Genomic DNA, 115343 nt, shown 5'->3' with positions numbered 1-115343 from the left:
ATGCAAGAGAATATGTTCGGAAGAAGGGCCTTAACCCTCGTGATATTCATTTGAAAAATATTTTGCTACAGAATGGAAGGGCAAAAATAATTGATGTCTCTGAGTACACACTACAGGGTAATGATCATCGATGGGAGCATTTAAAAAAAGGATATGAGCAATACTATCATTTAATTGATGGAAATTCTGTGCCGTTTTGGTTAGTAGAAACAATACGAAAGTGGTATAACCAACGTGGAAAGAATACTTCATACGAAGAGTTTACAAAAAATATTTTAAAGTTTCTATTAAAAAATAATTGAACTTACGGGAGCTCTTTTACGAGATGCTTTAATAGAAATAAAGAAAACAGACAACAAGATTTCATTGACTGTTTTAAAAACTACTTATTCGCCTATAATAGTGGGTTTATCGAATGAGACAATATCAATAATATGGTCTAAACAAACAATCTGATAATGGAATAGCTCCTTGTAGGAATAGATATCGAGAGCTATAGTTCCTTTACTTATAAAATCTAAATAAGTTGATTTTGTAAAAAGACGTACTGAGTTACCCAAGAAATCATCTTCTTGATTGACAAAATGAAATGATTCGTCAAAAACAGTATAGGCTACATATGAATCGAATTCTATATGTATGACCGGTAATGTCTTATCAATTTCAATAGGATAGACATCATTTATAGTATATTCCTCAAAACTTATATCCTCGCTTTCGGCGCTGACGGAAGCTCTAGAAATAGAAACTCTCAAAGAGTTTGTCCCTGGCTCTACTATATTATCTAAAAACAAATAACCTTTCCATTGCATTAAATCTTCATAGTTCATACAAATCACCCTTCTATATTATCACTTGAGATTATGGTCATTTTATAGTTAGAATTTCAAAATGTCAATTTTGAGATTGGTTGAATTAGAATAAAAATTTATTGATTATCAATAAAAAATAATTGACTTAGAATATATTTTGGATTTATGATTGTTACAGCGAGTTGTAGAAAGCTGCAGTGTAGGAATTAAACATAAAAATATTTAGGAGAGAAGAAAAAGTTATGAAAAAATATATTTTTGCATTAATGCCAATCATATTAGGCGTACTTAGTTTTTTAATCTTTATGGTGAAAGGGAGTAATGTAGCACCTGATGGTACATTAGAAGAACCATTCTTTCTTATTCCAATAGGATTTTTATTGTTAGTTATTGGATTTATATGTGTAGTAGGGGTGGCGTTAAAATCGGTTATTAAAAAGACACAATACGTTAAATAATAGATAAAACAACCAGGTCATACATAAGAGACTTGGTTGTTTTTAATATTTACTTAATAAAAGCACTACATTTGTGTGGGAGTTTTGTTTACACGATCTATGGAGTAGACTGATGATTTGATTGAACAACATAAATAGCTATTTTAGTTGACTGCAAAATTGTACTTGAAGGTTTTGCATGATAAGTTTGTAACTACCTTTTTTCAAAGCAGTCATCTTCGTTTAATGGTTGTACATTAATTTCATAAGAAAAACTTATGTTGATTGAGCTGAAAGATTAATAGTATTTTATGATAATCATTTTGCTTAACGCTACAGTTTTCATGAAGTTTATGGAATTGTGGTATGATTATTTTTAGAGAGTAGGGGGTCAATAAACATGGTATTTTCTCTTTTTAAAAAAAAGAAGGAACCACAGCAGCTAAAAAATAGAGTGGAGTTTTGTATCACTAATTTAGCACTTGGTGCGGCAGATGCGTATGATGTATTAGTAGAACGAGAAGATATTGAGATAGAGGAATCTGGTTGTACATCCCATTGTGAAATCTGTGAGCAAGGTATTTTTGCGATAGTAAATGGGGAAGTTGTGAAAGCAGATGACGCGGAGACATTGGTACAAGCTATTGATGAAGAATTAAAACAAAATCCACTTTTCTAATGAAAAAACAGCTTGCTGGAGCACAAGCTGTTTTTTGATGGAAATGTAATTACCAACCACGGACGTATTGTACGGGAGGCTGCACGTCTTCTCCTAGCTCTTTAGCTGCATGTAGTGCCCAGTAAGGGTCTCGTAATAAAACACGCGCTAAGAATATTAAATCTGCACGATTATTTTGGAGTATCTCTTCGGCTTGAATGGCTGTGGTAATAAGACCAACTGCACCAGTAGGAATATCAGCCCCATGCTTAATCGCTTCTGCATGTGGTACCTGATAGCCTGGAAAGACATTGATGGCTGCTGGTACAACGCCCCCTGTTGACACATCAACTAAATCAACACCTTGAGATTTCATCCAGCGGCTAAAAACAATAAAGTCATCCATTGTTGTACCATCTTCCGCATAATCTTCCGCAGAGACACGTACCAATAAAGGACCATCCCATACACTGCGAACAGCATCGATGACTTGACGTAGAATGCGATATCGATTTTCCTGTGAGCCCCCATATTGATCTTGACGTTTATTCGTAGCAGGTGATAAAAACTCGCTAATTAAATAGCCATGTGCGCCATGAATTTCTAGTACATCAAAGCCAGCCTTTGCGGCACGAATAGCTGCTTGTTTAAATGCCTCGATGACATAGTGAATGTCCTCTTCTGTCATTTCTGTTGGTGTTTTATAGTCTGAACTAAAGGCAATAGCTGATGGAGCAAAAATTTCGCCATCTACTGTTGCTTTGCGACCAGCATGTGCAAGCTGGATGCCTGTTTTAGCGCCGTACGCTTTCATCCCCTCAACTAATTGACTTAATCCTTCAATATGTGCATCATCCCAAATCCCTAAATCCTTATTTGAGATACGACCTTCTGGCACAACACCAGTAGCTTCTAAAATGATTAAGCCTACTTGACCAGCTGCACGTGTTGCATAATGGACGAAATGAAAGGGTGTTACCATGCCATCGTCTTGTGCTGAGTACATGCACATAGGTGCCATCACAACACGGTTTTTTAAGGTGATAGATTGCAATGTATAGGGTTCGAATAATTTACTCAAAATAAAGCCTCCTAATTCCTAGTGATACACTCTATTTTGCACATAATGCTACCCATTTGCAAGTGAACGAGATCGTGCCTCCGCTTCTTTAATGCAGGCTTCGATGGCTTCATTAAATTGATATTGCTCTAATGCCTGTATCCCTGCCTCCGTCGTGCCACCAGGACTCGTCACCTTTTTGCGTAAGACATCTGGTTCATCTAATGACTGCTTGAGCATCTCAGCTGTCCCCGCAAGTGTTTGAGTCATTAGCAAGCGCACCGTATCTTTCGATAAGCCTACCTTCGTCCCTACTCGTTCAAAAGCTTCCATTAAATAATAGATATAGGCAGGGCCGCTACCTGAAAGGGCTGTGACTGCATGTAACTGATCTTCATCGACTTCAATAACGGAGCCAACAGCCTCTAATAACTGGAGGAATAGGATACGCTGGTCTGCAGATACCTCGTTATTGAATGCAATGCCACTTGCTGACATGCCGATTGTAGCGGAAGTATTCGGCATCACCCTTGCTACTGGGCGACTCCCTAAAAATTCTGTAATTGTATCAATCGCAATGCCTGCTAAAATAGATAGTACAGCAGTGTGTGCCGTAAGTTTAGGCTTTAAATCACACATAGCAGCAATAGCATCTTTCGGCTTCATCGCTAAGATAATCAGATCTGCCTGTTGAAAAATCGCAGGATCAAACACACAATGGACACCATATGTTTCATGTAGGAAATGTAAGCGTTCCTTGTCTGAGCGATTGGTGACGTAAATTTCCTGTGGTGTGAACACCTTTTGTTTAATCCAGCCTTGCATCAATGCTTCCGCCATTGAGCCTGCACCGATAAATAAAATTTTTTTCATGAACAAAACCTCCAGTTCAAAATAAAAAAGCGCTCTCGTCCTTATCTAGAAGGACGAAAACGCTCTCGTTTCCGCGGTACCACCTTTGTTTGCCAATTGTTGGCACAACTCTTAGCCCTCTTATCGCAAGGGAAACGGTTATGTTTGCATAACTGCTCAGAAGTAGGTTCGGTAATGGGAGCGGGTGATGTTACTCTCAGCAAATGTAACACTCTCTAACACCTTCACCAGATACGTACTCGTCTTCTTCAACGCACATAAATAATTAGATTATTCAAAATTATAGTGAGGAATAGGCAACCTGTCAACAGGAGGATGACGAAAACAGAAAAAACTTGTAAAATAGAATGAATCAGTATTCACAAGTGCGTGAAAAGGGGGAGACAACTTTGTCTATATACAAAATAGAAATACCAACACCCTATGCAGTAGGAGATGTCAATGCATTTATTGTAAAAGGCGATGCACTTAGCATTTTTGATGTTGGCCCAAAAACAATGGAAGCCTATGATGCTTTAAAATGGGGGATTCGAGCAGCAGGCTTTGACATGCAAGATATTGAACAGGTTGTGTTAACCCATCATCATCCAGATCATGCGGGATGGGTCGATGCTTTTCCATATGCAGAAATTTTAGGGCATGCCTATAATGACAAATGGCTTCGTCATGATGAAGACTTTTTACGCTATCATGAACAATTTTACAGTGAACGTTTATTGGAGCATGGGGTACCACAAGAATATATTGCAAAAAGTGTCCATGTTCGTCGTGAATTGGAACTTGTAGGGGAACGACCATTAACGCAAATTTTGGAAGATGGAGATGAAGTTCCTGGGCATCCAGGATTAAAGGCAATCGAAACATTAGGTCACGCACAAAGTCACTTCATTTTTTGGGATGAAAAAACTCATCATGTGATTGGTGGAGATTTATTGCTTGAAAAAATAACGCCCAATCCATTAATAGAGCCACCATTGGATCGTACTGTAGGACGTACAAAATCTTTACTACAATATAATGCATCCCTTGAAATTCTACGTCAATTACCTGTCAAAATGATGCATACAGGGCATGGAGCAGAGCTAGAGGATATTCCGTTGTTAATTGTTAAACGATTAGAGCGACAGCACCAACAATCAATGAAAGTTTTTGAATTATTAGGCGATGATCAATTAACAGTTGTCCAAGTAACAAAACGCTTGTATCCGGCTATCTTCCAGCATCAGCTTGGTTTAACTTTATCTAAAACACTTGGTCATTTAGATTACCTAGAGGCCAATGAGTATATTACGTCAACAAAGACAGAAGCAGGTATCTATTTATTTCAAAGGAAGTAGGTTTATACATGAAACATCCTAACAAAACAATCTTTGTGACAGGAGCTACAAGTGGGGTTGGCTTAAAAATAACTGAATTACTAGTAGCTCAAGGGCATATTGTTTATGCCACAGGTCGCAATGCCGTTGCACTAAAGGTGCTAGAGCGTTTAGGTGCTCAAGTGATCCAAGCGGATTTAACCAATCTACATACACTTGATGATGTTTGTGCGCAGCTACCACCGATTGATGTAGTGATTCTTTCAGCAGGTGTAGGGAAGTTTGCTGTAGCCCCTGCTTTACAGGATGAGGATATTGCGCAAATGATCGAATTAAATGTTAGCGTACCCATTTATCTTGCCAAACGATTAGCCTCTAAGATGATAGAGCGCAAACAGGGCCATTTAATATTCATTGGTTCTCAGGCTGGGAAGGTGGCCACACCAAAAGCGAGTGTCTATGCTGCGACGAAACATGCTATTGTCGGTTTTACCAATGGATTGCGTATGGAATTAGCTCCGTACAATGTAAAAGTGACAGCCATCCATCCTGGTCCCATTGATACACCATTTTTAGATAAAGCCAATGATACAAGTGGCTACCGAGAATCCTTAGGGCGCTTTTTATTGTCAGCGGAGGAAGTAGCTCAAGAGACAGTGAAAACGATTGATCGTCCTGTTCGTGAGATTAATCTACCTAGAATTATGGGATTGTCGAGTAAATTGTATGCATTAGCCCCTGCAACCATTGAATGGCTAGGCAAATCATTTTTCCATAAGAAATAACAACATTTGAAACTGTAAACATGCTTCACGTGCATGTCTACGGTTTTTTCATATTTACATATAATTGTAGCTATAGTAGTAAAAAGGAAGAGTTGAAAAGGAGACATAGATGTATACAATTGGTCAAGTTGCAAAATTTTTAGGAGTTTCTAGAGATACCTTAAAATTTTATGAAGAAAAGGGATTAGTAAAGCCCCAGCAAAATAGTGAAAATGGGTATAGAACATACAATCATTTTGATATATACGATATCACAACAATCAATTTTTATAGAGAAATTGATTTTGAAATCAAAAAGATTCAGGAATTGAGAAAGGGCAAGAGTATAGAGGGCATCCAATCATTGTTAGTAGAAAAAGAACAAGTAATGTTAGAGGAAATAGCTTATAAAAAGCTACAATTAAAAAAGCTCCAGCTTGTAAAAGAGGATTGTCAAAAAATTAGCCAATATCTAGGCACCTATACTATAAAGGAAATGAAACCATTAGAAATAATGGGCGTAATAGATCATTATACAGCCTATGATGAATATGATTCGCTAAAAGAAAATGCAGACAGTATAAAGAAAGCGGTAATTCTTACTTCTCTAAGAAGAGTTATTAGATTCGATGATAGCGGAATGCTCGAAAATAAATTTATGGTTGTCAGGAAAGTAGAAAATAGCGATCATCCAATTAAAGGTGAAGTTTTAGCGCATCCCAAATGTCTTTATACAGTTATTGAAGATGGGCGCTGGTCAACAGGTGGCAAAAATACAGACAATAAAGTAGAGGCTGGTATAAGAAAAGTAGCTAAGGAAAATGGCTATGAGCTTTTAGGGCTTGTTTATATCAACTTATTGCTTACCACTTATGAAGAAGGGCTTGAACGTATTTTTTTAGAAATGTATGTACCGATAAAATAATGGCAAAATGGGTTTGACCTGTGAGCAACCCCTAGGTTTATGCTGAAGATATTCAGATGAAATGGGGGATCTACTTGCGTAGAAAAAAGAAATTAAAAAAACCAGTAGCAAGCTTTATTATTTTAACCAATATTATTTTTTGGCCACTTTTCTGTGTTGTAGGAGCCGTCAAGCTATTAGGCTATCCTACTTGGCTATTTGATACCGTACGCTGTCTATCGGCTTGGTCATCCACCTTTGCCTTTGCGTTACTATTTCCAAGAATCTATCCTGGGCAACGTTTTATCCACTTTGTCAAACAAAAATTCAAAAACAAATTGTCACTTTCAGTAATTGTTTTAATCGTGATGATACAAACAGCTATCTTTATCATGATCTTGTTTCAAATCATGAATAATTATGAAGAAAACTCTATTTTTACGCTGTCTTCATGGGGCATGCTCAGTTTTTATTTTGTTAAAACGCTTTTGTCAGGACCACTGGGTGAGGAGTTAGGATGGAGGGGCTTTGCACTGCTGGAGCTGCAAAAGAAGTATTCGCCATTAATAGCTTCAATTATCATAGGCTTTTGGTGGGGAATGTGGCATTTACCGATATGGCTTACAACAGGGTTTATGGGAATGGATTTGATCAAATATAGCTTCTTCTTTATGTTAACGATTATAGCTACAACCATCATCATGACAGTATTTTATACGATCAATCAGAATTTAATCATTCCTATTATTATTCATCAGCTCTTTAATTTTTTTATCGGCTCCATTAATGGAAACCTAATTGATTTAATTATGTATAATGCCATTTTATATTCGGCGGTGGCCGTTCTACTTATTTTGATTAATCCTAAAAAAGTATTGTATAAGATACAATCAGCCAAGTAACTAGAAAGAATCCAGTTTGTATCATGGATTCTTTTTTTCGTCCGTTGCTAAATTTATATAGTATACATTTATATATATAGTAAAAAAACGTTTTTTCGAGTGAATTGCCATGGATTTCTTGTCAACCTTATACAAGGAACGACTTACTTTTGACAATAAAAATAAAAGTCTATGAATTTATAAAAATACACTTGTATTTATTTTTATAACATGATACTATTCGTGTATAAACTTTTAAATGAATGTATAAACATACATATCGATAGAGCAATGGAGGCGCATTTTTAATGGCAAATAAAAAAGTGGTATTAGCTTATTCAGGTGGACTTGATACTTCGGTAGCAATTCCATGGTTAAAAGAACAAGGTTGGGACGTAATTGCAGTATGTCTTGACGTTGGCGAAGGGAAAGATCTTGAATTCGTAAAAAATAAAGCTCTTCAAGTAGGAGCGATTGAATCTTATATGGTAGATGCGAAAGACGAATTTGCTGAAGGGTATGCATTAATTTCTTTACAAGCACATACTTGGTATGAGCAAAAGTATCCATTAGTATCAGCACTTTCCCGTCCACTTATCTCGAAAAAACTAGTAGAGATTGCTAATCAAGTAGGCGCAGATGCTGTTGCGCATGGTTGCACAGGTAAAGGGAATGACCAAGTTCGTTTTGAAGTATCGATTAAAGCATTAAATCCAGATTTAGAGGTATTAGCACCAGTACGTGAGTGGGGCTGGAGCCGTGATGAGGAAATCGAATATGCAATGAAGCATAATGTACCGATTCCTGCAACATTGGATTCACCATTCTCAATCGACCAAAACCTATGGGGCCGTGCGAATGAAGCTGGCATTATGGAAGACCCATGGGTGTCACCACCAGAAGAAGCTTATGGCTTAACTGTTTCTGTTGAAAATGCACCGAATGAAGCAGAGTATGTGGAAATCGAGTTTGTAGCTGGTAAACCAGTAGCATTAAATGGAAAAGAAATGAAGCTTGCTGATTTAATTCAAGAATTAAATGCAGTAGCAGGTGCTCATGGTGTAGGACGTATCGATCACGTTGAAAATCGTTTAGTTGGTATTAAATCTCGTGAGGTTTATGAAATTCCAGGTGCAAAAGTGCTGTTAACAGCGCATAAAGAGCTTGAGGACTTAACGCTTGTAAAAGAATTAGCACACTTCAAGCCAGTAATCGAGAAAAAACTATCCGAATTAATTTACGACGGTCTATGGTTCTCACCATTACGTGATGCTCTGGAAGCATTCCTTGCGCAAACACAACAATATGTGAATGGTACAGTACGTGTGAAACTATTTAAAGGACATGCGATTGTAGAAGGACGTAAATCACCAAATTCATTATACAGTGAAAAGCTAGCAACATACTCGAAGGAAGATCAATTCAATCATGCTTCCGCTGTAGGCTTTATCGAGTTATGGGGGCTACCAACTGTAGTGAACTCATCTGTGAATAAAAAGTAATGTTGAACAAGCAAGGTGTGGTGAGGCATTTGAGCTTATACTACACCTTTTGATAAGTAATCGAGGAAAAGGTGAGCTGACATGACAAAACTTTGGGGTGGACGTTTCCAAAAATCAGCAGAAGCATGGGTAGACGAATTTGGCGCATCCATTGGCTTTGACCAGCAACTTGTGCTAGAGGACCTTGAAGGTAGTGTTGCACATGTCACAATGCTTGGTGCCACAGGAATTTTACCGGCAGCTGATGTAGAGGCCATACTAGGTGGTCTTGCCCAATTAAAAGATAAGGCAATTGCAGGTGAGCTAGAATTTAGCGTTGCCAATGAAGATATACACTTAAATTTAGAAAAAATGTTAATTGATTTAATAGGTCCTGTCGGTGGCAAACTACATACAGGACGTAGCCGAAATGACCAAGTAGCAACGGATATGCATCTTTTCTTGAAAAAGCGTGTGCAGGAAGCAATTGATTTAATTGTGACGTTCCAACAAACACTATTAGACAAAGCACAAGAGCATATTGAAACGATTGCACCAGGTTATACGCATCTACAACGTGCACAGCCAATTTCCTTTGCACACCATTTAATGGCTTATTTTTGGATGCTAGAGCGTGATAAACAACGTTTTACAGAATCCATAAAACGTATTGATATTTTACCTTTAGGTGCTGGGGCAATGGCAGGGACAACTTTCCCGATTGACCGTTTAAAATCAGCAGAGTTATTAGGGTTTAGCGAGGTTTACGCAAACTCCATGGATGCTGTAAGTGATCGTGATTTTATCGTGGAATTTTTAAGTCATTCCTCCTTACTTATGGCGCATTTATCACGCTTTGCTGAGGAAATTATTATCTGGTCTACAGATGAATTTAAATTTATCGAACTGGATGATGCCTTCTCAACAGGTTCTTCGATTATGCCACAAAAGAAAAACCCAGATATGGCAGAGCTTATTCGTGGTAAAACAGGGCGTGTTTATGGGAATCTAATGGGCTTATTAACGGTGTTAAAAGGCACACCATTAACATATAACAAAGATATGCAGGAGGACAAAGAGGGGATGTTTGACACTGTTCATACGATTCTTGGTTCCCTTAAAATCTTTGAAGGTATGGTTCGTACAATGACTGTCAACACGGAACGCTTACATCAGGCTGTTCACGCTGATTTTTCAAATGCAACGGAGCTAGCAGATTACCTTGCTACAAAGGGAATGCCATTCCGTGAGGCACATGAGGTGACTGGTAAGCTTGTCTTTACATGTATTCAAAAGGGCATTTATTTATTAGACTTGCCATTGGAAGAAATGCAGCAAGAAAGTACGTTAATTGAAGCGGATATTTATGATGTACTAGCGCCAGAAGCTGCTGTTCGTCGCCGCCATTCCTTAGGTGGTACTGGCTTTGAACAAGTAAAAATCCAAATTGAAAAAGCGAAAGCCTGTCTTGTAGCCATTTAATTTTTGCGTGCATGTCCTTGTGACTTTTTGCATAGATATTCATTAAAGCTGTCCTGTGAGGCACTATGAAAACCTTTATCCTTTTTCAACTGAGCCAGAGGGTGACGTGAAGAAGAGAACCTTACATATGTGAAGGACAATCCCCAATTCTGGAGACGCGGAATTGGGGTTTTTGTATAAGTAAATGTAGGAGGGATGAAGAAATGAATGAACGTTTTACAAAGGGGCTCGAAACAATTAAACAATATGTGACAGAAGAAGAAGCAGCACGGATGATTGAATCCGATGCATTAGCCGATATAGCACCCGATTTACGCAAAATGATTATTGAATTTGCTTACGGTGATGTCTATGCACGGCCTGGGCTGGATGCAAAGAGTCGAGCACTCGTCGTGATAACCGCGGTAGTTACACAAGGTGCTGCACCACAAACCAAAACGCATATTCAGCGTGGATTACATGCAGGCTTGACACAGACAGAAGTGGTCGAGGCACTTTTACAATTAGCACCCTACATCGGTTTTCCAAGAGTGCAAAATGCTTTAACGATAGCCCAACAAGTCTTTGCAGAGAAAAGCTAAAGCATGTATAAAAAATAGAAGAAGGCTCATAATAAGAGAGGAACCACTTATTAATCTAATCTGATGGGGAGGATGCAGAATGAGTAGTAATAGTCAAACACCCAAAGACCAAGAATCTCAGGAAAGTCCGCCACAACTGTTGAAGGTTGAAGCTTCATAAATCTTAAGCCTAAAGGTGAAACAGTACATTCTGTTTTGCTATAGATTAAGAAGAAGTGTAAACCATATCAGTTAAAAATCAAATAGAAGCAATAAGTGTCCATGGATCCAGAATTATTCTGGGTCCTTTTTGTTTCTTATTTGGGGTCTAAAGTACTCAAGATCCGCTCTAAATGAAATTTAAAGCGCTCCTAAGGAAGGAGAGCCCGCTCTAAATGAAGTTCAAAGCACTACTAAGGGAAGGCTCCCGCTCTTATTGTGAAAAAACCTCTACTCAACACCATGAAAAATTCCTTCATTTGACATTAAAGAAAATCTGTATTACTCTATACATAACAGATTTCTGTTTGGTTACAAGCAATACAGATTGGAGGGTTATTATGCAAATACAATTAGATCCAAACAGTGAATTGCAACTATATAAACAATTGGCCAATCAAATAATAGAATGCATTGCGCAAGGTGAGCTGAAAAATGGTGATACTTTACCATCTGTACGTTCGATGGCTACAGATCTAGGCATCAATGTTAGCACGGTCAGTAAAAGTTATCATGAGCTTGAAGAGAAGGGCTTAATTGAATTGAAGCCGAAAGCAAAAGCGGTCATTATTGGTGGTCAAAAGAGAGAGCTGGAAGAAACGGAGGTTGAAAAAGTCGAAAATGCCTTGAAGCCTATCATGGCGGAGGCTTTTGCGCGTGGCCTCGAGAAAGAGCAAATGACAAGTTTGTTCCAGCGAATTTTAAAACAATGGAAGTAGGGGTAGTATGCTTATAATTGTAGGCATCTTTATCATTGTCGGAATTATGGAAATGATGACACCACATTTAACAAGAAAAACACTTGTTTTTGGTGTTTCCATACCCGAACCTTATGTCAAACATCCACAATTAAAGCTGTGGAAGAAGCATTATAGCCAAATCATCGCAGGGATTGCTGGCTTATTCTTAGTAGGTCAAATCGCTCTCTATCTTTCACCTATACAAGAGGAGAAGGTATCTTTAATTTCCTTTATCCTTTTGTATGTCATGCTCCTTTTATCATCAGGTCTTTACATGAGTTATCATGCTAAAACGAAAAAATTAAAGGTGCAGGAGCAGTGGGAGGCACAAATAAAAACAGTATATGTGACAGATTTGTCTATCCGTCAGAAAGAGGAAACATTATCACCTATATTTTTTAGTGTACCCATTATCATCACACTTGCATTAATCGCTTTTACGTACATGAACTATGAGTCAATCCCTGAGGTTTTCGCAACACATTGGAATGGGGCAGGAGAGGTCGATGGTTGGACTCAAAAATCGCGGCTTTCAGTCATCAGTATGCCACTTATATTATTGGCAATACAAATTAGTTTTTTCATGATGAGTCAAGGCATGAAAAGTGCCAAAATTCAATTAAGTGCACAGGCCAAAGAAGCATCCATTCATCGGGAGTTAACTCAGCGTAAATACGGAAGCTGGTACCTGGCAGCCATTAATTTTAGTATGACAATTCTATTTGTTGTTTTACACTATACAACTGTTATTTTACAAGACCAAACGGCTCCCTACTTCTTCCCACTTTTTCTTGTCTTTAATGTCGTTACGTTGGGTGGTTTACTAGTGTTCATTTGGAAGCTCAGTAAAAGTAATGAACGTTTTGATGAGGTACATACAAATGAAACAGCTGCCACAGATGATCAATACTGGAAATGGGGTATTTTTTATTGCAATAAAAATGATCCATCCTTATTAGTGCCTAAAAAGTTCGGGATTGGTTGGACTGTAAATTTCGCGAACAAATGGTGTTACATCTTAATAGCGATTACGTTACTGCCAATTTTATTGGTGATTTTCATATAGAAAGGAAGATTAGATGAAAAAATGGTTATTGATTTGCTGTACAATTTTACTTTTAGCTGCCTGTGGGCAAAAAGAGGTCACTGCACAACATCAAGGATCAAAGGGGACAAATGCAATGAATGAACAGTTTATTGGAAAATGGGAAGGAACTATTGAAACGCCAAATGGACCATTACCGCTTATTATCGATTTAAAGAAGGAAAGTGGTACATTATCCGTGCCAGCACAGGGCTTATCTAATTTTCCATTTCAAAGTGTGACGTATACAGGTGATAAAGTAAAAGTGTCCATAAATTTAAACGGCTCTGCTATTGCCATTAATGGCACAATCAAAAATGAACAAATAGAGGCTACATTTCAACAAAATGGTGGGAAATTTCCTTTAATACTAAAGGCTTATAAAGAGCAACCTGTTACCTATGACACATTAAAAATTCCCGTTCAAAACGGTAACTTAACGGTAGCTGTACAAAAGGCTTCTCCATCTCCATCACCAGTGGCACTGATAATAGCAGGATCGGGGCCAACTGATAAAGATGGTAATTCGGCTTTGGCTGGAAAAAATAATAGCTTGAAAATGTTGGCCGAAGGTTTAGCACAACAGGGCATTGCGACGGTGCGTTATGATAAGCGAGGACTTGGTGACAATCAAGCGCTCTTAACAAAGGAAGAGGATGGAACGTTTGACCAATACGTTGATGATGCTGTACAAATTATCCAAACATTGATGGCTGATAAAGCCTACACAAGTGTCCATGTGATTGGTCATAGCGAAGGCTCACTCATTGGTTTGCTCGCGGCTCAAAAGACAGGCGTAGCATCCTTTGTCTCCATTGCCGGTGCAGGTAGATCGTTAGATGAAGTGCTTTTAGAGCAATTAAAAGGTCAATTAGCACCAAAGCTTTTTAATGAATCCACGAATATTTTGACAGCTTTAAAGCAAGGGGAGCAAGTGAAAAATATTTCGCCAGAGCTACAGGCCCTTTTCCGTCCATCTGTACAGCCTTTCCTGATTTCCTTGCTAAAATATCAACCTGCTAATGAGCTTGCAAAAGTAAAAAGCCGTGTATTGCTAGTACAAGGAACAACGGATTTACAAGTGAAGGAAGCCGATGCTGAGGCATTGAAGAAAGGCAAACAAGACTCAAAATTACTTTATCTAGCGGGTATGAATCACGTATTGAAAAAGGCACCGGCAGATCGCGCCAAAAACTTAGCAACCTATGCAGACCCTTCGCTGCCACTGCATGAAGAATTACTACCAGCAATTGAGCAATTTATTAAAAATGAAAAGTAGGATGATTAACCTTGGGAGTACTTGTCTATTTAATAATCATGCTGCCGTTTCTCATCTTCGCCATTGTTCTATCGCAAGGTAAAGGAGCTTTTCTACTTGAAGGCTTTCATACGATGGCACAGGAAGATAAAGAACAATATGATGAAAAGGCACTGGCAAGATTTATGGGAAAAATGATGTATGGCTACTGTTTTTGTGTACTTTTATGGATACTAAACGAATTTTTCCATACACAATGGTTATTTCATGTAGGTCTTGTACTTTTTGTCGCCCTTACGATATTTTTATTGATCTATGCGAACACAGGTAATCGTTTCAAAAAATAGCATGTAAGAAAAAGTAGAACCATTTTATAATGGTTCTATTTTTTTGTAAGCGATTTATGAAAATTCTTTAAAATCTAAATATTTGGAAAACCGTAATTTTAGTGTCACGAATATGCTCGTTCATGCGCTGTTTTTCTTCTTTTCTGTAAAAATAGAATTTTAAGAATAATTAGTATTATTATAGATGACATTAAAAAATTACTAAGTTAGGAGAATTCTTTGATATGTCGCAAATGTTAGCACTGACGATAGTACTTGCTATTCTTTACATCGGAGATATCGTAGCAACAAGAACGAAGGCGTGGATTCCATCTGTGTTCGTCTGTGCGGTATTATTTTTAATTGGCTATTGGACATTCTTCCCGAAAGATATTGTTAGTATTGCCGGGATTGGTCCAGTCGTTGCCACGATGTTAATGTATTTATTAATTACGAATATGGGTACACTTCTGTCCCTTAAGGAATTGAAAAACCAGTGGAAAGCCATCGTTATTTCTTTAGCTGGTATTGTAGGCATCATCGCCATATTATTTACAATTGGAGCCTTGCTATTTGATTTAAAAACGATGATTGTTGCAGTTCCACCATTAGTCGGTGGTGTTGTGGCAGCGCTAGTGATGTCAGAAGGCGCTTCTGCAGCTGGCTTAGAGGATTTAGCCGTCTTTGCCATTGTAATTTATGTTATTCAAGGTTTTGCAGGATATCCCATCACGTCCATTGTATTGAAGCGTGAAGCAAAACGTTTATTAAAAGAACATCAGCAAGGGAATATACAATCGGTAACACAGGTAGAGGAAGATGTTGAACAGGCATCTGAGCAACCAAAATTATTTAGTAAAATTCCTACCAAGTACAATACAGAATACTTTAAATTTTTCCGTTTAGCGCTTGTTGGATTATTAGCGTATGGTACATCTACAGCATTAGCACCTGTTGTGACAGTCAATGCGTTAGTGCTATGCCTAGTGTTTGGTGTCCTTGCATCGACATTTGGTTTTTTAGAAAGACAACCATTGCAAAAAGCAAATGGCTTCGGTTTTGCCATTATGGGGTTAATGCTCTTTATATTTGATGGCTTAAAACAGGCTTCCCCTGAAATGCTGATGCGTATTATTGTGCCATTAGTAGTGTCTATTGTCTTAGCAGTCATTGGTATGTATATTTTCTCTTTCATCGCAGGAAAAGTTTTAAAGGTCAGCCCGAATTTAGCGTTTGCTGTATCCTTAACAGCGCTCTATGGGTTCCCAGCAGATTATATTTTAACGAATGAAGTAGTGAAATCGTCCACAGCCGATCAAAAAGAACGAGAAATGCTGTTAAGTCATATGTTACCACCGATGCTTGTGGGAGGTTTCATTAGTGTAACGATAACATCTGTGATTTTAGCGGGTATTTTTGTCAATTGGCTATAAAGAAGGAGAGAGTCAGCATGAATAAAATGAAAGAAATTATTGCGGAATTAAATAGTGAGCTTGTGGCAATTCGTCAAAAATTGCACAGTGAGCCAGAGCTTTCTTGGGAAGAATATGAAACAACGAATTATGTAGCAGCATATTTAGAGAACCTTGGTATTCCGTATAGACGAACAGAGCCAACAGGCATTATTGCGGAGTTAAAAGGGGGCAAGGAAGGAAAAACCGTTGCCTTACGTGCAGATATGGATGCATTATCAGTTTATGAAATACGAGAAGATATTCCGTATCGCTCTAAAACGGATGGTAAGATGCATGCCTGTGGTCATGATGCGCATACAGCCATGTTGCTGATTGCAGCTAAGACATTACATACGGTACAAGAAGAAATTGAGGGAACAGTTCGTTTTATTTTCCAACCAGCGGAAGAAGTAGCTACAGGCGCAAAAGCGATGGTAGAGCAAGGAGCAATGAAAGGTGTAGATAACGTCTTTGGTATTCATATTTGGTCACAAATTGACACAGGGAAAATTCAGTGTAATAAAGGTCCTGCCTTTGCCTCTGCTGATATTTTCAAAGTGCGCTTTAAAGGGCAGGGCGGTCATGCCGCAGTCCCACATGATGCCATTGATGCCGTGATGATTGCTTCAACGTTTGCTTTGAATGTCCAAACAGTTGTGGCACGTACAGTCAATCCACTTCAACCTGCCGTTCTTACAATTGGAAAAATGGAGGTTGGCACACGCTTTAATGTAATTGCAGAAGATGCCATTTTAGAAGGGACTGTGCGTTGTTTTGATAAAGAGGTTCGTTCACATATCGAAACGCAAATTCGTCATTATGCTGACCAGATTGCCTCACTTTATGGTGGCACAGCAGAGGTCGTTTATGAATATGGTACACAAGCCGTCAACAATGATGTGGCGAGTGCCAGCTTAGTCGAGCGCCTTGCAGCTGAACATTTTGGCGCGGATGCTTATCATATTGATGATCCTACAATGGGTGGAGAAGACTTTAGCTTTTACTTAGATGAAGTACCTGGCTGTTTTGCTCTAGTAGGCTCAGGCAATACAGAAAAGGATACACGCTGGGCACATCATAACGGCCATTTTAATATCGATGAAGATGGTTTGCGCGTTGGAGCCGAATTATATGTACAATATGCGTTAACTTGGTTAAGCGAAAACTAATAAAGTGAAGTAACTAAGCTTCTTATGAAATTAGTATAAATTCACCTTAGCTGGTCATAATAAAGAAGATTTCACTTATGAAATCTATAATGATGAGGAGGATGAAAAATGAGTAGGTTCGAACAACTAGACCCCAAATCTCAAAAAATCCACCGCAACTGGTCAAGGATTAAGCGATCAAAATCGCAAGTAAATGGTGAAACGGAGATTACTCTCCATAACCGTCTCTTGCGAAGTGAAGCAAAGGCCCGTCAGTTTTAATCATGCTAGAAAAGTAAGTGTCATCAAGCCCAGAAAAAATTCTGGGTTTTTCTTTATGACTAAGAAAGATGTATTATATTGTAAGGAAGTAATTTCTAACAGAAAAGGAGAGCAAAGCTATGATTAATCCTATTCCCATTTATCTACAGCAATTTGCAGGAAACGTCCAAATTATAGATGACGTTGAATCCCAGTTTCAGCTTCATTCTAGTGCAGGCAATGAACAATTTGAAATTTGGTATTACGGTGATTTGCTAATGATTGAAGGGGAGGAAATGCCTTATATTACAGGCTCAACCGCTAGAATCGTTGCTAAAGATCCTTTATCTGCCGAGGAAATTTTGCTCTTTGATGCAACTCTACATGGTTATAATGCGCTATTTTGTGAGGCGTATACAGAGAATCACCGTGACAACCGTCCTCTAGAAAAATATAATTTACCCGAAACAAAAGTCGTATTATCATTTTTCTATAACATCGACTATGACGGAGAAATAGACGACTATGAGGTAGATGAACAAGAAAATGTTCAACTTATAAATGGAGAAACCACTAACTGGGAAACGATTAAAAGAAATGGCTATGATGCATTTGCTTTTTATTTTAAAAAAGAAGATGGAACACTTTTAGCATTTGCTGAAGAAGAACTAGCCTAATAGGAAGGGATTTTCGCGAAATGCAACTCATACAATTTACACAAGATTTAGCAAATCCAATTCATCAATACCAATCCATCGATACATTTTATAGAAAAATTACGAAAACGGAAGTACCTACGACGATCGGCTTCATCTATATTGAGTCTGGCGGTGTGGTTGGTTTGCATGAAGCCCCCATTCCACAGCTATTTATCGTTATTAATGGAGAGGGATGGATTAGAGGTGAAGATGGTGAAAAAATCACGATAAAAACAGGACAGGGAGTACTATGGCTTCAAGGACAGGCACATGAATCTGGTAGTATAACGGGCTTAACAGCACTTGTTATCCAAGCGGAGCAGATAAATCTTACATAAATAAAAGTGTAACGGTAGTTGCAAGAACCGTTACACTTTTTCATATTGTTTAACCAATTTAACTGTTTTAAGTAGATGGCCATCAAATTGTTCATCAAATTCTTCTATTGCTACAAATCCCTTTGCTTGATAAAAATGCATACCAAGTTTATTTTCTTTCTCTACACAAACAAATAAAGACGATAGATTTGGGAGCATGCGTAGTCCTTCCTGTAAAAGTGCAGTACCCACGCCCTTACCATGCATATCAGGATGTAAATAAATCGCATGTAGCTCCGCCTCACCTTGTGTTACATTTGAAAAATTAGCAAAGCCTACTAGCCATTCATCAAAAATTGCAACGAGAAACGGACTATTGATAAGACGTTCGATTAATCGTTCTCGACTATAAGCTAGTTGTAAAAAACGATCTTGAATGTCACGTGGAATGATTCCTTCGTATGTATGATGCCAGCTTATTCTAGCAATTTCTTGTACAAAAGTAATGTCATTTTCTTGCATCTGTCGTATAATAAGTGTCAACACTTTTCACCTGCTATTCCAATTTTTCTCTTTATTGTAACATTCAATCATTCAAAGGGGGTCACTTTCATGCAAGTAATTGAAAAAGCTTTTGGCTATATCACGAGAACGCATGAGGATCAATTACAGGTACTCGTATTTGAACAGAATTCAGTTGGGGCAGGTATCCAGGTGCCCAAAGGTACGGTTGAGGAAGGGGAAACACCTTTAGATGCTGTGAAACGTGAAATGCTAGAAGAAACAGGTCTAACCACACTTGTCGTTCAAGCGCTAATAGCACAGGATTATTTTAATCATCCATCAGGTGTTTTACAGAAACGGTATTTTTATCATTTAACATCCGATGAAACACGGGATGCATGGCAACATCATCCAACAGGCTTAAACGAAGGGGATTTAATCTTTTCATTCTATTGGATTTCAGCTGAGCAAGATGCCCTGCTAGCAAAGGGGCATGGCGATTATTTATACCGATTGTTAGCAAAGGTGAGAAATTGAACCTATTATAATAAAACCGCGTCAATTGGACGCGGTTTTTATGTTGATTCAATTAAGCCTTGGCAGCAATCTCTAGGGCTTGTGCAAAATCAGCAATTAAATCATCAACATGCTCAAGTCCTACAGAAAAACGTAGAAGACCATCTGTGATGCCTCGTTTAGCACGCTCTTCAGGCTCCATAGCAGCATGACTCATTTTTGCAGGGTAAGAAAGGATAGATTCTACTCCTCCAAGAGAGACCGCAAATACTGGAATTGTCATCGCCTCAACCAATGCCTTTGCAGCTGCATAGCTTGGTAGTCGGAAGGATAAAACGGCCCCAGGACTTGTGCTTTGACGTTGATGAATAGCGTAGCCTGGGTGTGAAGCAAGCCCTGGATAGTAGACCTGTTCAACTAGTGGATTGCTAGCCAAATACACAGCAATTTTTTGTGCAGATTCAGCAGAACGACTAAAACGTACATCTGTTGTTTTGATGTTTTGTAGTAGTGTGAATGAATCCTGTACACCTAAAATATTACCGAATGAATTTTGGATAAAGTAGAGATCCTGACCTAGCTTTTCATCGGCAGTAACCGTTAAGCCAGCAATAATATCAGAATGTCCAGATAAAAACTTCGTTGCACTATGAATGACGACATCTACACCAAGTTCTAGTGGGCGTTGGTGTAACGGTGTCATAAAAGTATTATCCAAGAATGTAAGGCAGTGGTGTTGCTTGGCAAGCGCCACTACACCACGAATATCTGTAATGCCTAACGTTGGATTTGATGGTGTTTCCATATAAAGTAGTTTTGTAGCTGGCGTGATTGCTGCTTCTACAGCTGCTAGATCCGTAAAATCTACAAATGTATGGGAAATCCCAAAGCGCGGCAACACCTTTGTTACAAAACGATAGGTTCCACCATAAACATCTTCAGTCATGACGATATGATCTCCCTGCGATAACAGCATTAATGCTGCTGATACGGCAGCGATACCAGATGAAAATGCATGGGCACGAACGCCTCCCTCAAGCTCTGCTACAGCTTTTTCTAACGCATCTCTTGTAGGGTTGCCTGAACGAGCATAATCATATTCTCCAAATTCATCTATACTTTCTTGATGGAAAGTAGACGACAGATACATCGGGACATTAACAGCCCCTTTTTTATTACTATAGCCATCACGAACACCTGCGTGAATGAGGCTTGTTTCAATACGTTGCTTCATCAATTACGCCTCTTTTCTAAGGATATCAAACACTTGTCGTAAGTCTGCAATTAAATCTTCTGCTTCCTCAATGCCAACAGAGAAGCGTAATAAACGATCACAAACGCCACGCTCCACACGCTCTTCATAAGGCATATCTGCATGTGTTTGTGTAGCAGGATACGTAATAAAGCTTTCGACACCGCCAAGACTTTCAGCAAAAGTAATTAACTTTAAGTTACGAAGGAATGGGTCAATCCACTCAGGCTTTTGCAAGCGGAATGACAGCATGCCACCTTTTCCAGTATAAAGGACATCGGTCACTAACTCTTCTTCCTCTAAGTAAGCAGCAATCGCCTTCGCATTGGCATCATGTTGCTTTAAGCGTAGATGCATTGTTTTTAGACCACGAATAAGTAACCATGAATCCATAGCTCCTAACACCATGCCACTACCATTATGAATAAAGCCAATGCGTTCGGCTAATTCTGTGCCTTTAGCAACCACTAGCCCAGCTAAAACATCATTATGACCACCAATATACTTCGTTGCAGAATGAAGCACAATATCTGCACCTAATTCAATAGGGCGTTGGAAGTAAGGCGTATAAAAAGTATTATCCACAATTAGCCATGCCCCATGCTTATGTGCTAACTCCGCATACACTTGTAAATCAAACTCCTGCATAAGTGGATTTGTTGGTGTTTCAATAAATATTGCACGTGTATTTTCATTCATTAATGCTTCCACCTGTTCAACCGATTCAAATTTTGAATAAACAGGCTTAATATTATAAGTATCTTGGAAGAAATTAAAAAGTCTATATGTACCACCATATAAATCATCTGGCACGACTAATTCATCGCCTGGTTTAAATAGGGATAACACCAATTGAATGGCAGCCATCCCGGAACTACAGGCAAAGCCCATATCGCCACCCTCTAAATCAGCAATTCCTGCTTCTAAAAGAGCACGTGTTGGATTTTTTGTACGTGTATAGTCAAAACCAGTAGATTCACCAATCCCAGTATGTTTATAAGCAGTCGATAAATGAATGGGTGGGCTCACAGCTCCTGTTGCTGGGTCACTTAAATTACCAAGTTGTACAAGCTTTGTTTCAATACTTCTGTTTAATGTCATGACGTCACTCTTTTCTTCAATATTATTAAAAGCAACAACTTTTGCTTTCAATTTAATAGTATTCTCAATAATTGTTACCAATTTAACATGGATACTAAAGAAGAACAAGGTGATTTCTGAAAATTAGCTAGATTATTTATAGTTAATCACCTAGGAATAGTAGGAGATTCCAGGATAAAGATAGAGCTAAAGAGAGGATAGTTTCAAGTTACGGATACAAGATAGAAAGTAGCGGATACAACGTAAAAAATGAGGGATAGAGCGGACAAAGTGGGGGATAGGTTTTGAAGTAGCGGTTAGAACGTGAAAAGTAGCGGATAAAACGTAAAAAATGAGGGATAGAGTGGACAAAGTGAGGGATAGGTTTTGAAGTAGCGGATAGAACGTAAAAAGTAGCGGATAGAACGTAAAAAGTAGCGGATACAACGCGAAAAGTGGTGGATAGAGCAGACAAAGTAAGGGATAGGTTTGAAGTAGCGGTTAGAATACAAGTAAAGGAAACAAAATAAAAACATCTGCCTCCTTTAAATGAGAGACAGATGCTTTAACAACATGTTAGGCTTGTTCTTTTTTTAGCAAGTCGCGAATTTCTTTGAGAAGCTCTTCTTTGGCATCGAGTTCAGGTGCTGGTTCTTCCACGACTGCTTCTTCTTTTTTACGTGTGAGCTTTGTCATAATTCGTAAGGCCATAAAAATGGCAAATGCTATGATTAAAAAATCAATGATGGATTGTAGAAATACACCAAAATTGATTTGGGCTTCACCTGAGCCAAAAACAAAACTCTTTGTTAAATCAATACCACCTGTTAAAACACCGACTAATGGCATGATGATATTTTCAACTAAGGAGGTAACAATTTTACCGAAAGCACCACCAATGACTACTGCTACTGCTAGATCGACAATATTGCCTTTCATCGCAAATTCTTTAAAGTCTTTCCACAAAATAAATTCCTCCCTATTATTATCCAATAAACGAATCAATCTGTATTTTACTATATTTTTAGCAAACCTTTCAACTGCTTTCATGGTGGAAATGATGTACTTTCATAGATGTGGAAGACTTCATTCTTTCAAAATGAAAAGATATACTGCACATTACGGAAAATTTGGTAATATAGAAAAAGAATACTAGATTAGGTGTGACGTATGGCAAAGAAAAAGAATAACAAACCTCTGTTATCACCCGCGACAAAATTGGGTATGATAGCATTATTGATTCCAATTGCAATTACCGTGTATGTTCTCACATTTTTTGCTTGGAAGGAGCTTCAAACATTACCGATATTCGAAAAGCTTGTCCAGCAAAAGGCAATTGAGGAGATTCAACAGCATTTCGATATGAAAATTCCTGAGCAATACATTCCCGTTTATGTAGCTGCAGAAGAAAAATATGGTGTACCCTGGACATTACTTGCTGCGCATCATCGTATTGAAACACGGTTTTCTACGGTAAAATCAATGGTATCATCTGCTGGGGCAGAGGGGCATATGCAATTCATGCCCTGTACATTCGTAGGCTGGCAGCATCCCACATGCTCAGGTTTGGGAAAAGGAAGCATCACAAAAACTGAATTGATGAGTCCTGAGACGATTGCTAAATATGGAGGATATGGCGTTGACGCAAATGGGGATGGAATAGCTGATCCCTATGATATTGAGGATGCAGTATTTAGTGCTGCGAATTACTTATCCAAATACGGTGCTGCGACAGGGAATATTAAGAAAGCTGTTTATCAATACAACCATAGCGAGAAATATGTTGAGGATGTGTTATATTACTACCAGTTGTATGATGATTTTCACGATGAACTCCAAGCAGCTGTTCTCTTACATGAAAAAAAATAAAGAGCCATCACATTGGATGGCTCTTCATTACATATTTAAGTTGCTTTACGCATACCTTTTAAAATAAGGCTGACGATAAAGATCAACACGATGGCACCGATTAGTGCTGGGAACACGTAGAAATCACTTACTCTCCAGCCCCAGTTCCCTAAAACCATACTACCAATCCAAGAACCGACAATCCCTGCAATAATATTCCCGATGATGCCGCCTGGTACATCTTTACCTAAAATGACGCCAGCTAGCCATCCAAGAATTCCTCCAATAATTAAATACCAAATGAAACTAATCATTACTTTCATCTCCTTAAATTTAAGATATAATGGCGATTACTTAGTTATACCCTGAATGGAGTAGATTAAACACTGTGATTTTGTTTAGTAATTATTACATGTTGTAAATAAGGCTGTAGACAAGTGAATGCAGCTCCTTTGCTGTGCTCACTTTATAGCTAATCCAACTGCATAAACTACCGTGAAAATGTCCACATTAACTACAATTACTTCTATATTGTACATACACCGATTATCGCTTACTTCTATAGTATGTTCATGTATTCAATTCGTACCAGAAATGCATGCAACGCCCAATCGCCAGTAACAATAAAAAACAGCCATTTAACTAAATTATTTACTACAATAACCTTTTCATTCGTGAAAAAATACATTATTTTTTATTGAAACAGAATGTCAATTCTATGTGCGATTCCTTATTTCTTTGGGAGAGTTTTTTGTGTAGAAAAAGAAAAATGGGTAAATTTCCACTTTTTAATAGTTTGAAAATTCTGTATAAAGGGATTATAATGTAGAAAAGGAGCGTGGTCATATGAATATGGCTGTTATGAAACGTCTAAATCGTCAAGGCTTTTTAATTGCTGGTTTGCATTTATTAGTAATGCTAAATCTTGCAGCTGATTTCTTATACGCATCGTAACCAATTTAATAGAAAGGTGAATGAAATGTTTATCTCATATTAAAACAACCGTGTAGTCTTATTGTAAAACAGGCTCACGGTTGTTTTATTTTGCTTAATTAACTGAAAAAAGGAATTATTCTGCTAAATGTCAAATACATAGTTTATACAAGGGAGTGATGAAATGACGTCAAGATTGGATCAAGCATTTTGTGATTTGGAAAGACCATTTGCATGGTTAGATTTAGATGCACTAGATAAAAATATACAAATGGTTCAAGATGCTTGTGGGGGAAAACAAATTCGTATTGCAACAAAATCGATTCGTTCTATTGAGGTCCTTCGTTATATACAAAAAAAACTTGTGAATGTTGTGGGGTTTATGACATTTACTGCAGCAGAGACCCTTTTTTTAATAGAGCAGCAGTTTGATGACTTATTGCTTGGCTATCCAGTAATGGAGGAAGCAACGATTCGTCGATTGTTGCATTTTGTAAAGGAAGGAAAAATCGTCACCTTTATGGTAGACAGACCAGAACATATCCAACTATTGGCGAAATTAGGACAAGAGATTGGCGTACGTGTACAGGTTTGCATTGATCTTAATGTTTCTAATGATTTTAAAGTATTGTATTTTGGAACAAAACGTTCGTCATTGTCTTCTCTTGAAACGTTGACACCTTTTTTACAAACCATTCAAAACACCCCTGTAATTGAAGTGGTAGGAGCGATGGGCTATGAGGCTCAAATAGCAGGGGTTGGCAATCGTCCTGCAAATGCTTTAAAAGGTAGAGTCATAGAAGCCATGCAAGTACAAGCCAAAAAGCAAGTAACGCAGTTTCGTCGATTAGCGATCGCCCATATCAAGGCTTATTTTCCAAATCTACGCTTTGTTAATGGTGGAGGATCAGGAAGTATGACGTACACCAATCAACAGAAGGAAGTAACGGAAATTACAGTTGGCTCGGCTTTTTATGCACCAGCATTGTTCGATCAATTTACACATTTACAGCTAGAAAAGGCTGCTGGATTTGCCTTACGTGTAACAAGAATGCCTGAAAAAAATATCGTTGTTTGTCATGGGGGAGGCTATACGGCTTCTGGAGCCATTGGGATGGATCGTTTGCCTGTATTCTATGACCCTACCACTTTTGCATATCTTAGCCTAGAAGGCGCAGGGGAAGTGCAAACACCTATTAAGGTCAAAGGGAAGAGTATCAATATTGGCGATACCATTTATTTTCGACATGCGAAGGCTGGAGAGCTTTGTGAGCGTTTTCAGGTCCTGCATGCTATTCGCGGGGACAAGTATGCAGGACATTACACAACATATAGGGGGGATGGACAATGTTTTCTATAGAAAAATGGCGAAATGGTGAAAAGTGGACAAACTGGGCTGGTAATGTTATTTCCTATCCGAGTGAAATGTATTTACCACACTCTATTGATGAAGTTTCAGCAATTGTGAAGCATGCGTGTCAATCAGGAAAGACAATCCGTGTCACAGGTGCTGCTCATTCTTTTAGCGCTGTGGCTATGCCTGAGCATATAGCAATTTCCTTACATAATCTGCGTGGATTAATCGCTGTGAATGTGGAAAGGCAGGAGGCAACATTATGGGCGGGGACCTACCTATATGAAATTGGACCAATGCTAGCGAAACACGGTTTTGCGTTAATCAATATGGGCGATATACAGGAGCAAACCATTGCAGGGGCAGTGTCAACTGGCACACATGGCACAGGGGTTACACTTGGTTCTCTATCGTCAGCTGTCCAGGCATGGGGATTTGTAGACGGTACTGGTACTTATCAGGAACATAGGAGAGGTATGGATGATTTATCTGAAGCGCTGCATGTATCTCTTGGGATGCTAGGTGTTCTGGTCAAAGTAACGATTAAGGTCGTACCACTATATGGTTTGCATTATGTGGGGGCAAGAGAAACATTGACAAATGGTCTCTCGTTATTTGCGGAGGATATTCGTCAACATCGTCATGTGGAGTGGTTTTATTTCCCTGGTAGTGAAACAATTCAAGTAAAACGGATGAATGCGGTCGCGCCTGTTTTTCAAAGTGAATGGAATAAAAAAATAGAAACGTTAAAGCTACAAATAGTAGAAAACGGGGCTTTCTTTGCGATGTCAGAGCTTTGTAAGTGGAAACCAGGTTTAAGTGGTGCCATGAGCAAGATAGCGGCTGCCAATGTGGTAGAAAGTGAAAAAGTAGGGATAAGCTATGAAATTTATCCCTCACCTCGTAGCGTGAAGTTTCAAGAGAGTGAATATGCCATCCCTTTATCACAGTTTGAAGCTTGTTTGGAGGAAATCCATGCAACCTTTAAAAAAGGGACTTTTAATGTTCATTTTCCTTTAGAGTGTCGAACAACTGCAGGCGAAGCAGGTTTTTTAAGTCCAACACAAGGGCGTGAGTCTGCTTTTATAGCCTTTCATATGTATAAGGGAATGGCAGAAGAGCCTTATTTTAAATGGGTGCATACATTGATGCAAAAATATGAAGGTCGTCCTCACTGGGGAAAACAACATCATTTAACAGCGCAAACGGTCTATGCGTTGTATCCAGAGATTGAAAAGTTTTTAAGCATTCGACACCAATACGATCCTGAACAAATATTTTTTACAGGATACTTAAAAAAGTTGTTTCTATTGTAAGCGTTATCTCTAGGATTGGATAACTTAGCTTATTCAAATATATGGAAATTTTTTATTTATCCATTTTTGTTTATTATTAAAAAATTAAAATTTGAACGAAATGTCAAAATTTTTATCAAAGCGAGATAAAACTGATGCTTAATCAGCATGTAAACGATTTCAATTTTGACAGATTTTTTGAATTGTTTAAACAATTCAAAAAATAGTGTTGACGAGACCTTTTTTTCGTACTATGATAACAACAATTTAACACGTTCGTTACAGCAGTAGTCGTCTAAGAGGCTATTACTCTATAAACAAAAATTAAAAAGACAGAACATTTTGTCTATAGCAACGAACATAGTATGGATAGCAATGAGGGGCGTTTAAAATGAGAAGTGACATGATTAAAGTAGGCGTAGATCGAGCGCCACATCGAAGTCTTTTATATGCAACAGGCAAAGTAAAAGCAAAAGATCTAGGCAAACCATTTATTGGGGTTTGTAACTCTTATATCGACATAATACCAGGTCACGTTCATTTACGTACGTTCGCTGATGTAGTGAAAGAAGCTATTATTGAAGCGGGTGGTATTCCATTCGAATTTAATACAATTGGTGTCGATGATGGTATTGCAATGGGGCATATTGGTATGCGTTATTCCTTACCAAGTCGTGAAATTATAGCAGACTCTGCTGAAACAGTTATTAATGCACATTGGTTTGATGGCGTATTTTATATTCCAAACTGTGACAAAATTACACCAGGAATGCTTATGGCAGCAGTTCGTACGAATGTACCATCTATCTTTGTTTCAGGTGGTCCAATGGAGGCAGGAACTTCTGCAGCAGGGAAACAGCTTTCCTTAACATCTGTGTTTGAAGGTGTAGGAGCACACAAATCAGGAAAAATGTCTGCGGAAGAGCTGTTGGATATTGAGAATAATGCTTGTCCGACGTGTGGTTCATGCTCAGGCATGTTTACAGCAAATTCCATGAACTGCTTAATGGAAATGCTTGGTGTTGCTTTACCTGGAAATGGTACAATCGTTGCCACTTCTGAAGAGCGTCACAAGCTGATTAAAGAAGCAGCTAAGCAATTAATTCGCATGGTCAAGGAAGACGTTAAACCTCGCGATATTATTACAAAAGAGGCAATTGATGATGCTTTTGCTCTTGATATGGCAATGGGGGGCTCCACAAATACAGTTCTTCATACATTAGCAATTGCCAATGAAGCCGAAATAGATTACAACATTGAAGATATTAATAAAGTAGCGGAAAGAGTGCCTTATTTAGCAAAAATCATGCCTGCTTCAGATATTTCAATGGATGATATTAATAAAGCGGGTGGAGTAAGTGCCATTATTAATGAATTAACATCTATTCCAGGTGCTATTCATCCAGACCGTCCAACCGTAGCAGGCGTTACAATGGGTGAGCTTGTCAAAGATTATCACATCACGAATGATCAAGTCATTCGAACAAAAGACAATCCGTATAGTGCTGTAGGTGGATTATCCGTTTTATTCGGTAACATCGCACCAGATGGCTCTGTTATTAAAGTAGGGGCCGTTGATCCTTCTATCAAAGTATTCAAGGGCGAGGCAATTGTCTTTGATTCACAAGAAGCAGCACAAGAAAACATTGATAATGGAACGGTGAAAGAGGGCCATGTAGTCGTCATTCGCTATGAAGGACCTAAGGGTGGCCCAGGGATGCCAGAAATGCTTGCACCAACATCTGCCATTCAAGGTCGAGGCCTTGGTACAAAGGTTGCATTAATTACAGATGGTCGTTTCTCAGGTGCATCTCGTGGTATTTCAATTGGCCATATTTCACCAGAAGCTGCTGAAGGCGGTCCAATCGCTTTAGTAGAAAACGGAGATATTATCGAAATTGATCTACCAAATCGTACGATTAATTTACAAGTTTCAGATGAAGTTTTAGCTGAACGTCGTGCAAAATTACCAGTCTTTGAGCCAAAAATCAAACGTGGTTGGTTAGCAAGATATTCAAAATTAGTGACGAGCGCTTCCACTGGAGGCGTAATGAAAATTTAACAACTAGATAAATAAAAACGTTGATGAGGTTAAAGGTTCTAGAGCCTTGTATCTACCAGAGAGCCGGTCGTGCTGGAAGCCGGCGATACAACTAGATCCGACATCCCCTCGGAGTGGGCTATTAAACGTGTTTACACCATTAGATAGCTCCGGGCATAGTCGAAAGTGCTCGTTATTAATGAATAAATGTTTTATGGCACTATATTGGATGCGATGTCTTTCGCATTGGTGCATAAATGCTGTCATTTATTCGCGAGGTAGCAATTATTTGCTATAAAAAAGGGTGGTACCATGGAAAGTCTTTTTCATCCCTACGTAAGGTAGTTCTTTGCGTGTGGAGAAAAAGGCTTTTTATTATTTTCACGATGCAATTGAACAGCCTCTCAACGAAAAGGATGAGAGGAATAGTCAATCCAGCTATTGACACTTCACTAATCTACAACACTGATGTGTGAGTTTGAAAGAAATGAAGGAGGCATAATTTGATGAGTGCGAATGTTTCAATCAATGAACAAGAACAATTAGCTACAACAGCAACAGCTGAACAAACCTATCAAGCGAAGGACGGTGCAGATGTATTAGTGCAGGCATTGCACGATCAAGGGGTTGAAATTGTCTTTGGCTATCCAGGAGGAGCCGTATTACAAATTTATGATGCGATGTATAAAAACCCAATTCGCCATATTTTAACAAGACATGAACAGGGTGCTATTCATGCGGCGGAAGGCTATGCTCGTGTTTCAGGTAAAACGGGCGTTGTTATTGCCACAAGTGGACCTGGTGCAACAAACCTTGTAACAGGTATTGCGGATGCCATGATCGACTCTATTCCATTGGTTGTTTTTACAGGACAGGTTGCGACATCTGTGATCGGAACAGATGCTTTCCAAGAAGCCGATATTATGGGGATTACAACACCGATTACAAAGCACAACTATCAGGTGCAGGATGTCAATGATATTCCCCGCATTGTGAAGGAAGCTTTCCATATCGCTAGCACAGGTCGTAAGGGACCAGTTGTCGTGGATTTCCCAAAAAACGTTTCCCAAATGTTGTTTGATGTAGAGAATCCACCGCAAGCACCTGATGAAATTTATTTACCAGGCTATCAGCCAACATATAAACCAAATTATCTACAAGTCCAAAAGGCGATTCAAGCCATTTCATTGGCAAAAAACCCAATCATCTTAGCGGGTGCAGGTGTTCTTTTTGCGGATGCACGTGAGGAATTAACGACTTTCGCAGAAAAATATCGTATTCCAGTAACGAACACATTGCTAGGATTGGGCTCCATCCATGGTGAACATGACTTATTCCTTGGGATGGCTGGGATGCATGGTACAGCTACAGCAAATACAGCGATTACAAAATCGGATTTATTACTCAATATTGGGGCACGATTTGATGATCGTCTAACAGGTAATCTAGCTACATTTGCACCAAATGCAACGATTATCCATATCGATATTGATCCTGCTGAAATTGGCAAAAATGTACCGACAGATATTCCAATTGTTGCTGATGCCAAGGAGGCTTTAAAAGCACTATTGAAAAAGGATTTCCAAGGTCCTGATACAGCCGATTGGTTAGCTTATTTAAGGAATCATGCGATGGAATATCCATTATGGTATTGCAAGGATACAAATACGCAAGAAATCCTACCACAAGAGGCATTGCAATTAGTGCACAAGGTAACTGAAGGTAATGCCATTGTGACGACAGATGTTGGGCAGCATCAAATGTGGGCAGCACAATATTATCATTTAAATAATGATCATTCATGGGTAACGTCTGGTGGACTTGGTACGATGGGCTTCGGCTTCCCGGCCGCAATTGGCGCCCAATTTGCGAAGCCAGACAAAAAAGTTATTTCGATTGTAGGAGATGCAGGATTCCAAATGACGGCACAGGAGCTATCCATCTTACAGGAATTTAACTTACCAGTAAAAATAGTGATTTTGAATAATAGCTGTCTTGGCATGGTACGTCAATGGCAACAAACATTCTATGAAGAGCGCTATTCATCATCACTTATGCCGATCCAACCAGATTTTGTTAAGTTAGCTGATGCTTATAACATTAAAGGTTATCGTATTAACACAATCGATGAAGCAGAGTCTATTTTCCGTGAGGCACTGTTGTCTGATGAGCCAGTATTAATTGACTGTCGAGTGAAACAGCTTGAATGTGTTTACCCAATGGTAGCACCTGGCACAGGCTTACATGAAATGATTGGGGTGAAAAAAAATTGAAGCGAGTAATTACCGTAACTGTGATTAACCAAAGTGGTGTATTAAACCGTTTGACAGGTTTATTGATGAAGCGTCAGTTCAATATTGAATCGATTACAGTAGGTCATACGGAGCAACCGAATTTTTCAAAGATGACCTTCGTTGTCAACATAGAGGACGAACGCAAAATTGAGCAGCTAGTGAAACAGCTATCCAAGCAAATTGATGTGTTAAAGGTCAATGACATTACCGATAAATCGATTGTTCTGCGAGAGCTAGCACTAGTAAAGGTGATTTCCCCACCAAATTTACGTTTGGAAATGAATTCAATTGTTGAACCGTTCCGCGCCCAAATTATTGATACAGCCAAAAATGTTGTGACGTATCAAGTAGTAGGGCATCCAGAGAAGATTGATGCCTTTATCGAACTCATTCGACCATATGGCATTAAAGAACTTACACGTACAGGGGCAACTGCCTCCGTTCGTGAAACACAAAAAGTCTCAAACCCGCAGCTCTCTATTTTAAAATAGTTTGCATATAAAAATGAATAGCTTTATAGACAGAGCAAGTATCTAAAGCTATAAAAAACAAAACATATTCTAGGAGGAAATTAACAATGGCTACAATGTACTATGAGCAAAATATCAACGAGGACGTATTAAAAGGAAAGAAAATCGCAATTATCGGTTACGGTTCACAAGGTCATGCACATGCTTTAAACCTTAAAGAATCAGGTTTTGACGTGGTAGTAGGGGTTCGTCCAGGTGGATCCTTCGATGCGGCAAAAGCAGATGGTATTGACGTGAAAACAGTGGCTGAAGCAGCACAAGAAGCAGATGTTATCCAAATTCTACTACCAGATGAGCGCCAAAAAGCAGTTTATGAAGCGGAAATTGCGCCACATTTACAAGCTGGTAAAGCATTGATGTTTGCACACGGCTTCAATATCCATTTCGGTCAAATTACACCACCAGCAGACGTTGACGTATTTTTAGTAGCACCAAAAGGACCAGGACATCTAGTTCGTCGTCAATTCCAAGAAGGTGCTGGGGTACCAGGACTATTCGCTATTCACCAAGATGCTACAGGCCAAGCAAAAGATTTAGCGCTTGCGTATGGTAAAGGAATCGGTGCTGCACGTGGTGGGCTTCTTGAAACAACATTCAAAGAAGAAACAGAGACAGATTTATTCGGTGAACAAGCGGTACTTTGTGGTGGTGCAACACAGCTAGTAAGAGCAGGATTCGAAACATTAGTAGAAGCTGGTTATCAACCAGAATTAGCCTACTTTGAAACACTACATGAGCTTAAATTAATTGTTGACCTAATGTTTGAGGGCGGTATGGCAACAATGCGCTACTCAGTTTCAGATACAGCAGAGTGGGGAGATTATGTTGCAGGACCACGCATTATCGATGAGTCTGTAAAAGCTCGTATGAAAGACGTATTAACAGATATCCAAGATGGTACATTTGCTCGTCGTTGGATTCAAGAAAATGAAAATGGTCGTCCAGAATATACAAAATTCAAAGAAGCTGGTGCGAACCATCAAATCGAAGAAGTAGGCGCAAAACTACGTGCTATGATGCCATTCATCAACGAAGGTAAAGAAAAAGTTGTGAGAGAAGTGGCGACAAGTGCGAAAAATTGATATTTTCGATACTACGCTTCGCGATGGTGAACAATCTGCTGGGATCAACTTAAACACAGCCGAGAAGATTGAAATTGCCAAACAATTAGAGCGCCTTGGTGTGACAATTATAGAAGCAGGATTTCCTGCTTCGTCACCCGGTGACTTTGATGCAGTCCATCGCATTGCAGGTACAGTAAAAAATTCCATTGTGACGGGGCTAGCTCGCTGTATCCAAAAGGATATTGATGCTACATGGGAAGCGATAAAAGTAGCACAACAGCCACATATTCACATTTTTCTAGCCACATCACCTATTCATATGGAATACAAATTAAAAAAATCCCCTGAGCAAGTGGTGGAGCAAGCGGTAGAGGCTGTTAAATACGCTAAAAAGTACTTCCCACTTGTACAATGGTCTGCCGAGGATGCATTCCGCTCTGATCGTGAATTTTTAGTGCGAATTATGAACGAAGTGGTTGCTGCTGGTGCAACAACGATTAATGTTCCAGACACTGTAGGATATGCATCCCCGCAAGAATATGGTGCATTATTTAAGTTCCTACTGGAAAATGTCAAAGGTGCTGACAAAGTGAAATTCTCTGCCCATTGTCATGATGATTTAGGGATGGCAACAGCTAACACGATTGCCGCAATAGAAAATGGTGCTGCACAAGTCGAAGGAACGATCAATGGTATCGGCGAACGCGCAGGAAATGTGGCACTCGAGGAAATTGCTGTAGCACTTCATATTCGCAAGGATATTTATCAGGTGCAAACGGGCATTCAGTTGCAAGAAATTAAACGTACGTCTCAATTAGTCAGTAAATTGACAAATGTTGTGATTCAGCCAAATAAAGCGATTGTAGGAAGAAATGCATTTGCACACGAATCGGGCATCCATCAAGACGGTGTCTTAAAAAATCCAGAAACCTATGAAATTATTTCACCTGCTTTAATCGGCGAAGGTGAGATTCCATTAGTTCTCGGGAAACATTCTGGTCGTGCAGCCTTCCGTGATCGTGCGGAAACAATGGGCTTCCATCTTTCTGATGAAAAGTTGAACAAAGCATTTGTGGAATTTAAAAAATTGGCTGATCGTAAAAAAGAAATTACAGAGGAAGATTTACTTACTCTTCTTACTGAGCAACAAGTTCAAGTAGAAGATGTACCACTCTTTGAGTTGAAAATGGTGCAGGTGCAATATGGTACTGAAAATATTCCTACAGCTACAGCCATTGTGCTTACACCTGAGGGACTAGAAAAAACCGTTGTAGCTACTGGCTCTGGTTCAGTAGAAGCAATTTTTAATACACTGGAGCAACTTGTACCTGGAGCTGTACATGTCATTGATTACCGTGTGACTTCGGTTGGCAAAGGACGAGATGCACTGGGTGAAGCGGTTATTAATATTCGCTATGATGAGGTTTCGACTACAGGCCGTAATTCCTCTCAAGATGTTTTAGAAGCATCGGCAAAAGCTTATTTAAATGCTATTAACCGTCATTTAATTCAAGCAAGCCTTCGCGCACATCCTGTATAGGTTTCTGAGGTAGTGAATTGTATGAAGTACCATTCACAAGTCGGATGCAATGATGTCATGGCGTATTGTATCAATTAACCAAAAATTACGCTTAGACGTAATGACTACGCTCACCTCGATAAAAGGTAGGTGAGCGTCTTTACTAAATTAGCGAATACGCTATACAAAGAAAGGTGTTTTGACGATGGAGAGAAAAATTACAGTACTTCCCGGTGATGGAATTGGGCCAGAGGTTGTTGCTTCTGCTGTACGTGTATTACAGGTGATTGGTAAACGATTTAATCATACATTTCATTTAGGATATGCAACAATTGGTGGTGCTGCGATTGACCAGCACAATAATCCATTACCTGATGAAACAATCGAGATGTGTGAAAATAGTGATGCGATTTTATTAGGAGCTGTAGGTGGTCCAAAGTGGGATCAAAACCCTCCTGAATTGCGCCCAGAAAAAGGGTTACTGCGAATTCGGAAACACTTCGATTTATTTGCCAATCTACGTCCAGTAAAGGCGTTCCCGAGTTTACTAGATGCTTCACCATTAAAGCGTGAAGTGGCTGAGAACGTTGATTTAATGATTGTACGTGAACTAACAGGCGGCGTATACTTCGGGGAACCACGTATGCGTACTGAAAATGGCGCAATTGATACAACGGTTTACTCTAAAGCAGAGGTAGAGCGTATCGTTGAGAATGCCTTTGAACTAGCACGTTTACGTGGTGGCAAATTATGCTCTGTTGACAAGGCGAATGTGCTTGAAACAAGTCGCTTATGGCGTGAAGTTGTAGAAGCAAAGAAAAAAGAGTATCCAGATGTAATCGTAGAACATAACCTAGTAGACTCTGTCGCAATGAAACTTATTACAAATCCTGGACACTATGATGTAGTCGTTACTGAAAATATGTTTGGTGATATTTTAAGTGATGAAGCATCTGTTATTACTGGTTCTCTAGGTGTTTTACCATCCGCATCCATTCGTGGTGATAATTTTGGCTTATATGAACCAGTACATGGCTCCGCACCAGAAATTGCAGGGCAAGGTGTAGCAAATCCTGCTGCAACCATATTATCCGTAGCGATGATGCTGCAATATTCATTTGGCTTAAAAGAAGAAGCAGCAGAAATTGAACGCGCGGTAAGTGCAGTATTTGATGATGGCTACTTTACAGCAGATCTTGCTCGTGACGGCAGTCGTATTTTATCAACTAATGAATGGACAGATAAGGTAATTAACGAAATTGATACTAGCTTTGTATCACAAAGTATTATGACAACATATATTTAAAGAAATAGGTGAAGACAATGGGTAAAAATATAATTGAAAAGATTTGGGATAAACATGTTGTTTATCAGGAAGAGGGCAAACCGGACCTGTTATATATTGATCTTCATTTAATTCATGAAGTAACATCTCCGCAAGCTTTTGAAGGGTTACGCATGAACGGACGTAAAGTGCGTCGTCCTGATTTAAGCTTTGCGACAATGGATCATAACGTACCAACAAAAAATTTACCAACTATCCATGATCCCATTGCGCGCAATCAAATCGAAACATTAGCTAAAAATGCTGAGGAATTTGGCGTTGAGTTAGCAGGCATGGGTCACCCTGACCAAGGGATTGTCCATGTGATTGGGCCAGAGCTTGGATTAACACAGCCTGGTAAAACCATTGTTTGTGGCGATTCTCATACATCGACTCACGGTGCCTTCGGGGCCATTGCATTTGGTATTGGGACATCAGAGGTGGAGCATGTATTATCGACGCAAACATTATGGCAAAATAAGCCGAAAACGATGGAGATTCGTGTTGAAGGGGAGCTACCAGTTGGGGTAGCGGCAAAGGATATTATTCTAGCCATCATTGCCAAGTTCGGAATAGGTGTTGGTACAGGACATATTGTGGAATTCACTGGAGAGGCTATCCACAAACTATCTATGGAAGAACGCATGACGATTTGTAATATGTCAATTGAGGCAGGCGCAAAAGCAGGGCTTATCTCACCTGACCAAACAACAGTCGATTATATTCGTGGACGCAAATATGCACCGCAGGGAGAAAAATTGGAAGAAGCAGCCGCTTACTGGTTAAGTCTTGCTTCAGACGAAGATGCAACGTACGATACGGTTCGTATTATAAAAGCTGAAGAAATTGAACCAATCATTACGTGGGGAACAAACCCATCGATGGGTACTGGTGTTTCTGGGCATGTTCCAACACAAGCAGATTATGAGGATGAATCAGACAAGGCGGCACTTCAAAAAGCACTTGCCTATATGGGCTTAGAGGAAGGCCAGCCATTAACATCCATTGACATCCAGCATGTCTTCATTGGCTCCTGTACAAACTCACGCATTAGTGATTTGCGTGCAGCTGCTGATGTCATCAAAGGGCGTAAGGTGCATGACAAGGTCACAGCCATCGTTGTCCCAGGCTCACATACAACGAAAAAACAAGCAGAGGCAGAAGGTTTAGATAAAATATTTATGGATGCAGGCTTTGAATGGCGAGAATCTGGTTGCTCGATGTGTCTTGCGATGAATGATGACGTCGTACCAGCTGGAGAACGCTGTGCCTCTACCTCAAACCGCAACTTTGAAGGACGTCAGGGCGCTGGAGCTCGTACACATTTAGTGTCACCACCAATGGCAGCAGCCGCTGCGATTGCAGGTCACTTCGTCGATGTACGTGAATTTGTGAAGGAAACAGTGTAAGTCTTGCTTTACTCGGGAAGGGATGATTGAAAAATGGAACCAATTAATATCGTAAATAGTGTCATCACACCACTTGATCGAAAAAATGTTGATACCGATCAAATTATTTCAAAAGAATTTCTAAAACGTATTGAGCGCACAGGTTTTGGACAGTTTTTATTTTACCATTGGCGTTTCGATGCACAAGGGAATGAAATAGCTGACTTTGTATTAAATAAACCTGAATTTAAAGAATCTAAAATTCTAGTGGCGCAAGATAATTTCGGCTGTGGCTCCTCTCGTGAACATGCACCATGGGCAATTTTAGATTACGGTTTTAACGTTGTGATTGCACCTTCTTTTGCAGATATTTTCCATAATAACTGCTTCAAAAACGGTATCTTACCGATTAAGCTAACAGAATCGGAATGTGATGCTATTTTAGCAAAAGGCTTAGCAAAGCCCTATAGTATGGAAGTAAATCTTGCAGAGCAAACCGTAACAGGGGAAGATGGTACAGTCTATCATTTTACAATTGACCCATACTATAAAGAAACGTTACTGAATGGCTGGGATGAAATCGCCTTAACCTTTAAATATGAGGACCACATTGCCGCATATGAGGCGAAGCGAGTAGCCTATTAATTGATATGACTGAAGACAAGTTTTATGTTGTCTTCAGTTTTTTTGTGTTTGTAGTGCATTTCCTATATGAAATTATTTATAATAAAGGAAACATCAAATGCGAAGGTGGCACTATGTTATCATTATAAAAATATTTGTATATTAAAGGACAAATCCAGCCAGTTTTTGAAAGCGTCATCTCAAGCATTGCTTCGCATAACAGGAAGATAGCCTGAGTGACTAGATCGTTTTCATTTAACGAGTAAAAGAAGCTCGTATCGATTTACAGTAAGTGAAAGAATTTAGGGCATCCCTAAAACAGTCGATAGGTTTTTAGTTTATACGAATTTTTATATTGTTAAGCTACTGAAATGATACTACTCATTTCAGTTGTTTTTTATTTGATCAAAAGATGAAAGGTGGAATTCCATGATTACAGTTATAGGAAGTTTAAATATGGATTTAGTTGTACAAATGAATGCTTTTCCAAAGCAGGGGGAAACCATTCTAGGTAACTCGTTTCAAACAGTTCCAGGAGGAAAAGGGGCTAATCAAGCAGTTGCCGCAGCTCGTCTTGGCAGCGAGGTGGCGATGGTTGGCTGTTTAGGGAATGATCATTTTGGTGAGACATTACATGCTGCTTTACAGCAAGAGCAGATTCAGACAAACGCCATTGTAAAAAGCACCACTGCTCCTACAGGCATTGCTAATATACTTATTTACAATAACGATAATCGAATTGTTGTCGTACCTGGAGCTAATTATGACCTAAGCATATCCCATCTTGAAGCTTCAAAAGAGTTGATACAAAAAAGTCACTTGGTAATTATACAGCTTGAAATCCCTAAAGAGACGACAGCCCATGCCATTCATTTATGTAAAGAAGCGGGTGTTCCGGTACTGTTAAACCCTGCTCCAGCAGCCAATTTTGATGTGCAGTGGATGGACGATATTACCTATTTAACACCTAACGAGACAGAATGTGCTGAAATTTTTAACGAGCCTGTGGAACAAGTTTTAGAAAAATATCCTAATAAATTAATCGTGACGCTAGGAAGTGATGGTGCACGTTATTTCGATGGCTCCTATCCAATTCATGTTCCAGGTTATATGACAACAGTCGTGGATACAACGGGCGCAGGTGATACCTTTAATGGTGCTTTAGCCTATGCTTTAGTAGAAGGGCAATCGTTGGATGAGGCTGTATATTTTGCTAATATCGCTGCTTCCTTATCTGTAGAGAAACTAGGTGCCCAAGGTGGAATGCCATTACTTGGAGCTGTTTATGCACGTATGGCTGGTTTGGAGGAATAGGACAAAGGTCAGCTATTCAGCAACCTTGGAGAGAAATCTCCAAGCCTAATACTTCTAAACTCATAGCTGGGACTATTCCCTTTAGTCTGTGTAGCAATCATATATGAAGCAGACAGGAAATAGGTGTAAGGATGAATTCCTATTTGTCGTATAAACGTATAAGTATATTGTCCTCTTTTCATCAATCCATGTATTAGAAAAGCCATAGTTTCATTTATAATGGTCTTATAGATACATACGAAAAGAGGTTTTGAGGATGACGAACATTGACAATACGCCAATCGAAAATACAACCTCAGCGAATAATATTTTGCCCCAATTTGTTGACCAACTACGACACTTGTATGGCATCATCGTCCAAAATACATATGTGAAAGATACAGCAAAACATTTAAATCGAATCATTCAAGATGCCAATAACCAGACGATGATTTTAATAGTTGGAAAAGAGCGGGTGGGCAAAACAACACTTGTGAATGGACTTCTAGGACGCGAAATATTATCGGTAGATGATCAGCATCCAACAAGTGTAAATACGTTTATACGCTACGGCGAGCAAGAAGAGATTAAAGCTTATTTTTTAGATGGTGTTGTCGCTGTATTTGATCTCAGTAAATTAGAGCTACTAACAACTGGCGATACGTTTGCTTCCCAGATTTTACGTGAACACTTAGATTATCTAGAAGTCTATTTGAAAAATGATTTATTAAAATCCGTGACAATAATTGATTCTGTGTCATTAGAAGCAGGCGGAGGAGAAATGGCTTATTTTTCAGAGGCGCTTATGAACCGTGTTGATGAAATTTTCTGGGTGTTACGCGCTGGTTCAATGGCAATGGATGCTGAACTTCTCTTGATTGAAACGTTAAAGAATAAAGGTGTTGAACCTTTATGTGTCATCAACGGCATCGATGATGAGGAACATGCTACAGCATTTATGGACTCTGAACAACAACGTATTGGTCATTTGATGAGTGATTTTATAGGGATTTCAGCAATTAATGCACTAGTAGCCAAACAAACAGACAGTCATGAGCTTTGGCAAAAAAGTCAGTATGATCAATTAATTGCTCACATTCATCGTGTGGCTGAAAATAGTGATAAAAAAACATATGCCATCCTAATTCGCTTCTTACAATGGCTTGAACGATTCCGCTTCGAATTAACTGTAATTCCACAACGAGATCCATTTCAATCTGCTGTAGAGAATATAGAAAAATATGCAGGCGATACCCAATATGAATATTCTCGCTATCAACGTGACTTAGCAATTGTCAAAGAATATGAGCAAGAATATGAACAGGTAGCGAACACGTTTAAACAGGTTCAAACACTGTATCAGCTATTACAAACGATAGCGCAACATGATTATTTACACGATTCCAAGGTGGAAGAATTTACTGAAATTGCTGTGCACTATCAACAAATGTTGCGTGAATACCGCAACATGCACAGTGAGTATTTACGCGAATATGAGCGTTTAGATGCACAACATAAAAAAATTCATGGTAAAGGTCTTATGAAAGCTTTCTTTGGCCAACATACGCAAAATGAATTTTTCAAAGAGCGTGTTCAAAAACTCAATGAGCAGCAAGAGGTTTGTGTCGCCCAATATGCCAAGGTACAACAAGCAGAGGTTTCAATGCTACAGGCGATTCGAGATACACAGCCTTTTTTGATTGATTTAGTGAAAGTACGCATGAGCCGTATTGAACAAAAGGTACAGAAACTAAATCAACAGCGTGCAAAAGATAAGCGTCAGTTAAAGCGCTATGCTGAAAAATTAAATGAATTTTCTTGCTTAATCGAAGCACAGGGTTATATAAAAGAGCATCTTCAACCATTTTTAATGAATGAGCAAATGCCGTTGAAATCGAAGGATATTGCCATGCTTGAGGAAACTGTGCAGGCTATTTTAGCCATTGATTTATCAAACAATGGCTTACTCGCAAGAAGTCAAATGAATAATAAAATGGAAAGTATTGCAATACCTTTTGAGGTGCAAGAAAAATATCCCCTGCAAATGCTTGACTTAAGGGAAGAAGATGTAAAATCAAATGATATACCCGAAATACCTAAAAAATTAGTTGTACAATATGAAGATTAGGTTTTCACCAAACGTTCTAAAAGTAGCATGCTTTTAGAACGTTTTCTTTATGATATGAAACAAATCATTCCAGTTTTACGTATAAGTAGTAAGGAGGGATACACTTGATTGAAATAAATGGACGCTTCACGAATGCAAAAATCTTTGCGCAAACAGCATTACAAACAGCTGTTGATCAGATTCAAGAATTAACAGACCAGGCTTTTATGGCAGGCACTAAAGTACGTATTATGCCAGATTATCATGCGGGTAAAGGATGTGTCATTGGCACGACCATCCAATTGCAAGACCGTGTTGTACCCAATCTTGTCGGCATTGATGTGGGGTGTGGTGTATTTGTAGCACAACTTGACGTAACAACAGTTGATTTTGCTCAACTCGATGCCATCATTCGCACATATGTACCAAGTGGGCAGGATATTCATAAAGAAGTATCGCCAAGCCGACATTTTGTAGAGTTTGAAGGTAAACAATTTCGAGCAAGCGGCTTGAAAGACGACTATACGAACTTGTCATTAGGTACACTTGGGGGAGGCAACCATTTTATTGAGCTTGCCAAAGATGAAGATGATCAGCACTATTTGCTCATCCATACGGGGTCACGCTATGTAGGGGCAAAGGTTGCTAATTGGCATCAAAAAAGAGCTTATGAAAATTTACGTCGAGAAGATTTGACAGAAAAAATAGAAGCAATGAAACAGCAAGGACGACAACAAGAGATTCAATCCATGATACAAGCCTATAAAGAACAAACACCGTTCGTTCCGAAAGACTTGTCATATTTAGAGGGGGAAGCTTTCCATGATTATATCCATGATATGAAGATTGCACAGCAATTTGCACGGATGAATCGTTGGACCATTGCAGAAACCATTGCTAAACAGATGGATTGGCATTTTACAGATACGTTTGATACGATTCATAACTATATCGATACAGAAACGATGACGCTTCGCAAAGGGGCTGTTCGTGCAAATAAAGATGAAAAGCTAGTTATTCCAATGAATATGCGGGATGGATCTCTGATTTGTATAGGGAAAGGCAATGCGGAATGGAATTATTCAGCCCCCCATGGAGCAGGACGCATGTTTTCACGACGCGCAGCGAAAAAAGCTTTGAATATGGCCGATTTTAAAGATACGATGCAGGGAATTTGGACAACATCAGTCAATGAAGAAACATTGGATGAGGCACCAATGGCCTATAAGCCAATGACAGAAATTACTTCTGCGATTAGGGAAACTGTAGATATTGTCAAAGTTATTAAACCTGTTTATAACTTTAAAGCGAGTGAAGCTGCAAAGCCATATGAGCGAAAGCGTTAAGGTAGAGAAGGAATCATCACTATAATCAGTATTCTATAGATGATATAATATAGCTTCACAATGATGAAATGGGTGGTTTTTTTGGTATCTTCAAAAGATGTGGCGAAGCATGCTGGTGTCTCACAAACAACTGTATCTAGAGTATTGAATACACCAGAGCTTGTAAAGCCAAAAACAATTGAAAAAGTAATGCAGGCGATAGAGGAACTAAACTATGTGCCAAATGATATAGCAAGATCGCTTGTTCAGAAAAAAACAGGTATTATTACATTGATTTCGGGGCCCTTACACAACCCTTTTTTTGTTGATACAACTACAGCCATCGTGAATTATGTTAATGCACGTGGCTATAAAGTTAATGTCTATTTTGGCACAGAGGATAATCTTAATTCAATCTACAATGCCGTTTTAGAAACGAAAGCAGACGCAATTATATTGTCTTCTATGTTGTATCAAGATGATTTATTTTATAAACTAGAAAAACTAGCTATTCCATTTATTATGTTTAACCGTAAGCATAAAGAGAATAGACATTTTGTAGAAATTGATAATGTTCAAGCAGGTTACCTTGCGACCAAGCATGTCCTATCATTAGGGCATGACTCTTTATGTTGGATAGGGGGTCCACATCAAATGAGTACCTTCTATGGACGCTATCTGGGATTTGAACAAGCTTTACAGGATTATGGGCTAGATGCAAAATTAGTGCCTACTTTTTTAACGAACACCAATAAAATGGATATTGAACGTGCGTTTGCAGAGCTTTTACAACTCGAAAAAAGACCAACAGCTATTTGTGCTGCTACGGATGCCATTGCCATTGAAATATTGAATCTTTGTTTAGAGAGAGGTTTTCAGGTTCCGAGAGATTTTAATATCATTGGTATTGATAATGTAGAGCTTAGTAAACATCACTCTATTGCCTTAACAACTGTAGGTTTAACATCAGAAGAGAACTTAGGTTTTATTGCTATCGAAAAATTATTTGAGGTAATGGAGAAAAAAAGTACTTGCATTAGACAAACAGAGTCTGTTAAGATTTTCCCAAGAAATACAACGTGTAAAATAAACTGATAGACCATCAGTTTATTTTTTACACCAAAATGGTTACGTATTCATTTCTTTATTTTCTGAAATGAATACGTAACCATAAAAAGAAAGGAGTGAATTATGATTGAAAAAGGGCTTATGGATTAATGGAGAATGGAAGATGACTGCTGAATGGATGGAGATCCAATCTCCCTATTCACAAGAGGTATTGGCACACTTTGCGATGGCCACTGAAAAAGATGTACAGGAGGCCATTGAAAGTGCGCATGCTGCAGCTCCTCAAATGGCTGCATTAACTGCTTTTCAACGAGCAGAGATTTTAGAGCAGTTATCCACCCTTTTTGCAGAAAATAGAGATGAAGCAGCAAGTATCATTGCAATGGAATCAGCCAAACCGTTAAAGTATGCTTACGCTGAAATTGATCGCACAGTTGAAACCTATAAATTTGCGGCAGAAGAAGCAAAGCGACTTACTGGTGAAATGGTTCCAATGGATGCATCAAAAAATGGAGAGGGGCGCTTTGCTTATACATTAAGAGAGCCAATCGGTGTTGTGGCAGCGATTACACCATTTAACTTTCCGCAAAATCTAGTAGCACACAAAGTTGGGCCAGCATTAGCTGCAGGCAATACGATTGTATTGAAACCTGCCACACAAACAGCGCTATCCGCCCATTTTTTGGCAAAATTATTGGCGCAAACAAATTTACCAGCAGGTGCCTTTAATCTTGTAACTGGACAAGGTAAATTAGTAGGCGATGCATTTTTAGCACATCCAAATGTTAAGATGATAACGTTTACAGGAAGTCCAGCGGTAGGGATTTCTCTACGCAATCGTGCAGGCTTGAAGAAAGTAACCTTAGAATTAGGTTCCAATGCAGGCGTAATTATCGATGAAGGGGTACAGCTAGAGCGTATTATGGATCGCATTGTGATGGGGGCCTTTTCCAACCAAGGTCAAGTCTGTATTTCTTTACAACGTATCTATGTCATGGAAAGTATGGTGGAGGAATTTTTAATTCGGCTGAAGGAAAAAATAGAGCAGCTTACAATTGGTGATCCAATGGATAATCAAACAGATCTTGCTATGATGATTTCACAAGCTGAACAACAGCGTGCTTATCAATGGATTAAAGAGGCAGTAGCTGAAGGGGCACAAGTAATTACAGGTGGTCACATTGACAATCATATTTTATTGCCCACTGTTTTATATAATGTTCAGCCACAGAGTCGTGTATCCTGTGAAGAAATTTTTGCACCTGTTGTTATCGTTAATACGGTATCCACCATTGATGAAGGGATAGCGGCTATCAATAATTCTCACTATGGCCTACAGGCAGGCATCTTCACTCCTTCTATTCAGACAGCTTTTCAGGCTACAAAAGCATTGCACGTTGGTGGAGTCATCATTAATGATGTACCTACTTATCGAGTAGATCACATGCCATATGGTGGTGTAAAGGAAAGCGGCACAGGCCGTGAAGGCATTAAATATGCGTTAGAAGAAATGACGGAAATGAAGCTAGTAATTTGGAATAACCAATAACTAATAATCACGAATGGAGATGGGAAAATGAAAATGATTAAACAACATCCAAAATTGTATGTGATGGACAATGGTACGATGCGAATGGATAAAAATTATATGATTGCGATGCACAATCCCGCAACCATCGATCATCCAAACCAGCCAAATGAATTTGTTGAATTCCCTGTTTATACAGTATTGATTGATCATCCAGAAGGCAAAATTCTATTTGATACTGCATGCAATCCAAACTCGATGGGTCCAGAAGGGCGATGGGGTGAATTTACGCAAAAAGCATTTCCTATTAATATGCCAGAAGAATGCTATTTACATCATCGTCTAGAAGAATTAAATGTTCGTCCAGAGGATATCAAATATGTTGTTGCTTCCCATTTGCATCTCGACCATGCAGGGTGCTTAGAACTCTTTACAAATGCCACAATTATTGTACAGGAAGATGAGTTTAATGGCACATTACAAACATATGCTAGAAACGTGAAAGACGGTGCCTATGTTTGGGGTGACATTGATATGTGGATTAAAAACAATCTACAATGGCGCTTAATCAAACGTGGCGAGGATCATGTAAAACTAGCTGAAGGGATACAAGTATTAAATTTTGGTAGTGGTCATGCTTGGGGAATGCTAGGTTTGCATATTCAAATGCCTGACACAGGTGGCATTATTTTAGCCTCAGATGCCATTTATACGGCAGAAAGCTTTGGGCCTCCTGTCAAGCCACCAGGCATTATCTACGATTCTGTAGGTTATAATACAACAGTGGAACGGATTCGAAGACTAGCAAATGAAACAAATTCACAGGTATGGTTTGGCCATGATCCTATTCAATTTAAATCATTTAGAAAATCAACGGAAGGCTATTATGAATAGATAGGAGTAGAGAAGCCATGCATAAATTAACCTTTACGCCTGCTAGCTATACTGGCTGGGGCTGTTTGAGTCAGCTTCTGCTAGAGGTAAAGAAGTTTAACGCTCACAATATTTTGATCGTGACAGATCCATTATTAAAAAAAATAGGTCTAACGGACAATGTTGAAAAGCCTTTGATTGAGAAAGGCTATACAACGACCATTTATACGGATATTGCACCAGAGCCTCCGCTTGCAATTGGCGAAAACCTGGTTGATTTTACGAGAAAGCATCCATTTGATTTGGTGATTGGTGTAGGTGGGGGCAGTGCACTGGATTTAGCAAAGCTTGCCGCCGTATTAGCAAAACATGATGGAAAAGTTGCAGATTATTTAAACCTAACAGGAACGAAAACATTAGATAATAAGGGGTTACCTAAAATCTTAATTCCTACCACTTCTGGGACAGGCTCGGAGGTAACAAATATTTCTGTGCTATCACTGGATACAACCAAGGATGTTGTGACACATGATTATTTATTAGCGGATGTAGCGATTGTAGATCCTGCCTTAACGATTTCCTTACCATCGAAGGTGACAGCGGCGACTGGGGTAGACGCGTTAACTCATGCGATAGAAGCCTACGTATCAGTAAATGCGAATGCAGTAACGGATGCACTTGCACTACAAGCTATCCGATTAATTAGCCAGTCAATCCGAACAGCTGTCCATAATGGACAAGACAAGCAAGCGCGCACAGATATGAGTTATGGCAGCTATTTAGCAGGATTAGCCTTTTTCAATGCCGGTGTAGCAGGCGTCCATGCTTTAGCCTATCCCCTGGGAGGTCAGTTCCATATAGCTCATGGTGATTCCAATGCAGTACTATTACCATATGTCATGGGGTATATTCGTCAAAGCTGTGAAAAACGAATGAAAGATATTTTAGATGCCATGGGAATATCATCATCCTATTTATCGCAAGAAGAGGCTTCCTATAAATGTGTTGATGCCTTACAACAACTCGTTCAAGATGTGAAAATTCCCTCAACATTACAAGGATTCAATATCCCTGCATCAGCACTTGAACAGCTAACAGAGGATGCTACAAAACAAACGCGTATTTTAGCGCGAAGTCCAATGCCATTAAAGCGTGAAGATATCTATCAAATCTATCAAGCTGCCTTTGATGGAGTGGTAAGGGAACCATAAAGAACCTGAGAAACGTTGATTTTTCAACGTTTCTCTTTTATTGCATCTTTTGAAAATCCCACAAGCAAGATAGATACCTAAAAAAATCTGCCTTAATGGCAGATTTTTTATAAGAAATATTATGCTTCTGTATCTGGTGTAAATGTACGTGTAGCCAATTCTGCATCTAGCATAAAGATTGCGTTTGAGTCAGTTTCGATACGCTCGATTTTACGAATTAATGTATCAAATGTAGATTCTTCTTCTACTTGCTCGTCGATAAACCATTTTAAGAAGGCCATTGTCGCATGCTCACGTTCATCTAAAGCAATGTCTGATAAATTGTAAATACGGCGTGTTACTTCTTTTTCGTGTGATAGAGCCGTTTTAAAGGCATCTAAAATGGATTCGAAATGATTGCCTGGGCTTTCAAAACCTTGAATTGTTGCGCGGTAGCCCATATCACTTAAGAAATTATAAAATTTCATGGCATGGAAGCGTTCTTCTTCTGCTTGTACTAAAAAGAAGTTAGCGAAGCCATCATAATCTTGATCTGTGCAATAGGCTGCCATTGCCATATAGGCATGCGCAGAGTAGAATTCAAAATTCATTTGTTCATTAAGAGCTGTGTGTAGTTTTTCAGATAACATAAAAGTTTTCCTCCTTTTGCAGTAAATGACTTCTCTACTAGTATACAGCGTAGAGGCAGTAACATACAAAAAATTTAATTTTTAAAGCAATTCATGCAAAAAATAATTGATATTCGTTCTCAATTAGAAAATACCTTCTTTTATATTTTTAAGAAAATAAAAAAATCGCCCCGATCATAATCGAAGCGATTTTTCATTATTATTGTTCTTGTTTCTTTTGATTTTTGACACCGATTAGGTAGCCACCTAATGCGATAGCAATTAAGACAATCCAGAAAATAGCTTTCCAAAGAGTGGAGTGGGGGAATTCGTGTGGAATCACACCCAATTTTTCATGTGCTAATGTTAATACAGCTAATTTTACACCAACCCAGCCGACAATTAGGAAAGCAGCTGTTTCAAGTGATGGGAATTTGTCGAGAACCTTTACAAACCAACGAGCTGCGAAACGCATCATGATGACACCAATAATACCACCTAAGAACATCACTGCGAACTGACCTGCGTTAATACCGCCAATATCAAAATCACCGATATGTGGAAGTGTGACAGCAATGGCAACCGCCGCAAGAATAGAATCCACAGCAAATGCGATATCAGCAAGTTCTACTTTTACAACCGTCATCCAGAAGCCAGATTGTTTTTTCGGCTCTTGAATTTCTTCGGAGTTTTGAGATGCTTTCCGCGAATCATAAATATGCTTAATAGACATAAACAGTAGATAAGCTGCACCTATTGCTTGAATCTGCCAGAAATTAACGAGCGTTGTAATAAGGAATAATGCGGCAAAACGGAAAACAAACGCCCCCACCAATCCATACAATAAAGCTTTTTGTTGTTGTGCCTTTGGTAAATGCTTAACCATAACAGCCATTACGACGGCGTTGTCTGCTGCTAACAAACCTTCTAGTACAATTAATACGACAAGTACCCATGCGTATTCTAAAAATATTGCCTCCAAATTTATTGCCTCCTTTAATTGTTGAACAGAAATGAATGGCTTGCTAACTTATGCTTTCCCTATTTTAAGCAAAAGAAAAAGACCCCTGCCTAAAAAATAGGCAAAGGTCTTGCTAAGCAATTAACTGTTCGTTGCACAGAAAGTGTTCTGTGTGACAAGAAATGCCATCACACCCGATGGTAATATACCATGTAATGACGAATGTGAATCAGATGCTTCGATCGCATCTGCTAGCTACTCCCCTTTGACAATAAAGTCAAAAGCTATTCAATTCTTACTAACATAGTAACATGCAACATTTTAAAAGTAAATAAAAATATACTGCTATGGAGAAAAAATACTTTTCCGTTACGTTTGCACAAATGGTACTATTAAAAGATAGGCAAAATTTTTACAACTTAGAGAGGAGACAAACATGTATAGAAAATTTTTTTCCTACTACAAGCCACATAAACGATTGTTTGTCATCGATTTTTCGAGTGCCATTATTGTAGCAATCTTAGAGCTTGCGTTTCCATTGGCTGTTCAATGGTTTATCGATGAGTTATTGCCAACAGGGGATTGGGGCATGATCGTGAAAATAAGTGTCCTATTACTGCTTGTTTATGCCATTAGTACATTATTGAACTTTATCGTTAACTATTTAGGGCATAAACTAGGCATAAATATCGAAACGGATATGCGTCAGGAATTATTTACGCATGTACAAAGGCAATCTTTCCGATTCTTTGATAATACGAAAACAGGTCATATTATGAGTCGTATTACCAATGATTTGTTTGATATAGGCGAGTTTGCCCATCATGGACCAGAGGATCTCTTCATTGCAATCATGACCTTTGTTGGGGCCTTTGCCATTATGTTTAATGTCAATCCAACACTCGCTTTGATTGCAGCGATTATGGTGCCATTTTTAACATGGCTTGTGACATTTAGTAATATAAAAATGAACAATGCTTGGAAAACGATGTATGGCAAAATTGCTGATGTGAACGGACGTGTAGAGGATAGTGTATCTGGTGTCCGTGTTGTGAAATCCTTTACAAATGAAGATTTTGAAATTAAACGCTTTAAGGAGCAAAATGGATTTTTCCGTACGGCTAAATTATATGCCTATAAAATTATGGCAGGGACACACTCCAGTATTTACATGATGACGCGCCTCCTTACATTAATGGTGTTAGTGGTCGGCGCTTGGCTAAGCTTTAATGGGAAATTATCTTATGGGGAGCTAGTGAGCTTTGTTTTATATACGAATGTCCTGATTAAACCAATTGATAAAATTAGTGCTTTATTAGAGCTTTATCCGAAAGGAATGGCTGGCTTTAAGCGCTTCCGTGAATTAATTGAACAGGAGCCAGAAATTCAAGATCGTGAGGATGCAAAGGTTATAAAACATTTAGATGGAAATATTGCCTTCAATCACGTTCATTTTAATTATGATGCATCCAAACAGGTTTTACATGATATATCATTTGATGTAAAAGCTGGCCAAACTATTGCCTTTGTAGGGCCTTCGGGTGCTGGTAAAACTACAATCTGCTCATTGATTCCTCGATTTTATGAGGTGACAAAAGGCGCTATTACGATTGATGGTATCGATATACGTAATATGACACAAGCGTCATTACGTGCTCAAATTGGTATCGTACAGCAGGACGTCTTTTTATTTACAGGTACGATTCGTGAAAACATTGCCTATGGAAAATTAGATGCAAGTGAAGCGGAAATTCGAGAGGCAGCGAAAAAAGCACATCTAGAGGCATTTATTGCAGAGCTGCCCGATGGCTATGATACACAAATAGGTGAACGTGGCTTAAAATTATCAGGAGGACAAAAGCAACGACTAGCGATTGCTCGTATGTTCCTAAAGAACCCGCCTATCTTAATTTTAGACGAGGCAACCTCTGCCTTAGATACAGAAACAGAAATGATTATTCAGCAATCGTTAACAGAGCTTGCTGAAAATCGTACAACACTAGTTATTGCCCATCGACTGGCAACTATTCGCAATGCTGATCGTGTATTAGTTGTGACACCGAAGGGCATTGAAGAGGATGGTACCTATGATGAGCTAGTGGCTCAAAATGGGATTTTTGCAAAGCTTCATCATATTCAATTTCGCAAGGGACAAACAGAACAAAGCGTTCAGAAAGAGTTTGTGGAATTGACGTAAATGAAGGAGGGGGAGATTGTTTTTTAAAACAATTTCCCTTTTTTGGTTGCTTCCCTTAGTTACTTGTCCTACTGCTCATGTTGTAGCCAAAGGACACTGACATGCATAGTGAAGGTTTATGTGGAAAGAGGGAATCGATTGAAGGTAATGCCATCGAATATGCATAGGGTAACAGGTCAAATCTTTTATATGGAAAATGGAACATTCATTTATGAATCATAGAAGGAATGTTTAGCAGGTAAATCGAATAGAACATTACAGTTCACAATAAAGGTCATAAAATAGAGGTGAAGCAATGGATAACGAAAAAATTATCGGTCAAACGAAAAGTGTGGGTTTTCAAATTGGGGTTAGAAGGACATTTCCAATTTCGCAGGAGCAAGCATGGGCATTGATTACGACAACAGAAGGAGTACGTACATGGCTGGGGGAAGACACTTCAGTTATATTCGAACCTGGGTACATATATCATTCAAAGACAGGGACAGGCGAAATCAGGATTGTTAAACCATTAGAGCAGCTTCGATTGACTTGGCAAAAGGAAGAGTGGTCAAAACCATCTACCGTACAAATCCGTATTTTACCCAAGGAGCATAATAAAACAACCATTAGCTTTCATCAAGAACATCTTTCTGATCAGACAGTACGAGAAGAAATGAAAGGTCATTGGGAAAGTGTACTGGACCTTATAAAAGAAAGAGTCCAAAATAGTTGAGCGAATAAAAATAGCATCCCTTCACAATGGATAGGGATGCTATTTGTTTTTATGTGGAGAATCTTTGTTCTCATGCCCTTTTGAAGTTCGTGTATAATCCTGAGGAGCAAGCGCTTTGTTCCGCTCTGTATAGCCTTTGGGTGATAATCGAAAGATGGATTTTTTAATGGTTGCCCAATTTAGATCTGTTGCTAGGTTCATGTAAGAGTAGCCGTAAATTCGAATATTACTTAAATAAAGCAGTGTCAGGTATAAAGAAACAAAGAAGCCAAATAACCCGAAAAAGGCACTAGCAAAGATAAAGGCAACGCGTAATATGCTAACTGAAGTAACAAGTGACTGATTCACTAATGTAAAGGAAGCAATGGTAGAAATAGCGATGACAACGATCATTTCAGGACTCGTTACACCTGCTCGAATGGCTGCATCCCCAATAATTAATCCACCTACAACACTGATGGTCCCACCAATAACGGAAGGGAGACGCAAGCCTGCTTCACGAAATAATTCAAACATCAGCAGCATCAGCAACATTTCAAGCGAAGAGGGGAGCGGTAAGCCAGCCTTCGCTTGCACGACGGTTGCGAGTAGTTGAAGTGGCAGTTGGTTTTGGTGATAGGTTGTCAAGGCAAGCCAGAATGCAGGAAGTAGTAAGCCGATTAAAATACCAAATATTCTTAATAATCGTTCCAGTGAACTGAAAATAATAGGATATTCATTATCCTCAGCTGATTTCAGTAAGAGAAACAAATTGACAGGGGTAATGATGGCATAGGCGACGCCATCTACAAAAATAATAAAACGTCCTCTTGCTAAGGCCTGAACCGCATAATCAGGTCGTCCAGTATAATCAAACTTCGGAAAAAGCTTGGAATTTTTATTCACCCGTTCCATCAATAAATCGCCACTAAAAACAATATCTGTATCAACAGCAGCAAGCTGCTTTTTGATGCCATGTAAAATATCCATATCCACAATATCATCAAAATAAAGAATGGCTACCGTAGTTTTTGATCGTTTCCCAAGCTCCACTTTTTCCACACAAAATGAATTGGTCGGCAAACGTTTTCTTATGAGTGCGATATTGACGCGAATATCTTCAATGAAATTATCTCTGGGCCCTTTAACAAGAACCTCCATGCGCGTTTCTTCAGGCTGGCGATTCGGCTTTTGGGCAATATTGCTTGCATATAAAAGATTGTCTTCGTCAAAATACAACAACAAGAAGCCACTATAGACAAAAGTTATCAGCTGTTCCTTGTCTTGTACTTTTTGAATACTTGGAACATGAAGATGCCTTGCGATATTCTCTTCAAAGGGAACCTCATCCAAATGATCATATAAATATTGAATACGTTGAATAATCACTTCATTAAGCATTTGTTGATCAATCATAGCATCACACGTAATAAAGTGTACTTTCTGCTGATTAAACATATATTCCTGAAATTGAATATCTGCTGATTTTTGAAATAATTTTCTGAGCGTACTAAGATCTAGCGCTTGTTCTTGCTGAGGCATTATGATTCACCACTTTTCTTATCTTGTTTTTCAGTTTTCCCCTTTTTAGAAGATTTATCCGACAAGAAAGCTACGACTACGAAAAATATTGACAGTAAAAAGAAAAAAATAAAAGTGGCTGCCAGAATATAATTTCCTTTTACTTTTAAAAATAGGCTTTCATTTAGCATGATTAATGGTAAACAAAGAATAAAGAAGGGAGGAGCAAGCATTTGCCATATACGCTTGGGATCTCCTGTCATCTTCAATAAATCTGCCACAATGTACAAAAGGAAGCTAACACGAATAAAGGTTCCTGTCAGCCATTGATAAATGGAGAAAAAGTCAAGATGCTCGATATAGCGACCGATTGTCACTAATCCCCATTCTTCGTAGGCAGGATAGCGTTGCTTAGCCGCTTCATTCGGTCCAAATTCTGTAATGGCTCCAATTAAAGGTCCTAATGTCAGTCCTACTAAAATAGCCAGCATAATAGCAAAGTGGTACCAGCGAATACGTTCCTTAAATTGATGCTGTAAAAATAGTAACATTAAAAGCTCAATAAACCCTGATGCAGGGAAAATCATACCTCGCAAGACAGGCTGGAATCCATGTTCAAAAAATGGACGTAATAATTCATAATCTTTTACCTGCATGTTCGTAAAGGCCACGAAAAAGCCAAAGATAACTACTCCGAATAATACAAAAACGTTTAAAATGACGAGCGTCTGTAAGCTAGTCGTCACAAGAAGAATACACAGAATGACGTAGATAAATAGTAAGATAATTACAGGGGTTTGCGGTAAAAATGTAGTATTAATCCATTGCAGTGTTTCAACCATTGTAAAAGCTGCGATAATCATTAAAAAAATAGCAACTGTATAAATAACAATAGTAGAGCCAATTTTCCCGATTTTTGAATCGAGCCAATCTCGGATGGGCTCCTGATTAGATTTTGATTGAATATATACTAATAAAAATAGCCAAAAGAAAATAATTCCTCCAGCAAACAATACGGATAGCCAGCCATCTCTTTTGGCCACATCTAGTAGCGGAGGAATAATGGTTACATGATTTTTTAAGCCAATAACAGTCATTGAAAGGAAGATGACATGTAAAATACTGATTGATCCTACACTTTTCATGTTGAAAACCCTCTAACATTGATTGATACATATTAGCTTTGACAAAAAAAGTCGGCTTTATAAGCAGAAAATGGTATGGTTTCATGAAAAAACGAGGTATTGGATGACACCATCATCCAATACCTCGTCATAGGAAAAGTAAGCTAAATTAATGAATATATTTTGTGCTTACAAGATCGTCTTTTAAGACATCTGTTGGGATTTCAAACTCTACAACGCCCATATAGCCAGGTGCCACTTCATATTTATCAAAGGAAATCACAAGCTTGCCTTTATCAGAAATGTAGAATTGCTGATCAGGTTTAATAGTTGTAAATTCCTCCATTAACTCTTCATCGGCAAGGCCAGCACCCTTTACCCAATAAACTTTATCTTGATTCGATTCAGCTATTTGTGTACGCATTTGTTCTTTAATATTTTCACTAATTGTTTCAATATAGTGTTGATCTTTAAAGAGCATAGGTAAAGTAATTAAAATTTCGTTTTCTTTATCGATCGTATCGTATTCCATCACCGTTGAAGAAGAAGCAACGGTATTCACTACATAACGGCCAATCGACAAAATTTGTTCGTTATCAGTTTTGATTTCGTAGCCACTATCAATACCTAAATGACCACCGCCATTTAATTTTAAATCGCCCACTTCTGCCATAAATTCATCGTAAAGTGTCTTACCTTCTGCACGATATTTTTCATTTAATGTATTCGCCAGATCCTGATTTTCTAAGTTTTCAATAGAAGGTACTTTAATGTTGGCATCATAATTATCTTCAGCCACTTCATATTCTGTCCAAGTCAATACTTTTATCACACTACCAACCACGGGAATTTCTGAGAGTGTGCGTGCCATTGCAGGACTTACATTTAAACCAGCTGTAAATAGCATGGCTGCAGCGGCAGATCCAAGGACCCATTGAGGTGTACGATTTTTTTTCTTTTTTCGACCTTGCTTAAGTGCTTTTTCAACCACGAAGTCTAGCTCTTTTGGAATCGGGACTTTCATATATTGTTTTTCTAACTCCTGTAATTTTTTATCCATGTGCAGTTTCTCCCTTCACATCTTCCAATTGGATTTTCAATAGTTTTAATGCTTTATAAAGACGCGATTTGGCTGTACTCAACTTAATGTCGAGGATGTTCGCCACGTCAGCGAGTTTTAAATCCTCGAAATAATGGAGAATGACAACCTCTCGATACATTTGCGGGAGTTCATCCAACGCATGCTCCAAGTCAACATTCTCATAAACATCCTCTTGAGCAGGTGTTAAATATTGTAATGTATCATCATCTGTCACTTGTAAGCGTTTATGCTTACGTAAAAAATCTATGGCTGTACGGACAACTATTTTATAAAACCAGCTTTTCATATAGGTCACATTCTCAAGTCGATCTAATGAAAGCATGGCTTTTTGGATACTGTCTTGTACAACATCTAGTGCGTCCTGTTCATTTTTTGTATAGCTATACGCGAGCAAATAAAAACGCTCTTTTTGTTCTCGAATGAATTGGACAAACACCTCTTCATGTTGAAATGCATTTCTTGTTCTCATGTCCAAAGAAGCTCCTTTTTTAACATTGTCAAATTGTATACATTTACTAGACGTACGAGGAGAGGGAAAAAGTTGATACCATGAAAAAAACTTACCCCAATTGAGATAAGTTTGATCCTTCTATAGTATTGGCATACGTTAGTATAACGGCTGATCATGAAAAATAGTCATATGTATTTTTCAAGAGTAATAGAATGGTCACAACGATAAATAATTTACGTACATAGCCACTGCCGCGTTTAATGGCAAATTTTGAACCAACAATAGCTCCTGCAATTTGCGCAAGACCCATTGGTAGTCCATAGGCATAATTTATTTGTCCTAAGTATATAAACATAAGGAGGGCAGCTACATTACTGCCGAAATTTAAAAATTTGGCGTTTCCTGCTGATTGTAAAAAATCAAAGCCAACTATGAGAAAAGCAAAGAGTAGAAACGAGCCTGTCCCAGGACCTAAAAAGCCATCATAAAAGCCAATAAGTGTAATCACGAAAACAAAAATAATAGAACGCTTAGGGGTTAATTGTTTAAAGGTGGTCATACTGCCCCAGTCTTTTTTAAAGATGGTATAAATGGCAACGACTGCAAGCATAATCAGCATTAATGGCTTCAGTACACTTGGGTCCATTAAGTGGACAATCCAAGCACCCAGCATAGAGCCAAAAAAGACGAAGGGGAATAGCTTATAGACGGCTTTTATATCTAGTTTACCAGAGCGATAAAATGTCACTGTGCTAGTAAGGGAACCCATTGTACCTGCCAATTTATTGGTTGCTACTGCAGCAGAGGGAGGAAGGCCAACGAACATAAGAGCTGGTAATGAGATAAGCCCACCTCCTCCAACCACTGAATCAATAAAGGCTGCTAAAAAACCGAAGAGGATTAAAATTAATAAAATATTTACATCTAAATCAAAAGGCACAAAAGGTCATCTCTTTTCTATCATAATAATCTGATAGTAGCGAACTGAGGATAGGCTGTAAATACTCTAGCTGCTATTTTTTAATAGAAATAAATGAAGTGATTCAATAGGAAATGACGATAATTTCTACATAACTCAAAAAAATTCTACTTGGAGTCATTATTTTGATGTATTATGTAGATAATGGTGTTTTTACGTAAAGGGGACGTGATGACATGAGTTTAGGAAATCATATACGTGTATTTCTCTGTGTTGTGTTTATGGGAGTACTTGTAGGGTATGTCTTTAATGCAAAAAAAGATATAACAGATCATGAGTATATTGATACCGTAAAGGAAGGCTATTTGGAGAATTTTTCAGATGTCACAGTTCGAAATGCGTTTAATTACGCTTTTTATGAACCTTACTGGCGTTATTATGAAGCAAAAACTGGGGAGCAAGTTGTAGAATTGTCAGGTGATATTACGTTTCAAGACGAAAAAGGACATGCTATTCTCCAATTTGTCGTGAACGAACAAACGCAGCAATTTTCCCTAGAGGCAATGAAATTTAAAGAAGTCGTATTAAACCAGCAACAACAACAAAAGCTTGTTGGCATGGTCTATCACACTTGGGAAAAGAAACAACTAGCTTATGAGTAAGGTTTTTTATTTTGTAAATCATCCAAACTGTATTACAGTAAAAGGGGGAGCTAGAGACAGAGAGGATGTTTTACATGAGATTAAGTATTTTAGATCAAATGCCGATTCCAAAAGGTCATTCTGCAGAAGAGGCCTTCCAACGTACAGAACAGCTGGCATTGCTAGGTGAAGAGCTTGGCTATCACCGTATGTGGCTTGCTGAACACCATAATAGCCAGTCATTGGCGAGTTCAGCTCCTGAAGTAACTGCTGCTTTTTTAGCTGCTAAAACACAGCGGCTTCGCATTGGTACGGGTGGTGTCATGATGATGCATTATTCACCCTATAAGCTAGCAGAGGTCTTTAAAACATTATCGGGGCTGGCACCCAATCGTATTGATTTTGGTGTGGGGAGAGCTCCTGGTGGTGATCATGCCGCTATCTATGCCTTGGCAGAGGGAAGGCGACAACGCTTCACAGAACAGTATGATAAGCTAGAAATCATATTAAAACTAATGAATAATCAAAAAACAGGTGAACATGTCTATGATCAAGTCATTGCAGCTCCTGCTCATATTTCATTACCAGAGGCTTGGTTACTAGGTTCTAGTGGTCAGAGCGCAATGCAGGCTGGCCAGCTGGGAGTAGGCTATTCGTATGCACAATTTTTCACGGGCAATATGTCAAAGGATATCTTTGATGCCTATAAAGCCTATTTTACGCCTTCTTATTATATGGATAAACCACAAATCATTGTGACATATGCAGCAACAGTTGCCCCAACCCTAGAAGAAGCGGAATATTTAGCTAAACCGATTGATATTTCTCGTCTTCAATTAATGAAAGGGCAAATCATTCAAACAATGTCACCCGAAGAAGCGAAAGATTATCCATTAACTGAAATGGATAAATTGACGATTGACAATAATCGCAAGGCGAATCTTGTCGGGACACCCCAAGACATTGCTGCTTTTTTAAGCGCTGAGCAAGAACGCTATGGCTTTGATGAAGTGATGCTAAATTGCAATCAATATGAATTAGAAAGTCGTTTAAATACCTATAGATTCCTTGCAAAGGAATTAATTGGATAAGAGGAAAAGCCATATTCATCTGAATATGGCTTTTATGTATTTAGCTGAATTAGAATAACGGCTTTACAATTAGAAAAACCCGGAAATGAATTTCCGGGTCTGATTACCACTTACATTTTCTGCTCCATGACACACTGCCTCGCTTCCGCATAGGATCTTAAGATATTCCTAAGAAATCTGTACTTTAGCTTATTCAGTTTTGATGGTCCTTCTGAGTTATCGATCAATCGCACTCATCGGGTTAACCCTCCTAGTCATTGGATTTGAAGTGAAATCTTTAATAGTATAGCTCAACTTCTATTTCTTATACCTCTTGTGAACATAAAATATTTTTGTGCTAAAAAATAATTACAAGAAAACATACAGTCATTACCAGTTAACAATGAAGATAAAAACACTCGTCTGTTTGAAGAAAAGTATATTGGCATCCATGATGTACATGCTACTTGTACAACTGGCTGTGATTTTAATTATTGATAGATATTTCCATAAATGTGGTTGACTTAAAATGTGTATTAAGCATATAATACATTTCAAGAAGTGTATTAACTGTTTAATACATTTTTTTATTGTCGGTGTATTAAGCGCTTAATACACTGAGGTGTTAACGAGAGAAAAAATATGTCCATGTTGATAGGTGCAACCCATCATTCTACATACTGTGTATTAAGTGGTTAATACGCGGAATTAATTTTTGAGGAGTTGAGTTATTTGACTATAAATTTTAATAATCGGGACCCGGTGTATGTCCAAGTGATTCGGCATTTGAAAGAACAAATTGCCAAGGGATTTTATGAGCCAGGTCAGGAGATTCCATCCAGAAGGGAATTAGCCAATCAGTTAAAGATTAACCCAAATACTGCGCAACGAGCTTATAAGGAAATGGAGGAACAAGGATTGATTTTTACAGAGGGGAATATGCCTAGCTGCATTACGAAAGATGAAGCAGTCCTTAAAAATGTCCGTGAGGAATTGATTATCGAAGCGGTTGACTTATTTTTAGGCTCTATTAAATCTATCGATGTGCCTTTAGCCGAAGTATTGGAACTTGTAAAGAAAAAACATGATGCCGAAAGCGGAGAAGCGGAGGAATCGAAATGATAGAAGTAAAAAATGTTAACAAGAAATACGGCAGGAAACAGGTTTTAAAAGACATTTCTTTTACTGCAGAAAAAGGAGAGATTACTTGTCTAATAGGAATAAATGGTGTAGGTAAGACGACCATTATGAAAGCTATTATGGCGCTCACACCAATTAATAGTGGTGAAATTTTAATGGATGGAGAAAAAATCACAAAAAAAAGTTTTGAAAAAATAACCTTCATCCCAGACACAATAACGATGTTGCCACAAATGAAAATCAATGAAGCTTTTGCGTTCATGGCTGATTTTTATAAAAGCTGGAATCCTCAGAGGGCAGAAGAATTACTACAATTTTTTAAACTTGATCCGAATGAACGTATTGCTAACTTATCGAAAGGAAATACAGCAAAAGTGAATATGCTACTGGGATTGTCACTTGATGTCGATTATTTACTGATGGATGAACCATTCTCTGGCATTGATATTTTCTCTCGTGAGCAGATTGCAGAGGTGTTTACAAGCCATTTAATTGAAGAACGTGGTGTCATTATAACAACGCATGAAATTAGTGATATTGAGCATTTGATTGATAAAGCAGTCCTTATGGATGACGGTGCAGTATTGAGGGAATTTAGCGTGGAGGAAGTACGTGAAAATGAAGGGAAATCAGTGGTTGATGTGATGAGGGAGGTATATCGAGCATGAAAAATTATTTAAAACTTGTTAATTTTGAAGTAAATCGATTTTTTAAATTGTATTTGATTTTAATAGGCTTGACCATGCTCAGCCAACTTATAGGAGCGGGAATTATCTCACAAACCTATATGAAAAATGCTAAACAGTTGATGGCAGAAAACCAGTTATCCATGAACCAGTATGTGGAGCAATACGGGACTTTTTCTTTCGATCGATTCACTGATTCAGAATGGTTTCTGCTGCCAATCTTTTTTTGTATCGCCATGTTGATGATTTATGTTTTCTTTATTTGGTATCGAGATTGGTTTGGTAAAAATACATTTATTTACAGATTATTCATGCTACCAACTGAAAGAATCGCCATTTATTTTGCGAAATTAACGACGATTATGCTTTTAGTTCTTGGCTTGATTGCCTTGCAAATCTTGCTAATTTTGATGGAAAAACAAATAGTGAATAAGATTATACCAATAGACCTCCAATCAAATTTCTCAATTTATGCTAGTTCTACTTTAAATATGTGGAGGTGGCTGTATCCGACTAGCTTTACAGAGTTTATCCTGGTATATGCACTTGGGTTACTTTTCGTGGCAGTAATATTTACCGCGATTTTAATTGAGCGAAGTTATGGTTTAAAAGGGATTTTTTACGCTATTTTTTATGGCTTACTGTCACTTGGGGTATTTTTTGCTCCAATCCTATTAGTTAATGTTTATACAAATTACTTTTACCCACTTGAAATTTTCTTAATGGTACTGGTAACGAGCATGATCGTTTTAGGCAGTGCCATTTGGATTGCGAATCATTTATTAAAATATAAAATCAGGGTCTAGAGGAGGTATAACAATGAAAAAATATTGGAAAACAATCAGTATTTGTTTCTTCATCGTGGTGTTTATCAGTTCTTACTATATCCAAAAAACAGCAATGGCTTCTAAAAATGATAGATCCTATAAAATTGAAACGATCAGCGGAAATAAGGAAGAAATCGAAAATCTTATTCTTCAAACAAGTTATCAGAGTAATGATCTTTATCATATGTTGTACATATCAAAGGATGGTTCCACGAATCCCAATAATCAATCTTTTTTTAGAGATTTGATGGCACCGAATGAACCTATGATTCTTCGAAAATATATTGAGGAGCACCGTAATTTTATGCGCGGGAAAGAATTTGATCCAAGAAAATATTTTGAAGACAAATCACGTTTGATTTACACAACGTTTTTAGATGATGGTCGAAAAGAAGCTAGCAATGTCGTAACGCTTCAAATTGATGCACTTGATAAAATTACAAATGACAGTTCTTCCTTTAAAATCGATATACCAGTTAAAGCAAGCTATGATTGGATTAATGTGAATGACGTTTACGTGGGAAATGGAAAAATAAATATATTAACAACCAACTATTTATCAGCCAATTATCTTATAAAAGGTAGGGAAGAGTTGCATGTCTATTCCATTGATGAGAACAAGAAGGAATTAGTAAAGGACGCCATCCTTGCAGAATTAGTGTCAGAAGAAAGAGGCACTTCCAGTCTCCGTATTTTTAATGAATACAATACTACTACTCAAAACGAAAATTATTATTTATATATGGTAGAAAAATACAGTGATCGAAAAGAAGATACTGAGCTAGAAGTTATCTCTAGTCAAATATATCTCTATAATAATGCCAAGAATGAAGCAGAGGAATTGACTATGCCAGAAGAATTAAAACCCTATCGGAAGTCAATGCTGATTCATAAAGAAACGATATACATTCCTGTTTATTCAGCCAATGGTCTAACATTGAATCGTTATCATATTGAAAAGAAGCAGTGGGATGAACCCTTAACCCTTCAATATTCAAGCATTGCGAATGAGAATGATGCTCCATATTTACGTATAGCAGAGGGAAAATTTTATTTAGTATATCGTGTTTCTGATGGACAGTGGTTGTCTATCGTTGATTTACGTACAGGTGGATTGATTTATGAAGGGAAAATCATTTCCGAAGACAAAAAAAATCAAGAGGCGGATTCCTCTCTTAGGATCGAACAATTATATACGATGCATTAAAGAGCGGGCATAAGGACAACCTACAATTTATAACGCCATATGTAAAAGAAACTCCATGTTGATCAGTCTTTGTTCAACATGGAGTTTCTCTCGTTATCGATGAACTTATACACGAGCAGAGCCACTCACAAACGCGGCATCAGGATAATACATATTTTTTACAAGTACATTTGGCCCTAAGCATTTGACTGCTGGACAATGGCAGTTAAGCGATTTTGCCAAGTCGGTTGCCATCCATTTATCAAAAATCAATGGTAGTTCGTCATGCACAATATTGCCGAGGGCTGGTGTGTCACCAAAGTCGGTAACAATCACATCGCCTGTAAAGATATTGATATTCAATCGTGAACGACCGTCGGGGTCATTACGCATTGTGACATTCTTCGCAGTGCGGAGACGTTGTAACAGCTTTTGATCTTCTTCATTCATGCTACATGGGTAGAATGGTAGTGTACCAAACAACATCCATGTATTGTCATCTCGAATATCTAACAGGTGATGAATGGCTTCACGTGTTTCCTCTAGTGATAAAGAAGTAAGTGCACTTGCAAAGTCGGATGGGTACATTGGATGCACCTCATGACGTGCACATTTCATCTCATGGATGATTTGGTGATGAATATGTTCTAAGTATGGTAAAGTTTTTTTGTTTAACATTGTTTCTGCTGATACCATTACGCCATGTTCAGCTAGCATTTTTGAGTTATCAATCATGCGTTGGAATAAGGCTGCACGTTGGTCATATGTTGGTTTGCGTTCCATCATTGCAAAGCCCGTTTCCACAAACTCATCGATTGTTCCCCAGTTATGGGAAATATGAAGGACATCAAGATAAGGCGCAATCAGTAAATAACGTGCTGGTTCCAATGTTAGGTTGGAGTTAATTTGTGTCCGTACACCACGTTCATGCGCATATTTTAAAAGTGGCAGCACATAATTCTGGACTGACTTTTTACTCATCATAGGTTCTCCACCAGTAATGCTGAGCGTTTTTAAATGGGGTATTTCATCTAATCGTTTTATAATTAATTCAATCGGTAATGCCTCAGGGTCTTTATTTTGTAATGTATAGCCTACTGCACAGTGGGCACAGCGCATATTACAAAGTGTTGTTGTTGTAAATTCAATATTTGATAGTGTCATTTGTCCATGCTGTTCTACATCTAAATAAGCTTCCCAAGGATCATAGACAGGTGTTATTTTTTGTAAGGTCGTCATCTTTCGTACATCTTCCTTTCTAGCATTCTATTGTCTCATATTCAACGATAATTTCAAATATGAAATTGCAGAACGAGCTATTTTAGGGCTAGTCGAACATTTTTTTCAATATAGAAAAAGTTCCCTAGTTTCAATGGACGGATAAGCATGTGTATAAAGCGCATACATGTTCTAATATTCTGTCATAGGACATTTTACTGTTATTTTTCATAAAAAACGTTATCATGATATAGAGTAAATAGTCACAATGCATCGAAGAAAGTGGGAATGAATATGACGAAATATGAGATATTATTGTTTGACGTAGATGATACATTACTAGATTTTGATTTAGCTGAAAATGCAGCACTTGACCGCATGTTCAGAGAGGAAAAGATAGCCACTACGCCCGAGATGATAGCGCGCTACAAAGAAATTAATGAATCGATGTGGCGAGCTTTTGAGCGCGGGGAAGTGACAAAAAATACCCTACATAATACAAGATTTGCGGTTGCTTTAAAGGAATTTGGGATGGAGGTCGATGGCGTCTACTTTGAATCGCTATTCCAAAAATACTTACAGGAAGCACATCATTATGTAGAGGGAGCTTATGAAGTCATCGCTCAACTAGCCAATCACTATCATTTGTATGTCGTATCAAATGGCGTAACGTTGACACAGAATAAACGACTAGTGGATGCCGATTTAGCACAATATTTTAAAGGCATCTTTATCTCCGAGCAAACGGGCTATCAAAAACCAATGCCAGCCTTTTTTGATTATGTATTTGAGCGGATTGAGCATTTTGATAAAGCTAAAACGCTTATAATCGGCGATTCTTTGACATCAGACATTAAAGGCGGATTGCTGTCAGGCATTGATACATGCTGGTTTAACATCCGCAATGTTGAAAATACGAGTGATATTGAACCACATTATGAAATTAAAAAATTGCATGAGTTACATGAGCTATTGCATACAAAAATAGCACTATATTAAGACAGAAGGCACTTCCTTTGTTCCGTGGACAGAGGAGGTGTTTTTTTATGTCTTTGCCGTTAATAAAAATAAAATTATCACTACCATACTGACCAAATAATCGCGTGCTTGCTATGTATAAAATACAATAGAAAAGGCAAAACCTTTTATGAGACTAGTTTCCATGAAAGGGGAAATATTCGATGAATATGGTTTTAACTGCCAGTAAACGTCAAAAGGGACAACAATCTTCTTTAACACAGCTTCGACAAAATGGGGGCATTCCAGGTGTGGTTTACGGCTTTCAAATGGAATCAACGGCGATTATGTTAGATGCGAGAGCCTTTGCAAAAATGTTAGCTACACACGGTACGAAAAGTGTTTTCCAATTAGATGTTGAAGGAAAGCGCATTAATGCAGTTTTAACAGAGGTACAACGTTGTGCATTAAAAGGGAATGTTAAGCATGTGGATTTTAAATCCATCAATATGTCAGAGGAGCTAGAAGTGGATATTCCAGTGACTGTAATTGGGGATGCAGTTGGAGTTGCTGATGGCGGATTCCTGCTCCAGCCTAATCGTGAAGTGCGTATTAAAGTGAAGCCAACTGACATTCCAGAAACCATTGAAATAGATGTTACAAATGTTGCAATTGGGACTTCTCTATACGTCGGAGATATTCGTCAACAGTTCTCGTTTGAAATTTTACAAGAGGATGACTACACACTTGTGACGATTACACCACCGGCTGCTGAAAACGTACAGGAAGATGATACAGTGGACGATACACCAGAAGTGATGGAAGCAACAGGACAAAATACTGCTGAACCAGAAGCATAAAGGAAAGAGGAGCCTCCTTACACTACGTAAGGGGCTCCTTGTTATTTGCTATAAAAATTGCTGTATGGATTTACGATAACGATAATAGAGTGTGATGTAAATACTACAAGTTGCTAAAAATAGCCATGGTGGAATAAAGCGCATGATGGCAAAGGGTGTTTCAAATAAAAAAGCAAAAAGGAAGGCAGAACCTTCTTTATCCCATAAACCTGGGGTATAATATGCGCTTTTTATACTGAAAAAGGGAGCGACGTTATCGTTGCCATAAAAAATCATTAAGAAGATAAGAGAGAGTATTGCCCAATTGCTTGCATGTTTCATTAAACGTTTATATTTCGCAATGTGGGAATCATGATCTGAAAATAATTCATCATTACCATCTTTACTTTTTGTCCAATAAAAAGTGCCATCATATGATTTTTCTTTTACTATACGCCAGCCAAAATCCTCATGTAATTGCTTATAGGTAGCTTTCTTTTCTTTCCGAAGCTCCTGCTGACAATCAATCCGAATAACTTGTTCAAGATCTTCAGTAGGCTGAAATGTATAAATACCTGCTGAGTTTATGTGAGAGCATAGCCAACCCTTGGCTAACATTTCGTTTAACCAACGCTCTTCCTTTTCGATATCAAAAAAGATTTTAAACTTTATCATGTTCGCCAGCTCCCTCGTATAAAGATAAAATGCGCTGCAATCTTTGTTGCTCTGCCGCTAATATTTCTAGACCCTCTTCTGTGGTTTGATAAACCTTGCGTCTTGTATCCTGGGTCTCAACAGGCGCGATCCAATGATATTTTAATAAATTTTCAATGGCTCCATACATAGTGCCGGCAGCAATCCTTACACTACCTGCGCTCATTTCCTCGATTTTTTGCATCATGGCATAGCCATGTAGCGGTTCACGTAAGGCAAGTAGAATATAATGCATGGTTTCGGATAAAGGTAATAATTTATGTTTTTTCACATCTTCACCTCAAATATACAGTTGGACTATATAGTTTGATTATATATAGTTGAACTGTATATTTCAACTGTAAAAAAGACAATGCAAAAATGCATTGTCTTTAAAGTTTAGACAACGGCGCTTTTCACGCCTGTCCATCGCATAAATAATTTTTCGTTATAGGATAAGGCAAATTGTACGATTGGTCCAAGCCCAAATGCCATAAATACCGTACCGATGCCTATAGGACCGCCAAGTAGGAAGCCAATGATCGCAACTGTTACTTCCATTGTTGTACGAGAGCGAGTCACACTCCAGCCAAGCTTATGAACCATCATCAGCATGAGTGTATCACGCGGTCCAATACCTAAATTTGCTACCATATACATTCCACAGCCCCAGCCTAGTAACACTAACCCTGTAAGGTAAGAAATAAGTTGCATCCAAAAACCATCAATATCAGGTAACCAATAGTTGAAAATATCAATAAAAATGCCTGCCAAAAACATATCGATAAACGTTCCAGGTAAAGGGAACTTTTTCGTAATCAGCATATCAAACGCTAAAATAGCAAGTCCCAAAATAATGGACCATGAACCGATTGATAGGCCTACTGTTTTTGTTAAGCCAATATGTAGTACATCCCATGAGCCCACTCCAAAGAGTTGGCCTTTAATTGTTAATGTGATACCAAAAGAAAGCACGATAATGCCTGTTATGAAAAACAAACAGCGCGTAAAAAAAGCTTGTTTCATTTTTAACCCTCATTCATTCGAAAATTCCTGTTGTCCATCCAGTTATTATAACAATAGATTTTCAATATGCCCGAAGATTGTCATTTCACATTTTTCAAAAAAAGACCGTTTAGCTTTCTTGGGAGAGGGCAAAATAGATATATAGATGAAAGGATGGGATATTATGACTTCTGTACGTGATGAAATTCTAGAAGTGTTAAATCGAGAAAAGATTGGCACAATGGCGACTGTAGAAAATGGCAAACCTTACTCACGATACATGACATTCCAGCATGAAGATTTTGTATTGTATACAGTGACGAATAAGCATTCAGAAAAAATGGAAGAGCTGCGCAAAAACCCATATACCCATATTTTATATGGCTACGAAAATGGTGGCTTTGGTGATACGTATGTGGAAATAGAAGGCAAACTTACGGAAGTACATGAAGAAGGGATAAAAAATAAACTAGCCGAATTTTTTACAAGTATCTTTATTGGCAATCAGGATGAAATGGTGACATTAAAGATTGAGCCTATTCGTATGCGCTTGATGAATAAAAAAGGGCAACCACCTAAAGAGCTAGAATTTTCGAACGACCATTGATCAATGGTCGTTTTTTACTGATGTAGCGATAAATAGTTGCAATGGCTAGCATCTTTTTGGCATGATAGTTCTTAAAAGAAAAAGGAGTATAGATTATGTCGATAAAATTACAGCAGCTAACACAAAATGTATTATCTTCTCAAGGAAAATTAGAGGCAGATTTTATACTTAGAAATGCGCAAATTGCAGATGTTTTTTCGTTAACATGGCAAAAAGCAGATATCGTCGTGAAGAATGGGATGATTGTGGCTCTAGATCGCACGAATAAGTTTCACGCTAAACAGGAAGAGGATGCGGCAGGAGGCTATGTCATTCCTGGTTTAATTGATGGTCATATACATATTGAGTCTTCTATGTTGACACCAGGGGAATTTAGTCGTGTTTTACTTCCTCATGGGATTACAACGGTAATGACAGATCCTCATGAGATCGCCAATGTCGCAGGAGCAGAAGGCATTCAATTTATGCTCGATGATGCACAAAAGGCAGATATGGATATTTTTGTGATGCTGCCATCAAGTGTGCCAGGTACACAGTTTGAAAATGCAGGCGCTACACTAACAGCTAAGGATTTGGCACCATTTCTACAACATGAACAGGTTCGTGGATTAGCTGAGGTGATGGATTTCCCAGCGGTATTAAATGGGCAAGAGGACATGCTTCAGAAAATTTTATTATCGCAGGAAGCAAATTTAGTCATTGATGGGCATTGTGCAGGCTTACAAAGCGAACAAATTACAGGCTATCGAGCTGCGGGTATTCACACAGATCATGAATGTGTAACGGCTGAGGAAGCGATTGACCGTGTAGAGCAAGGGATGTATGTGCTAATCCGAGAGGGCTCAGCCGCGAAAAACTTACGTGACTTATTGCCAGCTGTCCAGTCACATAATGCTCGTCGCTTTGGTTTTTGTACAGATGATAAATATGTGGATGAGTTAATCGACGAAGGCAGCATCAATTATGATATCGCCATGGCAATAGCTGAAGGGATGCAACCATTGCAAGCAATCCAGTTAGCAACCGTTAACACCGCAGAATGCTATCGTTTATTAGATCGAGGTGTACTTGCACCAGGCTATAAGGCAGATTTTGTGTTAGTAGAGAATTTGTCAACAATGCAGGCAAAGGCCGTATGGAAAAATGGGCAGAAAGTGGCTGAAAATGGTAAAATGCTGACAAATCGTCAAGAGCCAGTTGTGCCTGCTCATATCCATCAATCTGTCCATTTACCAACCATTACAAAGGATAGGCTACAACTAGCATTCACAAAGGGTACAAAGGCGAATGTAATGGAGATTGTGCCGAATCAGCTAATTACCAATCATGTAATAATGGATGTACCTGTAAAGGATGGTTTTTTCGTCCCTTCTGTAGAACAAGATCTACTGAAACTAGCCGTCATCGAACGTCATCATCAGCTACACACGACAGGTTTAGGAATTGTTAAAGGCTTTGGCTTACAAAAAGGAGCAGTAGCCACAACAGTAGCTCATGATTCCCATAATGCCCTTGTTGTAGGAACAAATGATGAGGATATGGTCCTGGCGCTTACACGCATTCAGGAAATCCAAGGGGGCTTTGTGATCGTTGCGGATGGCCAAATTCTAGCGGAGATGCCATTAACAATTGGTGGCTTGATGACAGATGTACCAGCTCAACAGGCAAAGGAGCAGCTAGCAGGCTTGCACAGGGCATTAAAGACGCTTAATCCAACATTAGATTTCCATTTTTTACTAACGTTTTCTTTTGTGGCATTACCAGTTATTCCTACTTTAAAGCTAACAGATACAGGATTATTTGATGTGACAACCTTCCAGCATATCTCAGTAGAAGCATAGATAAAAAAACGACCTACTAGCTTTCATTAAGCTTTTAGGTCGTTTTCTTATATTGCTTATTTAGTGCTAGCTCTCATTCACCATCATTTACGAACTATAAACATGCTTACAAGTCATTGTAATATGGAATTAGTCGTAAAATTAAGGATTGCGTGTTGATTATTTCAACCTCTTATTTGTAAGATATTTTCGTCTAAACATCCCTACTAAAAATACATACATTAATATATAAAAGGGGGTGAGATTGACAATGAAAAATAATGATCGATTTATGAAAATAGTTAGTATTCCTACTCCTTTATATGAATCATTATTAGGTCAATATTTTGTTGGGCAAACCGAATTAATTACCTTAAAAAAAGGAAGAAATGCGTGGGGAAGCTTAAGTAATCCTAAATATTCTAATGTGGATTTGTTTGTAAATGCGTTTACCATTACTAATTATTCTAAACAACCTATTCTGGCTGAAATTTGGTTTAATGCAATACCTCCTGGGGATTCAATGATTTCTAAAAATGTAACGCCTACTAATACAGCCATTTATCCACCACCAAATCCAGACGTTAAAATTGAATTTGCTGAACTTGTTGAAGGGCACCCCTATAAAGGAGTAAATGCGTTTAAACGAATTGTTCCACCACAAAGTACTTTAGTAAGCGATGAAGATGGAAAATTTATTTTTCCATCTGGTGAATCATTTGTAATTTTTTTAGTTACACAGGACAATGAATGTATAGAGGCTGAGATAGCATTTGGGTGGTTTGAAAAAATGAAAAAATACCATTAAATAATAAGGATATTGTTAGTAGAATATAATTTATAGTGATATTAATTAGTTAGAAAAAAGAAGCTAAAGCTCTCAAATATCTATTGAGAACTTTAGCTGCTGTATTATTGACTAGTTAAAGCATTTTTTCGAATCTATCAATGGCTTTATTAAATTCATTGTGAGTTTCTGTTACAACTTTCTTCAAATCATGTGTAATATTATCGACCTTTTCCGTATCACTTTCTATAGTCATTACATTATATTCGATATTTCGAAGTGCATTATCAACATTCAGTGCTAATTTTCGTACCTCTTCTGCTACGACTTTAAATCCGCGACCTTTTTCACCAACACGTGCAGCCTCTATTGCGGCATTCAGTGCTAGGACATTTGTTTGTTTAGCGATAGTATGAATCACTTTTACAGTATCTCTAATTGCATCAACTTCTTTGGCAAGTGATGCTACGGCTTTTATGTTTTCTTCTGAATTGGATACAACAATTTCTACTAACTCCTGAGGCATACTTTTTAGTTTAGCAATAATCTCTAAAGTATTGAATTCTCGATTTGTAATATCTGTTGAAATTTTTAATATGGAACTTACCTTATTATTGTCATTGAAAATGGGGAGGTAAGTTGCTTCAAGCCATATAGAATCGTTCATTTTACTTATTCTTTCAATTTTTCCTTCATATTTTTCTCCATTTAATAAACCTTGCCATAGGAGATGATAGTCTGGGCTTTGTATAAAATCCGGTTTACAAAACTTTTCATGACCCATCCCAATAACTTCATCTACCTGATATCCTAGAACCTCTGCAAATTTTTTATTAGCCCAAATCACTTTTCTATTCAAGTTAAACTCTACAAGGGCTAAATTTTTTTTCATTGAATCTACAATTGCATTTTCATTCATATGTTTTGTCTGAATATTCATATTTTCAAATCCTTATATTAGGTAGCTAAGCTAAATTTAATTCATACTTAATGATTATTAGATATGCAACATTACTTTTTCACTAGGTTTGTTATTGAGTTCCGTATTAAAGAGATCTATTTTAGGTAAAGGTTTCACTGCTAATTGTGCTAGACCATGCTTTTGTAGAATTCCATTAGAAGTAATACGTGCAGACTCCAAGATAATCGGTAAACCACTTCCTGGATGTGTACCACCTCCAACTAACCAGCTATTTTTTAATTCTTCAAATTTATTGTGAGGGCGGAATGTCAGCATCTGTGTAAGCTGATGACCTAGGTTAAAAGTTGCTCCTTTATATACACCTAAATTCTCTTCCCAATTTTTCGGTGAAATTATGTGTTCTTCTTCAATGTATTGCTCTAGATTTTCAATGCCAAGTTTGTCCTCAATTAACCCAATTAGCATGTTACGATAATCTTGTTCACAGGTATCCCACTCAATATGACTGAAATTATTAGGTACTGGTGCTAATACATATAGCGTAGATTTCCCTTGTGGGGCAACTGTCGGATCTGTTACAACTGCATTTTGAATGTAGATAGATGGATCATCCGACAACAATTTATGGTTAGTAATTTCTTCAACATTTTTTCGGTAATTTTTTGCAAACCAGATCGTATGATGGGGCAAATCAAATTTTTTATTGACACCTAGATAAAGCATAAAAGTAGAGCAAGAGTATTTTTTCTTCTCTAACTTTTCTTTAGTGTATTTTTTTAGAACACCAGGCTCGACTAAGTGAGTCATCGCATGACCAAAATCACTATTTATTATTACTTCATTAGATGCTATTTTTTCGCCATTATCTAAAATGACACCCTTTACCTTTCGATCATCCAACCAGAGCTTTGAAACGCCACAGTTCGTGTAGATCTCTCCACCATTTTCTCGTACAACCTTTGCCATTGCCTGTGTTAACTTATTAATGCCACCTGTAATGTGGTAAACACCATAAGCATGCTCAATAAAAGATAGAATGGAAAATGCACCAGGACTTTCCCACGGAGACATGCCTAAGTATTTTGCTTGGAAAGTAAAGGCAAGTTGTAATTCCTCTTGCTTGTAAAATCGTGAAAGCGTATCGATTAAAGATCTACCGATTTCAAGCTCACCCAATGCCTTTAAAACTTTTGGGTGTAGTAAATCTGTATAACGGTTCATGCTTGCTTGCAATACAGGTACTAACGCTTCTAATTTGTGATTAGTTTCCTTCATATATTTTTCAAAAGAGCCCTCATTGCCTGGAAATAGTTCATTTATTTGACGAATCATTTCCTCACGATCACGAGTCATTTTAATGCGCTTATCGTGAAAAATTAATTCATACATTGGATCTAGGTTTACTAGATCTATATAATTATGTATATTTTTACAGGCAAGCTCGAATATTTCTTCAATAATATAAAACATATTTAAAAATGTGGGGCCCATATCAAATTTATATTCTCCTAGCTTTATTTCACTTGTTCTACCACCAATATAGGGTTGTTTCTCGTAAACTTTGACATTAAATCCTTTAGCGCTAAGCAGCATTGCCGACGCTAAACCACCTGGACCAGCTCCTATAACAATAATCTCCTTTTTCATTGTGAAAAACCTCCGTATCTGCTATTTAGTCTTATAACACTACCTGTATTGAGTCATGATTTATAAATAGATAAAAATATTTATTTGTTGTACAAAAGTTATACAGTGATTATACAATTAGTGTACAAAAATGTGCAAACTATATATTCTTGAAATTTAAAAAATTATTTTATGGCTATTGCGTGCAAAAAAAAATCATAGACAAAAGCATGTGTAACCAATGCTTTCATCCATGATATTCTCGTTGAACTTCTCAATAAAATAGATTGTAAGAACAATGCCTTATTTAAACAGGGATAGCAGTATTAATAAACTTTTTAACTTTTGCTTATAGTACTAGTTCTAACCAAAACGTTAAACTCCTACTAAAAATAAATGTTATTTAGAGTGAGAGTTATTTATAACTTCATCAATAGTACTGGCAATAGCAATTGAATGTAAGGAATGTGTTTTTAAATACTCTTCAGAGCCAGCACCCCCCATATAAAATCGAATAGCAGGATGTTTTGCAGCGAAGTCATCTAATTGCTGAATGCTAGTAGGGTATAACTCAAATGGCCTTGTAGTCATAGCAGATAATAGAACCACCTTTGGTTTAAAATGTATGATTAAAGATTCAATTGCCCCAACAGCTGGAGAACTGCCAACAAGGAATGATCGCCAACCAGCCATCATTGCTTGCAACAATAAAATATGAAGTTGAACTTCATGATGCTCCCCTGGTAAGCATGCTCCCATTATAAGTGGTGCATCCTCTTTAGAGTGGTAATTCCTTCTTAATTGTACTAAATAATCTCTAACAATCATTGTAGTAACAGATTCTTGATACTCGGTCCATACCTGTTTTTCCCATAATCTTCCTACCTCTTGTAAGAAAGGAATAATCACATGAGATAGAAATTTTGCTAATCCTAATGAATGATTTGCTTGTTGCAGGAGTCGATTAAGTTCTACTTCATTGCAAAGTCTTCCTTCTTCCAATAAAAGATTACAGAAATGATCTACATTGTCGCTTTTGGTCAACACTGTGGGGGTAACTGCCTCTAAAACATTTTGATTGCTAAGTACAATTGTCACTGCTTGTTTTATAGAATAGCCTTGGTTCGAAAGGCTAAGTACTTTTAAATATAGCTGCACATCCTTTTCACTATAAACACGGTGTCCATTTTCTAATCTTTTGGGGTGAACAAGTTGGTAGCGCTCTTCCCATTTACGTATCACTTGTTTGGATAGTCCTGTGATTTCAGATACCTGCGTAATATTATATTGCCAATCTGTTGGTGTCATTATTTCCCTGCCTTTCTATAGCTAGTAACATTCATGATTGTGAGTATTTGTGTGCCGTAGTGCTTTCCGAAACCTTACAACTTTTCATATTATAATATAGATATTTAAAAGTTGTACAACAATTGTATAACTATAGTGGTTGAATATTGAATAACAGGGAAATAGGGGTGGGGAATTTAATGAGACAATTTGTTGTTTTTTTCTTCCATACCATAATGAGTAGGCTATACGATTTTATAGATAAGCTAATGGCTTTAAATAATTTATTAATGTTATGTAAGCGGAGTAATTATAAGTTGGAATGGGTAATGAATATATTGAATTAGATGATGTATATGAGGGGGAAAGAACATGAAATGGCTTGCACTCATAAGTTATTTCGCCATGGTTATTATTAATGGACTAGCTAGTACGGTGGGGATTAATGGGAAAAAGACAGGTGAAATTTCTAATCAGGTAGATGTATTGTTTATTCCAGCAGGCTATGTTTTTAGTATTTGGGGCTTGATTTATTTTTTATTATTCATTTGGCTTGTACAACAATTTCGGTCTTCAACTACTAATCGTATAAATAGCAATCTGGGTCTCTTTGTAATCACTGCATTTTTAAATATCGCATGGTTGTTGAGCTGGCATTATGAATTGTTTATAACGTCCATTGTTATTATGGTCGGCTTATTGGTTCATATAATTTTTCTGTATGTAAGTTACCCGAAAGAGAATAATCGTTTTTCAGGGAGACTTCCATTTTCTGTATATTTAGGGTGGATTAGTGTGGCGTTGATGGCTAATATTAGCTTTGTGCTTAAATATTATGAGTGGGATGGGTTTGGGCTCTCGGAGGAAATATGGGCACAGTTATTACTTGTTCTTGCGACTGTGCTAGCTGCTTTTATACGTGTTTATAAGCAAGATGTATTTTTTCCATTAGTAATTATCTGGGCTTTTATAGGAATCGCTATCAAGAATGGAGCAGATGCAGGGAGTATTTTCTATATGCCATTTATATATAGTTTGTTCCTGGTAATTTGGATTTTCATTGGAAGGCCTAAAAGAATATAGTTAAAGTATCTATAATATTTGATAGAAAGCGTGCTTTGAAAAGAAAATTTATTTATAAAGAAACCCAAACCAATGAAGTGTTATGAGCTTCTGTGTAGTTTGGGTTTTTTGTAAAGATAGGTGACCTTTCATCCAATTCTTCTTATCCAATGATTAAAATGTATTCACTTTTTTGAATGTAGAAATAATGGAAATATAAAGGGAATAAGCTCTTTTTGTCGAATCTTCTTATGATGAAAGGAGTAATCAAGTTTTGCTTGTCACAAATTATTTTTATGATCTACCAGAAGAGACCAAAGAATCTATTTATTTATATGAATATAATCTTATATTGAGTAAAGAAGTTGAAATCATTCAATTACATCGAAAACGGTCAATTGTTTATGAAATGAAAAACAAAGGAATTATATTGAAAAAATTTTTATCTGAAGGAAAAGGGGATAACGATATTTACGCATTGTTGGAGTTAAACAGTAGTCCTTATTTTCCTAAAATTTATGCATATAAAAAAAGAGAGTTTTTATTTGTAGAAAAAGTGAATGGTAAAACTTTATCACAGGTTTTAAAAGAAGGTATAACTAACAACGAATTAAAAGAAATTGTTTTGAAAATGATTGAAGCAAAAAAAGATATGATGAATGTAGACAGATACGATTTTGATTTTAAATTTGAACATATATACTGGGATACGGAAAATAGCACTTTGAAATGGATTGATTTGGGGGCGTGTGTAAAAAACCCAATAGGATATTCTGAAGAAGAAAAAAAGAAACGAATTGAATATTGCATTAACCAAGTCAAACAACAATTTGCTAAATATGGGTATAGTTTGTTGGATAATTTAGAGGGGTTATAACTAACTATTGATTTCATTTTGTATCCTAGTTTAATTGAACATATTATGTATGCATGCTAATTGTAATCGAATCTTTCGATTTATTTTATCGAAATAATCATCTTTATCGATTTGTGAAATCATAATAAGCTATTGATATACGGGGACACTAGTTAAAACTTTAAGGAAGTAGGGATACTAAATGTCAATAGCAGTTATTTACGGTGGCAATCGGTCGAATGGGAATGTAGAGACTTTAACAAAATTAGCCACTCAAGGCCTAATGATTGAAGAAATTTATCTAAAGGACTGTGTTATTCAGCCAATAATCGATAAGCGTCATGCTGCGGAAGGTTTCACAGATGTCAGCGATGATTATAACGCCGTCATTGACCGTATTCTTCCACATGATATTCTTATATTTTCTACGCCTATTTATTGGTATAGTATGACAGGAGCGATGAAGAACTTTATAGATCGATGGTCACAAACCTTAAGAGACCCGAATTATCCTGATTTTAAAGCATTAATGTCTTCTAAAAAAGCATATGTTATTGCAGTTGGTGGAGATGAGCCTTATATAAAGGGGTTACCAATGATTCAGCAATTTCAACATATTTTTGATTTTGTTGGGATAACCTTTGAGGGATATATTCTAGGAGAAGGAAACAAGCCAGGCGAGATCCTTCAAGATCTAAAAGCATTGTCTGCAGCTGATCATCTTAGAAAAGAATTACAATAAGTCGACCTTATTGGCCTTTAGATGATATTGACTATTTTTATAGCACAATACAATGAAACGAATTTGGAGGAAAGAAGTCTCCAAATTCGTTTCTCTTTATATGATGAAAGGTTCTTTTGATGTTAGATATTTACTTGCGCTATTGGTAAATGCAGCCATCTCTTTCTTTCAGCTACAAACTAGTGTATATTGGATTTTATTATCGAAAAGGATGAATGTTTTAACAAAAACTATCGAAGAAATAGATGAAGGGGTTCAATTGATGGATATTAAGCAGCTTCAAACGTTTTTTACAGCAGCTGAAACATTAAGCTTTACACAGACAGCCCAGCTTCTTGACTACGCTCAATCGAGTATTACAGCTCAGATAAAAACATTAGAACAAGAGTTAGGTGTTCAGCTTTTTGAGCGGCTTGGCAAGCGTATTATTCTCACAGAAGAGGGCAAGCGTCTACAGCATTATGCAAAAAAAATGCTTGAGCTAGACCGTGAAATGAAAAAAGCTATATCCAATGAGCAGGAGCAAGTCCTATTGAAGGTAGGGGCACAGGAAAGTCAGTGTGTCTATCGACTACCAAGTATTTTACAGCAATTTCAACAAGCACACCCGCAAGTGAAAATCATTTTCAAGCCTGTGCATACAACAGCTATTGCAAAGGATTTATTACAAGCTGGTAAACTTGATATTGCATTGATAACGGACACTTATCAGGAAACAGCCATGCTCAAGCGAGAGCGATTGATTCAGGAACAGCTTGTTTTTGTGAGTGCCCCCAAAGAAATTAGTCAGCCTCTATCGGCTCAACAAATTTCAACTGAAACGATGTTGTTAACAGAAACAGGGTGCTCCTATCGTAATCATTTAGAGGCACAGCTACAGCAAGAGGGTGTCAATCCCTTACAAATGATTGAATTCGCCAGTATTGAAGCAATCAAGCAATGTGTGATGGCAGGGTTAGGTATTACATTTTTACCTAAAATGGTTGTAGAGAAGGAGCTGGAAAGTGGGCAATTAATGGAAGTACCGTCCACAATTGATTTAGCGCCAATTTATACAGATATTGCATGGCATAAAGATAAGCATATGCATCCCTGTCTCGAAGATTTTATTGCCATCGCCAAACATAGCTATGAAGCTTTTAAGGATGAAAAAAGAGCCTGAATGATTCAGACTCTGTTACAAATTATTGCTGCTTGAGGGTACCCGAAAAATTGGTGCCTTCATTACGTTCAGCACGACAATCAATCTCGGACACCTTTAGGGCATTATTAGATAAACGTTCAAACTCGACAACACAACGATTGCCATTCGAGGATGTATTCATAAGGGCTTTCGTATTGCTTGTAATTGTGGCTGTGCCATTTACACTACCTGAAGCGGAGCCATCATTCGCCGTTAAAGCAATAGAAAAGCTCTTGTTTGTGGCATTGGAGATTATAGCATCACGGCGGTTAAACTCATTTGTACCCTTACCCCATTTGTAGTAATAAGTATACACACCTTCCCATGCGCTTTTACTAGGAGTAGCCTGCTGTAATGATTTGTCGAGCTGATTTTGAGCATTTTTTGCCCTATTATTTAAGGATACGTTGTTGGCATTCTCATGAATTGCTTGTGCATCCGCTGAAATTTCATAATAATTTCGTTCGTCCATACGATAGAGCATCGTAACAACTTGCGCACGGGTCATGTTGCTTGTCACGCCATAAAACTTTTGTAAATTACGCTCTTCATACTGTGGATTTAGCCCGGAAGAAATATAGGTATCAAGTAAAAATTGAATAGATTGATCTAAGCCCTTCTTACCGCTAGCTAAATGAGCAATAGCCTGTGCCACTACACCACGCTTCACAGTAGCCGCTCGGATTCGGTTGTCGAAATAGCCATTTAAAGGCACCCCATAGCTTGCGAGCTGATTATAGAAATCATCCGACCAGTTTGCCGAAGGCGTTTGCTTTTTTAATTCGTCGATGGGCGTTTCAAGCTCATAAAAATTGGCTAATAATTTTGCTAATTGCTGTTCAGTAATGGTAGCATTCGGTTTAAATGTACCGTCTGTAAAGCCATTAACAATATCATATTCTTCTGCCCATAAAATAGCTTCATATGCATAATGATCCTTTGATACGTCCCGAAAGCCAGCAGCTTGTACATTGCCTGCACTAGCTATAATCAGAATAGAAAATAATAAAGTACCTATTAATTTTTTCATTTGTTGTCTTCATCCTTTCTTGCTCGCTTTAGTAATAGTTTGCAGGAAATGGATAAAAACTGCAAATTTTTCTAGTGAAAAAATAATCGCTGCCCTTTGTCGGGTAGCGATTATTTTAAACGTCGTTATTGGGCTGTGTAGCCACCATCTACTGTTAATGTGTTCCCTGTCATAAACGTTGAATCGTCACATGCCATAAATAAAACAGCTTTCGCCATTTCCTCTGGTTGTCCTAGTCGTTGCATAGGTGTGATTTGACGTAATGGCTCCTTACTTTCTTCTGGGATAATTGGTGTATCAATAAAGCCTGGACATAGGGCATTGACACGAATCCCTCGCGTAGCAAATTCTAATGCTAATGAACGTGTTAAATTAATCACGCCTCCTTTTGCTGCATTATAAGCAGCTGATCCTGGCGAGCCAACCCAACCATACATCGAAGCAGTATTAACGATTGTACCACCATTCGCTTTTAGCATTTCTTTGATGGCAGCCTGCGCCATTAAAAATACACCATCTAAGTCTACATTTACAGTTTGACGCCATTCCGCATAAGGAAGCTCCTCAGTTGGCGTAACACGACCAATCCCTGCATTATTAAAAAGGACATCGACTTTGCCAAATGCCTCAATAGTTGTTTGATAAATAGCTGCTACTTCCTGTTCTTCCGTTACGTTTGCTTTGATAAACATGGCTTTTGCTCCTGTTGCCTGTAGTTCAGCTGCAAATGCTTGGCCTTTTTCCTCGTTTAGGTCCACAAGCACTACTTTTGCTCCCTCTGCTACAAATAATTTGGCTGTTGCAGCACCGATACCAGAAGCACCACCTGTAATAATTGCGACTTTATCTTGTAATTTCCCCATACATGACACTCCCTTAAACAAACTTTTTTCTTGCACACTGTGTAAATCACGGTGTACTTTTATTGTAAAACGCCTGAAAACGGAAACAATCATTAATGTCGTAGTAAATATCTAACTAGTAGACATATGTGCCTGAAATGTCTAAAAGGGGGAAGTAAAATTGCCAAAATGGACACAAAGACAAGAAAGAACCCGCCGTCATTTTTATGAAGCGTTTGTCGATTTAATGAAACAACATGGTTTTCAAGCCATTACAGTGAAGGATATTGTAGAACGAGCGGGCTATAACCGTAGTACCTTTTATGTGCATTTTCAAGATAAATTTGAACTAGCAGAGAATTTGCTAGAACAAATGCTGAATGGTCTGGAAGTGGCAGTAGGTGAACCCTACCTATATGGAGAAAAGGTATACACGACAAAATTGAAAGCACCATCCTTTAATATTATTCATTACATTTATAAGCACCGTTTGTTTTTCGAGCTGCTGAATGTGGAAGATACGATTCCTGGGTTGCACACCCGTATGCCCTTAACGATCACAAAAATTTATCAAGAGCAATTTAAATTTGAGACGATCAATCAGCAGCCTGTCAACATGAACATGTTCAAACATTATACTTCCTACGGCTTTTATGGATTGATGATGCAATGGATTGCAAGCGGCTATGAAAAATCAGAAGAAGCTTTAATCAAGGATATTATTGAATTAACAAAAACACATATTTATGCATTTAAATTTATAGGAAAGCCGCTAGTAAAAGAAGAATAAAAGTATATTAACATAAATCTATGTATTTTTATAAAAGAATCTCTAATGTCTGCATTAGGGATTTTTTTGTTTGGGCTAAACTAATTTTTGTGTAAGAAAAAAATTTTTTTAAAGAAATTTTCATAAAATAGTTGAATTTTCTTTGTATTAAGCATATATTTTTCCTAAGGGAAACAAAATATCTCCAAAGAAAGAAGAGTGCGTGAATGAAAAATTTAGGTGATTTCAAGCTGACGATTCTTCCAATGGCCATTTTAATTATTTTAGCAATCGTATGGAAACTGACCGATTCAGTAGGCGCAGGTATGATGTTAATCCTTTTCTGGATGAGCTGGCGCCAGCTTATCAGGAAAATGAATATAAATTAAGGTATTGTGTGGAAAAAGTTGGGATATTGGCGTTAAATACGACTAGGGCGGGCATGACAAACAATTTACGGCTTGTCCGCCTATTGGTTACTTCGTAGTTTAGGCACTTTTTTCAAACAATTGCTTAATAAAGAGAAAGTTGAGGTAGGAAAATGAAACAATGGTTAGGTGTGGTGGTATTATCACTCTCATTTCTATTATTTGGCTGTTCAGCAGAAACAGAGGGTGAAAAAGAAGGCATTGTGGTTGCAACCACAGGACAAATTGCAGATGCGATTAAAGAAATCAGTGGTGATCATTTACAGGTATCAGCATTGATGGGTCCAGGCGTAGATCCCCATCTCTACAAGGCGACTCAAAGTGATTTATCGAAATTGGATAAAGCAGAAGTCATTTTTTATAATGGCTTACATTTAGAAGGACAAATGCTCGATATCTTTGAACAAATGGCGAAGGATAAAACGGTCTTGGCAGTGGGCGAGACATTAGATGAAAAGCAACTGCTTGCCAGTGATACGGATGCCATGCTCCATGATCCACATATTTGGTTTGATGTTGAGCTTTGGAAAGGTGTTGTCAAGGCAATCAGTACGCAGCTTCAGGAAGAATACCCTGAATTTAAAGCAGATTTTCAAACAAATGAAGCAGCTTACTTGAAAAAGCTGGATGATTTACAAAGCTACGCAGAAAAGCGTGTGAATGAAATACCACAGCAACAAAGAATATTAGTAACGGCTCATGATGCATTCAATTACTTTGGCAGAAGTCAGGGATTTGAAGTACGTGGCTTGCAAGGGCTGAGTACGGATTCAGAGTATGGTGTGAAGGATGTTCAGGAGATGGTTGATTTCTTAGTAGAAAATAAGATTAAGGCTCTTTTTATAGAATCCAGTGTGTCCGATAAGGCAATGAAAGCTGTTATTGAAGGGGCTAAGGAGAAAGGTCACGACATTGTCATCGGTGGGGAATTATTCTCAGATGCTATGGGAGCTGAAGGAACAACAGAAGGTACGTATATAGGTATGTATCAACATAACATCGACACGATCGTCGATGCATTAAAGTAGGTGAAGAATATGTATGCATTAACAGTGGAAAATCTATCAGTGGCGTATGATAAAAAAACAGTATTAGAAAATGCCTGTGTAACAGTGCCTACAGGTCATCTAGCTGCCATTATTGGCCCAAATGGTGCAGGGAAATCCACATTTTTAAAGGCCATTTTAAATCAGCTTCCTAATAAAGTGGGAAAGGTAGAAATTTTAGGGAAGGTGTTTGAGCCAAAGAGTTTAGTCGTAGGCTATGTGCCTCAGCGTAATGCGGTGGATTGGGATTTCCCAACAAATGCGTTGGATGTGGTGCTCATGGGGCGTTATGGCCATACAGGCCTATTTAAAAGACCGTCTAAGCAGGATAAAATTGTTGCTCGACAAGCTTTAGCAAGTGTTGGGATGCAGGATTTTGCAGAGCGTTCCATCGGGCAGCTTTCAGGAGGCCAGCAACAACGTGTATTCCTAGCTAGAGCCCTTGCACAAAATGCAGATATATATTTTTTAGATGAACCATTTGCAGGAGTAGATGCTGCGACAGAAAAAACGATTATTGATATTTTAAAGGATTTAAAGGCACAGGGAAAAAGTATTTTTGTTGTGCATCACGATCTTCAAACCGTCAAAGAATACTTTGACTATACGATTCTATTAAACAAAACGATTTTAGCATCAGGCGCAACGGAAGATGTTTTTACACCAGAGCAATTACAAAAAACATATGGTGGTAAACTTTTCATGATGCAGCATGTGTAAGGAGGGACATAATGTTAAGCGGTAACTTATTGTGGGTACTGAGTGGAACGATGTTACTTGGCATTGCAGCAGGCATCACAGGCACGTTCTCCTTCTTACAGAAACAAAGTCTAGTTGGGGATGCTGCTGCGCATGCAGCATTACCAGGTATTGCCCTTGCGTTCCTGCTAACAGGTCAAAAGGAATTGCCAATTTTAATGCTAGGAGCGGGCATTACATCTGCATTATCTGTGTATTGTATTCAATGGATTGTGTCATTTTCAAAAATGAAGGCTGACGCTGCCATTGGATTAGTGCTGACCGTATTTTTTGGTGTTGGTGTTGTATTTTTAACAGTGGTTAACCGTAGCCCACTGGGGAATCAGAGTGGTCTGAATAATTTTATTTTCGGTAAAGCAGCGACGATGACCAAGGCAGATTTAATGTGGCTCTTTATTAGTGCAACCATCATTATTGTGGTTAGTCTCTTGCTTTATAAGGAATGGAAGCTACTGATCTTTGATCCTGTTTATGCAAAAGGGATTGGCTTACCAATAGAGGCTTTAAAGGCAACATTAACGGTTTTAATTGTCATGACAATTGTTACAGGTATACAAGCTGTTGGCGTTATTTTAATGTCAGCTTTATTAATTATTCCTGCTGCCAGTGCCAAGTTATGGACAAAAAAATTGAGCACAATGCTCATTTTAAGTGCTGCGATTGGAGGTATCGCTGGCATAACAGGAACCTTTATTAGTGCGATTCGAACAGGGTTATCGACGGGTCCTATAATTGTCTTAGTGGCAGCAGGTATATTCTTTCTATCGTATTTTATAAGTCCAACTGGTCAAATTAGTAAATATCGTAGGAAAATGCAATTTCGAAAGCAGGGTGATGTAGGATGATCGAATTTTGGGTTGTATTCACGGGACTGTTAGTTGGGGTAACTTGTGGAATTGCAGGTGTCTTCCTCATCTTGCGTAGAATGTCCATGATTGCAGATGCGATCAGTCATACAGTGCTCTTTGGCATTGTGATGGCTTACCTTATTACCCAAACGTTGAATGGTTTTTGGATGTTGGTAGGTGCTGCGTTTGCAGGGATTTTAACAGCCTATCTTGTGCAATTATTACATTCTTCTGGTATTCAAGAAGACGCAGCGATAGGCGTAGTGTTTACATCTCTGTTTGCAGCAGGTGTTCTCCTCATCACCTTATTTGCAGGCAATGTGCACTTAGATGTTGAGCATGTTTTAATGGGAGAAATTGCTTTTGTTCCTTGGGATAAATGGACATTGCTTGGGCTGGCAATGCCTAAGGCAGTATGGATGCTCTTACTCGTCCTCGTCATTAATATTGCGTTCCTACTCCTATTCTTTAAAGAAATGAAGCTTGCAACGTTTGACCCTGTGTATGCAGCAACCATTGGCATTCCCGTTGTCTTTCTTCATTATGGCTTTATGACATCGATTTCGTTTACAACAGTGGCAGCTTTTGATAGTGTAGGGGCCATTTTAGTGGTTGCCATGTTGATTGGGCCAGCTGCTACCTCCTATTTAATCAGCAAGACGATTAAGCAAATGTTCGTCTATAGTATGCTCTTTGGAGCTGCTGCTTCCGTCATTGGCTATTATTTAGCGAAATTTTGGGATACCTCTATAGCAGGTATGATGGCAACAACAGTCGGCTTCATTTTTATCGTGACGTTCATCTGTCAAAAAATCGTTGAGCGTAGAAAAAAAGTACTTGTTCATAAACTAGAAACTTCTTAATGAAAAACGTCGTTTGATACGCCCATCAAACGATGTTTTTTCTTTTGAGGACAAGTTCAAACTTTTGAATGAGTACTACTTCTAGGAAAAATAGTATACTCGTTAAGATAAACTAGAAAGAGAAAGAATAGTAGCATCTAGCAAATTTTTCTATATTGTTATGTACGAATATTTAAAATTTTGTTACGATAAATTTTATGATAGCAACAAGGAGAACAGCATGTGGAGAAATCGAAACGTATGGATTATTTTATTAGGTGAATTTGTCGTAGGTCTCGGCTTATGGGCTGGCATTATTGGCAATTTAGCCTTTATGCAAGAGGTAGTACCTTCTGACTTTCACAAATCATTAATTATTTCTTGTGGTATTTTAGCAGGCTTAGTTGTTGGTCCAATGGCAGGACGTATCATTGACCAATCGAAGAAAAAAACGGTTGTCCAGATGGCGAGTATCGGACGAATCATCAGTGTTTTATTTATGTTTATCGCACTTTATACTAATTCGGTCATTTGGATGATTCTATTTTTAATCACGCTGCAAATAGCAGCAGCATTTTATATGCCTGCCTTGCAATCTATTATTCCCATGATTGCGAAGGAACAGGATTTAATTACATTAAATGCTTGGCAAATGAATGCAAGAACCATTTCAAGGATCATCGGTACAGCCGCTGCTGGATTTATGCTCAGTTTTTTTGAGTTAAAATGGTTATATATTATTTCATTTATTGTCTATTTAGGCATGTTTGTCATTACTAGTTTATTGCAATTGGATGAAGCATCTACTGAAACGATGACAAACAAAGAAAAAGGGAATTTTAAAGAAGTGTTACCGATGATCAAAGAGCATCCAGTCGTCTTGATGACGCTTGTCTTAATGTTAATTCCTACATTATTTTTAGGCTCTTTTAATTTAGTGATTATGAAAATATCTGAAATTCATCAATCTACCACAATTTCAGGATTATTGTATACGGTGGAAGGTATCGGATTTATGCTTGGTGCAGCTGGTTTGAAAATGATTGCTGACCGTGTACAAATGGGTACACTGCTTTTTTCATTAGCCTTTATTATAGGCTCAATGGAGCTCCTATTATTACTTGCAGAGACTCCATTTTTCGCTTTAGTGGCATTTGGCGTTTTTGGCTTTTCAGTTGGCTGTTTTTTCCCAACGACAATGGTAATTTTCCAAAAACAAGTACCCAAACAGTTTCATGGACGCTTTTTCTCATTCCGCAACATGATTGATTCCGTCGTCTTTCAAATCGTGCTTTTATCGACAGGTATGATGCTAGATTTAATTGGTTTAAGTGGTATGGGACTTGTTTTCGGAATCATAAGCTTAAGTTTAACCACTACTTTCTTATTTTACGCAAAGAAAAAGAATGTCGTTATGCATGCACATTAATATCATGTCCTTTATGCATGACACCAATTGGGGCATACGATAGAGGTATAAAAAGATGGTAGCATAGGAAAGGAACTGTCTAGATGGAGACGGTTCCTTCTTCATTAATTCAAGTAATCTTGTTTGATATACATAGAGAAAGAAGGTTGAAAAATGGTTGAAAAATCTCAAGAGTCAATTGCGTCCTACATTGAGTCACCAGAAAAACTAAAAAACCTATATAGGCGTGTACTGATAGTTGTTAGCTTATCCCAAATTTTTGGGGGAGCTGGACTTGCGGCGGGTATAACGGTAGGCGCTCTACTGGCACAACAAATGCTTGGAACGGATGCCTATGCGGGTGTACCCTCTGCATTATTTACGTTAGGCTCTGCGGGTGCGGCTTTCATTGTAGGAAAACTATCTCAACGTTATGGTCGCCGCATAGGCTTATCAACAGGTTTTATAGTGGGTGGACTTGGTGCAATAGGTGTAGTCCTTGCTACTTTAATGAATAGTATTGTGTTATTGTTTGCCTCTCTATTAATCTATGGAGCTGGTACGGCAACTAATTTACAGGCACGTTACGCTGGGACAGATTTAGCCAATAATAAGCAACGTGCTACGGCGATTAGTACAACCATGCTTATGACCACGTTTGGTGCTGTTTTAGGTCCGAATTTAGTAGAATGGATGGGAAAAGTGGCGCTGTCTATCGGTATTCCAGCTCTAGCGGGTCCATTTCTATTATCTGCTTTGGCCTTTATTATGGCGGGGCTTGTATTGTTTACTATGTTGCGTCCTGACCCGCTAGAAATAGCGAAAGCCATAGAGGCACATAAGCAAAAAATGAACAAAGAAAATCAAACACCATCCATGCCTATATCTAGCAATAAAAGAGGCCTAGCGGTAGGAGCAACAGTTATGGTCCTGACACAAATTGTCATGGTGGCCATCATGACAATGACACCTGTACATATGAAACATCATGGACATGGATTAGCCGAGGTTGGTATTGTGATAGGGTTTCATGTAGGTGCTATGTATCTGCCATCACTTGTCACAGGTATTCTTGTTGATAAAATCGGACGTACAGCAATGAGTATAGCTTCAGGTATTACGTTGCTACTCGCTGGCGTAGTGGCTGCATTTGCACCAAGCGATTCAATGGTGTTACTCATTGTGGCACTTTCTTTACTGGGATTAGGTTGGAACTTTGGCTTAATTAGTGGAACTGCTCAAATTGTTGATGCGACGGAGCCTTCTACCCGTGCAAAAACACAGGGGAAGATGGATGTTTTTGTGGCATTGGCAGGTGCATCAGGTGGTGCGCTATCAGGTATGGTAGTGGCGAATTCAAGCTATGCAGTGTTGTCCTTAGCAGGAGGGCTATTGTCGTTAGTATTGATTCCTGTTGTCATTTGGTCTAGGAGAGCAGCTTAAAAAGGAGAAGGGGAAATTGGAATCTAAGCTAATTATTATCCGAGGAAATTCAGGTAGTGGGAAAACGACAATTGCAAAGAAACTTCAGCATCATCTTGGACATGGTACACTTTTGATTGCGCAAGATGTTGTCCGACGTGATATGTTAAAGGTGCATGATCGAGAAGGCAATCTTTCTATTGAATTAATTCGTCAAATCGCAGAGTATGGTAAAGGTCGTTGTGAAGTTGTCATTGTAGAAGGAATATTATATGCCAGTCGTTATGGAGCTATGTTAAAAGATTTAATCCACTTCTATGATCAGAAGGCCAATACTTATTATTTTGATTTATCTTTTGAGGAAACCGTTATTCGTCATCATTCTAGCTCCAAAAAAAATGACTTCGGGGAAGATTCTTTACGTGCTTGGTGGAATCCGCATGATTATCTTGGGGTGGATGGTGAAACGCTCCTGACGGAAGAGATGTCACAGGATGATCTATTAAAATTAATGGTAAAGCAACTGTAGAAGTAACAAAAAACTTACCCTTTCTTAGGGTAAGTTTTTTCATAGTGTTGAAAAATTTCCGTGCAGGTTACATGCTTTCCTCTGGGCGAACACAGATCCGTTTAGAGGTTACCTGTATCGCTATTCAAGAAGATTCAAGTAGCCTTCAATTCTAACCCATTAAAATGTTTTTTAGAAAAATTTTTCAAATAAAACAAAGGTATTCACTACTCTTTATGGCGAGGGTAGTCACTCATCACTTCTCCACATTGGAAATAATCAACCTCTCGCCTTTTATAATTACCTTTTATGGCGAGGACAGCACATTTTTTCAATTGGAACTATTTTATTGAATAAGCGTTACAATATTAAATCGTTAGAAAGCAAAGAGTAGGTACATATGTGGATTTAATAACAGAAAAATTAATCATGATTGCTTTATTTATTTTAATCATTCATGCGATTGAAACGCTTGCATATGCAGTTCGTTTATCAGGAGCACGTGTCAAATTACTAGCTTCGGCTTTATCTCTTTTTAATGTAATGGTCATGGTGTCGAGGTTAGCCAATATGATGCAACAACCATTCACAGGGAGCCTTGTTGATACAGCACCTACGGATAATGCCATGACATTTGTAGAACATCAATTTCGACTAATTATTGGAGCGGCTTCGCTTGGAACAATAGTAGGAATCTTACTTATCCCCACCTTTGTAGCCATTTTTTCAAGAGCTATCGTTCATTTGGCTGAGGAAAGAGGTTCAATCCCGGCTTTATTAAAAAAGGGCTTTACATTTGACTATGTAAGACGGGGGATTAAGCATATTCATACACCCAATTTTAGTTATTTAAAAGGTATTCGTTTACAGGATATCCCGATTAAATTATTTGTCATCAATATTGTTATTACAGCTATCTATACGATTGGCGTTTTGTCTGCATTGTATGCCACATTATTAGTACCAGAATTAAAGACTACTGCTGTTATGGCATCTGGATTAATTAATGGCATTGCAACAATACTATTAATCCTATTCATTGACCCGAAAATATCCATTCTAGCAGATGATGTGATCAATAAGAGAGGAAGCTATCTAGACCTGAAAAGAATGTCTGTTATGATGATGTTCTCCAGATTTTTAGGAACCATTGTGGCACAGTTATTATTGATTCCAGGTGCTCATTACGTTGCATGGTTTGCAAAGTTAATTGCTTGATTAGAACCACTTCCTTTATATTTTTAGGAAGTGGTTTTTTAGGCCACAGCAATTAATCGTGAGGTGTGGTAGGGGAGAAGTAAAGAAATTATATAGTATAATGTGGGTTAATAATAGATTCGAAAAGAGGGGAACGAATGTATGCCGACGATACTTGTTGCGGATGATGATGCGAACATTCGTGAACTTGTTTGCCTTTTTCTGCGCAAAGACGGGTTCACTACTATGGAGGCAGGAGATGGTAAAGAAGCATTAGCCATCTACGGCTCAACACCTATTGATCTTGTTGTACTAGATATTATGATGCCAACGATGGATGGCTGGACACTATGTAAGGAGCTCCGCAAAACGAATACGGATCTTCCTCTTCTGATGCTGACTGCAAGAGGGGAAACATGGGAAAAAGTGAAGGGCTTTGAGCTTGGAACGGATGATTATTTAACAAAGCCATTTGATCCGTTAGAGCTAACTGTACGTGTAAAGGCACTTTTGAAGCGCTACAGGATTGGCCATTCGCAGACCATTCAACTTGGTCAAGTCACGCTGGACCGTCAGACCTATAAAATCATGAGAGGTAAAGATGTTATTTCACTACCGCTCAAGGAATTTGAATTATTATATAAGCTTGCCGAAACACCTGGACAAGTCTATACAAGAGAACAACTGATCGATCAAATTTGGGGGATTGATTATGCGGGAGATAATCGAACCATCGATGTACATATTAAGCGCCTGCGTGAGCGCTTCAACACCATCACTGATTTTCATATCGACACAATAAGGGGTCTGGGCTATAGGCTTGAGGTTGAGGAATGATTAAATCTTTATATACTCGCGTCGTTTTAATCTTTCTAGTTGCTGTCATTGGGGGAACGGTTATCTCTTTTTTCATGGCAACATGGGTATTTAAAGATAAATTAAATGAAAACTTACAAATCCCCTTATTAAATTTTGGACAAGACATGGTACAAATTTTTAACACATTGCCATATCATGAAGCCGATCGTTTTATACGTGATATGCATCAGCTTGAATCCTATCATGTTCGCATTTATGAAGAAACAGGGCAGTTTACAGCTTACGGAAAGCTTCATGGCAATCAGTTAGCCCCTGTAACAATGGAACAAGTACAAGCTGTACTGGATGGAGAGGTCATTCAAGTAATTCCAAGTGGTATTTCATCCATACTTGTCGGCATACCTCTAACAACTGAAATGGGAACGAGAGCGATGTTTATCCAAACGATTGCTTTACCTTCAACCTCCTTTTCCATCAAGTTGATTCTAAATTTTGCTACTTATGCCCTTGTTATTGGAAGCGTTGTGTTTTTAGTTGCAGCGATGTTTTTAGTCAAGCCAATCAAAAAACTAACACAAGCCACTAAACATATTGCTGGTGGTGATTTCAATGTCGAATTAAATATTAAGCAATCAGGGGAGTTAGGTACGTTGGCTAAAAGCTTTGAAGATATGGCGGAGGAGTTACAGCAGCTAGAGCAAATGAGGAGAGATTTTGTATCGAATGTGTCCCATGAGGTGCAGTCTCCACTTACCTCCATTTCTGGTTACGCATTAGCACTGAAACAAGTTGATGTAACGGATGACGAGAAAAACCGTTATCTTGATATCATCATTTCGGAGGCCAATCGAATGTCTAAGATGAGTGATAGCCTTTTAAAGCTGAGCTTACTAGAATCAAAGACACAGCCAATGCATCTCGATACGTTCAGTCTAGATGAACAAATTAGACGTGTCATTGTCTCCCTCCAGCCTCAATGGTCCTCTCGCAATATTGATTTTGAGCTCCAGTTGAAGGCTGTTCGCCTCATGGCTGATTACGATCAATTACATCAGGTATGGACAAATATTCTTACGAATAGTATTAAATTTTCAAGTCCTAATGATACGATTGAGATCAGCATGAAGCAAAGTGCAAATCATGTGATAGTCCGAATAACAGATAGAGGCATTGGGATTTCTTTAGAGGATCAGCAACGTATATTCGAACGGTTTTTCAAGGCCGATCGTTCCCATAGTCACAAGTATGAAGGTAGTGGAATGGGGCTTGCTATCGTGAAGCAAATCGTTTTACTACATCGAGGAGAAATTGAAGTCGAGAGTGAGCTTGGGCATGGAACGACAATGATTGTCAAATTACCTATTACCTTAAATGAAAGAGAGCATGTTACGACTCCTATACAGATGTCGTAACATTTTTTTGTTGTTCATCTTGTGTTCATATTGTCGTCATTCGGAAGACATCTCTCTCCTTTATAGTTGCACTAACAGCTCAAAAGTAGCTGGAATAATCGTAGTAAAGGAGGAGGCACGAGTAAAGGTGAATCCCTCTCGTGCATCAAACATGAAAAAATTTATGCGTGTTTTACTGAAATCAATGGCAGTCCTAGGTATATCCATTGTGGGGCTACTTGTCATTGTTTTTACAATAAACATTATTTGCAACAAGATAGAGCAAGGAAAAATAGAACCCTATGGTCAGCTCGTCTCCGTGAATGGGGAAAAAATGAATGTCACCATTCAAGGTAAGGGTGCTGAAACCATCGTATTACTACCAGGCTTCGGTACTGCAGCACCAACGCTCGACTTTAAGCCATTGATAGATGAACTAACTCCCTATTATAAGATCGTTTCAATAGAGCCCTTTGGCTATGGCTTAAGTGAGGATACAGCTAAAGAACGAAGCACAGAGAATATTGTTAGTGAAATCCATGAAGCTTTACAGGAGTTAAAGATTGATCGGTATATGCTAATGGGACATTCGATAGCAGGCATCTATGGACTCGATTATGTTAATAAATATCCGAATGAGGTAACTGGATTTGTCGGGATTGATAGCAGTGTCCCTACACAGGGTGGTATGGACACGAAGTTTCCAATTAAGTCGTTACAACTGCTAAAAAAATCAGGGATTGCAAGAATTCTTATAAAATTTTCAGATGATCCCTATGCAGGTCTTCCGTATGATGACGACACAAAAGAGCAAATTAGGATGATTACACTCAAAAACTTTTATAATACAAGCACTTCAAATGAATTAGAGCATATTAGCAAAAATTTCACGGCAGCCAAAACTCTTACATTCCCTAAAGATTTACCTCTTCTCTTATTTGTCCAAGCGAAAAGTGGTGGAGTTGAAAAGAACTGGATACCGCTGCATGAAGAACAAGTCAAACATTCCGTATACGGCAAAGTAATCACACTGGATGGGGATCATTACTTACACCATACAAAATCGGAGGAAATCACAGACAACGTCAGATCGTTTATGCAAAATAAATAATCCATAGTTTCTTACCTCTTTGCTTTTGGAGGTAAGATTTTTTAATACTATCCTCTTCCTTACGAAATCTTATAAAATCTTTCAATTGAGTTGTAATCCATACTTCGATGAGCATTGAAATACTTCCTGATTATAATGTACGTAGAACAATTATTCTATCAGGTAAGGAGCTATTGGATGAAAAATTATCAATTTATTGCTTTATTAGTAGTAACGACCTTTTTAATGGGTTCATCATTTGCCATTGTTAAATTAGGCTTACCGTATGCCTCGCCTTTATTATTAGCTGCACTTCGCTTTATATTGGCTGGTATAATCATGGCTATCGTTGTTATCATCTTGAAGAGACCTCATCCTATTACAAGGAGGGAGTGGTTCAAATTATGCATGATCGGGCTCTTTCAAACAGCAGGTGTGATGGGGTGTATTTTTTTAAGTCTCCGCACCATTACGGCAAGTGAGTCTTCTATTTTAACATTTACAAACCCATTACTAGTTGTAATTTTTGCCACCATTTTCATGAAAGTGTCCTACCGTTTCTATCAATGGATCGGGGTTTTGTTTGGCTTAATCGGGGTGATGATTACGATGGGGGCACAAGTTGAATTGAAAGTAGGCATCCTTTTTGGCTTGCTATCAGCTGTTTTTTGGGCTACTGCCACCTTGTTAGTGAAAAAATGGGGCGTGTTATTTGATACGTGGGTTTTATCTGCTTATCAGATGCTATTTGGAGGCTTACTCTTATTACTAGGAAGCGCATTGTTAGAACAGCCATTTTTTATTGTGAATCCACAATCGTTATTGATTCTGTTGTGGCTTAGTATTTTTTCCTCGATCATACAATTTGCAGGGTGGTATTATCTTCTGCAAAATAGTGATCCAGGAAAAACAAGTGCCTATTTATTTTTAGCTCCTTTTTTTGGCGTATTAACAGGCTGGGTGTTATTGGAAGAACCGTTAAAACCATCACTAATGGTTGGCGGCTTATTCATCATCATGGGCATTTATTTAGTAAACCGAACTTTTAGTGGAGAAAGGGCTAGGAGATAACTCCGTGCCCTTTCCTAATTTACAAATCTAAATGAAAGACCTCTTTAAAGCCTATTTTCCCTTTCTCCGTCACTTTAATGGCGCGAATAAAGGGAACTCGTAAAAGCCAACCAAGGTTGAAAAATTGATTTAATAGCTCACAGCCTAGTGCACCAGCTAAATGATAACGCCGTTCACTCCAATCTAAACAGGCATGAGAAAAGGATCGTCGTTTTCTCTTTAAAGCAGTTAAATCGATTCCGAATGTCGTAAAAAATAATATGCCCTCATCTGTCAGGACAAATTGTTTACCCTCCAATGTAAGATAGCCTGCCTTGAGCATCGATTCCGTTAATTGGACACCCAATTTACCAGCAAGGTGATCATAGCAAGTTCTAGCATCCTGTAATAACTTGATTTGGCTCGATTGCTTTAATGAACGTACTTCAGGTGGTGGAGAGATGGCTAGGAATGACTCTAAAAATTGAGCAATGTCCTCACCAGCCAATTGAAAATAACGATGACGTCCCTGCTTTTCAACTTTTATCAGCTTTCCTTCTACTAATTTAGCAAGATGAAAGCTAGCAGTTTGTGGTTTGATGGCAGCCATATATGCTAGTTCACTAGCCGTATGAAAACGACCGTCCATCATACTAGCAAGTATGGTTGCCCTTGACGTTTCACCAAGAAGTGCCGCTATTTCTGCCATGTTTGGATTAATTCCCATTCTGTCACAATCCTTTCAGTGTCCTATATTTAGATTTTAGTCAAAGTCATTATGGTTTACAATAAAAGTAATAGAGGAGGAGAAATAAATGGAAACATATTATGCAGTGATTTTTACATCGCAAAGAACTGAGCAAGATGGGGATGGCTATGGCAAGATGGCTGACCTAATCGATGCCTTAGCACAGCAACAGCCTGGTTTCATTCGTGTTGAAAGTGTTAGAAATGAGGAAGGAAAGGGCATAACGGTGTCTTATTGGGAATCGCTAGAGGCTATCCAAGCATGGAAAGACAATGCCAAGCATTTAACAGCACAACAATTGGGTAAAGACAAATGGTACACAAACTATAAAGTGGAAATCTGCCAAATGATAAAAGATTATTCATTTGCCAAATAGCAAGTAAGAAGGAGGCTTATTTTTTATGACGATTGTGGAAGAATGGCACGAACTAAGACAAAAATTTAATCCTTCCAATCCGATAACCATTAATCAAATGCATATTTTTAAAGATCAATTAAAGCAGGTTCAACAAACAGAAGAAACATTAAGGATATTAGTAGAGGTCTACTGTTTACTTAGGATGTATCCTGAGGCATATCAGTTATTTACTGTCATTATGAATAAAGACGATAAAAAGGATCGAAAAAAGTATGGCGTTCTCCAGACCTACATAGATAAACCAAATTCGGTGAATCCTCTGCTGCCAAGAAAAATTAGAGACCATCAGCAGCTTAAAACGAAAATTCCAACGTTTAAATATCTACCAAACCCTCTAGAGGCTGAAATTTTTGAAACAGATGAAATCGTTGTATGTGATTGTTGCGAGCAAGAAGTGGATGTCTATTATACTGGTGGTATTTATGCAATTGAGGAAGTAGATTATCTTTGTCCTTCCTGCATCCATAGTGGGGAAGCAGCTCAAAAATATGATGGTTCTTTCCAGCAAGACTTAATGGAGGATGAACAGGTTACGAACCCCAAGTTTACTGAGGAAGTACTCTTTCGGACGCCTGGCTATGTAAGCTGGCAGGGCAATAATTGGGTGGCACATTGCTCTGACTATTGTGCGTTTATCGGCTATGTTGGTTGGCGTGATTTAGTAGAGTTAGGAATTGAGGATCAATTTGATAATTATACCGGCTTTTCAAAAGAAGAACTTTCTGCATCCTTAATGAACAATGGTCATCATCAAGGCTATTTATTTCAATGCTTGGAATGTGACCGTTATGTGCTTTATTCAGATTTTAGTTAGTCGTTGTTTGAGGGGGGTAGAGAAGTGGAACAATTTCTACAACGATATATCTATTCATGGCGTTTAAATGGTTGGCTTATCCACGATATTTTTTTCTGCATCGTGCTAGGTACGGGACTTCTACTATTTTTGTTTATCGTCATGAAACGAAAACGACTCGTTATTTCTAGCATTTTGCTCATTGCCTTTTTATTCGTCAGTAATCTATTAATGATTGTTTTTGGCTTAGCGGGGAGAGGCTTTCCCATTAAATCCGATTCGCCGATTTATACAGATGATTCACAAAGCATTGCTGTTCAAATGGTGCAAGGCTCAGAAAATAATGGGACATCGAATGGAATTACGCATTTAATCGCACATCATCTCCTAGTAGCTGTGAATTTACAAACAGGTGAAAAGCAATGGACAAAATCAGCTTCCTATAAAGAAACACTGCTTGGGGAATTTATGGGGGGTGTTCTTGTCCATCATCGTGATGATGAGTTTGGTCAATTATCCTTGGTAGATATGGAAACAGGCAAAGAACTACTTTCTAAAAAAGATTTTCGAACGCAACATCCGTCATTAATAGCGATATTGAGCAATAATGCGCATCAAATGGCTGTCCTAGAGAACCATTTATATTTGGAAGGGGTCGATGGCAAATTCTATCGCTTTGATGGTAAAACATTAAGTGAGGATGCGAAGGCTCAAGATTACCTATCTGCCCGTTTTTTCATCGAGACAGAGTTGCCGGGCTATTTTGCTACACATCCACAGCCTGTAGAGGATTATCAGACCATTCGCGATTTTAGTCAAGCTGTCCTAACCGAGCCAGCCATTCAAGCCTATGAAAATTTACAACCAAAAGTGGTGGATGTAGATATCATAGAAAAAACGGCTCTTGTTTCATATCGACAAACACAGCGAGAAAGTGCTGAACACATGTTATTGCTCTATGATATGAACAAACATCAGGTATTGTGGGAACGCAATATTGGCATCATTAATTCCCAACAACAACAGCCCACTGTTCGGACATTAGAGAATAGCTACGTCATTCAAGCTGGTGATAGATTACTAGTATTCGATAAAGAAACGAAAAAGAGGTCTGTTCACTATCATCTACGTTGGAATCGTCCTATTGATGAGTGAAATCTACTGGAAAAATCGTTCTTTTTTTGATTCGCCAAAAAAGGAGTATAATTTAATAGGAAGAAACTCTTTTTAAAAGGACGGCGTGCAAATATGAATGAACAATTAGTAGATTGGATTATACGCTTTCAAAGGGATAAGGATATTGAAGCACTGGCCCAATTAAAAGATTATTGTTATGAGATGATCGAACCTTTGATGGAAGAATTTACGATGAAGTATGGCGAAGAAGCAGGCGAGTTATTACGCCTAAAGTGGGATAAACGATTTTATTTTATATTTACAAAATATCAAGTGAATGTAGGGCTACCTCTAGAGACATTTGTAAAAAATACGTATCGTTTTTATTTCATGCAGGTGTTACAAAAGGCTGGTTATAAGTGATCGAAAAAACCCTTCATTTGGGAACTGACTATCGTTTTTGAGACAGTCAATCCCATAATGAAGGGTATTTATTTTGTCTTTATACTCTTATAAGTAACTGATAATAAAGTTTTTTATAAATAAATGCGTTTAGATGAATTGGCTATGTTCAATTCTTTACGATATTTTGAAACTGTGCGTCGTGAAATTCGAATACCCTCAGTTTCTAATTTTTCAGTTAGTTGTTGATCTGATAAAGGAGTTTTTCTATTCTCATTTTCTACTAATTCTTTAATGCGACTTTTTATATAGGACACAGAATCAAGCTTTCCTGAATCGTTGATAATTCCTTTTGTAAATAAAGACTGGAGTGCAAAGATTCCATGTGGTGTACGGATAAATTTATTTTTAACCGCACGACTTATGGTGGATTCATGCATATTTAATGCTTGTGCAACATCTTTTAAACGCATAGGAGATAAGGCTTTTATTCCATGTTCAAAGAATGAAGCTTGTAAATCAAGAAGTAATCGTGTCAGGCTGTATAAAGTTTTATCACGTTGAGCTATTCCTTGCGTTAAAGCTATAATATCGTTCATGCATTGTTGGTAATAGGTATAATCTTCAACGGACTCTTTTAATAGATCTACGTAATCTTGATTAATTTCTATTTTAGGTAAAAACCGATTATTTAGTTCTATTATCCATTCCCCATTCAATTTGCTAATGATTATATCAGGTATAATATACGCGCTAGTAGCATTATTATCCAATGAAGCTGGAATGGGTTTTAGGTTTCTTATATATAGAATTGTTCTTTGAGTTTCTTCTATTGAAATGTCGTAAGTTGTACTTAACAATTTAATTGATAAATTAGCTACTTGTTCTAAATGATGTTGAATGAATGGAGCTGCAAATGGTGGGGCTTCTATATCATTGTAAATTTGAATTAATAAATACTCTTTCATATTTCTAACGCCAACGCCAAGAGGTTCGAATGTTTGTAATAGATCTAACAGTGTATTTATATGGTCTAAAGAGATGTTAAATGATTTAGCAACTTTGGATAAATCTACATTTAAAAATAGATGTTCATCGAGGTTATGTATGAAATATTTTAAAATTTCTCTGTCATGTGGTGTAAGATTTAGATGTAAAGGTATTTGATCGAGTAGTTGGGTAATATATGAATGTTGCTGTGTTAATCGAGTTTGAATGAAATCATACTGTTGCTTTTGCTTAGGTTGAATACCTTTTATGGACATTGTGGCAAGGTCTACAATATCCTTTGTGTGATTCATGTTTTTCTCAATGACAGTTAATAGTGGATTTTCATTTGATTTCTCATAAATATGTTGTTCTAATTCGGAGCTGGAGTATTGTAGTAGTTCCAATTGATGAATGAGTTCAGTTGTCAACGTTTGAGTAATTTGTTGTGAGACGTTTAAATTCATTTTCAAGGGAATCACCTCATTTTCTCTATGTAATGTTATTATTATCTAATCTACAAATTTTGTCTATAATGGATCAGATATTTAGTAAAAAAACATAATGCTTAAAGGTAAATAGTTCTTACAATGAGTAGCAAAGCAGATAAAGTTTAATGACGTTGTTGAATGAGATAAACTTCTTATTTAGAATATAGACATAGTTATAAATGTTAGCTACAGGAATGCCCCATTTAAAGTTAGATTTTCCTTTAACTTTTATGGGGCAATTCAATTTTGCATGGCATTTCTCATGCTCTATAATCCTAACTTGAAGAAAATTATAAAGGTAAGATGTAACTTTTGGCGAATTAAAAAAGATAAGATAATTAAATTAAACTTCCGTAAAAGGTGTAATTTTCATGAAACCTAATCTATTAACTATTTTACGGACTATTACGAGCTATTTTCACTATAAACAATTTGGCTATATTACTTTTTCGATTTTTGTGGGGGGAATATCATGTTGAATGCCGAAAAATTAGTGCAATCTATGCTGGATGCATTTGGTGAACTATTACAATTGGAAATGGCCTATTTCACTTCGAATGGTGAAGTTTTTATAGCAACGGAAGAATATAGAAAGCAAAAAGGGATACAGGTACACCTTCCGTTCTTTCAGAAGTATTATTCTAAATCTGTTCAATATTTACAAAAACCTGGTCAAATGAAAGTGTGTTCTGGTTGTAGGTTCCAAAATAACTGTCCATCTAAAGTGGAAATGCTAATGAATTTAGTAAAAGGAGATCGTCACTTCGGATATTTGACATTTGTCAGTTTTACAGATGAGGGGGAGAAAAAATTTTCATCTGAGCCGAAGGAATATCAGTATTGGTTAGCTCGGTTGGGAGATATGATTATTAATGCCTTGAACAACGAAGGATCCTATTTATTGCTTGAAAATAAAAAAGGATTTGATACGAAATATGTATTAGGCAACGCACCTCACTTACAACTTATAAAGAGTAAGTTAAGTAGTATTGCGAATAGCCCATCTTCAATTGTCATAACAGGAGAGACGGGAACAGGGAAAAGTTTATTAGCGAAATATATTCATTCAAATAGCATTACACACAAAGGGAAATTTATAGAGTTGAATTGTGCAAGCATTCCAGAAAACTTGTTTGAAAGCGAGTTGTTTGGCTATGATGAAGGGGCGTTTACAGGGGCTAGAAGAAAAGGGAAAATGGGCTATTTTGAAGTAGCAGATAAAGGTACTTTATTCCTCGATGAAATTACAGAATTACCATTACATTTACAAGCGAAGCTATTAACAGTTTTGCAAGATGGGCTTATTTATAGAGTTGGAGCAATTGAGCCTAGAAAAGTAAATGTAAGGATTATTGCTGCGACAAATAAACCTTTAGAAGATATGGTGAGAAAAGGTGAGTTTCGTTCGGATTTATATTATCGACTAAATGTGATCCCTTTAACATTACCTCCTTTAAAAGAAAGAACAGATGAAATTGAATATTTGATTGTAAAATTACTTGAAAAGATTCAGCATAAAACAGGGAAATTTATTAAAGATTTTTCGCAGGAATTTTTGGAGGAATTGAAATCATACTCTTGGCCAGGAAACATAAGAGAGTTAGAAAATGTATTAGAGTACAGTATGGTAATGGAAAATTCCCTACAATTAACAAGGGAAAGCTTACCGAAATATATCATCGAGAATAATCAAGCACAAAATCTTTATAGCAATTCTAATCTATTGAAAGATACGGAAATGGAGGTCATCTACCAAATGCTCTCTATATATGGAAATGACACTGCTGGAAAAGAACGTGTTGCTGAAGAATTAGGCATAAGTACAAGAACGCTTTATAGAAAATTAAAAAGTGTAAATTTATAGTATAAGTTTGACACAAATACCTTGCTTTTAGAGATTTTTAAATTTCTCACCTCCTTAATGGGGAATTTAAAATGAACTTTCTAGGTATTTGTGTTTTTTTATGGCTAATTTTAATGACAAAAGTGACAATGGGATTGACAAAAATGGCAAAAAGGAAATTTAGTATACTTTTGAATCTTTTACTATACAAATTTTGAAAACCCTTTAACATCAGAACTTTCTGACATTTTGTAGATTAAAATTGTAAATGGATTTGTATTTCTACACTTGGCACGTATTTTGCTAGATATATAGTAAGCAAAGGGAAGGAGGAAGATTTATTTGGTAGATTATTTTGAATTGGAAGGTAAAGTGGCTGTGATTACAGGAGGGGCCTCAGGGATTGGCCTTGCAACAGCTAAATTATTAAGTGAGTTGGGAACTAAAACTGTGATTTTAGATATTGATCAACAAAAAGGTAAGGATACTGAAAAAAGCTTTCAAGAAGCTGGTTTAGATGTTGAGTTTTTAAAATGTGATGTAACGAATACACAAGATTGCAAAAGTGTGGCTGATTCTATACAGGAGAGATACGGAAAAGTAGATGTACTTTTTAATAATGCAGGCATTATCCGTAGAAAAACAGTGGTGGATTTAGAGGAAGCGGATTGGGATGCTGTTATTAATGTTTCTCTAAAAGGGGTCTATCTACTTTCGAAATACTTAATCCCACTCATGAGAGGAAATGGTGGCAGTATCATTAATACTGGTTCTGGGTGGGGAATCAAAGGTGGAGACAAAGCTGCATCTTACTGTGCTGCAAAAGCAGGGGTTGTAAATTTAACAAAGGCTATGGCTATTGATCATGGTCCAGAAAATATTCGCGTAAATTGCATTTGTCCTGGAGATACAGATACGCCATTACTTCGTGGAGAAGCAAAACAATTAAATATAGATGAATCAAGTTTCTTACGTAGTTCAGCAGTTGATAGACCGTTAGCAAGATTAGGAACACCTGAAGATATTGCTAAAGGGGTACTATTCCTTGCAAGTAATTTATCTGCTTGGGTTACAGGAACGACATTAACAGTTGATGGTGGCGGCTTAGCCTAAAAATAATTATAGAGGGAGGCAAATTAAATGAGTAAAAAGGTCCATCCATATATCCCTAATATGGTATCTGAGGTAAAGCAAGAAATGCTAGATGAAATTGGTGTTCACTCCGTTGAGGAGCTTTATTCGTGTATTCCGGAGGATTTACATTTTAAAGGTACCATGAATATTCCAAAAGCTTTGAATGAATTAGAGTTACGACGCCATATTGAGGGTCTTTTAAATAAAAATGTAAGTACCAATGAATATATTAATTTTCTAGGAGCTGGTTGCTGGCAACACTTCATACCAGCCGTATGTGATGAAGTGAATCAACGTGCAGAATTTTTAACAGCTTATGCAGGAGAGCCTTATGAGGATCATGGACGCTTTCAAGCATTATTTGAATATCAAAGCTTAATGGCGGAGCTTGTGGATATGGAAGTAGTGAATGTTCCTACATTCGATTGGGCCCAAGCTGCATCTACATCAATTCGTATGGCGAGTCGGATTACAAAGCGTACGAAAATATTACTTGCTAATACACTTTCTCCTGAACGCAGAAAAGTTATTACAAACTATGGTACACCACAGTTATCATTTGAAGGAATAAAATTCAATCTTAATACAGGATTAATGGACTTAGCCGATTTAGAAGCAAAGTTGTCAAACGAAGTTGCAGCTATTTACTTTGAAAATCCATCCTATTTAGGTTTTATCGAGTCGCAAGGTCAGGAAATTTCACAACTTGCTAAAAAATATGGGGTACTTATGATAGTAGGAGTTGATCCAAGTTCTCTAGGGGTATTGGCACCACCAAGTCAATATGGAGCGGATATCGTCTGTGGAGATCTTCAACCATTAGGTATGCACATGAATTATAGTGGAGGGCAAGCTGGATTTATTGCAACATATAATGATCCAAAATTTGTTAATGAATATCCATCACGATTGTTCGGTATTATTCCGACTGTAAAGAAAGGTGAATATGGTTTTGGTGACATTGCCTATGATCGTACGTCCTTTGCAGATAGAGAAAACGGTAAGGAGTCTGTAGGCACACAAACAGCTCTTTGGGGGATTACAGCAGGTGTGTATTTATCATTAATGGGACCAAACGGCATGTACGAGTTAGGTCAAGCCATTATGCAAAACAGTCAGTATGCAGTAATGCAATTGAATTCTATTAACAATATTCGGGGTTCAAGAATTACCTCTCCATTTTTCAAAGAGTTCATTATAGATTTTAACGATACAGGATTAACAGTAGAAGAAATCAATTCACGATTACTTGAGCAAAAAATCTTCGGTGGTAAAGACTTATCGTTGGAATTTCCTGAATACGGTCAAGCAGCACTTTATTGTGTAACTGAAGTTCACACTAAAGAGGATATTGATAAGTTAATCAATGCTTTAGCTACAATTGTTGGATATTAAATAGGAAGAAAGGAGTTTTAACGTGGATAAGATTCTAAGAGAGAATGTAAATAAAGATTTTCATCAAGCTAAATGGAATGAACCTATCATTTTTGAGTTACATCAATCAGGAGAAGTTGGAGTAGAAGTTCCGCAACCTTCAAATGAGATTGTAGCAGCAGTCGGTGATGGTGTTTCATCCTTACCTCAGAAAATGAAAAGAGCAAATAAACCAAATTTACCAGAAATAGGACAAGCGCGGGTGTTACGACATTATGTAAGACTATCGCAAGAAACATTAGGCTCTGATTTTAATGTTGAAATTGGACAAGGCACTTGTACGATGAAGTATATTCCAAAAATTAATGAATTGCTTATTCGTAATCCTAAAATAATGGAATTACATCCTTTACAAGAGGGTAGTACTGTCCAAGGAATGCTAGAAATTATTCACAATTTGGACTTAGCGATGCGTGAAATTTCGGGGATGGATTGTTTCTCTTTCCAACCAAGTGGTGGTACACAAGCATTGTTTGCGATGGCATCGATTGTACGCAAATATTTTGAAGTAAAAGGTGAAGCAGATCAACGTAATGAAATTATTACAACCATCTTCTCACACCCTTCTCAAGCAGCAACCGCAGTAGTAAAAGGTTATAAAATAATAACTATTCATCCAGATAAAAATGGTTTTCCGGATATTAATAAATTGAAAGAAGTTGTATCCGAAAGAACAGCTGGTTTTGTTGTAGCTAACCCTGAAGATACGGGGATTTATAATTCTAAAATTAAAGAATTTACGAAAATAGTGCATGATGTTGGTGGAATTTGTTACTACGATCAGGCAAATGCCAATGGACTGTTAGGAATCACACGTGCAAGAGAAGCAGGTTTTGACATGTGTTTTTTCAATCTACACAAAACATTTGCAGCACCTCACATGTGTGGAGGGCCAGCAACAGGGGCTCTCGGGGTCACAGAAGAATTAAAGCCTTATTTGCCAGGTCCAATTGTTGAGAAAGAGGGAGACCAATATGTGTTAAATGATCAATTAGAGCATTCGATTGGAAAAGTACGATCATTCCATGGGGTAGCTCAAACGATTTTGCGTTCTTATGCTTGGATTAGAGCATTAGGCACAGATGGACTTAAAGCTGTGGCAGAAACAGCCGTATTAAATAACAATTATCTGTATAGTAAAGTATCAAAAATTCGTGGTGTAAGTGTGCCGTATATACAAGGGCAAAGATTAGAGCAAGTTCGTTATAGTTGGGAGCAGTTGGAGAAAGAAACAGGTGTTACAACAGAGGATGTACAGCGCCGAATGACTGACTTTGGTTTACATTACTGGACTAGTCATCATCCTTATATTGTTCCACAACCATTTACACTTGAACCAACAGAATCTTATTCTAAGGCAGATTTAGATGAATATATTCAAGCGCTTGAGCAGATTTCTAAAGAAGCATACGAAACGCCAGAAATTGTTAAAGCAGCACCGCAAAATAGCACAATTCATCAGTTAATTGAAGCAGACTATTTAGATGAGCCTTCTAAATGGTGTATTTCATGGAGGGTATATCTACAAAAGGTGAAAAATAAAAAAGAATTAATTAATAACCATTAGGGAGGTGTTTGAATGAGAACCAATCATAGAAGTTTAAAAAATAAGAGAGTAGTTATTACAGGAGGTGCTAGTGGTATAGGATTAGCCACAGCACAACGTTTTATAGAAGAAGAATCGATAGTGGCTATTTTAGATATTAATAAAGAGGGTATTGAACAGTCGATAAATGAAAATCCCGGAATTGCTAAAGGCTATGTAGTAGATGTTAGTAATCCTGAAAATGTAAACGCTGTTTTTGAGAATATAAAAAGAGATTTAGGTGGTGTAGATGTTTTTATTGCGAATGCAGGTATTAGCATTCGCAATAAGTTTCTTGATATTAGTCCTGAACAATGGAGTAAAGTATTAAACATTAATCTTAACGGGGTATTTTATACTTCACAAGCAGCCGCAAAAATTATGGTGGAGCAGGGCAAGGGTGTCATACTTATGACAGCGTCTACAAATGGAGTGACAGGACATCCATTCTATGCTGACTACAATGCTTCCAAAGCAGGGGTTAATCTTTTAGCACGAACAATGGCATTGGAGCTTGCTCCAAATATCCGTGTTAATACGATATGTCCTGGATACGTACTAACCCCTATGCAAATGGCTGAGTATACCCCAGATATGTTGGAAGTTGTAAATGAAGGTATCCCTCTGAAACGACATGCAGATCCTAAGGAAGTCGGAGCATTATACGCTTTCCTTGCTTCGGATGATTCATCTTATATTACCGGACAAACAATTGCTATTGATGGTGGAGAACTAGCTTAATTAAATGGAGGGGTTATTTGATGAAGAAAAATATATTCTATTTATTATTGGTGTTGGTTTTTTCGCTAATGGCGGCATGTTCGGAAAATAAAACAAATACACAAATTCCAGCTACTGCGGATGCAAAAAGTGAGGATCAGGATAAAAGTGTAACAACAGAAATGAAATTGGTTAAGGATGGCAAGTTAACATTTGCAATGAGTGGTTTACTAAAACCATTAAATTATAAGGAAAATCAAGAATTAGTAGGCTTTGATGTTGAGATAGGGAAAGAAATTTCAAAAAGGATTGGCCTTGAAGCAAATCCTGTAACAAATCCATGGGAAACAATTATTCAAGGGTTACGAGGTAATAAATATGATGCCATTATTGGCAGTATGACAGCTACTGAGGAAAGGTCTAAACAGGTCGACTTTTCAATCCCTTATTATGTTTCAGGTGCTACAGTATTTATCTCGAGTGAAAATAAGGAGATTAAAACGGTAGAAGATTTAAAGGGAAAAACGATAGGCGTGATGCAAGCTAGTACGTATGTTGAAGATGCTAAGAAATATACAGATAAAATCAAAGAATTCCCTAGTGAAATCTATGCATTACAGGATCTTCCACCAGGTCGGCTAGATGCAGTAATTACTGATAGAATTGTAGGTATTTCAGCAATGCAAGAATCAGGATTGAAGATTCAAGCCTTAGGAGAGGTCATTAAAAGAGAAGAAATTGCAGTGGCGATTAATAAAGATAATGAAGTTTTATTAGAAGCGATTAATAAGGCGATTGAAGAGATGGTTAAGGATGGAACGTATAAAGAAATAAGTATGAAATGGTTTGGGAAAGACTTGTTAGAATAACTGTTAAAAATAGTGTGCCTAGTATGCTAAAGACGTACTAGGCATAGCTACTAATTGTTCTAAAATATTAAAATTGCAGACTAAATAGATTGAAAATTCTTTCTATTTTACTTCCTACCAAAATCTAATTTTATTAATAAATTTTAGCTATCTATAGGAGAGTTTATCTTTTACGTCCACATACTTAAAAGAGGTTAGGTGATTAATATGGATTTTCTAACAAATGTAACATCTATATTCCAAAAGCATGGCATTGAGTTTTTAAAAGCGACAGTTTTAACGATTGAATTAACGATTGTTTCTTTATTTATTGCTTGTGTGATTGGGTTAGTGTTTGCCTTCTTCAAAGTATCCAATATAAAAATCTTGGAAAGTATTGCTAACGGCTACATTTTTGTTGTTCGAGGTATGCCATTAATCGTACAACTTATGTTCTTGTACTATGGTATTTCTAGTATTTTCACTTTATCAGACTTTGCAGCAGGATCCATTGCGCTCGGAATTCATTCAGGAGCATATATTGCAGAAATTTTTCGTGGATCCATTCAATCTATTGATAAAGGCCAAATGGAGGCTGGTCGATCATTAGGAATGACATATTTTAAAACAATGAGAAGAATTATTTTACCACAGAGTTTTAAAAGAGCTATTCCAGCATTAGCTAATCAATTTATCATAGGGTTAAAAGATTCGTCTTTAGTAGCTTATATCGCAGTATCAGAATTGTTTAACCATGCACTGTCAACTCAAGCATACAACTATATGCCTCTTGAAACATACTTTGTTGTGGGAATTTACTATTTAATTTTAGTCTTATTATTCACGCTGTTATTTAATAAACTTGAAAGTCGACTGGATGTTGGAAGGAGGAAAAAACGTGATAAAGTTGAAATCGCTTTCTAAATCATTTGGTGACTTAGAGGTTTTAAAAGGTATAAATCTTGAAATTAATAAATCAGAAGTGGTTGTTCTAATAGGGGCTAGTGGATCAGGGAAGAGCACTTTATTACGATGTATGAATTTTTTGGAGATATTAGATTCAGGTACGATAAGCATTAATGATGAGATTATTGATGTAAAAAGAACTAATTTAAATCATGTAAGAGAAAATATGGGGATGGTATTTCAACATTTTAATTTATTTCCCCATTTAAGTGTTTTACAAAATGTAATAGAAGCACCAATTCAGGTGAAAAGGCAAAGTAAAGAGGAAGCGATTAAATTTGCTATGAATTTGTTAACACGAGTAGGTCTTGCTGATAAAGCCAATTACTATCCTGAACAACTATCTGGTGGTCAAAAACAACGAGTTGCTATTGCTAGAGCACTGGCAATGAATCCAAGTGTTATGTTATTTGATGAACCAACATCAGCATTGGATCCTGAGTTGGTAGGAGAAGTCTTAGAAACGATGAAAAACCTTGCTAAAGACGGAATGACGATGGTCGTCGTAACCCATGAAATGGGCTTTGCTAAGGAAGTTGCGGATAGGGTGATTATGTTAGCAGATGGCAAAATTATTGAAGAGGGCTCTCCAGTAGAAATTTTTAAAGCGCCAAAACAAGAAAGAACGATTAAGTTTTTGCAACAAGTTTTATAATTATTATCTTTAATTAGGGGATGATGAGAGATGTTAAAAACGTATGAAGAAGTATTAAAGTTTACGAACGAACTTGTAAATATTGAAAGCATTGTTAATACTGAAGGGGAAATTAACATATCAAAGTCATTGGCTAAAACAATTTCTAATTTACCTTATTTCCTGAAAAATCCTAAATATGTGTTTACTTCACGAACAATAGATGATGAGGTTGAAAGGTACAATGTGTTTGCATTTGTAAAAGGTACTAAAGGAGATAGTAATAAAACGGTTGTGCTAATGGGACATACAGATACGGTGGGTATCGATGATTATAATAGTTTGAAAGAGAAGGCTTGTTTACCTAATGAACTTCATGAAGCGTTAAAGGGTGAAAAAGTTCCGCCGTTGGTTCGAGAGCATTTAGAATCAAATGAATGGTTATTTGGAAGAGGAACACTTGATATGAAGAGCGGTGTTGCAAGCCATTATTATCTATTAAAATATTATTCTGAACACCCAGAGGAACTGAATGGAAATATCGTATTTTTTGCTGAATGCGATGAAGAGGATAGTTCTCATGGAGTATTGTCTGGTTTAAATGATTTAAAAATGTTAAAAGTAGAGCATGGATTTGATTACGCGGCATTAATTAACTCCGATTTTGTTGCTCCTAAGTATGAGGGGGATGAAAGTAGATATATATATAAAGGTAGCGTTGGTAAGCTACTCCCTTCTTTTTATATAACTGGGGTGGAAAGCCATGTAGGCTCTAGTTTTGAAGGAATCGACCCTAACTATATTGCTGCGGAGTTAACTAGACAAATTGCATATAACCCAGAGTTATGTGATAAATCGTTAGGAGAAACACCGATGCCACCTGTAAGTTTGAAGCAAACTGATTTTAAAGAGACTTATACAGTTCAGACAGCTCTTGCTTCATATGTATATTATAATTTCTTTGTGCAATCATGGTCACCTAAAGATGTGTTAGAAAAGCTAAAAGTCCATGCTGAAATTGCATTTAATAATGCAATAGCTAATTTAAATAATCATTATAAGAGATATTGCGAAATTAGTGGGCAGGAATATACAAAATTGCCATGGAAGACGAGGGTATTATTCTATGAAGAATTAGAACAATCAATTATTGTTGAATATGGGGACAATTACAAAGAGCATATAAAAAATTTTAAACACGAATTATTAAAAAATAAAGAGTTAGATGTACGCATGTTTTCTGCAAAAGTGGTAGAAGAAGTTTGGAAGTGGACCAAGGATAAGAGTCCTGCAATCATTATTTTTTATTCTTCGTTGTACTCACCATGTGTAGAAGTAACTGGTAAAAATGAAAAAGAAAAAAATTTACTAACCGCTTTAGATTATGCAGTTGAAAAAGTTCAACCACATTATGATAAGCCTATTGTACAGAAAAATTATTTCCCTCATATTTGTGATATGAGTTGCGTAGCTATAAATGTCGATGAAGATAGTGTGAATTCAGTTGTTAACAATAATCCTAGCTGGAGAACTAAACATTATGTAAATTATGATGCCATTAGAGAACTAAATATCCCTGCAATCAATATTGGACCATATGGATATGATGCACATAATAGATATGAAAGAACAGAATTGAAATACACTATGGAAATAATGCCTAATTTAACAAAGCTAGTAATAGATAAATTACTTGAAAATTAAAGAGTTAATATTCATTTAAAGTAGTATCATGAACATGCAAAGGAGATAACTGCTGTGATGAATTAATATGGCCTTCAATGACCTGTTCTACATGCATCCATTTTAGTGATTATAGAACGTTTCGGATCTAAGCGAGGGTTAGGTCAGAAACATCTCGATTGGGGGATGATTAATCGTGCCATTACGGGACATGCTCATGGTCATTCCTTTTTTACTTCTTGTTGATAATACAAATAGATAGAGTCTTAATCTATATGCAAGGTAACTTTTTCTGACAGATGCTGTGACTGAAGAAGTGTACCTAAGATAAAAAAATGTAGACGCAATAATTTTTAAACTCTAATTTATTCTCATACTTGTTTGGCGGGGCTTTTGCTTATCTTATTTTTTTCTTCTATATAATAACTTATTCTTGTTCACATAAAAAACACCTTCACGTTGATTGTTCGGGATGCTTATCCCCTTATTTCAACGTAAGGTGTTTTCATTTGTATCAGTTTTTAGATTAGTGCATGGTAAAAAAACAAATCAAGGGTTATTTATAGAGTAGATCTTCTGCTAAATGAGTAAACACTTCACCGATTATCGACACTTCATCATAGACCGAGGAACCTGTATTTTCCTCAGGCTGAGCAAAAGGAATTTGAGCGATTACATCTGTCTGTAATAAATCTGCTAATTGTTCGGCACCACCTTGTCCAAATAGATAGTTTTTTTGACCGTCAGCGCCTTCAAAATAGGCCATGTTTTCAACAACACCAAGAATCCTGTGTTTCGTATGTTGCGCCATCAAGCCTGCACGAGATGCAACATGAGAAGCGGCAAGATGCGGTGTTGTCACGATGATTTCTTGGGCTTGTGGAATCATCGCAGCCATATCAATTGCAACATCTCCTGTACCAGGTGGTAAATCGATGAGGAGGTAATCTAAATCTCCCCATAGCGTGTTGACAAGGAAATTGCGAATCCACTTATTGAGCATAGGACCACGCCACATAACAGGCTGGTTGTCATTTGTAAAAAAGCCCATCGACATTATTTTTACGCCGTGACGTTCTACTGGAATCGCCGTTTGATCAAGCATGGTAGGCTTTTGATCAATCTTCATCATGGCAGGGATACTGAAACCATAGATATCAGCATCTAAAATACCTACACGTTTGCCAAGACGAGCAAGTGCAACCGCTAAATTAATGGTCACTGTAGACTTTCCAACACCGCCTTTACCACTTGTAATGGCAATGAATTGAACACCAGAATTAGGCAGTAGCATGTTTGGCATTCCTTGATCAGTCACATTCTTTGCCTGTAGAGAGGCGGTTAAAGTGCGACGCTCCTGATCTGTCATAGCGCCAAAGCTAATGGTAACAGTGGAGGCACCAAGCGCTTGTAAGGCCTCCTCCACATCTTGCTGTATTTTCGCCTTTAACGGACATCCTGGTATGGTCAAAATAATATCCAGGGCTATATGGTTGTCATGTATTTGAATGTTTCGCACCATATTCAAATCTACAATACTCTGATGTAGCTCAGGATCATTTACCTGTTTCAATGCGTTTACAACATTTTCTTTTGTTAACATTTAGGAACCACCTTATTCTTTTAAGCCTTTGCCGAGTCCCTTTAAGAAATGAACCCCAAAATTGAGCGCACGATTAACATCTGGATCGTTTATCATTTTCATGAGCTTAAAGGCACTGACCTTTTCATTCGATTCAAGTGCTTTGCTTGCTTCATCTACGCCTGTATTTAAGCCTTCAATCAGCTTAGTCGTTGTTTCAGGATTGAGCTCCGTCAATGCTCCCGCAACACCCATTAAATTGTTAATGATATTGGTTACAGGCTTACGTGTTAATTGTCCAAGTGCAATATGTGCCACTTCCTCTTTGGCTTCAAGTAGCTTCATTGCTGCTTCTAGTGCACCGATATCATTTAATTCAGCCATAATACTAAACACCTGATTGACGGCTTCTTCATTTTCAGAAAGCAGTTCTTTTAGATTATCTAATTTTTGTTCTTTTAGTTGTTCTTCTGTTAATTGTTGTTTTTTAATGCCTGTAATGGGTACAGCCATGCTCTCACTCTCTTTCGTTTATGGTTGTTAAGTGAACGTAGCCAGGACGATTCCATTTTCGTTGTACCTCAACACCATTTTGAGGATGACGCTTTTTATAGCGTGGGTTTGTGCGAGGAAGTGGTGATTTACCTTTTGCTTTTAGCACTTCTACTCGTACTTTTGTTTGTTTATAAGCTGGTGTTGACGTATTCACATCTGCTGCAGGACCAGTTAGGAAGTTGATGGCTGAATCTTTGCTAACAGAGTTCATTGGTAAGAATAATTCGTTTCCTTGTACGCGATCTGTAACAAGAGCATTTAGCTTCAAGGCACCATATGGAGACACTAAACGAAGTAGGGCTCCATCTGCAATGCCTCGTTCTTTCGCCAATTCTGGTGATACTTCAACGAAAATTTCAGGTACTTTCGATTGAATACCTTTCGATTTATTTGTTAGATTTCCTTCATGGAAGTGTTCAAGCATACGGCCATTATTAATATGACAATCGTATTGTGCTTCAAACTCAACAGGCTGCACCCAATCATTTAAAGCAAAACGAGCTTTCTTATCAGGGAAGTTAAAGCCATCTTCATATAATAATGGTGTATCTTTACCATCATGGCTACCCCAACAGAAGCTTCCCCAGCCTTCAAGAACATCATAGTTGGCTTGTGAGAAGAGGGGAGACAGGCTCGCCATTTCATCAAAGATGTCGCTTGGGTGATCATAATGCCAATCTGCACCTAAACGATGAGCAACCGCTTGCAATATTTCCCAATCTGCTTTCGACTCACCAAGTGTTGGTAATACTTGATACAGGCGTTGAACACGACGTTCCGTATTCGTAAATGTACCTTCTTTTTCAAGCGAAGGCGCAGCAGGTAAAATCACATCTGCATATTGTGCTGTGCGTGATAGGAAACAATCTTGGACAACGAAAAAGTCAAGGTGTGAAAGCACCTCATCTACATGGTTGGCATTACAGTCAACAAGTGCCATATCTTCGCCCACTAAATACATCGCTTTCATTTTCCCTTCCATAATCGCATCTAACATTTGCATATTATTTCGACCAGGCTGTGGTTGAATAGGGACACCATAGGCTTTTTCGAATTTTGCACGTGCCTCGTCATCTGTGACTCTTTGATAGCCTGGCAATAGATTTGGAAGTGTCCCCATATCGCAGGCACCTTGCACATTGTTATGGCCGCGGAGTGGGTAGGCACCAGCACCTGGACGACGATAGTTCCCAGTTGCTAAAAGTAAATTTGAAATCGCTGCGGATGTATAGGAGCCACCAGTATTTTGTGTTACACCCATGCCCCAAAGAACACATGTACCATCTGCATCACGAATCATTTCAGCTACTTCGATCAATGTTTCCTTACTAATACCAGTCATTTCTTGTGCATAATCAAGTGTATAGGTTGCAAGTACTTGTTTAAAATCATCATAATGAAGGACGTTTTCTTGAATAAACGCTTCATCATGCCAACCTTGATCAATGATATATTTGGTAACAGCCATTAACCAAACTTGATCAGTACCTTGCTTTGGACGCATAAAGATGTCGGAACGCTCTGCCATTTCATGCTTACGAATATCAGCAACAATTAATTTTTGACCATGTAATTTATGTGCACGTTTCACACGTGTTGCTAAAACAGGATGTCCCTCAGCTGGATTAGCCCCAACAATAATGACAAGTCCAGCCTTAGCGATATCTTTGATCGTACCAGCATCTCCTCCCATGCCAACTGTACGTAATAAACCATCAGTTGCAGGAGATTGGCAATAACGAGAACAATTATCGACATCGTTTGTTCCAAATAATTGACGGGCCATTTTTTGAATTAAGTAATTCTCTTCATTTGTAATTTTAGAAGAGGAGATAAAGCCAACAGAACCTGGACCATATTGTTGTTGAATGCCACCTAGTTTTGTTGCAATTAAATCAAGTGCTTCATCCCACGATGATTCCACAAACTCATTATTTTTACGAATGAGTGGTTTTGTAATACGTTCCTCAGAATTGATAAAATCCCAGCCGAATTTCCCTTTGACACATGTAGAAATCGCATTTACTGGACCATCGGAAGGCTGTACTTTTAAAATTTTACGACCCTTTGTCCAAACTTCGAACGAGCAGCCTACACCACAGAAAGTACATACTGTTTTTGTTTTTTTGGTGCGCTTACTACGCATGGCTGCTTCCACTTCAGAAACGGCAAAAATACCACTATAGCCTGGTTCAACTTCCTTAATCAAACTGATCATCGGATTTAACATATCCTGTTTGAGGCCAGTCATAAATCCAGCCTCTCCAAGCATGGATTTTTCCATTAAGGCATTACATGGACATACGGTTACGCATTGACCACAACTTACACAGGAAGAATCATTGATAGCAACGCCCGTATCCCAAATGACACGTGGTCTTTCTGCTTCCCAATCAAGGGATAATGTTTCATTTACCTGTAGATTCTGACAAACCTCTACGCACTGACCACAAGCGATACATTGGTTAGGATCATATCGATAAAACGGATGTGACATGTCTACTTCATGAGGTTCCACTTTTGGCTGGTAGGGATATTTTTGATGCTCGATTTCCATCATTTCGGCTGTGTTGTGTAAAGCACAATTGCCATTGTTGTTATCACAAACTGTACAATACAGTAAATGATTTTCGAGTAGACGGTCCATAGCTTCTGTTTGTGCCGCTTTTGCTTTGTCAGAAGTTAGGAGTACATTCATGCCGTCTACTGCCTTTGTAGAGCAGGAACGAACTAATTGGCCATTCACTTCCACGATACATGTATCACATGTTTCAATGGGGTCAACAGCTGGCACATGACAAATCTGTGGATGCGGAATGTCATGTTGATTAATGGTATCAAGGATTGTAGCTCCTTCTTTTACTTCATACGGTACGCCATTAATATTAATTTGAGTCAAGGTAACTTCCTCCTTTTGCACTTTGAGACGAATCGGATAACATGGTACAGCTTAAGACAAAAGGGAATAACGAATCGAGTTGGTGATTGTTGAAAAGATTGTCTTGTTATCATTGTAATTCCCAATGGTTCTTGAAGCTACCTCAAAATAGGTAAATTGCTAGATCATAACATGTTATCCATGTCTCGGTTTTGAAAAAATAAAAAAATCCACCATGAAATTACATGTCCGAGACATGCTAATAATTCATGGTGGATAAAATTCTTAGCAGGTCTTGCTAAAAACTCAATCTACTTTTATTTTTTAATTACAATAGAATTCAACTATTAAAAACACTATGCAACATCGTAACATAGGGTTCAAAATAAATTAATTCCATTTGTGATATGAATATTATAGCCCTTTCCTTCAAAATGAACAATATTTATCATAAAATTTATTAAATGAGAATTATTATCAAAAAGTATTTTCTCTTTTATTTTTTTAAAAGTTGCTATATCATTAACAAACTGTAAGGGTGGCCTACATAACCATTTGCCTAAAAAAGTTTAATTATGATGGGAGAATCGTTGCTATGTCTAAAAAAATCCACGAATTTAATGACATGATTCGAAAGTTAAG

The 115343-nt window shown here is 37.8% G+C and carries 112 protein-coding genes (2 of these 112 running past the window's edge); 83 read left to right on the top strand and 29 right to left on the bottom strand.

All coding sequences use genetic code 11. The features are described 5' to 3' along the window. Positions 1–302 carry the end of a serine/threonine protein kinase gene (locus C7B89_RS06555; RefSeq protein WP_115673351.1) on the top strand. 373 nt of this gene lie to the left of the window's left edge, so only the last 302 of its 675 coding nucleotides appear in the window; its start codon lies beyond the left edge, outside the window; the stop codon is at positions 300–302. 84 nt (positions 303–386) lie between these two features. Here the strand turns inward: C7B89_RS06555 and C7B89_RS06550 are convergent, their stop codons facing one another. Beyond that, positions 387–830 (bottom strand): hypothetical protein, encoded by a 444-nt coding sequence (locus C7B89_RS06550; protein WP_115673350.1) that lies wholly within the window; start codon positions 828–830, stop codon positions 387–389. Positions 831–1054: 224 nt separating this feature from the next. On the opposite strand from C7B89_RS06550, the gene C7B89_RS06545 reads away from it, so the two are divergent. Next, positions 1055–1270, top strand: coding sequence for a DUF3955 domain-containing protein (locus C7B89_RS06545; protein WP_048392365.1), 216 nt, complete (start codon positions 1055–1057; stop codon positions 1268–1270). Positions 1271–1649: 379 nt separating this feature from the next. Continuing rightward, complete coding sequence (locus C7B89_RS06540; RefSeq protein ID WP_048392366.1) at positions 1650–1928, top strand: YuzB family protein; 279 nt, start codon at positions 1650–1652, stop codon at positions 1926–1928. A 49-nt stretch (positions 1929–1977) separates the two neighbouring features. Here C7B89_RS06540 and namA read toward each other — a convergent pair whose 3' ends face one another. Together namA and proC are read right to left on the bottom strand one after the other, a co-directional pair. Further along, a complete protein-coding gene (gene namA, locus C7B89_RS06535; RefSeq protein ID WP_048392367.1) occupies positions 1978–2988 on the bottom strand; it encodes an NADPH dehydrogenase NamA in 1011 nt (336 codons plus the stop codon). A gap of 48 nt (positions 2989–3036) precedes the next feature. Then, positions 3037–3840: a pyrroline-5-carboxylate reductase gene (gene proC, locus C7B89_RS06530; protein ID WP_004231357.1), complete on the bottom strand. Its 804-nt coding sequence runs from the start codon at positions 3838–3840 to the stop codon at positions 3037–3039. A 347-nt stretch (positions 3841–4187) separates the two neighbouring features. Between proC and C7B89_RS06525 the strand changes: the two genes are divergently transcribed. The 16 genes from C7B89_RS06525 to C7B89_RS06450 all read left to right on the top strand — a co-directional run bounded on the left by C7B89_RS06525 (position 4188) and on the right by C7B89_RS06450 (position 18754). Next, positions 4188–5177, top strand: coding sequence for an MBL fold metallo-hydrolase (locus C7B89_RS06525; RefSeq protein WP_208644727.1), 990 nt, complete (start codon positions 4188–4190; stop codon positions 5175–5177). 8 nt (positions 5178–5185) lie between these two features. Beyond that, positions 5186–5941 (top strand): SDR family NAD(P)-dependent oxidoreductase, encoded by a 756-nt coding sequence (locus C7B89_RS06520; protein WP_115673349.1) that lies wholly within the window; start codon positions 5186–5188, stop codon positions 5939–5941. A 109-nt stretch (positions 5942–6050) separates the two neighbouring features. Beyond that, positions 6051–6845: a MerR family transcriptional regulator gene (locus C7B89_RS06515; RefSeq protein WP_115673348.1), complete on the top strand. Its 795-nt coding sequence runs from the start codon at positions 6051–6053 to the stop codon at positions 6843–6845. A gap of 74 nt (positions 6846–6919) precedes the next feature. After that, positions 6920–7726 (top strand): CPBP family intramembrane glutamic endopeptidase, encoded by an 807-nt coding sequence (locus C7B89_RS06510; RefSeq protein ID WP_115673347.1) that lies wholly within the window; start codon positions 6920–6922, stop codon positions 7724–7726. Between the two features lie 287 nt (positions 7727–8013). Next, positions 8014–9207: an argininosuccinate synthase gene (locus C7B89_RS06505; protein ID WP_004231366.1), complete on the top strand. Its 1194-nt coding sequence runs from the start codon at positions 8014–8016 to the stop codon at positions 9205–9207. Between the two features lie 81 nt (positions 9208–9288). After that, complete coding sequence (argH, locus tag C7B89_RS06500) at positions 9289–10668, top strand: argininosuccinate lyase (protein WP_009370279.1); 1380 nt, start codon at positions 9289–9291, stop codon at positions 10666–10668. A 203-nt stretch (positions 10669–10871) separates the two neighbouring features. After that, a complete protein-coding gene (locus C7B89_RS06495; RefSeq protein WP_112118372.1) occupies positions 10872–11249 on the top strand; it encodes a carboxymuconolactone decarboxylase family protein in 378 nt (125 codons plus the stop codon). A gap of 539 nt (positions 11250–11788) precedes the next feature. Further along, entirely contained in the window at positions 11789–12166 is a 378-nt protein-coding gene (locus tag C7B89_RS06490) for a GntR family transcriptional regulator (protein ID WP_009370283.1), read from the top strand. A gap of 7 nt (positions 12167–12173) precedes the next feature. After that, on the top strand, positions 12174–13253 hold the full coding sequence (locus C7B89_RS06485; protein ID WP_054549217.1) for a DUF1648 domain-containing protein: 1080 nt from the start codon (positions 12174–12176) through the stop codon (positions 13251–13253). A 13-nt stretch (positions 13254–13266) separates the two neighbouring features. Further along, entirely contained in the window at positions 13267–14550 is a 1284-nt protein-coding gene (locus tag C7B89_RS06480; protein ID WP_115673346.1) for an alpha/beta hydrolase, read from the top strand. A gap of 11 nt (positions 14551–14561) precedes the next feature. Further along, on the top strand, positions 14562–14876 hold the full coding sequence (locus C7B89_RS06475) for a DUF3784 domain-containing protein (RefSeq protein WP_054549218.1): 315 nt from the start codon (positions 14562–14564) through the stop codon (positions 14874–14876). Positions 14877–15100: 224 nt separating this feature from the next. Further along, a complete protein-coding gene (locus C7B89_RS06470; protein WP_115673345.1) occupies positions 15101–16288 on the top strand; it encodes a hypothetical protein in 1188 nt (395 codons plus the stop codon). Positions 16289–16305: 17 nt separating this feature from the next. Further along, positions 16306–17478 carry an amidohydrolase gene (locus C7B89_RS06465; protein WP_048392375.1) on the top strand — a complete coding sequence of 391 codons (1173 nt, stop codon included), beginning with the start codon at positions 16306–16308 and terminating at the stop codon, positions 17476–17478. A 108-nt stretch (positions 17479–17586) separates the two neighbouring features. Further along, a complete protein-coding gene (locus C7B89_RS06460) occupies positions 17587–17739 on the top strand; it encodes a YpzG family protein (RefSeq protein ID WP_004231380.1) in 153 nt (50 codons plus the stop codon). A 119-nt stretch (positions 17740–17858) separates the two neighbouring features. Then, complete coding sequence (locus C7B89_RS06455) at positions 17859–18395, top strand: hypothetical protein (RefSeq protein ID WP_066036256.1); 537 nt, start codon at positions 17859–17861, stop codon at positions 18393–18395. A gap of 20 nt (positions 18396–18415) precedes the next feature. Continuing rightward, a complete protein-coding gene (locus C7B89_RS06450) occupies positions 18416–18754 on the top strand; it encodes a cupin domain-containing protein (protein ID WP_115673344.1) in 339 nt (112 codons plus the stop codon). Positions 18755–18784: 30 nt separating this feature from the next. On the opposite strand, the gene C7B89_RS06445 is transcribed toward C7B89_RS06450, so the two are convergent. Then, positions 18785–19276 carry a GNAT family N-acetyltransferase gene (locus tag C7B89_RS06445; protein WP_004231387.1) on the bottom strand — a complete coding sequence of 164 codons (492 nt, stop codon included), beginning with the start codon at positions 19274–19276 and terminating at the stop codon, positions 18785–18787. Positions 19277–19345: 69 nt separating this feature from the next. Between C7B89_RS06445 and C7B89_RS06440 the strand changes: the two genes are divergently transcribed. Then, a complete protein-coding gene (locus C7B89_RS06440; RefSeq protein ID WP_004231389.1) occupies positions 19346–19774 on the top strand; it encodes an NUDIX hydrolase in 429 nt (142 codons plus the stop codon). Positions 19775–19826: 52 nt separating this feature from the next. Here the strand turns inward: C7B89_RS06440 and C7B89_RS06435 are convergent, their stop codons facing one another. From C7B89_RS06435 to mscL, 3 genes are all read right to left on the bottom strand, one after another. Further along, entirely contained in the window at positions 19827–20987 is a 1161-nt protein-coding gene (locus tag C7B89_RS06435) for an aminotransferase class I/II-fold pyridoxal phosphate-dependent enzyme (protein ID WP_048392380.1), read from the bottom strand. 3 nt (positions 20988–20990) lie between these two features. Next, positions 20991–22106: a methionine biosynthesis PLP-dependent protein gene (locus C7B89_RS06430; RefSeq protein WP_026023403.1), complete on the bottom strand. Its 1116-nt coding sequence runs from the start codon at positions 22104–22106 to the stop codon at positions 20991–20993. Between the two features lie 555 nt (positions 22107–22661). Next, the gene (gene mscL / locus C7B89_RS06425) at positions 22662–23051 is read right to left on the bottom strand and encodes a large conductance mechanosensitive channel protein MscL (protein ID WP_009370295.1); all 390 of its coding nucleotides are present in this window, start codon (positions 23049–23051) and stop codon (positions 22662–22664) included. Positions 23052–23255: 204 nt separating this feature from the next. Between mscL and C7B89_RS06420 the strand changes: the two genes are divergently transcribed. After that, positions 23256–23954 (top strand): lytic transglycosylase domain-containing protein, encoded by a 699-nt coding sequence (locus tag C7B89_RS06420; RefSeq protein ID WP_016995260.1) that lies wholly within the window; start codon positions 23256–23258, stop codon positions 23952–23954. 35 nt (positions 23955–23989) lie between these two features. On the opposite strand, the gene C7B89_RS06415 is transcribed toward C7B89_RS06420, so the two are convergent. Then, positions 23990–24247, bottom strand: a complete 258-nt coding sequence (locus C7B89_RS06415) for a GlsB/YeaQ/YmgE family stress response membrane protein (RefSeq protein ID WP_004231402.1) — start codon at positions 24245–24247, stop codon at positions 23990–23992. A gap of 803 nt (positions 24248–25050) precedes the next feature. Here C7B89_RS06415 and C7B89_RS06410 point away from each other — a divergent pair. From C7B89_RS06410 to C7B89_RS06330, 17 genes are all read left to right on the top strand, one after another. Next, the gene (locus C7B89_RS06410; protein WP_115673343.1) at positions 25051–26226 is read left to right on the top strand and encodes an amino acid deaminase/aldolase; all 1176 of its coding nucleotides are present in this window, start codon (positions 25051–25053) and stop codon (positions 26224–26226) included. Continuing rightward, on the top strand, positions 26214–27536 hold the full coding sequence (locus C7B89_RS06405) for a D-arabinono-1,4-lactone oxidase (protein WP_115673342.1): 1323 nt from the start codon (positions 26214–26216) through the stop codon (positions 27534–27536). The genes C7B89_RS06410 and C7B89_RS06405 overlap by 13 nt, the downstream gene beginning before the upstream one ends. A gap of 370 nt (positions 27537–27906) precedes the next feature. Continuing rightward, a complete protein-coding gene (ilvD, locus tag C7B89_RS06400) occupies positions 27907–29577 on the top strand; it encodes a dihydroxy-acid dehydratase (RefSeq protein ID WP_004231412.1) in 1671 nt (556 codons plus the stop codon). Positions 29578–30062: 485 nt separating this feature from the next. Then, on the top strand, positions 30063–31829 hold the full coding sequence (gene ilvB, locus C7B89_RS06395) for a biosynthetic-type acetolactate synthase large subunit (protein ID WP_054550476.1): 1767 nt from the start codon (positions 30063–30065) through the stop codon (positions 31827–31829). Next, positions 31826–32341 (top strand): acetolactate synthase small subunit, encoded by a 516-nt coding sequence (ilvN, locus tag C7B89_RS06390; protein ID WP_016991907.1) that lies wholly within the window; start codon positions 31826–31828, stop codon positions 32339–32341. Before ilvB ends, ilvN begins: the two co-directional genes overlap by 4 nt. A gap of 86 nt (positions 32342–32427) precedes the next feature. After that, on the top strand, positions 32428–33462 hold the full coding sequence (ilvC, locus tag C7B89_RS06385; protein WP_016991908.1) for a ketol-acid reductoisomerase: 1035 nt from the start codon (positions 32428–32430) through the stop codon (positions 33460–33462). Continuing rightward, positions 33449–34984, top strand: a complete 1536-nt coding sequence (locus C7B89_RS06380; RefSeq protein WP_048392386.1) for a 2-isopropylmalate synthase — start codon at positions 33449–33451, stop codon at positions 34982–34984. The genes ilvC and C7B89_RS06380 overlap by 14 nt, the downstream gene beginning before the upstream one ends. Before the next feature lie 184 nt (positions 34985–35168). Next, a complete protein-coding gene (gene leuB, locus C7B89_RS06375) occupies positions 35169–36269 on the top strand; it encodes a 3-isopropylmalate dehydrogenase (protein ID WP_004231422.1) in 1101 nt (366 codons plus the stop codon). A 17-nt stretch (positions 36270–36286) separates the two neighbouring features. Next, a complete protein-coding gene (gene leuC / locus C7B89_RS06370; protein WP_048392387.1) occupies positions 36287–37696 on the top strand; it encodes a 3-isopropylmalate dehydratase large subunit in 1410 nt (469 codons plus the stop codon). 33 nt (positions 37697–37729) lie between these two features. Further along, positions 37730–38320 (top strand): 3-isopropylmalate dehydratase small subunit, encoded by a 591-nt coding sequence (gene leuD / locus C7B89_RS06365; protein WP_048392388.1) that lies wholly within the window; start codon positions 37730–37732, stop codon positions 38318–38320. A gap of 408 nt (positions 38321–38728) precedes the next feature. Continuing rightward, a complete protein-coding gene (gene rbsK, locus C7B89_RS06360) occupies positions 38729–39613 on the top strand; it encodes a ribokinase (RefSeq protein WP_115673341.1) in 885 nt (294 codons plus the stop codon). Positions 39614–39869: 256 nt separating this feature from the next. Then, positions 39870–41720 (top strand): dynamin family protein, encoded by a 1851-nt coding sequence (locus C7B89_RS06355; RefSeq protein ID WP_048392390.1) that lies wholly within the window; start codon positions 39870–39872, stop codon positions 41718–41720. A 104-nt stretch (positions 41721–41824) separates the two neighbouring features. Then, entirely contained in the window at positions 41825–43045 is a 1221-nt protein-coding gene (locus tag C7B89_RS06350; protein ID WP_054550473.1) for an RtcB family protein, read from the top strand. Positions 43046–43117: 72 nt separating this feature from the next. Then, a complete protein-coding gene (locus tag C7B89_RS06345; RefSeq protein WP_231595618.1) occupies positions 43118–44119 on the top strand; it encodes a LacI family DNA-binding transcriptional regulator in 1002 nt (333 codons plus the stop codon). Between the two features lie 100 nt (positions 44120–44219). After that, positions 44220–45641, top strand: coding sequence for an aldehyde dehydrogenase family protein (locus tag C7B89_RS06340; RefSeq protein WP_115673340.1), 1422 nt, complete (start codon positions 44220–44222; stop codon positions 45639–45641). A 27-nt stretch (positions 45642–45668) separates the two neighbouring features. Then, the gene (gene ahlS, locus C7B89_RS06335; protein ID WP_115673339.1) at positions 45669–46514 is read left to right on the top strand and encodes an AhlS family quorum-quenching N-acyl homoserine lactonase; all 846 of its coding nucleotides are present in this window, start codon (positions 45669–45671) and stop codon (positions 46512–46514) included. A 17-nt stretch (positions 46515–46531) separates the two neighbouring features. Continuing rightward, entirely contained in the window at positions 46532–47704 is a 1173-nt protein-coding gene (locus C7B89_RS06330; RefSeq protein WP_115673338.1) for an iron-containing alcohol dehydrogenase, read from the top strand. A gap of 119 nt (positions 47705–47823) precedes the next feature. Here the strand turns inward: C7B89_RS06330 and C7B89_RS06325 are convergent, their stop codons facing one another. Continuing rightward, positions 47824–48333 (bottom strand): ferritin, encoded by a 510-nt coding sequence (locus C7B89_RS06325; RefSeq protein ID WP_048392396.1) that lies wholly within the window; start codon positions 48331–48333, stop codon positions 47824–47826. Between the two features lie 199 nt (positions 48334–48532). Then, positions 48533–49294 carry a TerC family protein gene (locus tag C7B89_RS06320; RefSeq protein WP_016994674.1) on the bottom strand — a complete coding sequence of 254 codons (762 nt, stop codon included), beginning with the start codon at positions 49292–49294 and terminating at the stop codon, positions 48533–48535. Positions 49295–49709: 415 nt separating this feature from the next. Here C7B89_RS06320 and C7B89_RS06315 point away from each other — a divergent pair, with 415 nt between their 5' ends. Continuing rightward, positions 49710–51470: an ABC transporter ATP-binding protein gene (locus C7B89_RS06315; RefSeq protein WP_054550469.1), complete on the top strand. Its 1761-nt coding sequence runs from the start codon at positions 49710–49712 to the stop codon at positions 51468–51470. Between the two features lie 295 nt (positions 51471–51765). Then, positions 51766–52185: an SRPBCC family protein gene (locus C7B89_RS06310; protein ID WP_115673337.1), complete on the top strand. Its 420-nt coding sequence runs from the start codon at positions 51766–51768 to the stop codon at positions 52183–52185. Positions 52186–52224: 39 nt separating this feature from the next. Here the strand turns inward: C7B89_RS06310 and C7B89_RS06305 are convergent, their stop codons facing one another. The 5 genes from C7B89_RS06305 to C7B89_RS06285 all read right to left on the bottom strand — a co-directional run bounded on the left by C7B89_RS06305 (position 52225) and on the right by C7B89_RS06285 (position 57302). Continuing rightward, positions 52225–53706 (bottom strand): spore germination protein, encoded by a 1482-nt coding sequence (locus C7B89_RS06305; RefSeq protein WP_048392399.1) that lies wholly within the window; start codon positions 53704–53706, stop codon positions 52225–52227. Further along, the gene (locus tag C7B89_RS06300; protein WP_048392400.1) at positions 53706–54830 is read right to left on the bottom strand and encodes a GerAB/ArcD/ProY family transporter; all 1125 of its coding nucleotides are present in this window, start codon (positions 54828–54830) and stop codon (positions 53706–53708) included. Before C7B89_RS06300 ends, C7B89_RS06305 begins: the two co-directional genes overlap by 1 nt. A 148-nt stretch (positions 54831–54978) precedes the next feature. After that, a complete protein-coding gene (rsiV, locus tag C7B89_RS06295) occupies positions 54979–55869 on the bottom strand; it encodes an anti-sigma-V factor RsiV (RefSeq protein WP_048392401.1) in 891 nt (296 codons plus the stop codon). Further along, entirely contained in the window at positions 55862–56380 is a 519-nt protein-coding gene (locus C7B89_RS06290; RefSeq protein ID WP_004230723.1) for a sigma-70 family RNA polymerase sigma factor, read from the bottom strand. Before C7B89_RS06290 ends, rsiV begins: the two co-directional genes overlap by 8 nt. A gap of 154 nt (positions 56381–56534) precedes the next feature. Beyond that, a complete protein-coding gene (locus C7B89_RS06285) occupies positions 56535–57302 on the bottom strand; it encodes a sulfite exporter TauE/SafE family protein (RefSeq protein WP_048392402.1) in 768 nt (255 codons plus the stop codon). A gap of 215 nt (positions 57303–57517) precedes the next feature. Between C7B89_RS06285 and C7B89_RS06280 the strand changes: the two genes are divergently transcribed. The 6 genes from C7B89_RS06280 (at position 57518) to C7B89_RS06255 (ending at position 62852) form a co-directional block, all read left to right on the top strand. After that, the gene (locus C7B89_RS06280; protein WP_048392403.1) at positions 57518–57943 is read left to right on the top strand and encodes a hypothetical protein; all 426 of its coding nucleotides are present in this window, start codon (positions 57518–57520) and stop codon (positions 57941–57943) included. A 74-nt stretch (positions 57944–58017) separates the two neighbouring features. Continuing rightward, positions 58018–59013, top strand: a complete 996-nt coding sequence (locus tag C7B89_RS06275; protein WP_103118359.1) for an LLM class flavin-dependent oxidoreductase — start codon at positions 58018–58020, stop codon at positions 59011–59013. 711 nt (positions 59014–59724) lie between these two features. Further along, a complete protein-coding gene (locus C7B89_RS06270) occupies positions 59725–60114 on the top strand; it encodes a GntR family transcriptional regulator (protein WP_004230719.1) in 390 nt (129 codons plus the stop codon). Further along, a complete protein-coding gene (locus C7B89_RS06265; protein ID WP_115673336.1) occupies positions 60111–60800 on the top strand; it encodes an ABC transporter ATP-binding protein in 690 nt (229 codons plus the stop codon). The genes C7B89_RS06270 and C7B89_RS06265 overlap by 4 nt, the downstream gene beginning before the upstream one ends. Further along, on the top strand, positions 60797–61624 hold the full coding sequence (locus C7B89_RS06260; protein WP_048392405.1) for a hypothetical protein: 828 nt from the start codon (positions 60797–60799) through the stop codon (positions 61622–61624). Before C7B89_RS06265 ends, C7B89_RS06260 begins: the two co-directional genes overlap by 4 nt. A gap of 13 nt (positions 61625–61637) precedes the next feature. Continuing rightward, positions 61638–62852: a hypothetical protein gene (locus C7B89_RS06255; RefSeq protein WP_115673335.1), complete on the top strand. Its 1215-nt coding sequence runs from the start codon at positions 61638–61640 to the stop codon at positions 62850–62852. A gap of 105 nt (positions 62853–62957) precedes the next feature. Here C7B89_RS06255 and yfkAB read toward each other — a convergent pair whose 3' ends face one another. Next, positions 62958–64070, bottom strand: a complete 1113-nt coding sequence (yfkAB, locus tag C7B89_RS06250; RefSeq protein WP_115673334.1) for a radical SAM/CxCxxxxC motif protein YfkAB — start codon at positions 64068–64070, stop codon at positions 62958–62960. Positions 64071–64343: 273 nt separating this feature from the next. Between yfkAB and C7B89_RS06245 the strand changes: the two genes are divergently transcribed. Next, positions 64344–65048 (top strand): YjjG family noncanonical pyrimidine nucleotidase, encoded by a 705-nt coding sequence (locus C7B89_RS06245; RefSeq protein WP_004230713.1) that lies wholly within the window; start codon positions 64344–64346, stop codon positions 65046–65048. Positions 65049–65230: 182 nt separating this feature from the next. Continuing rightward, positions 65231–65866, top strand: a complete 636-nt coding sequence (locus C7B89_RS06240; protein ID WP_048392414.1) for a 50S ribosomal protein L25/general stress protein Ctc — start codon at positions 65231–65233, stop codon at positions 65864–65866. Positions 65867–65914: 48 nt separating this feature from the next. Here C7B89_RS06240 and C7B89_RS06235 read toward each other — a convergent pair whose 3' ends face one another. The 3 genes from C7B89_RS06235 to C7B89_RS06225 form a co-directional block, all read right to left on the bottom strand. Beyond that, positions 65915–66520: a DUF2812 domain-containing protein gene (locus C7B89_RS06235; RefSeq protein WP_115673333.1), complete on the bottom strand. Its 606-nt coding sequence runs from the start codon at positions 66518–66520 to the stop codon at positions 65915–65917. After that, on the bottom strand, positions 66507–66794 hold the full coding sequence (locus C7B89_RS06230) for a PadR family transcriptional regulator (protein ID WP_054550495.1): 288 nt from the start codon (positions 66792–66794) through the stop codon (positions 66507–66509). The genes C7B89_RS06235 and C7B89_RS06230 overlap by 14 nt, the downstream gene beginning before the upstream one ends. A gap of 143 nt (positions 66795–66937) precedes the next feature. Further along, positions 66938–67564 carry a YczE/YyaS/YitT family protein gene (locus C7B89_RS06225; RefSeq protein WP_004230690.1) on the bottom strand — a complete coding sequence of 209 codons (627 nt, stop codon included), beginning with the start codon at positions 67562–67564 and terminating at the stop codon, positions 66938–66940. 163 nt (positions 67565–67727) lie between these two features. Here C7B89_RS06225 and C7B89_RS06220 point away from each other — a divergent pair, with 163 nt between their 5' ends. The 3 genes from C7B89_RS06220 to C7B89_RS06210 all read left to right on the top strand — a co-directional run bounded on the left by C7B89_RS06220 (position 67728) and on the right by C7B89_RS06210 (position 70778). Further along, positions 67728–68150, top strand: a complete 423-nt coding sequence (locus C7B89_RS06220; RefSeq protein ID WP_048392416.1) for a pyridoxamine 5'-phosphate oxidase family protein — start codon at positions 67728–67730, stop codon at positions 68148–68150. Between the two features lie 95 nt (positions 68151–68245). Next, positions 68246–69991, top strand: coding sequence for an adenine deaminase (gene ade / locus C7B89_RS06215; protein WP_054550458.1), 1746 nt, complete (start codon positions 68246–68248; stop codon positions 69989–69991). A gap of 250 nt (positions 69992–70241) precedes the next feature. Beyond that, positions 70242–70778 carry a DUF6143 family protein gene (locus tag C7B89_RS06210; RefSeq protein ID WP_004230683.1) on the top strand — a complete coding sequence of 179 codons (537 nt, stop codon included), beginning with the start codon at positions 70242–70244 and terminating at the stop codon, positions 70776–70778. A gap of 115 nt (positions 70779–70893) precedes the next feature. On the opposite strand, the gene C7B89_RS23400 is transcribed toward C7B89_RS06210, so the two are convergent. The 3 genes from C7B89_RS23400 to C7B89_RS06195 all read right to left on the bottom strand — a co-directional run bounded on the left by C7B89_RS23400 (position 70894) and on the right by C7B89_RS06195 (position 74613). After that, complete coding sequence (locus C7B89_RS23400; RefSeq protein WP_004230681.1) at positions 70894–71697, bottom strand: methyl-accepting chemotaxis protein; 804 nt, start codon at positions 71695–71697, stop codon at positions 70894–70896. 57 nt (positions 71698–71754) lie between these two features. Continuing rightward, positions 71755–73326, bottom strand: a complete 1572-nt coding sequence (locus C7B89_RS06200) for a phytoene desaturase family protein (RefSeq protein WP_115673332.1) — start codon at positions 73324–73326, stop codon at positions 71755–71757. Between the two features lie 378 nt (positions 73327–73704). Beyond that, a complete protein-coding gene (locus C7B89_RS06195; protein ID WP_054550455.1) occupies positions 73705–74613 on the bottom strand; it encodes a MerR family transcriptional regulator in 909 nt (302 codons plus the stop codon). Between the two features lie 351 nt (positions 74614–74964). Here C7B89_RS06195 and C7B89_RS06190 point away from each other — a divergent pair, with 351 nt between their 5' ends. The 4 genes from C7B89_RS06190 (at position 74965) to C7B89_RS06175 (ending at position 78414) form a co-directional block, all read left to right on the top strand. After that, the gene (locus C7B89_RS06190; protein ID WP_054550454.1) at positions 74965–75675 is read left to right on the top strand and encodes a TspO/MBR family protein; all 711 of its coding nucleotides are present in this window, start codon (positions 74965–74967) and stop codon (positions 75673–75675) included. A gap of 253 nt (positions 75676–75928) precedes the next feature. Further along, positions 75929–76531 carry a hypothetical protein gene (locus tag C7B89_RS06185; protein WP_054550453.1) on the top strand — a complete coding sequence of 201 codons (603 nt, stop codon included), beginning with the start codon at positions 75929–75931 and terminating at the stop codon, positions 76529–76531. A gap of 181 nt (positions 76532–76712) precedes the next feature. Further along, entirely contained in the window at positions 76713–77252 is a 540-nt protein-coding gene (locus C7B89_RS06180) for a flavodoxin family protein (RefSeq protein WP_054550452.1), read from the top strand. A 262-nt stretch (positions 77253–77514) separates the two neighbouring features. Next, a complete protein-coding gene (locus C7B89_RS06175; RefSeq protein WP_054550494.1) occupies positions 77515–78414 on the top strand; it encodes a LysR family transcriptional regulator in 900 nt (299 codons plus the stop codon). Positions 78415–78436: 22 nt separating this feature from the next. On the opposite strand, the gene C7B89_RS06170 is transcribed toward C7B89_RS06175, so the two are convergent. Together C7B89_RS06170 and C7B89_RS06165 are read right to left on the bottom strand one after the other, a co-directional pair. After that, on the bottom strand, positions 78437–79465 hold the full coding sequence (locus C7B89_RS06170; protein WP_054550451.1) for an S-layer homology domain-containing protein: 1029 nt from the start codon (positions 79463–79465) through the stop codon (positions 78437–78439). Between the two features lie 125 nt (positions 79466–79590). Then, positions 79591–80328: an SDR family NAD(P)-dependent oxidoreductase gene (locus C7B89_RS06165; RefSeq protein WP_115673331.1), complete on the bottom strand. Its 738-nt coding sequence runs from the start codon at positions 80326–80328 to the stop codon at positions 79591–79593. 160 nt (positions 80329–80488) lie between these two features. Here C7B89_RS06165 and C7B89_RS06160 point away from each other — a divergent pair, with 160 nt between their 5' ends. The 14 genes from C7B89_RS06160 (at position 80489) to C7B89_RS06100 (ending at position 93905) form a co-directional block, all read left to right on the top strand. Then, positions 80489–81097, top strand: coding sequence for a TetR/AcrR family transcriptional regulator (locus C7B89_RS06160; protein ID WP_115673330.1), 609 nt, complete (start codon positions 80489–80491; stop codon positions 81095–81097). 206 nt (positions 81098–81303) lie between these two features. Next, on the top strand, positions 81304–81465 hold the full coding sequence (locus tag C7B89_RS23015) for a hypothetical protein (protein ID WP_167444825.1): 162 nt from the start codon (positions 81304–81306) through the stop codon (positions 81463–81465). Positions 81466–81617: 152 nt separating this feature from the next. Beyond that, a complete protein-coding gene (locus tag C7B89_RS06155) occupies positions 81618–82532 on the top strand; it encodes a metal ABC transporter solute-binding protein, Zn/Mn family (RefSeq protein ID WP_115673329.1) in 915 nt (304 codons plus the stop codon). A gap of 9 nt (positions 82533–82541) precedes the next feature. After that, positions 82542–83270, top strand: coding sequence for a metal ABC transporter ATP-binding protein (locus C7B89_RS06150; protein WP_048392425.1), 729 nt, complete (start codon positions 82542–82544; stop codon positions 83268–83270). A gap of 11 nt (positions 83271–83281) precedes the next feature. Continuing rightward, entirely contained in the window at positions 83282–84154 is an 873-nt protein-coding gene (locus C7B89_RS06145; RefSeq protein ID WP_054550447.1) for a metal ABC transporter permease, read from the top strand. Then, positions 84151–85020 (top strand): metal ABC transporter permease, encoded by an 870-nt coding sequence (locus C7B89_RS06140; RefSeq protein ID WP_048392426.1) that lies wholly within the window; start codon positions 84151–84153, stop codon positions 85018–85020. Before C7B89_RS06145 ends, C7B89_RS06140 begins: the two co-directional genes overlap by 4 nt. 220 nt (positions 85021–85240) lie before the next feature. Beyond that, the gene (locus C7B89_RS06135) at positions 85241–86428 is read left to right on the top strand and encodes an MFS transporter (RefSeq protein WP_054550446.1); all 1188 of its coding nucleotides are present in this window, start codon (positions 85241–85243) and stop codon (positions 86426–86428) included. Between the two features lie 153 nt (positions 86429–86581). Next, positions 86582–87850, top strand: coding sequence for an MFS transporter (locus C7B89_RS06130; protein WP_112118420.1), 1269 nt, complete (start codon positions 86582–86584; stop codon positions 87848–87850). A gap of 16 nt (positions 87851–87866) precedes the next feature. Next, positions 87867–88358 (top strand): kinase, encoded by a 492-nt coding sequence (locus C7B89_RS06125; RefSeq protein WP_054550493.1) that lies wholly within the window; start codon positions 87867–87869, stop codon positions 88356–88358. Positions 88359–88766: 408 nt separating this feature from the next. Then, entirely contained in the window at positions 88767–89555 is a 789-nt protein-coding gene (locus C7B89_RS06120; protein WP_054550492.1) for a lipid II flippase Amj family protein, read from the top strand. A 141-nt stretch (positions 89556–89696) separates the two neighbouring features. Then, positions 89697–90371: a response regulator transcription factor gene (locus tag C7B89_RS06115; protein WP_112118421.1), complete on the top strand. Its 675-nt coding sequence runs from the start codon at positions 89697–89699 to the stop codon at positions 90369–90371. Then, a complete protein-coding gene (locus tag C7B89_RS06110; protein WP_115673328.1) occupies positions 90368–91765 on the top strand; it encodes a sensor histidine kinase in 1398 nt (465 codons plus the stop codon). The genes C7B89_RS06115 and C7B89_RS06110 overlap by 4 nt, the downstream gene beginning before the upstream one ends. Before the next feature lie 127 nt (positions 91766–91892). After that, positions 91893–92855: an alpha/beta fold hydrolase gene (locus tag C7B89_RS06105; RefSeq protein WP_115673327.1), complete on the top strand. Its 963-nt coding sequence runs from the start codon at positions 91893–91895 to the stop codon at positions 92853–92855. 177 nt (positions 92856–93032) lie between these two features. After that, entirely contained in the window at positions 93033–93905 is an 873-nt protein-coding gene (locus tag C7B89_RS06100) for a DMT family transporter (RefSeq protein ID WP_115673326.1), read from the top strand. A 19-nt stretch (positions 93906–93924) separates the two neighbouring features. Here the strand turns inward: C7B89_RS06100 and C7B89_RS06095 are convergent, their stop codons facing one another. Next, a complete protein-coding gene (locus tag C7B89_RS06095; protein WP_115673325.1) occupies positions 93925–94611 on the bottom strand; it encodes an ArsR/SmtB family transcription factor in 687 nt (228 codons plus the stop codon). Positions 94612–94699: 88 nt separating this feature from the next. Between C7B89_RS06095 and C7B89_RS06090 the strand changes: the two genes are divergently transcribed. The 4 genes from C7B89_RS06090 (at position 94700) to C7B89_RS06075 (ending at position 97382) form a co-directional block, all read left to right on the top strand. Further along, on the top strand, positions 94700–95008 hold the full coding sequence (locus C7B89_RS06090; RefSeq protein ID WP_016991657.1) for an antibiotic biosynthesis monooxygenase family protein: 309 nt from the start codon (positions 94700–94702) through the stop codon (positions 95006–95008). 25 nt (positions 95009–95033) lie between these two features. Further along, positions 95034–95864 carry a CbrC family protein gene (locus tag C7B89_RS06085; RefSeq protein ID WP_115673324.1) on the top strand — a complete coding sequence of 277 codons (831 nt, stop codon included), beginning with the start codon at positions 95034–95036 and terminating at the stop codon, positions 95862–95864. 24 nt (positions 95865–95888) lie between these two features. Further along, entirely contained in the window at positions 95889–96998 is a 1110-nt protein-coding gene (locus C7B89_RS06080) for a PA2928 family protein (RefSeq protein ID WP_115673323.1), read from the top strand. Between the two features lie 93 nt (positions 96999–97091). Further along, positions 97092–97382 (top strand): hypothetical protein, encoded by a 291-nt coding sequence (locus tag C7B89_RS06075; protein ID WP_115673322.1) that lies wholly within the window; start codon positions 97092–97094, stop codon positions 97380–97382. Positions 97383–97495: 113 nt separating this feature from the next. Here C7B89_RS06075 and rpoN read toward each other — a convergent pair whose 3' ends face one another. Continuing rightward, positions 97496–98815: an RNA polymerase factor sigma-54 gene (gene rpoN / locus C7B89_RS06070; protein ID WP_231595626.1), complete on the bottom strand. Its 1320-nt coding sequence runs from the start codon at positions 98813–98815 to the stop codon at positions 97496–97498. Between the two features lie 760 nt (positions 98816–99575). On the opposite strand from rpoN, the gene C7B89_RS06065 reads away from it, so the two are divergent. The 9 genes from C7B89_RS06065 to C7B89_RS06025 all read left to right on the top strand — a co-directional run bounded on the left by C7B89_RS06065 (position 99576) and on the right by C7B89_RS06025 (position 109707). Continuing rightward, positions 99576–100703: a sigma-54 interaction domain-containing protein gene (locus C7B89_RS06065; protein WP_233732018.1), complete on the top strand. Its 1128-nt coding sequence runs from the start codon at positions 99576–99578 to the stop codon at positions 100701–100703. Positions 100704–101024: 321 nt separating this feature from the next. After that, positions 101025–101795 carry an SDR family NAD(P)-dependent oxidoreductase gene (locus tag C7B89_RS06060; protein WP_048392439.1) on the top strand — a complete coding sequence of 257 codons (771 nt, stop codon included), beginning with the start codon at positions 101025–101027 and terminating at the stop codon, positions 101793–101795. A gap of 27 nt (positions 101796–101822) precedes the next feature. Next, positions 101823–103211, top strand: coding sequence for an aminomethyl-transferring glycine dehydrogenase subunit GcvPA (gcvPA, locus tag C7B89_RS06055; protein WP_115673321.1), 1389 nt, complete (start codon positions 101823–101825; stop codon positions 103209–103211). A gap of 22 nt (positions 103212–103233) precedes the next feature. Next, positions 103234–104817: an aminomethyl-transferring glycine dehydrogenase subunit GcvPB gene (gene gcvPB, locus C7B89_RS06050; RefSeq protein WP_115673320.1), complete on the top strand. Its 1584-nt coding sequence runs from the start codon at positions 103234–103236 to the stop codon at positions 104815–104817. A 12-nt stretch (positions 104818–104829) separates the two neighbouring features. Continuing rightward, positions 104830–105576: an SDR family NAD(P)-dependent oxidoreductase gene (locus tag C7B89_RS06045; RefSeq protein ID WP_048392442.1), complete on the top strand. Its 747-nt coding sequence runs from the start codon at positions 104830–104832 to the stop codon at positions 105574–105576. A gap of 20 nt (positions 105577–105596) precedes the next feature. Next, complete coding sequence (locus C7B89_RS06040) at positions 105597–106424, top strand: ABC transporter substrate-binding protein (RefSeq protein WP_048392443.1); 828 nt, start codon at positions 105597–105599, stop codon at positions 106422–106424. A 207-nt stretch (positions 106425–106631) separates the two neighbouring features. Beyond that, positions 106632–107327, top strand: coding sequence for an amino acid ABC transporter permease (locus C7B89_RS06035; protein ID WP_048392444.1), 696 nt, complete (start codon positions 106632–106634; stop codon positions 107325–107327). Continuing rightward, positions 107302–108024 (top strand): amino acid ABC transporter ATP-binding protein, encoded by a 723-nt coding sequence (locus C7B89_RS06030; protein ID WP_004230601.1) that lies wholly within the window; start codon positions 107302–107304, stop codon positions 108022–108024. The genes C7B89_RS06035 and C7B89_RS06030 overlap by 26 nt, the downstream gene beginning before the upstream one ends. Positions 108025–108054: 30 nt before the next feature. Continuing rightward, positions 108055–109707 (top strand): M20/M25/M40 family metallo-hydrolase, encoded by a 1653-nt coding sequence (locus tag C7B89_RS06025; RefSeq protein WP_115673319.1) that lies wholly within the window; start codon positions 108055–108057, stop codon positions 109705–109707. A gap of 535 nt (positions 109708–110242) precedes the next feature. Here the strand turns inward: C7B89_RS06025 and C7B89_RS06020 are convergent. The 3 genes from C7B89_RS06020 to fdhF are packed head-to-tail and all read right to left on the bottom strand — an operon-like array spanning position 110243 to position 114722. Then, positions 110243–111289, bottom strand: coding sequence for an Mrp/NBP35 family ATP-binding protein (locus tag C7B89_RS06020; RefSeq protein WP_115673318.1), 1047 nt, complete (start codon positions 111287–111289; stop codon positions 110243–110245). Between the two features lie 12 nt (positions 111290–111301). Next, positions 111302–111781, bottom strand: coding sequence for a helical membrane plugin domain-containing protein (locus C7B89_RS06015; RefSeq protein ID WP_048392447.1), 480 nt, complete (start codon positions 111779–111781; stop codon positions 111302–111304). Between the two features lie 4 nt (positions 111782–111785). Beyond that, positions 111786–114722, bottom strand: a complete 2937-nt coding sequence (gene fdhF / locus C7B89_RS06010) for a formate dehydrogenase subunit alpha (protein ID WP_115673317.1) — start codon at positions 114720–114722, stop codon at positions 111786–111788. Between the two features lie 574 nt (positions 114723–115296). Between fdhF and C7B89_RS06005 the strand changes: the two genes are divergently transcribed. Beyond that, positions 115297–115343 carry the beginning of a Na-translocating system protein MpsC family protein gene (locus tag C7B89_RS06005; protein WP_004230595.1) on the top strand. Its footprint extends 301 nt past the window's final position, so only the first 47 of its 348 coding nucleotides appear in the window; its start codon is at positions 115297–115299; the stop codon falls past the right edge of the window.

Origin of the sequence: Lysinibacillus capsici (assembly GCF_003367505.1) — a bacterium.
In the GTDB taxonomy this organism is placed as follows: domain Bacteria; phylum Bacillota; class Bacilli; order Bacillales_A; family Planococcaceae; genus Lysinibacillus; species Lysinibacillus capsici.
Note: the sequence above shows the minus strand (reverse complement) of the source record. Positions and strands in the feature narration are given on the sequence as shown.

Coding starts and splice junctions, on each gene's coding strand:
- C7B89_RS06040 (WP_048392443.1), top strand. CDS start 105,597: ATGAAGAAAAATATATTCTATTTATTATTGGTGTTGGTTTTTTCGCTA.
- C7B89_RS06090 (WP_016991657.1), top strand. CDS start 94,700: ATGGAAACATATTATGCAGTGATTTTTACATCGCAAAGAACTGAGCAA.
- C7B89_RS06410 (WP_115673343.1), top strand. CDS start 25,051: ATGACGTCAAGATTGGATCAAGCATTTTGTGATTTGGAAAGACCATTT.
- C7B89_RS06140 (WP_048392426.1), top strand. CDS start 84,151: ATGATCGAATTTTGGGTTGTATTCACGGGACTGTTAGTTGGGGTAACT.
- C7B89_RS06275 (WP_103118359.1), top strand. CDS start 58,018: ATGAGATTAAGTATTTTAGATCAAATGCCGATTCCAAAAGGTCATTCT.
- C7B89_RS06175 (WP_054550494.1), top strand. CDS start 77,515: ATGGATATTAAGCAGCTTCAAACGTTTTTTACAGCAGCTGAAACATTA.
- C7B89_RS06155 (WP_115673329.1), top strand. CDS start 81,618: ATGAAACAATGGTTAGGTGTGGTGGTATTATCACTCTCATTTCTATTA.
- C7B89_RS06525 (WP_208644727.1), top strand. CDS start 4,188: ATGAATCAGTATTCACAAGTGCGTGAAAAGGGGGAGACAACTTTGTCT.
- C7B89_RS06545 (WP_048392365.1), top strand. CDS start 1,055: ATGAAAAAATATATTTTTGCATTAATGCCAATCATATTAGGCGTACTT.
- C7B89_RS06240 (WP_048392414.1), top strand. CDS start 65,231: ATGAATATGGTTTTAACTGCCAGTAAACGTCAAAAGGGACAACAATCT.
- C7B89_RS06260 (WP_048392405.1), top strand. CDS start 60,797: ATGAAAAATTATTTAAAACTTGTTAATTTTGAAGTAAATCGATTTTTT.
- C7B89_RS06505 (WP_004231366.1), top strand. CDS start 8,014: ATGGCAAATAAAAAAGTGGTATTAGCTTATTCAGGTGGACTTGATACT.
- C7B89_RS06460 (WP_004231380.1), top strand. CDS start 17,587: ATGAGTAGGTTCGAACAACTAGACCCCAAATCTCAAAAAATCCACCGC.
- C7B89_RS06430 (WP_026023403.1), bottom strand. CDS start 22,106: ATGACATTAAACAGAAGTATTGAAACAAAGCTTGTACAACTTGGTAAT.
- C7B89_RS06095 (WP_115673325.1), bottom strand. CDS start 94,611: ATGGGAATTAATCCAAACATGGCAGAAATAGCGGCACTTCTTGGTGAA.
- C7B89_RS06045 (WP_048392442.1), top strand. CDS start 104,830: ATGAGAACCAATCATAGAAGTTTAAAAAATAAGAGAGTAGTTATTACA.
- C7B89_RS06200 (WP_115673332.1), bottom strand. CDS start 73,326: ATGAAAAAGGAGATTATTGTTATAGGAGCTGGTCCAGGTGGTTTAGCG.
- gcvPA (WP_115673321.1), top strand. CDS start 101,823: ATGAGTAAAAAGGTCCATCCATATATCCCTAATATGGTATCTGAGGTA.
- C7B89_RS06465 (WP_048392375.1), top strand. CDS start 16,306: ATGAATAAAATGAAAGAAATTATTGCGGAATTAAATAGTGAGCTTGTG.
- ilvC (WP_016991908.1), top strand. CDS start 32,428: ATGGCTACAATGTACTATGAGCAAAATATCAACGAGGACGTATTAAAA.
- C7B89_RS06290 (WP_004230723.1), bottom strand. CDS start 56,380: ATGAGAACAAGAAATGCATTTCAACATGAAGAGGTGTTTGTCCAATTC.
- C7B89_RS06245 (WP_004230713.1), top strand. CDS start 64,344: ATGACGAAATATGAGATATTATTGTTTGACGTAGATGATACATTACTA.
- C7B89_RS06420 (WP_016995260.1), top strand. CDS start 23,256: ATGGCAAAGAAAAAGAATAACAAACCTCTGTTATCACCCGCGACAAAA.
- leuC (WP_048392387.1), top strand. CDS start 36,287: ATGGGTAAAAATATAATTGAAAAGATTTGGGATAAACATGTTGTTTAT.
- C7B89_RS06280 (WP_048392403.1), top strand. CDS start 57,518: ATGAGTTTAGGAAATCATATACGTGTATTTCTCTGTGTTGTGTTTATG.
- C7B89_RS06180 (WP_054550452.1), top strand. CDS start 76,713: ATGTCAATAGCAGTTATTTACGGTGGCAATCGGTCGAATGGGAATGTA.
- ilvD (WP_004231412.1), top strand. CDS start 27,907: ATGAGAAGTGACATGATTAAAGTAGGCGTAGATCGAGCGCCACATCGA.
- C7B89_RS06405 (WP_115673342.1), top strand. CDS start 26,214: ATGTTTTCTATAGAAAAATGGCGAAATGGTGAAAAGTGGACAAACTGG.
- C7B89_RS06550 (WP_115673350.1), bottom strand. CDS start 830: ATGAACTATGAAGATTTAATGCAATGGAAAGGTTATTTGTTTTTAGAT.
- rbsK (WP_115673341.1), top strand. CDS start 38,729: ATGATTACAGTTATAGGAAGTTTAAATATGGATTTAGTTGTACAAATG.
- proC (WP_004231357.1), bottom strand. CDS start 3,840: ATGAAAAAAATTTTATTTATCGGTGCAGGCTCAATGGCGGAAGCATTG.
- C7B89_RS06305 (WP_048392399.1), bottom strand. CDS start 53,706: ATGCCTCAGCAAGAACAAGCGCTAGATCTTAGTACGCTCAGAAAATTA.
- C7B89_RS06255 (WP_115673335.1), top strand. CDS start 61,638: ATGAAAAAATATTGGAAAACAATCAGTATTTGTTTCTTCATCGTGGTG.
- argH (WP_009370279.1), top strand. CDS start 9,289: ATGACAAAACTTTGGGGTGGACGTTTCCAAAAATCAGCAGAAGCATGG.
- C7B89_RS06490 (WP_009370283.1), top strand. CDS start 11,789: ATGCAAATACAATTAGATCCAAACAGTGAATTGCAACTATATAAACAA.
- C7B89_RS06015 (WP_048392447.1), bottom strand. CDS start 111,781: ATGGCTGTACCCATTACAGGCATTAAAAAACAACAATTAACAGAAGAA.
- C7B89_RS06355 (WP_048392390.1), top strand. CDS start 39,870: ATGACGAACATTGACAATACGCCAATCGAAAATACAACCTCAGCGAAT.
- C7B89_RS06415 (WP_004231402.1), bottom strand. CDS start 24,247: ATGATTAGTTTCATTTGGTATTTAATTATTGGAGGAATTCTTGGATGG.
- rsiV (WP_048392401.1), bottom strand. CDS start 55,869: ATGGATAAAAAATTACAGGAGTTAGAAAAACAATATATGAAAGTCCCG.
- C7B89_RS06235 (WP_115673333.1), bottom strand. CDS start 66,520: ATGATAAAGTTTAAAATCTTTTTTGATATCGAAAAGGAAGAGCGTTGG.
- C7B89_RS06310 (WP_115673337.1), top strand. CDS start 51,766: ATGGATAACGAAAAAATTATCGGTCAAACGAAAAGTGTGGGTTTTCAA.
- C7B89_RS06330 (WP_115673338.1), top strand. CDS start 46,532: ATGCATAAATTAACCTTTACGCCTGCTAGCTATACTGGCTGGGGCTGT.
- C7B89_RS06300 (WP_048392400.1), bottom strand. CDS start 54,830: ATGAAAAGTGTAGGATCAATCAGTATTTTACATGTCATCTTCCTTTCA.
- C7B89_RS06225 (WP_004230690.1), bottom strand. CDS start 67,564: ATGAAACAAGCTTTTTTTACGCGCTGTTTGTTTTTCATAACAGGCATT.
- leuB (WP_004231422.1), top strand. CDS start 35,169: ATGGAGAGAAAAATTACAGTACTTCCCGGTGATGGAATTGGGCCAGAG.
- C7B89_RS06065 (WP_233732018.1), top strand. CDS start 99,576: ATGAATTTAGTAAAAGGAGATCGTCACTTCGGATATTTGACATTTGTC.
- C7B89_RS06230 (WP_054550495.1), bottom strand. CDS start 66,794: ATGCATTATATTCTACTTGCCTTACGTGAACCGCTACATGGCTATGCC.
- C7B89_RS06520 (WP_115673349.1), top strand. CDS start 5,186: ATGAAACATCCTAACAAAACAATCTTTGTGACAGGAGCTACAAGTGGG.
- C7B89_RS06165 (WP_115673331.1), bottom strand. CDS start 80,328: ATGGGGAAATTACAAGATAAAGTCGCAATTATTACAGGTGGTGCTTCT.
- C7B89_RS06210 (WP_004230683.1), top strand. CDS start 70,242: ATGAAAAATAATGATCGATTTATGAAAATAGTTAGTATTCCTACTCCT.
- C7B89_RS23400 (WP_004230681.1), bottom strand. CDS start 71,697: ATGAATATTCAGACAAAACATATGAATGAAAATGCAATTGTAGATTCA.
- C7B89_RS06100 (WP_115673326.1), top strand. CDS start 93,033: ATGAAAAATTATCAATTTATTGCTTTATTAGTAGTAACGACCTTTTTA.
- C7B89_RS06190 (WP_054550454.1), top strand. CDS start 74,965: ATGAAATGGCTTGCACTCATAAGTTATTTCGCCATGGTTATTATTAAT.
- C7B89_RS06315 (WP_054550469.1), top strand. CDS start 49,710: ATGTATAGAAAATTTTTTTCCTACTACAAGCCACATAAACGATTGTTT.
- C7B89_RS06035 (WP_048392444.1), top strand. CDS start 106,632: ATGGATTTTCTAACAAATGTAACATCTATATTCCAAAAGCATGGCATT.
- C7B89_RS06170 (WP_054550451.1), bottom strand. CDS start 79,465: ATGAAAAAATTAATAGGTACTTTATTATTTTCTATTCTGATTATAGCT.
- C7B89_RS06135 (WP_054550446.1), top strand. CDS start 85,241: ATGTGGAGAAATCGAAACGTATGGATTATTTTATTAGGTGAATTTGTC.
- C7B89_RS06220 (WP_048392416.1), top strand. CDS start 67,728: ATGACTTCTGTACGTGATGAAATTCTAGAAGTGTTAAATCGAGAAAAG.
- C7B89_RS06495 (WP_112118372.1), top strand. CDS start 10,872: ATGAATGAACGTTTTACAAAGGGGCTCGAAACAATTAAACAATATGTG.
- C7B89_RS06515 (WP_115673348.1), top strand. CDS start 6,051: ATGTATACAATTGGTCAAGTTGCAAAATTTTTAGGAGTTTCTAGAGAT.
- C7B89_RS23015 (WP_167444825.1), top strand. CDS start 81,304: ATGAAAAATTTAGGTGATTTCAAGCTGACGATTCTTCCAATGGCCATT.
- C7B89_RS06470 (WP_115673345.1), top strand. CDS start 15,101: ATGTCGCAAATGTTAGCACTGACGATAGTACTTGCTATTCTTTACATC.
- C7B89_RS06455 (WP_066036256.1), top strand. CDS start 17,859: ATGATTAATCCTATTCCCATTTATCTACAGCAATTTGCAGGAAACGTC.
- C7B89_RS06075 (WP_115673322.1), top strand. CDS start 97,092: ATGAATGAACAATTAGTAGATTGGATTATACGCTTTCAAAGGGATAAG.
- C7B89_RS06150 (WP_048392425.1), top strand. CDS start 82,542: ATGTATGCATTAACAGTGGAAAATCTATCAGTGGCGTATGATAAAAAA.
- C7B89_RS06025 (WP_115673319.1), top strand. CDS start 108,055: ATGTTAAAAACGTATGAAGAAGTATTAAAGTTTACGAACGAACTTGTA.
- yfkAB (WP_115673334.1), bottom strand. CDS start 64,070: ATGACGACCTTACAAAAAATAACACCTGTCTATGATCCTTGGGAAGCT.
- ilvB (WP_054550476.1), top strand. CDS start 30,063: ATGAGTGCGAATGTTTCAATCAATGAACAAGAACAATTAGCTACAACA.
- C7B89_RS06020 (WP_115673318.1), bottom strand. CDS start 111,289: ATGTTAACAAAAGAAAATGTTGTAAACGCATTGAAACAGGTAAATGAT.
- C7B89_RS06145 (WP_054550447.1), top strand. CDS start 83,282: ATGTTAAGCGGTAACTTATTGTGGGTACTGAGTGGAACGATGTTACTT.
- C7B89_RS06265 (WP_115673336.1), top strand. CDS start 60,111: ATGATAGAAGTAAAAAATGTTAACAAGAAATACGGCAGGAAACAGGTT.
- C7B89_RS06110 (WP_115673328.1), top strand. CDS start 90,368: ATGATTAAATCTTTATATACTCGCGTCGTTTTAATCTTTCTAGTTGCT.
- C7B89_RS06480 (WP_115673346.1), top strand. CDS start 13,267: ATGAAAAAATGGTTATTGATTTGCTGTACAATTTTACTTTTAGCTGCC.
- C7B89_RS06085 (WP_115673324.1), top strand. CDS start 95,034: ATGACGATTGTGGAAGAATGGCACGAACTAAGACAAAAATTTAATCCT.
- C7B89_RS06540 (WP_048392366.1), top strand. CDS start 1,650: ATGGTATTTTCTCTTTTTAAAAAAAAGAAGGAACCACAGCAGCTAAAA.
- C7B89_RS06120 (WP_054550492.1), top strand. CDS start 88,767: ATGATTGCTTTATTTATTTTAATCATTCATGCGATTGAAACGCTTGCA.
- ade (WP_054550458.1), top strand. CDS start 68,246: ATGTCGATAAAATTACAGCAGCTAACACAAAATGTATTATCTTCTCAA.
- C7B89_RS06130 (WP_112118420.1), top strand. CDS start 86,582: ATGGTTGAAAAATCTCAAGAGTCAATTGCGTCCTACATTGAGTCACCA.
- C7B89_RS06485 (WP_054549217.1), top strand. CDS start 12,174: ATGCTTATAATTGTAGGCATCTTTATCATTGTCGGAATTATGGAAATG.
- C7B89_RS06450 (WP_115673344.1), top strand. CDS start 18,416: ATGCAACTCATACAATTTACACAAGATTTAGCAAATCCAATTCATCAA.
- C7B89_RS06325 (WP_048392396.1), bottom strand. CDS start 48,333: ATGTTATCTGAAAAACTACACACAGCTCTTAATGAACAAATGAATTTT.
- leuD (WP_048392388.1), top strand. CDS start 37,730: ATGGAACCAATTAATATCGTAAATAGTGTCATCACACCACTTGATCGA.
- rpoN (WP_231595626.1), bottom strand. CDS start 98,815: ATGAATTTAAACGTCTCACAACAAATTACTCAAACGTTGACAACTGAA.
- C7B89_RS06195 (WP_054550455.1), bottom strand. CDS start 74,613: ATGACACCAACAGATTGGCAATATAATATTACGCAGGTATCTGAAATC.
- C7B89_RS06435 (WP_048392380.1), bottom strand. CDS start 20,987: ATGAAGCAACGTATTGAAACAAGCCTCATTCACGCAGGTGTTCGTGAT.
- C7B89_RS06440 (WP_004231389.1), top strand. CDS start 19,346: ATGCAAGTAATTGAAAAAGCTTTTGGCTATATCACGAGAACGCATGAG.
- C7B89_RS06115 (WP_112118421.1), top strand. CDS start 89,697: ATGCCGACGATACTTGTTGCGGATGATGATGCGAACATTCGTGAACTT.
- ahlS (WP_115673339.1), top strand. CDS start 45,669: ATGAAAATGATTAAACAACATCCAAAATTGTATGTGATGGACAATGGT.